General features: G+C 69.9%; 113 protein-coding genes (1 of these 113 cut by a window edge). 48 read left to right on the top strand and 65 right to left on the bottom strand.

Annotated elements, in window-relative coordinates; all coding sequences use genetic code 11:
* Positions 1 to 480: the 5' portion of a Fur family transcriptional regulator gene (locus ASF49_RS00530; RefSeq protein WP_056467844.1), read on the bottom strand. Its footprint begins 9 nt before the window's first position; 480 of the gene's 489 nt are visible here — the first part of the coding sequence; it begins with the start codon at positions 478 to 480; the stop codon falls past the left edge of the window.
* A 133-nt stretch (positions 481 to 613) separates the two neighbouring features.
* On the opposite strand from ASF49_RS00530, the gene ASF49_RS24685 reads away from it, so the two are divergent.
* Genes ASF49_RS24685 through ASF49_RS00520 form a run of 3 tightly spaced genes read left to right on the top strand, consistent with a single transcriptional unit; the run spans position 614 to position 2,501 of the window.
* On the top strand, positions 614 to 745 hold the full coding sequence (locus tag ASF49_RS24685; protein ID WP_272481483.1) for a hypothetical protein: 132 nt from the start codon (positions 614 to 616) through the stop codon (positions 743 to 745).
* Entirely contained in the window at positions 742 to 1,638 is an 897-nt protein-coding gene (locus ASF49_RS00525; protein ID WP_056466102.1) for a metal ABC transporter ATP-binding protein, read from the top strand. The genes ASF49_RS24685 and ASF49_RS00525 overlap by 4 nt, the downstream gene beginning before the upstream one ends.
* 38 nt (positions 1,639 to 1,676) lie before the next feature.
* Positions 1,677 to 2,501 carry a metal ABC transporter permease gene (locus tag ASF49_RS00520; protein ID WP_156652810.1) on the top strand — a complete coding sequence of 275 codons (825 nt, stop codon included), beginning with the start codon at positions 1,677 to 1,679 and terminating at the stop codon, positions 2,499 to 2,501.
* A 25-nt stretch (positions 2,502 to 2,526) separates the two neighbouring features.
* On the opposite strand, the gene ASF49_RS00515 is transcribed toward ASF49_RS00520, so the two are convergent.
* A complete protein-coding gene (locus ASF49_RS00515; RefSeq protein WP_272481482.1) occupies positions 2,527 to 3,129 on the bottom strand; it encodes an exopolysaccharide biosynthesis protein in 603 nt (200 codons plus the stop codon).
* Positions 3,130 to 3,526: 397 nt separating this feature from the next.
* On the opposite strand from ASF49_RS00515, the gene bcsS reads away from it, so the two are divergent.
* Positions 3,527 to 4,201, top strand: coding sequence for a cellulose biosynthesis protein BcsS (gene bcsS / locus ASF49_RS00510; protein WP_056466094.1), 675 nt, complete (start codon positions 3,527 to 3,529; stop codon positions 4,199 to 4,201).
* Positions 4,202 to 4,219: 18 nt separating this feature from the next.
* On the opposite strand, the gene ASF49_RS00505 is transcribed toward bcsS, so the two are convergent.
* Positions 4,220 to 5,848 (bottom strand): cryptochrome/photolyase family protein, encoded by a 1,629-nt coding sequence (locus ASF49_RS00505; RefSeq protein ID WP_082510798.1) that lies wholly within the window; start codon positions 5,846 to 5,848, stop codon positions 4,220 to 4,222.
* 216 nt (positions 5,849 to 6,064) lie between these two features.
* Here ASF49_RS00505 and ASF49_RS00500 point away from each other — a divergent pair, with 216 nt between their 5' ends.
* Together ASF49_RS00500 and ASF49_RS22840 are read left to right on the top strand one after the other, a co-directional pair.
* Positions 6,065 to 6,931: a formyltransferase family protein gene (locus ASF49_RS00500; RefSeq protein WP_056466087.1), complete on the top strand. Its 867-nt coding sequence runs from the start codon at positions 6,065 to 6,067 to the stop codon at positions 6,929 to 6,931.
* 50 nt (positions 6,932 to 6,981) lie between these two features.
* Positions 6,982 to 7,155, top strand: coding sequence for a DUF2256 domain-containing protein (locus ASF49_RS22840; protein WP_200929992.1), 174 nt, complete (start codon positions 6,982 to 6,984; stop codon positions 7,153 to 7,155).
* Positions 7,156 to 7,161: 6 nt separating this feature from the next.
* Here the strand turns inward: ASF49_RS22840 and ASF49_RS00495 are convergent, their stop codons facing one another.
* From ASF49_RS00495 to ASF49_RS00480, 4 genes are read right to left on the bottom strand one after another with little or no spacing between them, the layout of a single operon-like run.
* Complete coding sequence (locus ASF49_RS00495; protein ID WP_056466084.1) at positions 7,162 to 7,749, bottom strand: nucleotidyltransferase family protein; 588 nt, start codon at positions 7,747 to 7,749, stop codon at positions 7,162 to 7,164.
* A gap of 5 nt (positions 7,750 to 7,754) precedes the next feature.
* The gene (locus ASF49_RS00490; protein WP_056466080.1) at positions 7,755 to 8,780 is read right to left on the bottom strand and encodes a molybdopterin-binding protein; all 1,026 of its coding nucleotides are present in this window, start codon (positions 8,778 to 8,780) and stop codon (positions 7,755 to 7,757) included.
* Positions 8,777 to 9,478 (bottom strand): XdhC family protein, encoded by a 702-nt coding sequence (locus tag ASF49_RS00485; protein ID WP_056466077.1) that lies wholly within the window; start codon positions 9,476 to 9,478, stop codon positions 8,777 to 8,779. Before ASF49_RS00485 ends, ASF49_RS00490 begins: the two co-directional genes overlap by 4 nt.
* Before the next feature lie 9 nt (positions 9,479 to 9,487).
* Entirely contained in the window at positions 9,488 to 9,811 is a 324-nt protein-coding gene (locus ASF49_RS00480) for an XdhC family protein (protein ID WP_056466075.1), read from the bottom strand.
* 213 nt (positions 9,812 to 10,024) lie between these two features.
* Here ASF49_RS00480 and ASF49_RS00475 point away from each other — a divergent pair, with 213 nt between their 5' ends.
* The 4 genes from ASF49_RS00475 to ASF49_RS00460 all read left to right on the top strand — a co-directional run bounded on the left by ASF49_RS00475 (position 10,025) and on the right by ASF49_RS00460 (position 12,639).
* Positions 10,025 to 11,197: a branched-chain amino acid ABC transporter substrate-binding protein gene (locus ASF49_RS00475; protein WP_056466073.1), complete on the top strand. Its 1,173-nt coding sequence runs from the start codon at positions 10,025 to 10,027 to the stop codon at positions 11,195 to 11,197.
* A gap of 326 nt (positions 11,198 to 11,523) precedes the next feature.
* Positions 11,524 to 11,796 (top strand): translation initiation factor IF-1, encoded by a 273-nt coding sequence (infA, locus tag ASF49_RS00470; RefSeq protein WP_055947419.1) that lies wholly within the window; start codon positions 11,524 to 11,526, stop codon positions 11,794 to 11,796.
* A 331-nt stretch (positions 11,797 to 12,127) separates the two neighbouring features.
* Complete coding sequence (locus ASF49_RS24680) at positions 12,128 to 12,328, top strand: type II toxin-antitoxin system RelE/ParE family toxin (protein ID WP_272481481.1); 201 nt, start codon at positions 12,128 to 12,130, stop codon at positions 12,326 to 12,328.
* Between the two features lie 11 nt (positions 12,329 to 12,339).
* Entirely contained in the window at positions 12,340 to 12,639 is a 300-nt protein-coding gene (locus ASF49_RS00460) for a helix-turn-helix domain-containing protein (RefSeq protein ID WP_056466071.1), read from the top strand.
* A gap of 35 nt (positions 12,640 to 12,674) precedes the next feature.
* Here the strand turns inward: ASF49_RS00460 and parC are convergent, their stop codons facing one another.
* The gene (gene parC, locus ASF49_RS00455) at positions 12,675 to 14,924 is read right to left on the bottom strand and encodes a DNA topoisomerase IV subunit A (RefSeq protein WP_056466067.1); all 2,250 of its coding nucleotides are present in this window, start codon (positions 14,922 to 14,924) and stop codon (positions 12,675 to 12,677) included.
* A 53-nt stretch (positions 14,925 to 14,977) separates the two neighbouring features.
* Positions 14,978 to 15,718 (bottom strand): DNA repair protein RecO, encoded by a 741-nt coding sequence (gene recO / locus ASF49_RS00450; RefSeq protein WP_056466065.1) that lies wholly within the window; start codon positions 15,716 to 15,718, stop codon positions 14,978 to 14,980.
* A gap of 130 nt (positions 15,719 to 15,848) precedes the next feature.
* On the opposite strand from recO, the gene ASF49_RS00445 reads away from it, so the two are divergent.
* The 3 genes from ASF49_RS00445 to ASF49_RS00435 all read left to right on the top strand — a co-directional run bounded on the left by ASF49_RS00445 (position 15,849) and on the right by ASF49_RS00435 (position 19,365).
* Positions 15,849 to 16,271 carry a hypothetical protein gene (locus ASF49_RS00445; RefSeq protein WP_056466064.1) on the top strand — a complete coding sequence of 141 codons (423 nt, stop codon included), beginning with the start codon at positions 15,849 to 15,851 and terminating at the stop codon, positions 16,269 to 16,271.
* A 120-nt stretch (positions 16,272 to 16,391) separates the two neighbouring features.
* Positions 16,392 to 17,114, top strand: a complete 723-nt coding sequence (locus tag ASF49_RS00440) for a gamma-glutamylcyclotransferase (RefSeq protein ID WP_056466062.1) — start codon at positions 16,392 to 16,394, stop codon at positions 17,112 to 17,114.
* A 253-nt stretch (positions 17,115 to 17,367) separates the two neighbouring features.
* On the top strand, positions 17,368 to 19,365 hold the full coding sequence (locus ASF49_RS00435; protein ID WP_056466057.1) for a methyl-accepting chemotaxis protein: 1,998 nt from the start codon (positions 17,368 to 17,370) through the stop codon (positions 19,363 to 19,365).
* 78 nt (positions 19,366 to 19,443) lie between these two features.
* On the opposite strand, the gene dnaE is transcribed toward ASF49_RS00435, so the two are convergent.
* From dnaE to ASF49_RS00315, 24 genes are all read right to left on the bottom strand, one after another.
* Positions 19,444 to 22,953 carry a DNA polymerase III subunit alpha gene (gene dnaE / locus ASF49_RS00430; RefSeq protein ID WP_056466054.1) on the bottom strand — a complete coding sequence of 1,170 codons (3,510 nt, stop codon included), beginning with the start codon at positions 22,951 to 22,953 and terminating at the stop codon, positions 19,444 to 19,446.
* A gap of 326 nt (positions 22,954 to 23,279) precedes the next feature.
* Positions 23,280 to 23,552, bottom strand: a complete 273-nt coding sequence (locus ASF49_RS00425; protein WP_056466050.1) for a Txe/YoeB family addiction module toxin — start codon at positions 23,550 to 23,552, stop codon at positions 23,280 to 23,282.
* Positions 23,549 to 23,803, bottom strand: a complete 255-nt coding sequence (locus tag ASF49_RS00420) for a type II toxin-antitoxin system Phd/YefM family antitoxin (RefSeq protein WP_056466044.1) — start codon at positions 23,801 to 23,803, stop codon at positions 23,549 to 23,551. The genes ASF49_RS00425 and ASF49_RS00420 overlap by 4 nt, the downstream gene beginning before the upstream one ends.
* Before the next feature lie 80 nt (positions 23,804 to 23,883).
* On the bottom strand, positions 23,884 to 24,609 hold the full coding sequence (locus ASF49_RS00415) for an ABC transporter ATP-binding protein (RefSeq protein WP_056466042.1): 726 nt from the start codon (positions 24,607 to 24,609) through the stop codon (positions 23,884 to 23,886).
* Between the two features lie 13 nt (positions 24,610 to 24,622).
* A complete protein-coding gene (locus ASF49_RS00410; protein ID WP_056466039.1) occupies positions 24,623 to 25,927 on the bottom strand; it encodes a lipoprotein-releasing ABC transporter permease subunit in 1,305 nt (434 codons plus the stop codon).
* 9 nt (positions 25,928 to 25,936) lie between these two features.
* Positions 25,937 to 27,262, bottom strand: coding sequence for a proline--tRNA ligase (proS, locus tag ASF49_RS00405; protein WP_056466038.1), 1,326 nt, complete (start codon positions 27,260 to 27,262; stop codon positions 25,937 to 25,939).
* Positions 27,263 to 27,926: 664 nt separating this feature from the next.
* Positions 27,927 to 28,262, bottom strand: coding sequence for a DUF1467 family protein (locus tag ASF49_RS00400; protein ID WP_200929991.1), 336 nt, complete (start codon positions 28,260 to 28,262; stop codon positions 27,927 to 27,929).
* A gap of 5 nt (positions 28,263 to 28,267) precedes the next feature.
* Complete coding sequence (gene mce, locus ASF49_RS00395) at positions 28,268 to 28,672, bottom strand: methylmalonyl-CoA epimerase (RefSeq protein ID WP_056466035.1); 405 nt, start codon at positions 28,670 to 28,672, stop codon at positions 28,268 to 28,270.
* Between the two features lie 297 nt (positions 28,673 to 28,969).
* Positions 28,970 to 30,643, bottom strand: a complete 1,674-nt coding sequence (locus ASF49_RS00390; RefSeq protein WP_056466032.1) for a ribonuclease J — start codon at positions 30,641 to 30,643, stop codon at positions 28,970 to 28,972.
* Between the two features lie 14 nt (positions 30,644 to 30,657).
* A complete protein-coding gene (locus ASF49_RS00385; protein ID WP_056466030.1) occupies positions 30,658 to 31,437 on the bottom strand; it encodes a biotin--[acetyl-CoA-carboxylase] ligase in 780 nt (259 codons plus the stop codon).
* Positions 31,438 to 31,441: 4 nt separating this feature from the next.
* On the bottom strand, positions 31,442 to 32,884 hold the full coding sequence (gene nuoN, locus ASF49_RS00380; RefSeq protein ID WP_056466028.1) for an NADH-quinone oxidoreductase subunit NuoN: 1,443 nt from the start codon (positions 32,882 to 32,884) through the stop codon (positions 31,442 to 31,444).
* Between the two features lie 12 nt (positions 32,885 to 32,896).
* Positions 32,897 to 34,420, bottom strand: a complete 1,524-nt coding sequence (locus ASF49_RS00375; protein WP_056466025.1) for an NADH-quinone oxidoreductase subunit M — start codon at positions 34,418 to 34,420, stop codon at positions 32,897 to 32,899.
* A gap of 31 nt (positions 34,421 to 34,451) precedes the next feature.
* Positions 34,452 to 36,551: an NADH-quinone oxidoreductase subunit L gene (gene nuoL, locus ASF49_RS00370; protein WP_056466023.1), complete on the bottom strand. Its 2,100-nt coding sequence runs from the start codon at positions 36,549 to 36,551 to the stop codon at positions 34,452 to 34,454.
* 149 nt (positions 36,552 to 36,700) lie between these two features.
* On the bottom strand, positions 36,701 to 37,006 hold the full coding sequence (gene nuoK, locus ASF49_RS00365; protein WP_056089088.1) for an NADH-quinone oxidoreductase subunit NuoK: 306 nt from the start codon (positions 37,004 to 37,006) through the stop codon (positions 36,701 to 36,703).
* A gap of 43 nt (positions 37,007 to 37,049) precedes the next feature.
* The gene (locus ASF49_RS00360; protein ID WP_056466021.1) at positions 37,050 to 37,670 is read right to left on the bottom strand and encodes an NADH-quinone oxidoreductase subunit J; all 621 of its coding nucleotides are present in this window, start codon (positions 37,668 to 37,670) and stop codon (positions 37,050 to 37,052) included.
* 182 nt (positions 37,671 to 37,852) lie between these two features.
* Positions 37,853 to 38,341 carry an NADH-quinone oxidoreductase subunit NuoI gene (nuoI, locus tag ASF49_RS00355; RefSeq protein ID WP_055947361.1) on the bottom strand — a complete coding sequence of 163 codons (489 nt, stop codon included), beginning with the start codon at positions 38,339 to 38,341 and terminating at the stop codon, positions 37,853 to 37,855.
* Positions 38,342 to 38,365: 24 nt separating this feature from the next.
* A complete protein-coding gene (gene nuoH, locus ASF49_RS00350) occupies positions 38,366 to 39,388 on the bottom strand; it encodes an NADH-quinone oxidoreductase subunit NuoH (protein WP_056466019.1) in 1,023 nt (340 codons plus the stop codon).
* 12 nt (positions 39,389 to 39,400) lie between these two features.
* Positions 39,401 to 41,482: an NADH-quinone oxidoreductase subunit NuoG gene (nuoG, locus tag ASF49_RS00345; RefSeq protein WP_056466009.1), complete on the bottom strand. Its 2,082-nt coding sequence runs from the start codon at positions 41,480 to 41,482 to the stop codon at positions 39,401 to 39,403.
* Between the two features lie 45 nt (positions 41,483 to 41,527).
* Positions 41,528 to 42,829 carry an NADH-quinone oxidoreductase subunit NuoF gene (nuoF, locus tag ASF49_RS00340; protein WP_056466006.1) on the bottom strand — a complete coding sequence of 434 codons (1,302 nt, stop codon included), beginning with the start codon at positions 42,827 to 42,829 and terminating at the stop codon, positions 41,528 to 41,530.
* 1 nt (position 42,830) lies between these two features.
* Positions 42,831 to 43,931: an NADH-quinone oxidoreductase subunit NuoE gene (nuoE, locus tag ASF49_RS00335; protein ID WP_056466003.1), complete on the bottom strand. Its 1,101-nt coding sequence runs from the start codon at positions 43,929 to 43,931 to the stop codon at positions 42,831 to 42,833.
* A 19-nt stretch (positions 43,932 to 43,950) separates the two neighbouring features.
* Positions 43,951 to 45,141 (bottom strand): NADH-quinone oxidoreductase subunit D, encoded by a 1,191-nt coding sequence (locus ASF49_RS00330; RefSeq protein ID WP_056465998.1) that lies wholly within the window; start codon positions 45,139 to 45,141, stop codon positions 43,951 to 43,953.
* A 16-nt stretch (positions 45,142 to 45,157) separates the two neighbouring features.
* The gene (locus ASF49_RS00325) at positions 45,158 to 45,805 is read right to left on the bottom strand and encodes an NADH-quinone oxidoreductase subunit C (RefSeq protein ID WP_056465996.1); all 648 of its coding nucleotides are present in this window, start codon (positions 45,803 to 45,805) and stop codon (positions 45,158 to 45,160) included.
* Between the two features lie 15 nt (positions 45,806 to 45,820).
* The gene (locus ASF49_RS00320) at positions 45,821 to 46,408 is read right to left on the bottom strand and encodes a NuoB/complex I 20 kDa subunit family protein (protein ID WP_056465993.1); all 588 of its coding nucleotides are present in this window, start codon (positions 46,406 to 46,408) and stop codon (positions 45,821 to 45,823) included.
* A 59-nt stretch (positions 46,409 to 46,467) separates the two neighbouring features.
* The gene (locus tag ASF49_RS00315; RefSeq protein WP_056465990.1) at positions 46,468 to 46,833 is read right to left on the bottom strand and encodes an NADH-quinone oxidoreductase subunit A; all 366 of its coding nucleotides are present in this window, start codon (positions 46,831 to 46,833) and stop codon (positions 46,468 to 46,470) included.
* A 425-nt stretch (positions 46,834 to 47,258) separates the two neighbouring features.
* On the opposite strand from ASF49_RS00315, the gene ASF49_RS00310 reads away from it, so the two are divergent.
* Both ASF49_RS00310 and ASF49_RS00305 read left to right on the top strand, forming a co-directional pair.
* Positions 47,259 to 48,392 (top strand): glycosyltransferase family 4 protein, encoded by a 1,134-nt coding sequence (locus ASF49_RS00310; RefSeq protein ID WP_056465987.1) that lies wholly within the window; start codon positions 47,259 to 47,261, stop codon positions 48,390 to 48,392.
* A gap of 162 nt (positions 48,393 to 48,554) precedes the next feature.
* Positions 48,555 to 50,900 (top strand): amylo-alpha-1,6-glucosidase, encoded by a 2,346-nt coding sequence (locus ASF49_RS00305; protein WP_056465983.1) that lies wholly within the window; start codon positions 48,555 to 48,557, stop codon positions 50,898 to 50,900.
* A gap of 146 nt (positions 50,901 to 51,046) precedes the next feature.
* On the opposite strand, the gene infC is transcribed toward ASF49_RS00305, so the two are convergent.
* Together infC and ASF49_RS00295 are read right to left on the bottom strand one after the other, a co-directional pair.
* Positions 51,047 to 51,568 carry a translation initiation factor IF-3 gene (gene infC / locus ASF49_RS00300; protein ID WP_238280755.1) on the bottom strand — a complete coding sequence of 174 codons (522 nt, stop codon included), beginning with the start codon at positions 51,566 to 51,568 and terminating at the stop codon, positions 51,047 to 51,049.
* 186 nt (positions 51,569 to 51,754) lie between these two features.
* Positions 51,755 to 52,987: a glycosyltransferase family 4 protein gene (locus ASF49_RS00295; RefSeq protein ID WP_056467841.1), complete on the bottom strand. Its 1,233-nt coding sequence runs from the start codon at positions 52,985 to 52,987 to the stop codon at positions 51,755 to 51,757.
* A 183-nt stretch (positions 52,988 to 53,170) separates the two neighbouring features.
* Between ASF49_RS00295 and ASF49_RS00290 the strand changes: the two genes are divergently transcribed.
* Positions 53,171 to 53,962, top strand: a complete 792-nt coding sequence (locus tag ASF49_RS00290) for an alpha/beta hydrolase (protein ID WP_056465980.1) — start codon at positions 53,171 to 53,173, stop codon at positions 53,960 to 53,962.
* Here ASF49_RS00290 and ASF49_RS00285 read toward each other — a convergent pair.
* Together ASF49_RS00285 and ASF49_RS00280 are read right to left on the bottom strand one after the other, a co-directional pair.
* Positions 53,949 to 54,233, bottom strand: a complete 285-nt coding sequence (locus ASF49_RS00285) for a DUF1150 family protein (RefSeq protein WP_056465977.1) — start codon at positions 54,231 to 54,233, stop codon at positions 53,949 to 53,951. The two genes, ASF49_RS00290 and ASF49_RS00285, sit on opposite strands and share 14 nt — an antisense overlap.
* Before the next feature lie 75 nt (positions 54,234 to 54,308).
* Positions 54,309 to 54,746, bottom strand: a complete 438-nt coding sequence (locus tag ASF49_RS00280) for an Hsp20 family protein (RefSeq protein ID WP_056214570.1) — start codon at positions 54,744 to 54,746, stop codon at positions 54,309 to 54,311.
* Between the two features lie 569 nt (positions 54,747 to 55,315).
* Here ASF49_RS00280 and ASF49_RS00275 point away from each other — a divergent pair.
* The 7 genes from ASF49_RS00275 to ASF49_RS24140 all read left to right on the top strand — a co-directional run bounded on the left by ASF49_RS00275 (position 55,316) and on the right by ASF49_RS24140 (position 59,449).
* A complete protein-coding gene (locus ASF49_RS00275) occupies positions 55,316 to 55,717 on the top strand; it encodes a Tat pathway signal protein (RefSeq protein ID WP_243214385.1) in 402 nt (133 codons plus the stop codon).
* A 67-nt stretch (positions 55,718 to 55,784) separates the two neighbouring features.
* The gene (locus ASF49_RS00270) at positions 55,785 to 56,477 is read left to right on the top strand and encodes a MotA/TolQ/ExbB proton channel family protein (protein WP_056465971.1); all 693 of its coding nucleotides are present in this window, start codon (positions 55,785 to 55,787) and stop codon (positions 56,475 to 56,477) included.
* Between the two features lie 118 nt (positions 56,478 to 56,595).
* Positions 56,596 to 57,090: a protein TolR gene (tolR, locus tag ASF49_RS00265; RefSeq protein WP_056465968.1), complete on the top strand. Its 495-nt coding sequence runs from the start codon at positions 56,596 to 56,598 to the stop codon at positions 57,088 to 57,090.
* Positions 57,091 to 57,093: 3 nt separating this feature from the next.
* Positions 57,094 to 58,194 carry a TonB family protein gene (locus ASF49_RS00260; RefSeq protein WP_056465965.1) on the top strand — a complete coding sequence of 367 codons (1,101 nt, stop codon included), beginning with the start codon at positions 57,094 to 57,096 and terminating at the stop codon, positions 58,192 to 58,194.
* A gap of 22 nt (positions 58,195 to 58,216) precedes the next feature.
* Positions 58,217 to 58,747, top strand: a complete 531-nt coding sequence (locus ASF49_RS00255) for a metallophosphoesterase family protein (protein ID WP_056465962.1) — start codon at positions 58,217 to 58,219, stop codon at positions 58,745 to 58,747.
* Positions 58,748 to 58,904: 157 nt separating this feature from the next.
* Complete coding sequence (locus tag ASF49_RS00250) at positions 58,905 to 59,216, top strand: hypothetical protein (RefSeq protein ID WP_056465959.1); 312 nt, start codon at positions 58,905 to 58,907, stop codon at positions 59,214 to 59,216.
* Positions 59,217 to 59,308: 92 nt separating this feature from the next.
* Positions 59,309 to 59,449 (top strand): hypothetical protein, encoded by a 141-nt coding sequence (locus ASF49_RS24140; protein ID WP_200929990.1) that lies wholly within the window; start codon positions 59,309 to 59,311, stop codon positions 59,447 to 59,449.
* 19 nt (positions 59,450 to 59,468) lie between these two features.
* On the opposite strand, the gene ASF49_RS00245 is transcribed toward ASF49_RS24140, so the two are convergent.
* Positions 59,469 to 59,714 (bottom strand): hypothetical protein, encoded by a 246-nt coding sequence (locus ASF49_RS00245; RefSeq protein WP_056465956.1) that lies wholly within the window; start codon positions 59,712 to 59,714, stop codon positions 59,469 to 59,471.
* Between the two features lie 171 nt (positions 59,715 to 59,885).
* On the opposite strand from ASF49_RS00245, the gene flaF reads away from it, so the two are divergent.
* Entirely contained in the window at positions 59,886 to 60,245 is a 360-nt protein-coding gene (gene flaF, locus ASF49_RS00240) for a flagellar biosynthesis regulator FlaF (RefSeq protein WP_055947312.1), read from the top strand.
* A gap of 95 nt (positions 60,246 to 60,340) precedes the next feature.
* Here the strand turns inward: flaF and ASF49_RS00235 are convergent, their stop codons facing one another.
* Positions 60,341 to 60,748: a flagellar biosynthesis repressor FlbT gene (locus ASF49_RS00235; protein ID WP_056465953.1), complete on the bottom strand. Its 408-nt coding sequence runs from the start codon at positions 60,746 to 60,748 to the stop codon at positions 60,341 to 60,343.
* 244 nt (positions 60,749 to 60,992) lie between these two features.
* On the opposite strand from ASF49_RS00235, the gene ASF49_RS00230 reads away from it, so the two are divergent.
* Complete coding sequence (locus ASF49_RS00230; RefSeq protein WP_056465950.1) at positions 60,993 to 63,149, top strand: flagellin N-terminal helical domain-containing protein; 2,157 nt, start codon at positions 60,993 to 60,995, stop codon at positions 63,147 to 63,149.
* Positions 63,150 to 63,263: 114 nt separating this feature from the next.
* Here the strand turns inward: ASF49_RS00230 and ASF49_RS00225 are convergent, their stop codons facing one another.
* The 5 genes from ASF49_RS00225 to ASF49_RS00205 form a co-directional block, all read right to left on the bottom strand.
* Positions 63,264 to 63,659 (bottom strand): hypothetical protein, encoded by a 396-nt coding sequence (locus tag ASF49_RS00225; protein ID WP_056465947.1) that lies wholly within the window; start codon positions 63,657 to 63,659, stop codon positions 63,264 to 63,266.
* Positions 63,660 to 63,807: 148 nt separating this feature from the next.
* Positions 63,808 to 64,917 (bottom strand): molybdenum ABC transporter ATP-binding protein, encoded by a 1,110-nt coding sequence (modC, locus tag ASF49_RS00220; protein ID WP_056465944.1) that lies wholly within the window; start codon positions 64,915 to 64,917, stop codon positions 63,808 to 63,810.
* Positions 64,918 to 64,921: 4 nt separating this feature from the next.
* Positions 64,922 to 65,635: a molybdate ABC transporter permease subunit gene (gene modB / locus ASF49_RS00215; protein WP_279292465.1), complete on the bottom strand. Its 714-nt coding sequence runs from the start codon at positions 65,633 to 65,635 to the stop codon at positions 64,922 to 64,924.
* A gap of 10 nt (positions 65,636 to 65,645) precedes the next feature.
* Positions 65,646 to 66,449 (bottom strand): molybdate ABC transporter substrate-binding protein, encoded by an 804-nt coding sequence (modA, locus tag ASF49_RS00210; protein WP_056465941.1) that lies wholly within the window; start codon positions 66,447 to 66,449, stop codon positions 65,646 to 65,648.
* Positions 66,450 to 66,510: 61 nt separating this feature from the next.
* Positions 66,511 to 66,714, bottom strand: a complete 204-nt coding sequence (locus ASF49_RS00205; RefSeq protein ID WP_056465938.1) for a hypothetical protein — start codon at positions 66,712 to 66,714, stop codon at positions 66,511 to 66,513.
* A gap of 158 nt (positions 66,715 to 66,872) precedes the next feature.
* Here ASF49_RS00205 and ASF49_RS00200 point away from each other — a divergent pair, with 158 nt between their 5' ends.
* From ASF49_RS00200 to ASF49_RS00175, 6 genes are all read left to right on the top strand, one after another.
* Positions 66,873 to 67,811 (top strand): 50S ribosomal protein L11 methyltransferase, encoded by a 939-nt coding sequence (locus ASF49_RS00200; protein ID WP_056465934.1) that lies wholly within the window; start codon positions 66,873 to 66,875, stop codon positions 67,809 to 67,811.
* Between the two features lie 22 nt (positions 67,812 to 67,833).
* Complete coding sequence (locus ASF49_RS00195) at positions 67,834 to 69,660, top strand: aminopeptidase P family protein (RefSeq protein WP_056465931.1); 1,827 nt, start codon at positions 67,834 to 67,836, stop codon at positions 69,658 to 69,660.
* Positions 69,661 to 69,813: 153 nt separating this feature from the next.
* Positions 69,814 to 71,982, top strand: a complete 2,169-nt coding sequence (locus ASF49_RS00190; RefSeq protein WP_056465928.1) for a protein-disulfide reductase DsbD family protein — start codon at positions 69,814 to 69,816, stop codon at positions 71,980 to 71,982.
* Between the two features lie 3 nt (positions 71,983 to 71,985).
* The gene (locus tag ASF49_RS00185) at positions 71,986 to 72,612 is read left to right on the top strand and encodes a redoxin domain-containing protein (protein WP_056465925.1); all 627 of its coding nucleotides are present in this window, start codon (positions 71,986 to 71,988) and stop codon (positions 72,610 to 72,612) included.
* Between the two features lie 44 nt (positions 72,613 to 72,656).
* Positions 72,657 to 73,889, top strand: coding sequence for an MFS transporter (locus ASF49_RS00180; protein ID WP_056465922.1), 1,233 nt, complete (start codon positions 72,657 to 72,659; stop codon positions 73,887 to 73,889).
* A gap of 178 nt (positions 73,890 to 74,067) precedes the next feature.
* Positions 74,068 to 74,646 carry a hypothetical protein gene (locus tag ASF49_RS00175; protein ID WP_056465919.1) on the top strand — a complete coding sequence of 193 codons (579 nt, stop codon included), beginning with the start codon at positions 74,068 to 74,070 and terminating at the stop codon, positions 74,644 to 74,646.
* Positions 74,647 to 74,671: 25 nt separating this feature from the next.
* On the opposite strand, the gene tolB is transcribed toward ASF49_RS00175, so the two are convergent.
* The 4 genes from tolB to tolQ form a co-directional block, all read right to left on the bottom strand.
* Positions 74,672 to 76,006 carry a Tol-Pal system beta propeller repeat protein TolB gene (tolB, locus tag ASF49_RS00170; RefSeq protein WP_056465916.1) on the bottom strand — a complete coding sequence of 445 codons (1,335 nt, stop codon included), beginning with the start codon at positions 76,004 to 76,006 and terminating at the stop codon, positions 74,672 to 74,674.
* A gap of 149 nt (positions 76,007 to 76,155) precedes the next feature.
* Entirely contained in the window at positions 76,156 to 77,502 is a 1,347-nt protein-coding gene (gene tolA / locus ASF49_RS00165; RefSeq protein WP_056465913.1) for a cell envelope integrity protein TolA, read from the bottom strand.
* 12 nt (positions 77,503 to 77,514) lie between these two features.
* Positions 77,515 to 77,961 (bottom strand): ExbD/TolR family protein, encoded by a 447-nt coding sequence (locus tag ASF49_RS00160; protein WP_056465909.1) that lies wholly within the window; start codon positions 77,959 to 77,961, stop codon positions 77,515 to 77,517.
* 27 nt (positions 77,962 to 77,988) lie between these two features.
* Entirely contained in the window at positions 77,989 to 78,705 is a 717-nt protein-coding gene (gene tolQ / locus ASF49_RS00155) for a protein TolQ (RefSeq protein WP_056465906.1), read from the bottom strand.
* Positions 78,706 to 79,190: 485 nt separating this feature from the next.
* Between tolQ and ASF49_RS00150 the strand changes: the two genes are divergently transcribed.
* The gene (locus tag ASF49_RS00150; RefSeq protein WP_243214355.1) at positions 79,191 to 80,354 is read left to right on the top strand and encodes a methyl-accepting chemotaxis protein; all 1,164 of its coding nucleotides are present in this window, start codon (positions 79,191 to 79,193) and stop codon (positions 80,352 to 80,354) included.
* A gap of 73 nt (positions 80,355 to 80,427) precedes the next feature.
* Here ASF49_RS00150 and ybgC read toward each other — a convergent pair whose 3' ends face one another.
* Together ybgC and ruvB are read right to left on the bottom strand one after the other, a co-directional pair.
* Positions 80,428 to 80,874, bottom strand: coding sequence for a tol-pal system-associated acyl-CoA thioesterase (gene ybgC / locus ASF49_RS00145; protein ID WP_056465900.1), 447 nt, complete (start codon positions 80,872 to 80,874; stop codon positions 80,428 to 80,430).
* 358 nt (positions 80,875 to 81,232) lie between these two features.
* Positions 81,233 to 82,237, bottom strand: coding sequence for a Holliday junction branch migration DNA helicase RuvB (ruvB, locus tag ASF49_RS00140; protein ID WP_162240956.1), 1,005 nt, complete (start codon positions 82,235 to 82,237; stop codon positions 81,233 to 81,235).
* 279 nt (positions 82,238 to 82,516) lie between these two features.
* On the opposite strand from ruvB, the gene ASF49_RS00135 reads away from it, so the two are divergent.
* Positions 82,517 to 83,071: a Uma2 family endonuclease gene (locus tag ASF49_RS00135; RefSeq protein WP_056465894.1), complete on the top strand. Its 555-nt coding sequence runs from the start codon at positions 82,517 to 82,519 to the stop codon at positions 83,069 to 83,071.
* Positions 83,072 to 83,121: 50 nt separating this feature from the next.
* On the opposite strand, the gene bfr is transcribed toward ASF49_RS00135, so the two are convergent.
* The 3 genes from bfr to ruvA form a co-directional block, all read right to left on the bottom strand.
* Complete coding sequence (bfr, locus tag ASF49_RS00130) at positions 83,122 to 83,619, bottom strand: bacterioferritin (protein WP_056214475.1); 498 nt, start codon at positions 83,617 to 83,619, stop codon at positions 83,122 to 83,124.
* 62 nt (positions 83,620 to 83,681) lie between these two features.
* Entirely contained in the window at positions 83,682 to 83,939 is a 258-nt protein-coding gene (locus ASF49_RS22835) for a (2Fe-2S)-binding protein (RefSeq protein ID WP_082510703.1), read from the bottom strand.
* Between the two features lie 257 nt (positions 83,940 to 84,196).
* Complete coding sequence (gene ruvA / locus ASF49_RS00125) at positions 84,197 to 84,814, bottom strand: Holliday junction branch migration protein RuvA (RefSeq protein ID WP_056352855.1); 618 nt, start codon at positions 84,812 to 84,814, stop codon at positions 84,197 to 84,199.
* 159 nt (positions 84,815 to 84,973) lie between these two features.
* Here ruvA and ASF49_RS00120 point away from each other — a divergent pair, with 159 nt between their 5' ends.
* Positions 84,974 to 85,627, top strand: a complete 654-nt coding sequence (locus ASF49_RS00120) for a YceI family protein (protein ID WP_431739879.1) — start codon at positions 84,974 to 84,976, stop codon at positions 85,625 to 85,627.
* Here ASF49_RS00120 and ASF49_RS00115 read toward each other — a convergent pair.
* Both ASF49_RS00115 and ruvC read right to left on the bottom strand, forming a co-directional pair.
* Entirely contained in the window at positions 85,611 to 86,381 is a 771-nt protein-coding gene (locus ASF49_RS00115; RefSeq protein WP_056465891.1) for a hypothetical protein, read from the bottom strand. The genes ASF49_RS00120 and ASF49_RS00115 overlap by 17 nt on opposite strands.
* 85 nt (positions 86,382 to 86,466) lie before the next feature.
* On the bottom strand, positions 86,467 to 87,033 hold the full coding sequence (ruvC, locus tag ASF49_RS00110) for a crossover junction endodeoxyribonuclease RuvC (protein ID WP_056465888.1): 567 nt from the start codon (positions 87,031 to 87,033) through the stop codon (positions 86,467 to 86,469).
* A 366-nt stretch (positions 87,034 to 87,399) separates the two neighbouring features.
* Between ruvC and ASF49_RS00105 the strand changes: the two genes are divergently transcribed.
* Positions 87,400 to 87,717, top strand: coding sequence for a hypothetical protein (locus tag ASF49_RS00105; RefSeq protein ID WP_056465886.1), 318 nt, complete (start codon positions 87,400 to 87,402; stop codon positions 87,715 to 87,717).
* A gap of 39 nt (positions 87,718 to 87,756) precedes the next feature.
* Positions 87,757 to 89,223, top strand: a complete 1,467-nt coding sequence (locus tag ASF49_RS00100; protein WP_056465883.1) for a methyl-accepting chemotaxis protein — start codon at positions 87,757 to 87,759, stop codon at positions 89,221 to 89,223.
* A gap of 17 nt (positions 89,224 to 89,240) precedes the next feature.
* Here the strand turns inward: ASF49_RS00100 and ASF49_RS00095 are convergent, their stop codons facing one another.
* On the bottom strand, positions 89,241 to 89,987 hold the full coding sequence (locus ASF49_RS00095) for a YebC/PmpR family DNA-binding transcriptional regulator (protein ID WP_056465880.1): 747 nt from the start codon (positions 89,985 to 89,987) through the stop codon (positions 89,241 to 89,243).
* Between the two features lie 226 nt (positions 89,988 to 90,213).
* Between ASF49_RS00095 and ASF49_RS23420 the strand changes: the two genes are divergently transcribed.
* Complete coding sequence (locus tag ASF49_RS23420; protein WP_156652737.1) at positions 90,214 to 90,423, top strand: hypothetical protein; 210 nt, start codon at positions 90,214 to 90,216, stop codon at positions 90,421 to 90,423.
* An 8-nt stretch (positions 90,424 to 90,431) separates the two neighbouring features.
* Here ASF49_RS23420 and ASF49_RS00090 read toward each other — a convergent pair whose 3' ends face one another.
* From ASF49_RS00090 to ASF49_RS00075, 4 genes are read right to left on the bottom strand one after another with little or no spacing between them, the layout of a single operon-like run.
* Positions 90,432 to 91,184 (bottom strand): HAD-IA family hydrolase, encoded by a 753-nt coding sequence (locus ASF49_RS00090; protein ID WP_056465877.1) that lies wholly within the window; start codon positions 91,182 to 91,184, stop codon positions 90,432 to 90,434.
* The gene (rpe, locus tag ASF49_RS00085; RefSeq protein ID WP_056465874.1) at positions 91,178 to 91,864 is read right to left on the bottom strand and encodes a ribulose-phosphate 3-epimerase; all 687 of its coding nucleotides are present in this window, start codon (positions 91,862 to 91,864) and stop codon (positions 91,178 to 91,180) included. Before rpe ends, ASF49_RS00090 begins: the two co-directional genes overlap by 7 nt.
* 31 nt (positions 91,865 to 91,895) lie before the next feature.
* Positions 91,896 to 92,756, bottom strand: a complete 861-nt coding sequence (locus ASF49_RS00080) for a phosphoribulokinase (protein WP_056465871.1) — start codon at positions 92,754 to 92,756, stop codon at positions 91,896 to 91,898.
* A gap of 29 nt (positions 92,757 to 92,785) precedes the next feature.
* A complete protein-coding gene (locus ASF49_RS00075) occupies positions 92,786 to 93,847 on the bottom strand; it encodes a class 1 fructose-bisphosphatase (protein ID WP_200929988.1) in 1,062 nt (353 codons plus the stop codon).
* Between the two features lie 226 nt (positions 93,848 to 94,073).
* Here ASF49_RS00075 and ASF49_RS00070 point away from each other — a divergent pair, with 226 nt between their 5' ends.
* Together ASF49_RS00070 and ASF49_RS00065 are read left to right on the top strand one after the other, a co-directional pair.
* Entirely contained in the window at positions 94,074 to 95,030 is a 957-nt protein-coding gene (locus ASF49_RS00070; RefSeq protein WP_056465869.1) for a LysR family transcriptional regulator, read from the top strand.
* Positions 95,027 to 96,250, top strand: coding sequence for an NAD(P)/FAD-dependent oxidoreductase (locus ASF49_RS00065; protein ID WP_056465865.1), 1,224 nt, complete (start codon positions 95,027 to 95,029; stop codon positions 96,248 to 96,250). The genes ASF49_RS00070 and ASF49_RS00065 overlap by 4 nt, the downstream gene beginning before the upstream one ends.
* Positions 96,251 to 96,277: 27 nt before the next feature.
* Here the strand turns inward: ASF49_RS00065 and ASF49_RS00060 are convergent, their stop codons facing one another.
* Positions 96,278 to 96,616, bottom strand: coding sequence for a helix-turn-helix domain-containing protein (locus ASF49_RS00060; protein WP_056465863.1), 339 nt, complete (start codon positions 96,614 to 96,616; stop codon positions 96,278 to 96,280).
* 311 nt (positions 96,617 to 96,927) lie between these two features.
* On the opposite strand from ASF49_RS00060, the gene ASF49_RS00055 reads away from it, so the two are divergent.
* From ASF49_RS00055 to ASF49_RS00030, 8 genes are all read left to right on the top strand, one after another.
* The gene (locus ASF49_RS00055) at positions 96,928 to 97,437 is read left to right on the top strand and encodes an META domain-containing protein (RefSeq protein ID WP_056465860.1); all 510 of its coding nucleotides are present in this window, start codon (positions 96,928 to 96,930) and stop codon (positions 97,435 to 97,437) included.
* A 142-nt stretch (positions 97,438 to 97,579) separates the two neighbouring features.
* Complete coding sequence (locus tag ASF49_RS23415) at positions 97,580 to 97,753, top strand: hypothetical protein (protein ID WP_156652736.1); 174 nt, start codon at positions 97,580 to 97,582, stop codon at positions 97,751 to 97,753.
* Positions 97,754 to 98,011: 258 nt separating this feature from the next.
* Positions 98,012 to 98,989: a cysteine synthase A gene (gene cysK / locus ASF49_RS00050; RefSeq protein ID WP_056465857.1), complete on the top strand. Its 978-nt coding sequence runs from the start codon at positions 98,012 to 98,014 to the stop codon at positions 98,987 to 98,989.
* Positions 98,990 to 99,083: 94 nt separating this feature from the next.
* On the top strand, positions 99,084 to 100,352 hold the full coding sequence (locus tag ASF49_RS00045; protein ID WP_056465854.1) for a DUF2254 domain-containing protein: 1,269 nt from the start codon (positions 99,084 to 99,086) through the stop codon (positions 100,350 to 100,352).
* 23 nt (positions 100,353 to 100,375) lie between these two features.
* A complete protein-coding gene (locus tag ASF49_RS00040) occupies positions 100,376 to 100,627 on the top strand; it encodes a hypothetical protein (RefSeq protein ID WP_056465850.1) in 252 nt (83 codons plus the stop codon).
* Positions 100,628 to 100,629: 2 nt separating this feature from the next.
* Complete coding sequence (locus tag ASF49_RS00035) at positions 100,630 to 100,908, top strand: hypothetical protein (protein WP_056465847.1); 279 nt, start codon at positions 100,630 to 100,632, stop codon at positions 100,906 to 100,908.
* A 4-nt stretch (positions 100,909 to 100,912) separates the two neighbouring features.
* The gene (locus ASF49_RS24135) at positions 100,913 to 101,071 is read left to right on the top strand and encodes a hypothetical protein (RefSeq protein ID WP_200929986.1); all 159 of its coding nucleotides are present in this window, start codon (positions 100,913 to 100,915) and stop codon (positions 101,069 to 101,071) included.
* A gap of 390 nt (positions 101,072 to 101,461) precedes the next feature.
* Positions 101,462 to 102,595: an acyltransferase family protein gene (locus tag ASF49_RS00030; RefSeq protein ID WP_082510702.1), complete on the top strand. Its 1,134-nt coding sequence runs from the start codon at positions 101,462 to 101,464 to the stop codon at positions 102,593 to 102,595.
* 86 nt (positions 102,596 to 102,681) lie between these two features.
* On the opposite strand, the gene ASF49_RS00025 is transcribed toward ASF49_RS00030, so the two are convergent.
* Complete coding sequence (locus ASF49_RS00025) at positions 102,682 to 103,929, bottom strand: glycoside hydrolase family 5 protein (protein WP_056465842.1); 1,248 nt, start codon at positions 103,927 to 103,929, stop codon at positions 102,682 to 102,684.
* Between the two features lie 86 nt (positions 103,930 to 104,015).
* The gene (locus tag ASF49_RS00020; RefSeq protein WP_056465839.1) at positions 104,016 to 105,293 is read right to left on the bottom strand and encodes an O-antigen ligase family protein; all 1,278 of its coding nucleotides are present in this window, start codon (positions 105,291 to 105,293) and stop codon (positions 104,016 to 104,018) included.
* A 708-nt stretch (positions 105,294 to 106,001) separates the two neighbouring features.
* Here ASF49_RS00020 and ASF49_RS00015 point away from each other — a divergent pair.
* Entirely contained in the window at positions 106,002 to 107,114 is a 1,113-nt protein-coding gene (locus ASF49_RS00015) for a glycosyltransferase family 4 protein (protein ID WP_156652735.1), read from the top strand.
* Positions 107,115 to 107,285: 171 nt separating this feature from the next.
* Here the strand turns inward: ASF49_RS00015 and ASF49_RS24130 are convergent, their stop codons facing one another.
* Positions 107,286 to 109,040 (bottom strand): hypothetical protein, encoded by a 1,755-nt coding sequence (locus ASF49_RS24130; protein WP_056465833.1) that lies wholly within the window; start codon positions 109,038 to 109,040, stop codon positions 107,286 to 107,288.
* Positions 109,040 to 109,714: right-handed parallel beta-helix repeat-containing protein (locus ASF49_RS23410; RefSeq protein ID WP_200929984.1), on the bottom strand; the 675-nt coding region annotated here is incomplete at its 5' end. The genes ASF49_RS24130 and ASF49_RS23410, both read right to left, overlap by 1 nt.

Here is a 109,714-nt window from a genome sequence, read left to right as displayed (position 1 = left end):
GGCGGACCGGCCGAGACAGGCACCGCACTCGCCCTCGACCTCGAGGATCCGGCTCGTCGGCCGGAACCCGGCCTTGGCCAGGGTGCGGCCGAGCTGATCCTCCACTTCCGGCGAGGTGGTCTCGTCGATGGTGCCGCAGTTCCGGCAGATGAGGAAGACGAGGCCGGCACCGTCCGTGTGGGAATGGCCGCAGGACACGAAGGCGTTGCGGCTGGCGATGCGGTGCACGAGCCCGTGCTCGGTGAGAAAGTCGAGGGCCCGGTAGACCGAGACCGCCGCGACCCGCCGTCCCGGCTCGCTCAGGGCCTCGGCGATGTCGTAGGCGCCCATCGGCCGCGTCTGTCCCGCCACGGCCGCCAGCACGTCGCGGCGCAGCCGGGTGAATTGCAGGTCGCGTTCGCGGCACAGGCGCTCCGCCCGAGCGATCGCCTCCGGCGCCCCGCCGCAACCGTGGTCATGCGTCGCCGCATGGTCGTGCATGGTCTGCCCCATGAACCCGGGCTGCTGGAAGGACCCGGCCTGTCGGATGAACCCGGCCCGTTGAACTGCCCGAGTGTTACAGTGTATCACCCCAACATAAGCCGGCGCTCCCGTTCGGGCAAATGATCCATCCGTGACCCGACACCCGCGTCCTCCCGTTTCCCCCCGCCCCTCCCTGTTCCAGGCCGGCGCGTCCCTGCGCTTCGCGGTGGCCGCGGTGCTGGCCCTGCTCCTCTGGGGCGCGGTCCTCTGGGCCTCTCGATGAGCGCCGACCTGCCCGGCGCCATCGCGCTCCACGGCCTGACCCTCGGCTACGATCGCCATCCGGCGGTCCATCACCTCGACGGGATCATCCCCCCCGGCGCGCTCCTCGCCCTGGTCGGGCCCAACGGGGCCGGAAAGTCGACGCTCCTGAAGGGCATCGTCGGCGAGATTCCTTGCCTGGAGGGCCGGATCGCGCGACCGGGCCTCGACGACGCCATCGCCTACCTGCCCCAGGCGGCGGAGATCGACCGCAGCTTCCCCCTTAGCGTCCTCGACCTCGTGGCCATGGGCCTGTGGCGCCGCCTCGGTCCCTGGCGGAGCACGCGGCGCCACCGGGCGACGCTCCTGGAGGCCTTGGCCGCCGTCGGCCTCGCCGGGTTCGAGAAGCGCCTGATCGGCACCCTGTCGGGCGGCCAGTTCCAGCGCGCCCTGTTCGCCCGCCTGATCGTGCAGGAGGCCCGCGTGCTCCTCCTCGACGAGCCGTTCACCGGCGTCGACGGACGCACCACCGCCGACCTCCTGGCCCTGGTGCGGACCTGGCACGGGCAGGGACGCACCATCGTGGCCGCCCTGCACGATCTCGGGCAGGTTCGGAGCCACTTCCCGCAGACCCTGCTCCTCGCCCGGGAGGCGGTGGCCTGGGGGCCGACCGATCGGGTGCTCACGGCCCCGAATCTCGCCCGCGCCCAGAGCCTGTCGGAGGCCTGGGACGAGGATGCGGCGGTCTGCGGCCGCCACGAGGAGGCCGGCCCGGCTCACGGCCATGCGCACGCGCATGACGCCGCCCATCCGCACAGCCACGATCACGGGGCTGCGCACGACCGGGACCCCGTGCACGGCCAGAAACCCGCGCCCGGCCCAAAATCCGCGCACGACCATGGGCACGCCGCGTGATCGATCTCCTGTTCGGACCCTTCGTCGAATTCGGCTTTATGCGCCGGGCGCTGGTCGGCTGCCTCGCTCTGTCGCTCTCGGCCCCGCCCGTCGGCGTGTTCCTGATGCTGCGGCGCATGAGCCTGATGAGCGACGCCATGAGCCACGCGATCCTGCCCGGGGCGGCGGTGGGCTTCCTGGTGGCGGGGCTGTCCCTGCCGGCCATGACCCTGGGGGGGCTCGCCGCCGGCCTCGCGGTGGCGCTGATGGCGGGGCTCGTCACCCGCTCCACCGTGATCAAGGAGGATGCGAGCCTGGCGGCCTTCTACCTGATCTCGCTGGCCGGCGGCGTCCTGCTGGTCTCCCTGCGCGGATCGCAGATCGACCTGCTGCACATCCTGTTCGGCACCGTGCTCGCCCTCGACGATCCGGCTCTCTGGCTGCTCGGGGGCATCGCCACCGTGACCCTGTTCGGCCTGGCGGCGATCTACCGGCCCCTGGTGATGGAATGCGTCGATCCGCTGTTCCTGCGCACGGTCAGTCGCGCCGGCGCCCCGGTCCACTACGCCTTCCTCGGGCTCGTGGTGATGAACCTCGTGGGCGGGTTCCAGGCCCTGGGGACCCTGCTGGCGGTGGGGCTGATGCTGCTGCCCGCCATCGCGGCGCGGTTCTGGGCGGCGGACCTGTCGGGCATGATCCCGGTCTCGGTGCTGATCGCGATGCTGTCGAGCGTGATCGGTCTCAGCGTGTCCTATCAGGCCGATGTCCCGACCGGCCCGGCGATCGTGCTGGCGGCCGGCGGCCTCTATCTCGTCTCGATGATGGTCGGACGCCGGGGCGGGCTCGTCTACCGGCTCGTCCGCGCCCGCCACCTGGAGGCCTGACGGGCCGGGGCCTCAGGACGAAACCCTAGAGGTTGAAGAGGCTCATCAGGCCGGAGATGATGGCGTAGACGAAGCCGGCATTGAGAAGGACGCCCACCGCCCCGATGGCGAGGCCGCCCAGCACCACGACGCCGTCGCGCTCGACGAGTCCGAGGCCGACGAGGCAGATGGCGAGACCGAGGGGAATCTGCCCGACGATCGGCGCGGCGACGATCAGGGCCAGCGACAGCGTGAGCAGGATGAGGCCGATGCCGCGCATGCCGAGGGCCGTCTCGAACAGGCTCATGCGCGGGCGCGACCAGTGCTCGAGGCGGCGCAGCAGCGGCACGGCCCGGTTGGCTGCCCGCTCGACGTCGCTGCGGGCGACGGACCGGCGCAGCAGCGCCCGCGGCAGCCAGGGCGAGGCCATGCCGGCCGTGATCTGGATCGCCACCAGGAGCAGCAGGAGCCCGCAGACCAGCGGGATCGGCGGCGGCATCGGCAGGCAGTTGGGCAATCCGAGGATCACGATGAGGAGCGCGAAGGCGCGATCCTTCAGGACGGCGACGATGTCACCGACTGTCAGCCGTTCCCCTTCCTGCTCGGCGAGCACGGTGAGAACCTCGGAAGTTCTGGCAGCAGGTGACAAGAAAGCTCGGCCATTGGCGACTGTCCTGAGCCGGGCTGTAGCCGAGATGGACGCGCAGGCCAAGCGGCGCATCCGCACGCCGGGACGGCCGCGATTCGCGGCGGCCGGGACGGCGGTGGCCGAACGCGACGGGTGCCTCGGGCACGCGCCGTCAATTTAGAGTTGCCACATCGACGATTCGTTTCCGTAAGGTGATCAGCACGCGGGAACAGCAATCTATCGGCCGCGCCGGATGCAACCAATCTTGGATTATACCCGTCCTTTACGGACCGGAGATTGCATTTCGGGTCTGGCTTCGGAAGATTGAAGCCTTCTTCGAGGTCGAGGCAGGCCGCCCGTGGGACCGACGGCAGGAGATGTTCCGAAACCGGGGCGCGGCCCGGCGATCCTGGCCGGCATGGCCGCCTGGTCCGCCTCCGTCCTCGCTGGGCCGGCCCTGGCCTCCTCGCCCGCCTCGGTCCTCCTGTTCGGGAGCCTGGAGGCAAGTCCTTCCGTCTTCGTCACCACGGGCGCGAAGGTGGCGCTGGATCGGCTCGATCGGGAGGGCTTCGTGGCCCTGGGCAGCCTCGGGGGCCAGCGGCGCCGGGAGGGGGCCGTCACCCGCGACACCGCGATCGGTGCGGTCGTGCTCGGCTACCAATGGTTTCGGGACTGGGGCGTCGTTGCCGCCTATGCGGGCCCCGAAGGAACGATGGAGGTGGTGTCGGGCTGCGGCTGCGTCCATGCCCTGGCGCCCCGCTTCGGCCTGCGCCTGCACGGCGAGGTCTGGGCCCGCCCCACCGACGCGACCCTGCTCACCGCCACGCTGATCGCCGGCACCACCCGCATGAGCGCCTGGGGCCGCCTGTCCTGGGGGACGCGGGGCTGGGGCACGGGGGGCTGGGACGCCTATCTCGGACCCGAAATCTCCCTCTACGGGGACGAGACCGGCTACCGGAAATGGAATGTCGGGCTGCACGCCACGGATTTCGCCCTCGGCCGCTTCAGCCTGCGCCTCTCGGCCGGGCTGCAACTCGCCAGCGATCAGGACCCCGGCCCCTATCTCGGCCTCAGCGTCTGGACTCCTTGGTAGCCCTACGTCCTGGCGGGCTTAACCCCTTGATGGAGTCTTGCCCCCGGCGGGACGGCGGCCCGCGCCGGAGCGGGGCGGCGCCAGGTCCAGGTGTCCCTGCTCGACCCTGGGAGCGGAGGGCGCGGCGTCGAGCCCATCGAGGAAGCGGGCCGCATCCTCGACGATGGCGGCTCGCTTGGCGGGGTCCATGCGCGCCAGGGTGCGGTAGGGCATGGCGAGGCGGGGATTGTCCGCGAGGCGCTCGGCGTGCCGGATCAGAAAGTCCCAGTAGAGGTAGTTGAACGGGCAGGCCGTGGCGCCGGTCTTCTGCGCCACGTCGTAGGCGCAGCCCAGGCAGTAATCGGACATGCGGTTGATGTAGGCGCCCGAGGCCGCGTAGGGCTTCGAGCCCATCACGCCGCCATCGGCCCAGAGCACCATGCCGTGGACGTTGGGCAGTTCGACCCACTCGTAGGCATCGGCGTAGACGACGAGGTACCATTCCTCGACCTGCGCCGGCGCGATCCCGGCGAGGAGCGCGAAGTTTCCCGTCACCATCAGGCGCTGGATGTGGTGGGCATAGGCGTGGGTGCGGGTGGCGCCGATGCACTCCCGCAGACAGTTCATCCCGGTCTCGCCGGACCAGTAGAACCACGGCAGGTCGCGGGTGGCCTCGAGGGCGTTCGAGCCCGCGTAGTCCGGCATCCGCGCCCAGTACAGGCCGCGCACGTATTCCCGCCAGCCGAGGATCTGGCGGATGAAGCCCTCGACGCAGTGGAGCGGGGCCTCGCCCGCGCGGTAGGCGCGCTCCGCCGCCCGGCAGACCTCCTCCGGCGTCAGGAGCCCGGCATTCAGCGCCGGCCCGATCAGCGCGTGGTACAGGAACGGCGCGCCGGCGCGCATCGCGTCCTGGTAGTCGCCGAAGGCGGGAAGGCCCACGGCGAGGAAGTGTTTGAAGGCCGCGACGGCCTCGGTCCGGGTCACCGGCCAGGCGAAGGCGTCGGTCTCGCCGAAGTGATCGGCGAACTCCGCTTCGACGAGGGCGATGACCTCCCGGGTCACGGCATCCGGCGGAAAGGCGATGCGCTCGGGCAGGACGTGCCCCTTCGGCAGGCCCTTGCGATTCTCGGGGTCGAAGTTCCAGCGGCCGCCGACGGGCTCGGCGCCCTCCATCAGCAGGCCGGTCCGCCGGCGCATGCCGCGGTAGAACGTCTCCATGCGCAGGCTCCGGCGATCGCCGGCCCAGTCGGCGAAGGCCGCGCGCGGACAGAGGAAGCGGTTGTCGTCGCGGATCTCCACCGGCGGCCCGAGATCGGCGCGCCAGCCCTCCATCATCTCCCAGACCCGCCACTCGCCGGGCTCGGTCACGACGACCCGGTCGACCGCGTGGCGCGCGACCGCCCGCGCCAGTTCGCCGGTGAAGCTGCCGGTGTTGTCCGGAGCATTGAGGCGGACGTAGTCGACGGTGATGCCCTCCGCCTCCAGCTCGGCCGCGAAGTGGCGCATCGCCGAGAACAGGAACGCGATCTTCTGCTTGTGGTGGCGGACATAGGTCGCCTCCGCCCGGACCTCGACCATCAGCACGACGTCGTGCTCCGGATCGAGATCGGTCAGGGTGGCGATGCGCCGGGTGAGCTGGTCGCCGAGGAGGAAGCGGAGGGTGCGGATGGCCGTCAGGCCCCCCCGTGTCGGCGCAGGCGCGCGCGGGCCGGATTCCGGACCCGGCCGGCGCTTCCGCGCCCCGGTCCCTCGGCGACGATGTCCCGCCTCATGCCCGCTCCCAATTCGCTCCCGATCGGGTAGGTATGGCGGAAGCCGGGGACGGGGAGCCGTCGCCGCGCGGGATCGACCGATCCGTGACGTCGCAGGACCGTCGGGAGCCTCATGAAGTTCGCCTTTGCCGGCATCGATTTCCTCGGCGGCGTGTTCGAGGCCCTGACCGGGGCGGGCTGGACGCCGATCAAGCTGTTCACCCGGCCCTGCGACGGGATCTACGATCACAACGAGGCGGTGGTGGCCCAGGCCCGCCGCTACCGCGTGCCGATGCAGATCTCGCGGATGCGGCCCGAGGACCTTTCCGGGCTCGCGGAGGCGCATGGCCGGGACTGGGCCCTGGTGGTGGCCGGCTATCCCTGGCTGATCCGGGGCTGGCGCGGCCAGGCGGCCTACGGGCTGAATTTCCACCCCTCCCCGCTTCCCCTGGGCCGCGGGCCCTACCCGCTCTTCAAGGCGATCAGCGACGGGCAGCCGGAATGGGGCGTCACCGCCCACGTCCTGGCCGAGGACGGCTTCGACACCGGCGACATCCTGGCCCAGGAGCGCTTCCCGCTCGCCCCCCTGGAATCGCACGAGACCCTGCTCGCCAAGTGCCAGATGGCGGCGCGGCGCATCGCGGCCGGCCCCGTCGCCCGGGACCTTCCCGCCCTCTGGAGAACGCCGGCCCCCCAGGGTACCGGTTCTTACTGGCCGCGGGTCACGGACGCCGACCGGACCCTGGATTTCCGGTCCGAGGTCGAAGCGATCCTGCGCCGCGTCCGCGCCTTCGGCACGATCGAGACGATCGCTCGGGTCGGCGAGTCGCGGGTCTACGTGGCGGCCGCCGAGGGCTGGCGGGAGGCCCATCGCCATTCGCCCGGGACGGTGGTGCAGCGCTACCGCCGCCACGTCGTCGTCGCGGCCCGCGACGGCTACATCCAGCTCAATCGCTGGAGCCCCGTCCCGGTCAGCGAGGCCGGGCAGCTCGGGCGGTAGGCTGCCCTATATGGACGCGACGTCTCCCCAGAAGCGACCGAGCAGATCCGATGGCGCGGATGCGCAAGAAGGCCGATCTCCCCACCAAGGTCTGCGTCCAGTGCGGCAAGCCGTTCGCGTGGCGCAAGAAGTGGGAGCAGGTCTGGGACGAGGTCCGCTACTGCTCGGACCGGTGCCGGGCCGAGGCCAAGCGCGCCCCGGCGCGGGCCGCGGCGCAGGACTGACCGGCCTCAGCCGAGGGCGGCGAGGCCATCCGGCGTGTCGACGTCCTGGATGACGCCCGCATCCATCGCGCATGCGAGCACGTCGTCGCGTCCGGCGAGCAGGCGCCCCGCCCCCTGGTCGCCGGAGAGGGCGGCGAGGGCCGGCGCCAGGAGCCCCAGGTTCAGGAGGACCGGGTTGCCGCGCCGGCCGGCATGGATCGGCACCACGGCCGAAGGGGCCGGGTCCGCCCGGCGGAAGGCCTCGGCGAGGTCCGTGAGGTGGCGGGCGGTCACGCGCGGCATGTCGCCGAGGAGCACGATCGCGCCCGCCACCTCCGCCGGCAGGGCCGCCAGACCGGCCTGGAGCGAGGTGGCGAGGCCGCCGGCATAGGCCGGGTTCACGATTCGGACGAGATCGAGCCCGTCGAGGGCGGCGCCGACCCGGTCGGCATGGGCGCCGAGCACCGCCACCACCGGGCCGAGCCCGGAGCCGATGGCGGCCTCGGCCGCGTGGCGCACCAACGGCCGCCCGGCCAAGGGCTGCAGCAGCTTCGGCGCCGCGCCGAAGCGGGTCCCCCGCCCGGCCGCGAGGAGGATGAGGCCGAGTTCAGGCATCGGCCTCAGGCATCCTCGTCGGCCGGGTCGCCGCCGGAGCGGGGCTGGGGCCGCGACACGATCTCCATCAGGAGCCCGCCGACGCCCAGGGCGACGATGTCGGACCGGGTCACGGCCAGCCCGGCGAGCAGCCGGTGCAGCACCCAGTCGAAGCCGTTCTCCTTGGGCGAGCGCGCGCAGCCCGGCGCGCCGATGACCGGAACCGCGCCGACCCGGCCGACCAGGAGGAGATTGCCCGGGTCCACCGGCATGCCGAGGTGGTCGACATGCCCGTCCGCCGCCTCGATCGCGGCGGGAATCACGTCGCGCCGGTCGGCGATGGCCGAGGCGCCGAACACCACCACCAGCTCGGCCCGATCCTCCGCGACCGCCGCCCGGATCGCGTCGGCCACGGCCTCCCGGCGATGGGGCACCCGGGCCTCGGCGACGAGCTCCGCCCCCGTGGGGGCGAGGCGGTGGCGCAGGTTGGCCAGCGTCTTGTCGATGGTCGCGGGCTTGAGGCCGGGCAGCAGGGTCGAGACCACGGCGACCCGGGTCAAGCAGTAGGGCGCGACGGCGAGGGCGCCCGCGGGCGCGGCGCGGCAGGCCCGCTCGAGGGCCGCGCCCGAGACCGCGTAGGGGATGATCTTGACCGTGGCGACCATCTCGCCGGCCACCACCGGCTTGTAGGGCGCGAGCGTCGCCACCGTGATCGCCTCGTCGGTGCCGTTGACGGCGTCGATGGCGGACCGGTCGATCTGCAGGAGCCCGGCGGTGGCCGCGTGCAGGTTGCAGCGGCCGGTGAAGGGCGGCTCGCGGTGCAGCTGCGCGCCGGCGAGATGCGCGGCGAGGCGCTCGGCCGCCGCATCCTCGGCGACGTCGCCCGGCTCCAGGGTGACGGCCACGAGTTCGGACAGGCCGGCGGCGGCGAGGCGCGCGGCGTCCTCGGCCGGGATCACCCGGCCCTTGCGCAGGGTCACGTCGTGGGACCGCACCGTATGGGCGGCGATCAGCCCGGCGGCCTCGCCGGTGGGGACGGCGCCGAACTTCACGGGGCGGCTCCGGCAGGGGGCGTCCGCAGCGCGGCGATGATCTGCGCCAGGATCGAGACGGCGATCTCGGCCGGGCTGACGGCCTGGATGGGCAGGCCGATCGGCGCCGCGATCCGCCCGATCTCGGCTTCCGAGAATCCGGCCTGGGTGAGACGGGCGACGCGGGCCGCGTGGGTTTTGCGCGAGCCGAGGGCGCCGACGTAGAAGCAGCCGGCCCGGAGCGCCGCCGCCAGGGCGGGGTCGTCGATCTTCGGATCGTGGGTCAGGGCCGTCACCGCGCAGTAGCGATCGAGGGGCGGGACCGGCCCCGCCAGGGCGTCGTCCGGCCATTCGGCGACGAGATCGATGCCGGGGAAGCGCTCCGGCGTCGCGAAGGCGGTGCGCGGATCGATGACGGTGACGGCGAGGTCGAGGGCGCGCGCCATCGGGCACAGGGCCTGGCTGATATGCACGGCGCCGATCACCACCAAGCGTACCGGGGGCGCCTGCACGGTGAGGAAGACGGAGCGCCCGCCCGCCTCGGCGAGGCCGCTCTTGCCGGAGGCGAGATGGCGGGCGAGGAGGTCGGCCAGGGGGTCGCCGGCGATCTCGGTCTCGCGCACCACGCGCTGCATCCCGCCGTCGAGCTCCGTCACCAGGATGGCGGCCCGGCGCGCGGCGCGCTCGGCATTGAGGATCGCGAGGGTTTCGAGCTGCATGGCGCCGCCTCAGGCCACCGGCTCGACGAAGACGCGGATGCGGCCGCCGCAGGACAGGCCGACCCGCCAGGCGGTCTCGTCGGCCACGCCGAATTCGATCACCCGCGCCTGACCGTCGGCGATCGCCTCCAGGCCTTCGGTGATCACCGCGCCCTCGACGCAGCCGCCGGAGACCGAACCGAGGAAATTGCCCTCGCCGTCGACCACGAGATGGCTGCCCACCGGCCGCGGCGCCGAGCCCCAAGTCTCGATGACGGTGGCGAGCGCCACCGCGCGACCCTCGCGCCGCCAGGCTTCGGCCGCGCCGAGGATGTCGTTGTCGGTGGAAAGCATGGCCCTGACGAACTCCGGCGCGGGCTCGGACCCGCTGCGTGGAACATGGATGGAAACCCGGGAGAAGGAGGTAAGGTCCCGCGCAGCCGCGGCAATGCGATCCTCATGGGGCCGACATCCGGGGCGTGACTTCCCGCACCGACCGGGCACCCCTATCGTGGGGCCACGTCACCTGCCTCGATGGACCCCTGCCTCGATGGACCCCGCGCCCCGATGCCCAGCCTCCGTGTCACCGCCTGCGCCCTCGCTCTCGCCGGCCTGCTGATGGGTTCGACGGCCGGCTCCGTGGAGGCTCAGGTCCGGATCGGGCTGTCGGCCCCGCTGACCGGCCCGGATGCCGCCTTCGGAGAGGGGCTGCGGCTCGGGGCCGAGCGGGCGGTGGCCGATCTCAACCGGGCCGGCGGCGTCAACGGGCAGCGCCTCGTCCTCGTGGTGGCCGACGATGCCGGCGACGGCAAGCAGGGCCTGGCCGTCGCCCGGCGATTCGCCGCCGAGCGGGTCGGTCTCGTCGTCGGCCCCTTCGGTGCGGGCGTCGCGGCCCTGGCCGTGCCGGTCTACGAGGAGGCCGGCATCGTCGCCGTGACGCCAGGCACCGGCTATCCTGGGCTGACGGCCAAGGGCCTGTGGAACGTGTTCCGCACCGTGCCGAACGAGGCCGAGCAGGGGCGGCTCGCCGGCGCCTACCTCCTCGGCCGTCATGGCGGCCAGCGCATCGGCCTCGTGCACGACAAGAGCCCGTTCGGGCGCGGCCTCGCGGAGGGCGTGAGCCGCGCCCTGAAGGCCGCCGGCCAGCCGGAGGCCGCCTTCGAGACCCTGACCCGCGGCGAGCGGGACGCCTCCGGGCTGGCCGCGCGCCTGAAGCGGGCGCGGGTCGAGGTCGTGTATTTCGGGGGGCTCGCGCCGGATGCCGCCATGCTCCTGCGCGGCCTGCGCGACGCCGGCGTGACCGCGCCGCTGGTGGGCAGCGACGGCCTCCTCGACCCGGCCTTCCCACAGGCGGCCGGCCCTGCGGCCGAGGGCACGGTGATGACCCTGACGCCCGAGCCGCCCAGGCTCTCCGAGTCGAAGCTGCCCGAGCCCAGGCTGCCCGACGGGAAGGCCGCCAAGGTGCCGCGCACCCCGGAGGCGAACGCCGTGGCCGCCCAGGCCTACGCGGCCGTCGAGATCCTGCGCCAGGGCATCCTCGGTGCCGGATCGGGGGACGGCCGGGCGGTGGCCGCCTACCTGCACCAGGGCCGTTCCCTGCGGACGATCCTCGGCGACCTCGCCTACGATGCCAGGGGCGACCTCAAGCCCGATCCCCGCCGCCCGGCCACCATTCTGCAGGCCTGGAAGCGGACCCCGGACGGGCGGATCGACTACGTCGGCAACGACGTCACGCCCTGACGGGGCGCCGCGGCCGTCGGCGGCACGGCCGCAGGCGGACCGCAGCGATCTCGCGGGTCGCGATGTGCGAAAGCGCGCGCCGAATCCTGGTCTTTCCGAAACCTTGTCGAATCCTCGCCGAATCCTCACGCGGATTGTGCCGGCTTGATCACCGGTCTGAATCGGGAAAAGCTTGCTTCCGGCCGGCCCGGACATTATGTCGGGGCAACGCTCGCCGGTGTTGCGCATCCGATGGGATCGGACCCGCCGCCCGCCGCGTTTTGCCGAACGGCTTCGTTTTGTGTCCCGGGTCGCCCCTTTTCAGGCCGTCCGGCTGGAGAGTGTGGATGGCGAAAGAAGAGTTGATGCAGTTCGACGGTCTCGTGATCGAGATCCTGCCGGACGCGCGCTACCGCGTGCAGCTCGATCAGGGCCACGAGATCGTGGCCTACACGGCCGGCAAGATGAAGAAGAACCGCATCAAGACTCTGGCCGGCGACCGTGTCACCGTCGAGATGTCTCCCTACGACCTGGAGAAGGGCCGCCTCGTGTTCCGGCACAAGGACGAGCGCTCCGCCGGTCCGCGTCCGCCGATGCGCGGCCAGTTCCGCCGCCGCTGACCCGAGCGGCGCGACCGGACTTCCCAAGTCGCAACGATCCAGGCGCGGCAAGGCTTTCTACGCGGCAAGACTCGGTTCCCCGGGCCTTGCCGTCGGTGTTTGGCGCGGACGGCGACGGGCCTGCAGTCGCATGGCGGACGTTCACCGGAGCCCGCGGCCGGTGCCCTGCCGTTGACCCGCGTGCGCCAACGGCGCAGTCTGAGGTATGGCGGGCGCCCTTCATACGGTCATCGAGACCAAGATCTACCTGCGCTCTGCCGAACGCGTGATGACCGAGGCCGAGCGCAGCGCGGTCGTGAATTTCTTCGCGGCGCATCCATAGGCGGGTGATGTGATCCCGGGGACTGGCGGCCTTCGGAAGGTTCGTGTTCCCTTGGCAGGACGTGGCAAGCGCGGAGGCGCCCGCGTGATCTCGTACTTCGTCGGCCCCAAGGGCGTGTACCTGCTCCTGGCCTACGCGAAGAATGACCAGGGCAACCTGACACCCGATCAGGCCCGCACCCTTGCCCGTCTCGTCGAGACCTTGTTCTAAGGAGTAAAGCGATGGACGAAGCGATGTTCGCCGAGTTGACGCTGAGCCTGACCCAGGCGGCCGCCCATGCGCGCGGGGATATCGCAGCCGGGTGCGCCATCCACGTTCCGCAGGAGATCGACGTCGCCGCGATCCGAAAGGCGACCGATCTCTCGCAGGACGCCTTCGCCCGTCGGATCGGTGTCGCCGTCGGCACCCTGAGAAACTGGGAACAGCGCCGGCGCCAGCCCGAAGGACCGGCCCGCGTGCTGCTGGCGCTCCTTCAGCGCAACCCTCGCCTCGTCGAGGAAACCCTCGGCCAGGCGACCTGAGATCCACGTCCCAGGCGCCTGGGGCGTCCGCTCACCTACTTCCCGAACCGCTCGAATTTCGGGAAGCTCCGGGTCATCAGCGTGCCGGCCTCGGCCCGGTGGCCGATCCACTTCTCCAGGATGCCCGCATTGGCGAGCCGCGCCTCGCCGCCCGCCTCGCGCCAGGGCAGGCCCTCGGCCAGGGTGAAGACGTGGGCGTCGGTGAGCGTGGTCTGGCGGCAGCGCTGCAGGCGGACGCCCTTGCCCCGCACCATCTCGGGCAATTCGCTCAACGGGAAGACCAGCATCAGCCGGTCGGCGCTGCACACCGCCACGTGGTCGCCCGCCGCCGGCACCAGCACGGCCGCGGTGGCCGGTGCGTCGAGGCCCATGATGCCCTTGCCCTTGCGGGTATTGGCGACCAGCGCGTCGGCCGGCGCCAGGAAGCCGCGCCCGTCCGTGGCCGCCAGGAGGACCTTCGCCCCGGGCTGGTAGGGCATGGCAGCCACGATCTCGGTGCCGTCGTCGAAATCCACCATCAGGCGGATCGGGTCGCCGAAGCCGCGCCCGCCCGGCAGCTTGGCGGCCTCCAGGGTGAACACCTTGCCGTTCGAGGCTAGCACCAGGATCTTGGCCGTGGTCTCGCTCGGAAAGGCGAGCTTGAGGCCGTCATCGCCCTTGAAGGCGACGCCGGACAGGTCGGCGACATGGCCCTTGAGGGCCCGGATCCAGCCCTTGTTGGAGACGATCACGGTGATCGGCTCGCGCTCCACCATGGCGGCGGTGAAGTCGATGCCGGCGGTGTCGGGCGGGTTCTCCAGGGTGGTGCGCCGGGCGCCGATCTTGGTCTCGGGGCCGAAGGTCTTCTTCACCGCGCGGATCTGCTTGGTGATGTCGGCCCATTGCAGCTTGTCGGAGCCGAGCAGGCCCTCGATCCCCTCCTTCTCCAGGGTCAGCGCGTCGAGCTCGCGCTTCATCTCCATCTCCTCGAGCTTGCGCAAGGAGCGCAGGCGCGTGTCGAGGATGGCGTTGGCCTGGATCTCGGTCAGCTCGAAGCGCTTCATCAGGGCGGGCTTCGGCTCGTCCTCCTCGCGGATGATGCGGATCACTTCGTCGAGGTCGAGATAGACGATGAGCAGGCCGCCGAGGATCTCCAGGCGGCGGTCGATCTGGCCGAGGCGGTGGCGCGAGCGGCGCTGGAGCACGACGCGGCGGTGGTCGAGCCACTCGCGCAGGGCCTCGGCGAGGCCGATGACCCGGGGCACGAGCCCGCCCACCAGCACGTTCATGTTGAGTGAGATGCGCGATTCGAGCTCGGTGAGCCGGAACAGCGATTCCATCAGGATGACGGGGTCGACGTTGCGGGCGCGCGGCTCCAGCACGATGCGCACGTCCTCGGCCGATTCGTCGCGCACGTCGGCCAGCAGCGGCAGCTTGCGCTCCTGCAGCAGCTCCGCGAGCTTCTCGATCAGGCGCGCCTTCTGCACGCCGTAGGGGATCTCCGTGACCACGATGGTCCAGGTCCCGCGCCCGAGATCCTCCTTGGCCCAGCGCGCCCGCACGCGAAAGCCGCCGCGCCCGGTGCGGTAGGCCTCGGTGATCGATTCGGCACTGTCGATCAGGATGCCGCCGGTGGGGAAGTCCGGCCCCTTCACGAAGGTCAGGAGTTGGGCGGAGGTCGCCTCCGGATGGGTGATGAGGTAGAGCGCCGCGTCGCAGAGTTCGGCCGCGTTGTGGGGCGGGATCGAGGTCGCCATGCCCACCGCGATGCCCTGGCTGCCGTTGGCGAGCAGGTTCGGGAAGGCGGCGGGGAGCACCACCGGCTCCTCCTCCTGCCCGTCGTAGTTCGGGCGGAAATCCACCGAATCGTCGTCGAGGCCTTCGAGGAGGAGGCGCGCCACCTCCGTCATCCGGGCCTCGGTGTAGCGTTGCGCCGCGGCGTTGTCGCCGTCGATGTTGCCGAAATTGCCCTGGCCGTCGACGAGCGGGTAGCGCTGCGCGAAGTCCTGCGCCATGCGCACCAGGGCGTCGTAGGCCGCCGTGTCGCCGTGCGGGTGATACTTGCCGATGACGTCACCGACGATGCGGGCGCATTTCTTGAAGGCCGAGCTGGGGTCGAGCTTCAGGAGCCGCATGGCGAACAGGATGCGGCGATGGACCGGCTTCAGCCCGTCGCGGGCATCGGGCAGCGCCCGGTGCATGATCGTCGAGAGCGCGTAGGCGAGGTAGCGATCCTCCAGCGCGGTCTTCAGCTCGACGCTCTCGATGCCATCGGGATCCGATGGCGGCTCGAAGGGCTGGCCCATCACGAACTCCCGGGCCGCAACCGACCCAAATCAGAACAAAGCACGAACGGAATTTAGGCGTTCCCCGTGCCCAATGCAACGAAGCGCGCGCGTTCCTCGGGCACGGGGATCGCGCGCGGTCCCCAGATGTGCTGATCGAGGAAATACCCCGTCAAGGTAAACCCCTCGGTAACGTCCCGGGCGTCCGGAGTCATCGGCAGCCCCGCGCCGGGCGGGCGCGCGCGCAGGAAGTCCGGCAGCGCCAGCAGCCTGTCGCGATAGGGCTCGCCGGCCGAGGCGCTCACCGCCCGCCCGCTCCGGGGCGAGACGTAGATCAGGGCGTCGTTGCCCCCCGTGGCGGCGCAGGCCGCGAGGTCGAGCCCGAAGCCGAGTTCGGCCAGGATGGCGAGCTCGAAGCGCACCATCAGCGGCGGGGCGATGTCGGGGTCGTGCAGGTGCGCGACGAGGAGGCCGGCGGCCTCGAACAGCTCGGGATGGGGCTCGCGCTCGGGCAGCAGGCGGAGCAGGCCGGCGAGGTGGCTCATGCCGTAGAGGGCGAGCCCGGAGCCCATCAGCCGGGCGGCGACGGATTCCACGGGCTCGACCGCGAAGGCGCCCAGGCTCTCGTCGAGGCGCGCCCGCCAGGTGGCCTGCACCCGGTTGCCGGCCTGGAGCACCGGCTGCATCCGGCGCGAGCGGCCGCCATGCACGAGCCCGAGATGGCGGCCGTGCTCCCGGGTCATGAGTTCGAGGATGACGCTGGTCTCGCCCTGGCGGCGCAGGCCGAGAACCAGGGCCTCGTCGGTCCATTGCATGGCCGTGTCTTACGGCGCCCGCCGGGCGATGCAAACGCGACGCGATGGCCGCGGTTGCATGTGAAGCACCGTTCCCGCTGTGCGAGAATCCGGCTAGGCTCGATGCGACGCCGAATCGAGGTCGCCCGCTATGTCCTTTCCCGTGCCCGCATGCCGCGGCACCCGCGCTCGGGCCCTCGCCGCCCTGGTGCCCCTCGTCCTCGCCGGCTGCGGCCCCCGTGCGCCGGTCCCGACGCCCGCCGCGACCGCCCCGATCCGGGAGCGCCTCGCCGCCCTCGCGCTGAGCCGGACCGAGTTCGGTTCGGTTTCGCTGATCCCGGTCCGCTTCGTGCAGAGTCGGGTCTCCGGGCCCTTCCTCGACGAGGGGCGCACCCTCTACTGCGTGTCGAGCCGGATGCGGGGCCGCACCTTCGGCAAGGCGGAGCGGGTCAAGATCGTCATCCAGGAGAAGGCCGGAACCCTGACCGTCATCGACGAGGACAAGGAAGCCTGCGACCACCACCGCACCGAGCCGCTGCCCGAACTCGAGGCGATGGCCGCCGCCAAGACCTGAAAGCCAAGACCCGAAAGCCGGCGCGGGAGACCGCCGCCACGGCCTGTCGGATCTCGCGAGGGGCCACGTCTTGAGGGGCCACGTCTTGCGCCCCGGGCCGCCCGGTGGTTCGCTGCGACCATGCCGGACCAGCGCCTCGACCTGACCCTCGACCTGATCGCCCGCGCCCATCCCACGCCGGTGGCGGACGACGCCACCGCCCTGGCCCTGATGAGCGATGCAGAGCTGGCGCCGGGTCTCGCGGCCGCCTTCGCCGCCCGGCCGCTGCCGGCGGAGGGGCTCTGGGTGTTCGGCTACGGCTCGCTGATCTGGCGGCCGGAATTCACCTATTCGGAGCGCCGGGTCGGCACCGTCCACGGCTACCACCGGCGCTTCTGCCTCCTGCAGCGGCGCTTCCGCGGCAGCGTCGACAATCCCGGCCTGGTCCTGGCCCTCGACGCGGGCGGGTCCTGCGACGGGGTCGCCTTCCGGCTCACCGGCGACGAGGCCGCCGAGACCCTGCTGCCGGTCTGGCGCCGCGAGATGCGGGGCAACGGATACATCGGCCGCTGGGTGACGGTGGAGACGGCCGCGGGCCAGATCCAGGCGCTCACCTTCGTGGTGAACCCGGACAGCGACCGCTATACCGGCCCGATCTCGGACGCCGCGATCGCCGACCGGATCGCCTCCGGGGCCGGCCATCTCGGTCCCAGCGCCGAGTACCTGTTCCGCACGGTCTCCGCCTGCCTCGCGGAAGGGATCCGCTGCCCGCACCTGCTGACCCTGCAGGGGATGGTGGCCGAGCGGCTCCGAGCGCGGCTCCCGAGGTCCGGGAATCCGGACCGGCCCGGCAATTCCGGATAGGGCCACGCGAAACCGGCGTGAACGCCGGATTCCGGCGGGTCGCGGAGCCGGTCACGCGCGACGCCGCAGGCCGCGACCTCGGATCGCCCCGAGGCGACGCTTCGCGAGACTATAGAGGTCTCCACCGGATATTGAATGAACCAAATTAGCTCAGAACACCTGCAGAGAGAGGTTCGTCCCTGATTTCATACTTATTTATCCGTTCGTGCATACAGATGAGAGGGCAAATTATTCCCCCGATCGGACTACGTCGATGAAACTCGGTATCCGCGCTCGTCTCTATGCAGGTTTCGGCAGTCTGATCGTCATCGCCGGCGGGATCGGCCTCACCTCTCAATATCAGCTCGGCTCCGTCACGGAGGATTATGCGCGGCTCACCCGCCTCGAGGAGGGGGCACGCAACGTCTTCTCGGCGAACGGCCTCGGAGAACGCCTCTCCGTCCAGGCCCTGGAGTTCCAGGCGAACCAGAAGCCCGATCAGGTCGGTCAGATGGAGCAGACGCGCCAAGCCATCGCCACCCTCCTCCAGCGTCAGGTCGACATCGCCGTCTCCGAGGAGCGGCGCGCGATCTATGCGGGCATGCGCGACGAGTCCGCCGTTCTGAAGGACGATATCCAGCGCCTCGGCCAGGCCGGCCAGGCCCTGGCCGAGAGCAAGGCCAAGCTGTTCAAGACCGGTGACGAGATGACCCGCGCGACCGGCCAGCTGATGGCCGCCATCCGGCAGGGCGGATCGGCGGCGCTGGTCACCCAGGCGGCGAACGTCGACAGCGCGGTGCTGCTGATGCGGGTCGCGAACTGGCGTTTCCTGGCCACCCGCGACCCGCAGGGTCCGGCGACCTTCGCGGCGAACAGCCTCAAGGCCGACGCCGCCCTCAAGGCCCTGCGGGATCTCGACACCGGCGGCGAGTTCGCGCGGCCGATCCGCCAGCTTCAGGACACGGTCGGCGCCTATATCGGCGCCTTCAACGCCGCCGCCGCCGCGCTGGAGTCGATGCGGACCGCCTACGACGACAACCTCAAGCCGCATGCGACGACCCTGATGCAGGCCGGGCTGGGCGTCCGGGCCAAGATCGAGGTGGCGGTCGCCGAGATCACCGCCGCCACGCAGGCGAGCGTCGACCGCGCCCGCACCCTGCAGATGGGCCTCGTCGCCCTGGCGCTGGCGCTCGGCGGCGCCCTCGCCTTCCTGATCGCGCGCAGCATCATCGGCCCGATCTCCGGCATGACGGAAGCGATGAGCCGGCTCGCCGCCGGCGAGACGGCGGTCACCGTGCCCTCGCAGGACGCGGTGGACGAGATGGGCCAGATGGCCAAGGTCGTCGACGTGTTCCGCCAGAACGCCATCGCGCGCATCGACCTGGAGGCGCAGCAGGTCACGGCGCAATCCGCGCGCCAGCGCCGGGCCGACCGGGTCGACGGGCTCGTCCGGAGCTTCGAGCACACCATCTCGGGTGCGATCGGCATCGTCACCTCCGCGGCGACCGAACTCGACGCGACGGCGCGCTCGATGACCGAGGTGGCGGCGAGCACCAACGGCCAGGCCGTCGCCTCCAGCGCCGCCGCCGAGGAGACCTCGGCGAACGTGCAGACCGTGGCGGCGGCCGCCGAGGAGATGGTCGCCTCCCTGCAGGAGATCGAGCGCCAGGTTCAGCAATCCAATGCGGCCGCCGGGGCCGCCGCCCGCGAGGCGGAGGCGACGGACGTCGCCATGGGCAGCCTGATGCAGGCCGCCGACCGCATCGGCGAGGCCGTGACGATGATCTCCAGCATCGCCGGGCAGACGAACCTGCTGGCGCTGAACGCCACCATCGAGGCCGCCCGGGCCGGCGAGGCGGGCCGCGGCTTCGCAGTGGTCGCGGCGGAGGTCAAGGAACTCGCCGGCCAGACCGCGCGGGCCACCGACCAGATCGGCGGCCAGATCACGGCGATCCAGCAGGCCACGGCCCAGGCCGTCTCGGCGATCCGCCAGATCGGCCAGACCATCGTCTCCGTGAACGCGATCACCGAGAGCATCGCCGCGACGGTGGTGGAGCAGACCGCGGCCACCGGCGAGATCTCCCGCAACGCGGCCGAGGCGGCGCGCGGGACCCAGGACGTCTCGATGAACGTGGCCCGGGTCCTGGCCTCCTCCGGCGAGACCGGTTCGGCGGCCCAGCAGGTGCTGATGGCGGCGGGCGAACTCTCGGTCCAGTCGGTGAACGTGCGCCAGGAGGTCGAAGGGTTCCTCGCGGCCATCCGCGCCGCCTGAGGCGCCGCGTCGGTCGGGTTCTGTCCCTAGCCGACGCGCCCGTCCGAAAAGTCCGGGCGCCCGCCTCGGGACGGCGCCTCAGTTCACCTCGACCTGCACCACCCCCGGCACGGCCCGGAGCGCCCCGGCGATCTGGGGCGTGGCCTGGTAGCGGCCCGGCAGCTTGACTTCGACCTCGCGGGCACCGTCGAGGAGCAGGATGAGGGAGACCTCGCCCTCGCCGCGCACCTGAAGGCGCTGCTGCACGCTGGGGATCGGGCGCTCGTCGCGCAGGTAGACGCGCATGCCCTTCTGGTGGCGGGCCACCGCCACGTCGAGGGGCTCGGCCGTCATGATGCGGGCGCGCACGTCCTCGCCCTCCAGGTTGGCCTGGAGCTGGAGCACCAGGGGACGGCCCGGCTCCAGGATCTCGCGGTACTGGCCGAGGCCTTCGGAGAAGATGATCGCCTCGAAATGCCCGGTCTGGTCCGAGAGGATGACGATGCCGAGCTTGTTGCCGGTCTTGGTCCGGCGCTCCGAGCGGTCGAGGACCGAGGCCGCGACGCGGCCCACGCTGGTGGTGCCGGCCCGCACCGCCCGGCAGAACTCGGCCCAGGTCTGGACCCGCAGCTTGCCGAGGAGGTCGCCGTACTCGTCCAGCGGATGGCCCGAGAGGAAGAATCCGATCGCGTCGTATTCCTTCTTGAGCTTGTCGGCCATCGGCCAGGGATCATAGGGCGGCACCCGCAGGGTGACGTCCGCGGCGGTGATCCCGCCGAACATGTCGTCGATGCCGGTGCTGGCCGCCTCCGCGGCCCCCTGGGCGAGCTTCATCATCGGCTCGATGGCGGCGCAGGCCCGGGCGCGATCCGGCTCGATGGTGTCCATCGCCCCGGCCGCCACTAGGTTCTCCAGGGTGCGCTTGTTGAGCATGCGCGGGTTGAGGCGGCGCGCGAGGCAGGCGAGATCCTTGAAGGGCCTGTCGCCCCGGGCCTCGATCAGGGCCTCGACCGCGCCCCGGCCCACGCCCTTGATCGCCGCCAGCGCGTAGTGGATGCGGCCCTCGCGCACCTCGAAGCCGACGCCCGAGGTGTTGATCGAGGGCGGCTCCACCGTGATCTTCAGCCGCTGGGCGTCCTGGCGGAATTCGGCGAGCTTGTCGGTGACGTCGATGTCGAGCTGCATCGCGGCGGCCAGGAACTCCACCGGATGGTTCGCCTTCAGGTAGGCGGTCTGGTAGGTCAGCAGGGCGTAGGCGGCGGCGTGTGACTTGTTGAAGCCGTAATCGGCGAACTTGGCGAGCAGGTCGAAGATCTCGTTGGCCTTGGCCTTGGTGAGGTCGCGCTCGACGCAGCCCTTCACGAAGCGGTCGCGCTGGGCGTCCATCTCGGCCTTGATCTTCTTGCCCATGGCGCGGCGGAGCATGTCGGCCTCGCCGAGCGAGTAGCCGGCGAGCACCTTGGCCACCTCCATCACCTGTTCCTGGTAGACGATGATGCCGAAGGTCTCCTTGAGGATCGGCTCCAGCTTCTCGTGCGGGTACCAGCTCGCCTCGTTGCCGGCATCGCGCCCGAGCTTGCGCTCGCAATAGACCGGGATGTTGGCCATCGGGCCCGGGCGGTAGAGCGCCACCAGGGCGATGATGTCCTCGAAGCGGTCGGCCTGCATCTCGACCAGCGCCTTGCGCATGCCGGCCGATTCCACCTGGAACACGCCCACCGTCTCGCCGCGCTTCATCGGCGCGTAGGTCTTGGGATCGTCGAGGGGCAGCGAGGCGAGGTCGACGATGATGCCGCGCTTGGCCAGGAAGTCGGTGCAGCAGCGCAGCAGGGTCAGGGTCTTCAGGCCGAGGAAGTCGAACTTGACGAGGCCCGCGGCCTCGACCCACTTCATGTTGAACTGGGTCACCCGCATGCCGGTCTTCGGATCGCGGTAGAGCGGCACGAGCTGCTCCAGCGGACGGTCGCCGATGACGACGCCGGCGGCGTGGGTCGAGGCGTGCCGGTGCAGGCCCTCGAGCTTCTTCGAGATCTCCATGAGGCGGGCGACGATCGGCTCCTCCTCGATCGCCTGCTGGAGCTTCGGCTCGCCCTCGATGGCCTGGACCAGGGTGACGGGGTTGGCCGGGTTCTGCGGCACGAGCTTGGTCAGCTTGTCGACCTGCCCGTAGGGCATCTCCAGGACGCGGCCGACGTCGCGCAGCACGCCACGGGCCAGCAGGGTGCCGAAGGTGATGATCTGCGCCACCTGCCGCTCGCCGTAGCGCTGCTGCACGTACTGGATCACGCGCTCGCGACCCTCGACGCAGAAGTCGATGTCGAAATCCGGCATCGAGACGCGCTCGGGGTTGAGGAAGCGCTCGAAGAGCAGGCCGAAGCGGAGCGGGTCGAGATCGGTGATGAGCAGCGACCAGGCCACCAGGGAGCCGGCGCCGGAGCCGCGGCCCGGACCCACCGGGATGTCGTGGTCCTTGGCCCACTTGATGAAGTCCGACACGATCAGGAAGTAGCCGGGAAACTTCATGCCCACGATGACGTCGAGCTCGAAGGCGAGACGGTCGCGGTAGACCTGCTCGGTCATGCCGGGCGCGGTGCCGTGCTGGGCGAGGCGCAGTTCGAGGCCGGCCTCGGCCTGCCGGCGCAGCTCCGCCGGCTCGTCGAGGGGCGGCGCCGCCGCGACGGCGGGAACGGCCTCGGGCGCGGCGGCGTCGAGGGCGGCGACGACGCCGAAATTCGGCAGGATCGGCTTGCGGGTGCGCACGCGGTAGGCGCAGCGCATGGCGATCTCGACGGTGGCGTTCAGGGCGTCCGGCAGGTCGGCGAAGAGCGCGGCCATCTCGGCCCGGGTCTTGAAGCCGTGGCGCGGGGTCAGCCTGCGGCGGCGGTCGTCCGAGACGAGGCGGCCATCCGCGATGGCCAGCAGCGCATCGTGGGCGTCGTAATCGCCCTCGCGGGCGAAGAACGGCTCGTTGGCCGCCACCACCGAGAGGCCGTGGCCGTCGGCGAGCCGCAGCAATTCCCGCTCGACCCCGCGCTCGTCGGCGAGGCCGTGGCGCAGGATCTCCACGTAGAGGCTGTCCTCCCCGAAGGCCGCGCGCAGCTGCGCCAGGCGGCCGGCGGCGAGCTCGGCCCGGCCCATCCTGAGGGCGCTGTCGAGGGGTCCCGTGGAGCCGCCGGTCAGGGCGATCAGGCCGGCGCTCGACTCGGCGAGCGCCGCGACGGTGACCCGGGGCGCGTCGCCCAGAGCGACGTCGAAATAGGCCCGGCTCGCCAGCCGCAGCAGGTTGCCGTAGCCGGTCTCGTCCTGTGCCAGCAGCACGACGTTGGCGCAGGACGCCTGTGCCTGCCCGACGCGCGCCATCGGGTCGGGCGCTTCGAAGGCCACGGTGAGCTGGAGGCCGGGGATCGGCTGGATGCCGGCGCCGGCGGCCTTCTCGGAGAATTCCAGCGCGCCGAACAGGTTGTTGGTGTCGGTGAGCGCCAGCGCCGGCTGCCGGTCGGCCAGGGCGGCCTTCACGATGTCGCCGACCTTCAGGGCCCCTTCGAGCAGGGAGAACGACGAATGGACGTGGAGGTGGACGTAAGCCGGGTCTTTGAGGATGCGCGCCATCCCTGCACCAGAGCGCCTCGCCGTGAAGGAATCCATGCCGGACCGCCGGCCACCCGCGGTTTGGCTGTGGAGAGTTCCGGTCTGTGCCCGGGCCGCAACGCTATCGCAAGGGCGCCAATGCGACAGCCCAGGCGGCGATGGACACCGCCAGGAGCCCGAAGGCCATGAACTCGACCGCACCCGTCAGGATCATCCGCTTGAACATGGGCATCGCCTTTCGTTGACGTCCCGAGTTTTGTTCTTGTTTTGTTCTATGTAAAGGCCGGATCGGATCCGGTGCGGAACAGGGTAAACGGTTCGTGAAGCTGCACAGGGCCGGACGATGACTAGCCGTCGTAGTGCCAGCGGCATTGGAGGATCTCGAGGGCCTGCGCCGCCCCCTGGCCGGCGACCCGGTAGACCAGGCGATGCTCGGCGGTGATCCGGCGCGACCACCAGCCCTTGAGATTGCCTTTCAGGGGCTCGGGCTTGCCGATCCCCTGGAACGGATGGCGCTGCGCCTCCGCGATCAGCGCGTTGACGCGCTGGAGAATCGTGCGGTCGGTCGCCTGCCAGTGGAGGTAATCGTCCCAGGCATGGTCCGACCAGACCAGCTTCACGGCTGGATCAGGTCCCGCTCCGTCCCGGCGCCCGCGTCGAGCTGCGCCATGGCGTCCGTCAGACGGCGGGCATTCGCGGGCGTCCCGAGGAGGTGAAGGGTCTCCCGCAGGCTCTCGAACTCGGCCAGCGGCAGGATCACGAGATCCTCGTGGTTCTGCCGCGTCACCACCAATTCCGTCCGGTCGGTCTCGACGCGGTCGAAATGGGTCGCGAGGTTCTTGCGCAACTCGCTGAAGCCGACATGGGTCATGGAGGGCGCCCTCGTATGTACGCGTTCCTGTACGTAGTCGCGCGGGTGCCGCGGAGCAAGGATTCGCCCGTCCCGTCCCGTCAGGGCAGCTGCTCGATCAGCCCGTCCCGGATCGTCACCCGCCGGTCCATGCGGGCGGCCAGATCCATGTTGTGGGTGGCCACGAGGGCGGCGAGGCCGGAGGCGCGCACCAGCGAGACCAGGATGCCGAAGACGTGGGCGGCGGTGTGCGGGTCGAGATTGCCGGTGGGCTCGTCGGCGAGCAGCAGGCGGGGCCCGTTGGCCACCGCGCGGGCGATGGCGACGCGCTGCTGCTCGCCGCCCGAGAGCTCGGCCGGCCGGTGCAGGAGACGCTCCTTCAGGCCGAGGAAGCTCAGGAGCTCGCTCGCCCGCGCCCGCGCCTCGCGCTGCGAGAGCCCGCGGATGAGCTGCGGCATGACCACGTTCTCCAGGGCCGAGAACTCGGGCAGGAGGTGGTGGAACTGGTAGACGAAGCCCATCTCCTCGCGGCGCAGGCGGGTGCGCTCGGCATCCACCATCGCGGCGGTCGGGCTGCCGCCCACGTAGATCTCGCCGCCATCCGGCCGCTCCAGCAGGCCGGCGAGGTGCAGGAGCGTGCTCTTGCCGGCGCCCGAGGGCGCCACCAGGGCGACGAGCTCGCCCGGCCAGATCGCGAAATCCGCCCGACGCAGGATCTCGAGGGCGCCGGCCCCTTCGCCGGCCCCTTGCGCGTAGCGCCGCTCCACCTTGGCGAAGAACAGGGCCGGGACCGGCTGCGCGCCGGGCGCCTCGGCTTTCGTGGTCATGGATGTTCGGGCCTCAGCCGTAGCGCAGGGCCTGCACCGGATCGAGCCGGGCGGCGCGCCACGAGGGATACAGCGTCGCGATCAGCGACAGGGCGATGGAGGTGACCACCACCACGGTGATCTCGTTGGCGTTCATCTCGGCCGGGATCTCGGCGAGGAAACGCACGGTGGGGTCCCAGGCGGAGGGGAACAGCACCCGCTGGATGCCCTTGATGTTCATCGTGATCAGGATGCCGAGCGCCAGGCCGCTCAGAGTGCCGACCACGCCGATCAGCGCGCCGTTGATCAGGAACACCCGCATGATGGTGCCGGGCGTCGCCCCCATGGTGCGCAGGATGGCGATGTCGCTCGACTTGTCGCGCACCAGCAGGATCAGCCCCGAGATGATGTTCAGGGTCGCCACCACGACGATCAGGCTGAGGATCAGGAACATCACGTTCCGCTCCACCTCCAGGGCGCCGAAGAAGGTCCGGTTGCGCTGGCGCCAGTCGGTGAGGAGCACCGGGCGCTCGGCCGCCATCTCGAGGTCGGCCCGCATCGCGCCCACCGCCTCGGCATTGTCGAGATAGATCTCGATCAGGCTGACATCGGCGTCGCGGTTGAAGAAGGCCTGGGACTCGGTGAGCGGCATGAACACGAAGGTCGAGTCGAACTCGGTCATGCCGATCTCGAAGATCGCCTTGATGGTGTAGCCCTTGGTGCGCGGCGCCGTGCCGAAGGGGGTCGAGGCGCCCTTCGGCGTCAGCAGGTTGATCTGGTCGCCGGCCTGGACGCCGAGGGATTCGGCCAGGCGCCGGCCGATGGCGACGCCCGAGCCGTCGTCGAAGCCCTCGAGGCTACCGCCCTTGATGTTGCTCGCGATGGCGCCGATCTTGTCGAGGTCCTCGCCCCGGATGCCGCGGACCAGCACGCCGCTGCCGGCGCCGCCATAGGGCGACGAGGCGAAGGCCTGTCCTTCCACCAGGGGGATCGCGGCCCGGACCCCGGCGACCTTCGACAGGCGCTCGGAGAGGTCGGAATAATCGGTGAAGAGCTTGTCGATCGGGGCGACGAAGACGTGGCCGTTGATGCCGATGATCTTCGACAGGAGCTCCGTGCGGAAGCCGTTCATCACCGAGAGCACGATGATCAGCGTGGCGACGCCGAGGGCGATGCCGAGGAGCGAGAAGAACGCCACCACGGAGACGCCGCCGCCCCGGCGCCGGGCCCGCAGGTAGCGCCCGGCGATGATCCACTCGAACCCGGCGAAGGGTGGCGTGCTTCCGCGCCGGAAGCGGGCGCGAAGGCCCGCGAGCCTGTCCGTCAGGGTCGCCACCATTGGGGGGCCTCAGAGCCGCTTCAGGCGGGCGAGAAGGTCGATCGGGGCGACGCTCTCCCGCTCGCCGCCGGCCCGGCGCTTCAGCTCGACCTTGCCCTCCGCGAGGCCGCGCGGTCCGACGATGACCTGCCAGGGCAGGCCGATGAGGTCGGCCGTGGCGAACTTGGCGCCCGGCCGCTCGTCGCGGTCGTCGTAGAGCACGCTGAGGCCGGCCGCCTCCAGGGTGGCCTGGATCTCGCCGCAGGCGGCGTCGGTGGCGGCGTCGCCGGTCTTGAGGTTGATCAGGGCCACGTCGAAGGGCGCCACCGCGTCGGGCCAGACGATGCCGGCCTCGTCGTGGCTCGCCTCGATGATCGCCGCTACGAGGCGGCTCGGGCCGATCCCGTAGGAGCCCATGTGGACCGGGCGCTCGACGCCGTCGGGACCGGTGACCTTGGCGCCCATGGGCTCGGAATACTTGGTGCCGAAGTAGAAGATGTGCCCGACCTCGATGCCGCGCGCGGCCATCTGCTTGTCGCCCTGCACCTCGGCGAAGGCCGCCGGCTCGTGCATCTCGGAGGTGGCGGCGTAGAGCGAGGTCCAGCGGTCGACGGTGCCCTGGAGGGCGGCGACGTCCTCGAAATCGGTGGTGATCGGGGGGATCTCGAAGTCGAGATACTGGCTGTCGCAGTAGACCTCGCTCTCGCCGGTCTGGGCCAGGATGATGAATTCATGGCTGAGGTCGCCGCCGATCGGACCCGTGTCGGCCCGCATCGGGATCGCCTTCAGGCCGAGGCCCGCGAAGGTGCGCAGGTAGGCCACGAACATCCGGTTGTAGGCGTGGCGGGCGGCGGCCTGGTCGATGTCGAAGGAATAGGCGTCCTTCATCAGGAACTCGCGCGAGCGCATGGTGCCGAAGCGTGGCCGGACCTCGTCGCGGAACTTCCAGGAGATCTGGTAGAGGTTCTTGGGCAGGTCCTTGTAGGAGCGCACGCTGCCGCGGAAGATCTCGGTGACGACCTCCTCGGCGGTCGGCCCGAACAGCATCTCGCGGTCGTGGCGGTCGGCGATGCGGAGCATCTCCTTGCCGTAGGCCTCGTAGCGGCCGGATTCCCGCCAGAGCTCGGCCGACTGGATCGCCGGCATCAGGATCTCGATGGCGCCCGCCCGGTCCTGCTCCTCGCGGATGACCGCGCAGACCTTGTTCAGGACGCGCAGGCCGAGCGGCAGCCACGCATAGATGCCGGCCGCCTCCTGGCGCACGAGCCCGGCGCGCAGCATGAGGCGGTGGGAGACGATCTCGGCTTCCTTGGGCGTCTCGCGCAAGGTCGGCAGGAAGTAGCGGGAGAGACGCATGGAAGGCCCTGGAAACAGCGCGCCAGCGGGTCGGCGGCGCGCCCCGGCACACAACACATTGCATCGGGAAAACACAAGCGCGGAGGGGTGACATGGATCCGCAGCGTGGCGTTTCGTCTCCGAGGTCGCGGCTCCGTCGCGCGAAAGCTTGCCCGCCATTCCGGTAGAAAAGCGCAGGAATGTCTCACGAGGCAGGTGACAATGAGAATTGTTGTTCCTATAAGCGCGTCCGTGATGATTGCGCCGCCAAGCAGTGGCGCCACACGGTCCGAGTCTCGGGAGGAATTTCAGCCGCCACGCCGTCAGCAATGCGTGAGACAATCGAGGCTGAGCGAACGACCATCTTCATAAAAGCAAGGCTTAGGCCTTGCTTTTTTTATGCCTGAACGCTTGCGCGGGGCTGGCGCCGCCTCGCGCCGCCTGAGGCGCGTCGGTGTCCTCGGCCAAGGGCGGCGCGATCGCGGATCCCGTCCCCGGTGTCATTCCGGGGCGCCGCAGGCGCGTCCGGACCCGCAGGGGGCGCCAGCGGCGTGCGATCCCGAGCCGCCGACGGCCTAAGGTCCTGCACCACCTGCGTTTCCGGATCCCGGACGCCGCTGCGCGGCCCCGGGATGACGCGGTGCTGCACCGGCGGCGCCTGCGTGAACCCGGTCGCGCCGTCGCCTCAGAGGCCGGCGAGCTCGAAGACCTGGACCGCCACCAGGAAGACGACGCTCGCGAGAACGGAGGTGAGGATCGCCTTCTCGCGCAGGCGGGGGGCGGCGGGCGCCCCCGGATCCTGGCCGGGCACGATCCGCTCCGGGTCGGTCTCCACCTGGTTGCGCAGGGGCAGGATGACGAAGAGCAGGGTCCACCAGACCACGAAGTAGAGGGCGAGCGCGCCGAACACGGTGAGCTTGAACAGGCCCACCGCGAGCACGACCACCGCTGCGAGCACCACCACCATCACCGCCAGGGTGCGCAGGGTGGAGGCCGCCAGGGTCTGGAGGATGGCGCTCATCCGGGTCAGACCTGCTCCAGCTCGACCAGCGTGCCGAGGAAGTCCTTCGGATGCAGGAACAGCACGGGCTTGCCGTGGGCGCCGATCTTCGGCTCACCGCTGCCGAGGACGCGGGCGCCCTGGGCCTTCAGCTGGTCGCGGGCCGCGATGATGTCGTCGACCTCGTAGCAGACGTGGTGGACGCCGCCATTGGGATTGCGCTCGACGAAGCTCTCGATGGGCGAGCCCTCGCCCAGCGGCGACATCAGCTCGACCTTGCTGTTGGGCAGGTTGACGAACACCACGGTCACGCCGTGCTCGGGCTGCGGCAGCGGCTCGGTCACGGTGGCGCCGAGGGTGTCCCGGTAGATGGCGCAGGCGGCGTCGAGATCGCGGACCGCGATGGCGACATGGTTCAGGCGTCCGATCATGGTTTGCTCCCTTTCCTTCCGAAACCGTACCGCCACCCTTCCCCCGTCGAACCGGGCGATGTTCGACGGCATCGCGGTGTCCTTCCGGGGCGCCGCAGGCGAGCCTGGACCCGCAGGGGCGCGCCGGCGGCGTGCGATCCAGAACCGCCGACGGTGGAACGTCCTGCGGCACCGGCATGTCTGGATCCCGGGCTCCGCCGCGCGGCCCCGGGATGGCGGCGTGCCGCGCGAGGGCGTCTCACGCAACACGCCGTATCGAGCGCCGTCTCTGCCCCGCGGAGGGGGAGGGTTCGGTCTCTAGACCTCGACCACCTGCACGTGGCAGGCGGGCTTCTTGCCCCAGACTTCGTTGACCGCCGAGCGGATCGCGCGGTCGACGGCCTTCTCGACGCCCTCGGCGTCCTTGCGCTTCGGCTTCGACAGGCCCGAGAGCGTGCGCGACACGCACTCCACGACGACGTCGAGCATCGCCTGGCCGTTGCGGCCGCGATTGGGCAGGCCGATGATGTCGATCGCGGGCTCGCCCAGGATCTCGCCCTGGACGTCGATGGCGATGGCCACCGAGACCAGGCCGGCCTGAGAGAGCTTGCGGCGCTCGGGAATGGCTCGGTCCTTGGCGTCGATCAGGACGTTGCCGTCCTTGAACAGGCGCCCGGCCTTGACGTGGTCGACGATCTCCGGCGTGCCGGGCGCGAGGCGCACGACGCTGCCGTTGCGGGCCTTGACGATGTTGGGCACACCCTGGGCCCGGGCGAAGCGCGCGTGCTCGTCGAGGTGCAGGGCCTCGCCGTGGACGGGGATCGCCGTCTGCGGACGGGTCCAGGCATACATCTCCGCCATCTCGTCGCGCCGGGGATGGCCCGAGACGTGGACGAGCTTCGTGCGGTCGGTGACCACCTCGATGCCGGCATTGATGAGGTCGTTGATGATCGCCCCGACCGCCCGCTCGTTGCCGGGGATCGCCCGCGACGAGAAGATGACGCGGTCGCCCGCCGCCAGGGTGATGTCGGGATGGTCGTCGCGCGAGACCCGGGCGAGCGCGGCGCGCTCCTCGCCCTGGGAGCCCGTGAGCAGGGCCACGACCTTGTCGCGCGGCAGGTAGCCGTAGCTGTCCGACGAGCGGAACTCCGGCAGGCCGTCGAGGAATCCGCATTCGCGGGCGACCGCGATGACGCGGTCCATGGCGCGGCCGACGGCGATCACCTCGCGTCCGCAGGCCTGGGCGGCCTCCGCCACCGCGCGCATGCGGGCGACGTTGGAGGCGAAGGTCGTCACCGCGACCCGGTGGGGCGCGTCGGCGATGAGCTCGCGCAGGGTGGCGGCGACCTCGGCCTCGCTCGGGGAGCGCCCCTCGCGCACGACGTTGGTCGAATCGCTGATCATCGCCAGGATGCCCTCGTCGCCGAGCGCCCGGAAGGCGCTCTCCGAGGTCACGTCGCCGAGGATCGGGGTCGGGTCGAGCTTCCAGTCGCCGGTATGCAGCAGGAGGCCGTGCGGCGTGCGGATGGCGACCGCGTTCGACTCGGGGATCGAGTGCGAGACGGGGACGTACTCGATCTCGAACGGGCCGATCTGGACCCGGCGGCCGGCCTGGATCTCCTTCAGGATGACCTTGGGCGCGCCCGGCTCGCTGAGGCGGCGGGCCTCCAGCAGGTTCTTGGCGAAGCGCGTCGCGTAGACGGGCGCCTTCAGCTTGGGCCACAGCTCGCCGATCGCGCCGATATGGTCCTCGTGCGCGTGGGTGATGAAGATGGCCAGGAGGTCGTCCTTGCGCTCCTCGATGAAGCTCAGATCCGGGAACATCAGGTCGATGCCGGGGAATCCCTCCTCGCCGGCGAAGCCCATGCCGCAATCGACCATGATCCACTTGCGCCGCTTCGGGGGGCCGAAGCCGTAGAGCGCCGCGTTCATGCCGATCTCGCCCACGCCGCCGAGCGGCACGAAGACGAGTTCGTCTTGCCCTGTCGTCATTGTCCGTCCAAACCTCAAGCCGCCGTCGCGGCCGTTCCCAGATGCACCTCGCCCGCCGTCACGGTCCGTCGCGTCCCATCCTCCGATCGGACCACGAGCCGCCCCGCCTCGTCGATCGTCTCGAAAATTCCGTGTACGAGGGTATCGCCTGTCCGCACCGAAACCGACGCGCCGATCCCGGCCGCGTCAGCGATCCAGCGCTCGCGGATCCTCGAGAATCCGCGGCCACACTCCCAGAGTCGCGCAGCGTCGACGATGCCGTCCGTCAGGGAGACGAACAGATCCTCGGCGCGCGTGTCGTACTGCATCTGCCTGAGGCACGTGGCGCGATAAGGCAAGCCCTGTGGCGCCGCCGCGACATTGACACCGAAGCCCATCACCACCGCGCGGCGCCCGCCGGGGCGATTCTCGGCCTCCAGCAGGAGCCCCGCCAGCTTGGCGCCCGAGGCCAGCACGTCGTTCGGCCATTTGAGCCGGCACCCGGCGACGCCGCAGGCCGCGAGGGCCGAGGCCAGGGCGATCCCGGCGACGAAGCCGAGGGTCGGCACCAGGCCGGGCTCGACGTCCTCCACGGGCCAGAGCAGGCTGGCCGTCAGGTTTCCGGGCTCGGAGACCCAGGCGTTGCCCCGCCGGCCCCGGCCGGCCTCCTGCCGGTGCGCCACCACCCAGAGCGGCCCGGCCTCGCCGGCGCGAAAGCGCTCCAGCGCCTCGGTGTTGGTGGAGCCGAGGCGGTCGTGGACGTGGAGGCGGTGTCCCTCCCCCCGCGCCAGGGTGCCGAGCGCGTAGCCGCCCAAGGACCTAGAACAGCGACTTGGCGGCGGCGCCCGCGGCCCCGACGAGGGGACCCGGGACGATCCCGAGCAGCACGACGACCAGGCTCGCCAGGGCGAGGACGATGCGGGGCCCCGGGGCCATCGGCTCGTAGGCCGCCACCGGTTCGTCGAAATACATCACCTTGACGACGCGCAGGTAGTAGAACGCGCCCACGACGCTGGTGACGACGCCGATGACCGCCAGGGTCACGAGGCCGGATTGGATGGCGGCGAGGAAGACGTAGTATTTGGCGAAGAACCCGGCCAGCGGCGGGATGCCGGCCAGCGAGAACATCATCGCGGCGAGGCAGAAGGCCATCACCGGATGGGTGCGCGACAGGCCGGCGAGGTCGTCGACGGTCTCGAACATCTGGCCGCCGCGGCGGAGCGACAGCAGCACCGCGAAGGCCCCCAGCGTCATCGCCAGGTAGATGATCATGTAGACCACCACGCCGCTGACGCCCGCCTGCGACCCGGCCGCGAGTCCGACCAGGGCGTAGCCGACATTGCCGATCGAGGAATAGGCCATCAGGCGCTTGAGCGAGCGCTGGCCGATGGCGGCGAAGGAGCCGAGCGCCATGGAGGCGATCGCCACGAAGACGATGATCTGCTGCCAGACCGCGGTCACGTCCGGGAAGGCGCCGATGAAGATCCGCACCGTCATCGCCATGGCGGCCATCTTGGGCGCGGAGGCGAAGAAGGCGGTCACGGGCGTCGGCGAGCCCTCGTAGACGTCGGGCGTCCACATGTGGAACGGCACGGCGGCGAGCTTGAAGGCGACGCCGGCCGCCACGAAGACGATGCCGAGCACGATGCCGAAGCCCGCCGTGCCGTCGAGGGCCGCGACGATGCCGGGGAACGAGACCGTGCCGGTGAAGCCGTAGACCAGGGAGGCGCCGTACAGGAGCATGCCCGAGGAGAGCGCCCCGAGGACGAAGTACTTCAGCCCGGCTTCCGTGGATTTCAGGTTGTCCCGGTGGAAGGCCGCGATGACGTAGGCGGCCAGGGATTGCAGCTCCAGGCCGAGATAGAGCGCGATCAGGTCGTTGGCCGAGGCCATGACCATCATGCCGATGGTGCAGAGGAGCAGCAGGATCGGGAACTCGAACCGGTCGATGCGCTCGCGCTGGAAGTAGTCGCGCGCGAGCAGGATCGAGGCCGCCGAGCCCAGCAGGATCAGCGCCTTCATCACCTTCGAGAAGTTGTCGACGATGAAGGAGCCGTTCAGGGTGGTGACCTTGGCCCCCGACTGGGACATGACCGCGAACAGCGCGACGACCAGCAGGATCAGCGCGCCGACATTGACGCCCTCGGCGGAGCGCTCGCCCCGGAACGCTCCGTAGAGGATCAGCACCAGCACGCCGATGCTGAGGATCAGCTCCGGCAGGGCGGGCCCGAGCGCGGGCATGACGATCTGAGCGGCGTTCATCGGGTCAAGCCTTCAGCGCGACGCGGGCGGCAGGGTGGCCGCGGCGGTCTGCGTGTTCGAGAGCGCGGTCCGCATGCTCTGCATCAACGCTTCCGTCGAGGGCGCGAAGGTGTCGAGCACGGGGGCCGGGTGGACGCCGTAGTAGATCGTCAGCGCGACGAGCGGCGCGATGATGATCTTTTCGCGAAGGTCGAGATCCAGGATGCCCTGGAGGTTGGGCTTCTCGAGCTTGCCGTAGATCACCCGCGCGTAGAGCCAGAGCGCGTAGCCGGCCGACAGGATGATGCCGAATACCGAGAAGAACGCCACGGTCGGGTTGGCCCGGAAGGCGCCCATCATGGCGAGGAACTCGCCGACGAAGCCGGAGGTGCCGGGCAGGGCGACATTGGCCATCGTGAAGACCATCATGGCCGCCGCGTAGAGCGGCATCCGCTTCACGAGGCCGCCATAGGCCGCGATCTCGCGGGTGTGCATCCGGTCGTAGACCACGCCGACGCAGACGAAGAGTGCGCCGGAGACGATGCCGTGCGAGATCATCAGGAACAGCGCGCCCTGGATGCCCTGCTCGTTCATGGTGAACAGGCCGAGCGTCACGAAGCCCATATGCGCCACCGAGGAATAGGCGATGAGCTTCTTGATGTCGGTCTGCATCAGGGCGATCAGCGAGGTGAAGATGATCGCGATCACCGAGAGGGCGAACACCATCGGAGCGAAGGCGTGGGAGGCGTCCGGGAACATCGGGAGCGAGATCCGGATGAAGCCGTAGCCGCCCATCTTCAGAAGGATGCCCGCCAGGATCACCGAGCCGGCCGTGGGCGCCTCCACGTGCGCGTCGGGCAGCCAGGTATGGACCGGCCACATCGGCATCTTCACCGCGAAGGAGGCGAAGAAGGCCAGCCAGAGCCAGGTCTGCATCCCCGTGGGGAAGCGGGTGTGCAGCAGGGTCGGGATGTCGGTGGTGCCGGCGTGCCAGTACATCGCCATGATGGCGAGCAGCATCAGCACCGAGCCGAGCAGGGTGTAGAGGAAGAACTTGAAGCTGGCGTAGATGCGCCGCTTGCCGCCCCAGATGCCGATGATGAGGAACATCGGGATCAGACCGGCCTCGAAGAACAGGTAGAACAGCACCAGGTCGAGGGCGCAGAACACGCCGATCATCGTCGTCTCGAGGACGAGGAAGGCGACGAAGTACTCCTTCACCCGGGTGTTCACCGAGAGCCACGAGGCGCCGATGCAGAACGGCATCAGGAAGGTGGTCAGCAGGATCAGCGGCATCGAGAAGCCGTCGACGCCGAGCTTGAACCGGGTGGCCTCGCTCAGCCAGGCATGGGTCTCGACGAGCTGGAAGCTCGCGGTGGTCGCGTCGTAGCGGCCCCAGGCCACCAGCGAGAGCAGGAAGGTGGCGAGCGTGGTGATGAGCGCGGCCCAGCGGGCGTTGCGCTTCGAGGCCTCCGTCTCCTCGCCCAGGGTGAGGATGAAGGCCGCGCCGCAGAGCGGCACGATCAGGAGGCCGGAGAGGATGCCGAGGCCGAACATTAGCGGGCGCTCCGATACGTGACAGCGGCCATCAATGGGCGACCTTGGGCAAGCCGGTCAGCATGTACCAGCTGATGAGGGCGGCGACGCCGACGAGCATGACGAAGGCGTAGTGGTAGACGTAGCCGGTCTGGAAGCGGACCACGCCGCGGGTCACGTCGAGGACGCGGGTGGCGATGCCGTCCGGTCCCATGCCGTCGATGACGCGGCCATCGGCCTCCTTCCAGAGGAATTTGCCGAAATCCTTGGCCGGACGGACGAAGATCCGGTCGTAGAGCTCGTCGAAGTACCACTTGTTGAGCAGGAACCGGTACAGGCTCGGCTGCTGCGCGGCGAGCTGGCCCGGCAGTTCGGGCCGGCGGATATACATCCAGTAGGCCAGCACGAAGCCGATCAGCATCATGATGAAGGGCGAATAGGCCACCAGCGCCGGCACCGAATGGATGTCGTGCATGATGTGGTTGTCGGGGCCGTGTCCCAGGGCGTGGCCCCAGAACGATTCCATGCCCTCGCCGATGAAGCGGTTCTTGAAGATCAGGCCGGCGAAGAGGGCGCCGAAGGCCAGGATGCCGAGCGGGATCGTCATCACCAGCGGGCTCTCGTGCGGCGTGTGCGTATGGTCGTGGTGCTCGATGGCGCTGTGCGAGGCCGGCTCGACGTCGTGGCCCTTGTCGTCGTGGGCGACGCCCTCGTGGTGGCCGGGGACGCCGTCGGCCTGCGCCGAGGCATGCGCCACGGGGTGGGCGGCGTGATGGTCGTCGTGGTGAGCCGCCCCGTGGCCCGCCCAGCGGGCCGGTCCCTCGAAGGTCATGAAGAACAGGCGCCAGGAATAGAACGAGGTCATCAGCGCGGCGACGACGGTGCACAGGAAGGCCAGCGTGTGGCCGGGCCGGGTCGAGGCGTAGGCCGCCTCGATGATCGCGTCCTTGGAATAGTAGCCGGCGGTGAAGGGGAAGCCGATCAGCGCCAGGGTGCCGATGGTCATCATCGCCGAGGTGAAGGGGATGTAGCGGCGCAGATTCCCCATGTTCCGCATGTCCTGCTCGTGGTGCATCGCGTGGATGACCGAGCCGGCCCCGAGGAACAGCAGCGCCTTGAAGAAGGCGTGGGTGAAGAGGTGGAACACGGCCGCCGAGTAGGCGCCGACGCCGAGCGCCACGAACATGTAGCCGAGCTGCGAGCAGGTCGAGTAGGCGATGACGCGCTTGATGTCGTTCTGCACGAGGCCGATCGTGGCCGCGAAGAACGCCGTGATGCCGCCGATGACCGTGACCACGACGAGGGCGTTGGGCGCGAGCTCGAACAGTGGCGACAGGCGCGCCACCATGAACACGCCGGCCGTCACCATGGTGGCGGCGTGGATCAGCGCCGAGACCGGGGTCGGGCCTTCCATCGCGTCGGGCAGCCAGGTGTGCAGCAGGAACTGGGCCGACTTGCCCATGGCGCCCATGAACAGCAGCAGGCAGGCGAGCGTCAGCGCGCTCCAGTCGTAGCCGAGGAAGTGGAAGGTCGCGTCCTTGATCTCGGGCGCCCGGGCGAAGATGCCGTCGAAGGCGATGGAGCCCGTGAGCACGAAGACGAGGAAGATGCCCAGCGAGAAGCCGAAATCGCCGACGCGGTTGACGATGAAGGCCTTCATGGCGGCGGCGTTGGCCGAGGGCTTCTCGTACCAGAACCCGATCAGCAGGTAGGAGGCGAGGCCGACGCCCTCCCAGCCGAAGAACATCTGCACGAGGTTGTCGGCCGTCACCAGCATCAGCATGGCGAAGGTGAAGAGCGACAGGTAGGCGAAGAAGCGCGGCCGGTGCGGGTCCTCCGCCATGTAGCCGATCGAGTAGAGGTGCACGAGGGTCGAGACCGAGGTCACGACCACCAGCATGATCACCGTCAGGGTGTCGACGCGGAAGGCCCAGTCGACCACGAGGTCGCCGGCGGTGAACCAGGTCGCGACCTGCACGCGGGTGGCGTGCTCGGTGCCGGGCACCTCGAGGAAGGCGCCCCAGGACAAGAGCGCCGAGAAGGCGAGGAGGCCGGTGGTGATGCCCTCGCTGAGCTTCGGGCCGAGCTGGCGGCCGAACAGGCCGGCGAGCAGCGCACCGACGAGCGGGAGGAAGACGATCGCGTGATACATCGCTGGCTTGTCCGGCCTCCTGGGGTGCGCCCGGACCCCGCGCGACGCGCAGGGGAGCCGGGGCGGCGCCCTGTGGGGTTCGTGTCACCGCCCTGGCGGCGCGAGGACCGCGCCGCCGGGCGTCGAAGGGTGTTCGCCTCGGGTCCCGATCAGCCCTTCATCATGTTGACGTCCTCGACCGCGATCGAACCGCGGTTTCGGAAGAACACGACGAGGATGGCGAGGCCGATGGCCGCTTCCGCCGCCGCCACGGTCAGCACGAACAGGGCGAAGACCTGTCCGGTGATGTCGTTGAGGTGGGTGGAGAAGGCGACGAGGTTGATGTTCACCGCGAGCAGGATGAGCTCGACGGACATCAGGATGACGATGACGTTCTTGCGGTTGATGAAGATGCCGAGCACGCCGAGCGTGAACAGGATCGCGGCGACCGTCAGATAGTGGCTCAGGCCGATCATCGGATAAGGCTCCCGCTCTCTGCCGTTCGAGGTCCGCCGGCCATCAGACTTCTACGCCCTGGCGGGAGGGCACCTTGCGGGTCTCCACCGCCATGCCCTGGGTCCGCGCGTTCTGGACGTTGATGTTCTGGCGCTTGACGCCGGGGCGGTCGCGCAGGGTCAGCACGATGGCGCCGATCATCGCGACCAGCAGGATCAGGCCGGCGAGCTGGAAGAAGAAGACGTAGTCCGTGTAGAGCACCCGGCCGAGCGCCTGGGTGTTCGTCACCGCCTCGGCGCTGGCGACCGGGCCGAGGGGGGCCTGCACGAGGCCCGGATCGATGGTCCAGGAGCCGACCACGAGCAGCAGCTCGATCAGGAACACCGCGCCGATCAGCGCGCCGATGGGCAGGTATTGCTGGAAGCCCTGGCGCAGCTGCGCGAAATCCACGTCGAGCATCATCACGACGAACAGGAACAGAACCGCGACCGCGCCCACGTAGACGACCACGAGGATCATCGCCAGGAACTCGGCGCCCATCATCACGAACAGTCCTGCGGCGTTCACGAAGGCCAGGATGAGGAAGAGCACGGAGGCCACGGGATTGCGCGAGGCGATCACCATGAAGCCCGAGGCGATGGTCACACCTGCGAACAGGTAGAAGAAGGCAGCGGCTGCGCTCATGCGATTCTAGAGATCAGCCGTCCCGAGGACGGCCCCTTCTGCCGAAATTGTGCCACGGCCCACCGGCCGCCCGTCTATAGAACCCACCCCTGCGGTGCACAACCGCCTCGGCGGTGTCCGGCCGGCTCCGTGGGCACGGAATCGGCCGGCTGTCTCATCCGCACCCGGCGAACGCCGTCCGCTCAGCGGTAGGGCGCGTCCACCGCGAGGTTGCGCGCGATCTCGCGCTCCCAGCGGTCGCCGTTCAGGAGGAGCTTCTCCTTGTCGTAGAGCAGCTCCTCGCGGGTCTCGACCGAGAACTCGAAGTTCGGCCCCTCCACGATCGCGTCTACCGGGCAGGCCTCCTGGCACATGCCGCAATAGATGCACTTGACCATGTCGAGGTCGTAGCGGGTCGTGCGCCGGGTGCCGTCGTTGCGGCGCGGGCCGGCCTCGATGGTGATGGCCTGCGCGGGGCAGATCGCCTCGCAGAGCTTGCACGCGATGCAGCGCTCCTCGCCGTTGGGATAGCGGCGCAGGGCGTGCTCCCCCCGGAAGCGCGGGCCGCGATGGCCCATCTCGAAGGGGTAGTTGATCGTGGCCTTCGGCTTGAAGAAGTACTTCATCGCCAGGACGAACCCGGACGCGAACTCCTTGAGCAGCAGACCCTTAGCGACCTGATCGAGCTTCATGGCTCGGATCTCCGTGAGGTGTTGTCAGGCGCCCGGCGCGAGGCCGGTGAGCTTGAGGACAAAGGCGACGACGATGACCGAGACGAGCGAGAGCGGCAGGAACACCTTCCAGCCGAGGCGCATGAGCTGGTCGTAGCGGTAGCGCGGCACCATGGCCTTCACCATGGCGATCATGAAGAACAGGAAGCTGGCCTTGAGGGCGAACCAGATCAGGCCCGGCACCCAGGTGAAGGGCGCGAACGGGATCGGCGAGAGCCAGCCGCCCAGGAACAGCACCGTGCCGAGGGCGCACATGGTCATGATGGCCACGTACTCGCCGAGCATGAAGAGCAGGTACGGCGTCGAGGAATACTCGACCATGTAGCCGGCCACGAGCTCCGATTCGGCCTCCGGCAGGTCGAAGGGCGGGCGGTTCGTCTCGGCCAGCGCCGAGACGAAGAACACCACGAACATCGGGAACAGCCAGAGCCAGTACCAGCCCAGGATGCCCAGGGATGTGTCCTGCGCCATGACGATGCGCGAGAGGTTCAGGGAGCCGGCGCAGAGCAGGACGCAGATGATGACGAAGCCGAGGGAGACTTCGTAGGAGATCATCTGCGCGGCCGAGCGCAGGGCGCCCAGGAAGGCGTATTTCGAGTTCGAGGCCCAGCCGCCCATGAGGACGCCGTACACGCCGAGCGACGAGATCGCGAAGATGTAGGTGATGCCGACGTTGAGATCGGCGATGGCCCAGCCCTCGGCCAGGGGAATCACCGCCCAGGCGGCCAGCGCCAGGGTGGCGAAGACCAGGGGGGCCAGCAGGAACAGCGTCTTGTTGGCGCCGGCCGGGATGACCGGCTCCTTCAGGACGAACTTCAGGAGATCGGCGAAGGACTGGAACAGGCCCCAGGGTCCGACCACGTTCGGGCCGCGCCGGAGCTGCACCGCCGCCCAGATCTTGCGGTCGGCGAGCAGGGCGTAGGCGATGAAGACCAGCAGCAGCGCCAGGAGCACGAAGCTCTTGAGCGCCAGCAGCAGGACGGTGCCGAGGATTTCCCAGAAGGTCATCGCAGGAGATCCTTATTCGGCCGCTTCGAGGCCGCGCACCCGCGCGAGGCTCGAACATTCGGCGAGCACGCGCGAGGCGCGGGCGATCGCGTTGCTGAGGTAGAAGTCCGGCACTGCCGCCGCGAAGGCGGTCCGCGTCGGTTCGCCGCTCAAGGCCGACAGCCGCTCCACCGTGGCCACCGCGTCGCTCGGCGCGATGGCGTCGAGGGCGGCCAAGTGCGGATGCTCGGCATAGAGCGCCCGGCGCAGGGCGCCCAGCGAATCGAACGGCAGGCGCTTGCCCAGCACGTCGGACAGGGCGCGCAGGATCGCCCAGTCCTCGCGGGCATCGCCCGGCGGGAAGCCGGCGCGGTTGGTGGTCTGCACCCGGCCCTCAAGGTTGACGTAGGTCGCGCTCTTCTCGGTATAGGCGGCCCCCGGCAGCACGACGTCGGCGCGCGTGGCGCCCTGGTCGCCGTGGGTGCCCTGGTAGATCACGAAGGCGCCCGGTCCCACCGCGACCTCGTCGGCACCCAGGTTGTATACCACGTCGAGGGAGCCCCCCTGCGCGATCCCCGCGAAGTCGAGACCGCCCTCCCCCGGCACGAAGCCGAGGTCGAGGGCGCCGACCCGGGCGGCCGCGGTCTGGAGCACGCCGAAGCCGTTCCATTCCGGCGTGACCGCGCCGATGTCCCGGGCGAGCCTCGCCACCGCGGCGAGGATCGCGGCGCCGTCGGGCCGGGCGAGCGCACCGGTGCCGACGATGATCAGCGGCCGGCTCGCGGCCTTCAGCGCCTCGACGAAGCTGTGCTGACCGGAGGCCAGGTCGGCCAGGGTCTCCGGTCCGGCACCCAGATAGGTGTGCGGATAGGTGAGGTCGACGGGCTCGCCGATCAGGCCGACCGCCAGCGGACCCATCCGCCAGCGCTTGCGGATGCGCACGTTGAGGAGCGAGGCCTCCAGGCGCGGGTTGGTGCCCACGAGCAGGATGGCGTCCGCCTCCTCGATCCCGGCAATTCCGGTGCCGAGGGTGTAGGCGGCCCGGCCCCATACCGGGTCGATCGCCTCGCCGGCCTGACGGCAATCGAGGTTCGTCACCCCGAGGGCGGTCGTCAGCGTCTTGAGGGCGTAGATCTCCTCCACGCCCGCGAGGTCGCCCACCACCGCGCCGATCCGCTTCGGGTCTGTGCCCTTCACCCGGGCGGCGATGGCGGCGAACGCCTCTCCCCAGGAGGCCGGGCGCAGGCGGCCGTTCTCGCGCAGGTAGGGCCGGTCGAGGCGCTGGGTGCGCAGGCCGTCCACGGCGTGGCGGGTCTTGTCGGAGATCCACTCCTCGTTGATCCCCTCGTGCACGCGCGGCTCGATCTGCATGACCTCGCGGCCGCGGGCATCGACCCGGATGGCACAGCCGACCGCATCCATCACATCGACGGATTCGGTCTTCGACAGCTCCCAGGGCCGGACCTCGTAGCTCTGCGGCTTGTGGACGAGGGCGCCCACGGGGCAGAGATCGGCGACGTTGCCCTGAAGCTCGGACCCCATGGCGGATTCGAGGTAGCTCGTGATCTCCATGTCCTCGCCGCGCCCGATGGCGCCGAGGTCCGGCACGCCGGCCACCTCCGCCAGGAAGCGGACGCAGCGGGTGCAGTGGATGCAGCGGTTCATGGCGGTCCGCACCAGCGGGCCGATATACTTCTCCTCGACGGCGCGCTTGTTCTCGCCGTAGCGGGTCGAGTCGACGCCGTAGGCCATCGCCTGATCCTGCAGGTCGCAATGGCCGCCCTGGTCGCAGATCGGGCAGTCGAGCGGGTGGTTGATGAGGAGGAACTCCATCACCCCCTCGCGCGCCTTCTTGGTCTGGCCCGAGCGCGTCAGCACCTCCGGCGGCTCGCCGTTGGGGCCAGGCCGGCAATCCTTCACCGCATAGGCGCAGGAGGCGACCGGCTTCGGCGCGCCCTTGAGCTCCACGAGACACATCCGGCAATTGCCCGCGATGGACAGCCGCTCGTGGAAGCAGAAGCGCGGGATTTCCGCGCCTGCGGCCTCGCAGGCCTGGAGCAGCGTGTACTCCGCCGGAACATCGACCTCGGTGCCGTCGACGACGATCTTGGTCATGCGTGGGTCTCGGTCTCGAAACTTAAGGACGGGGCGAGGGGCGGATCACTCCGCCGCCATCGGCACCGGATCGGAATGCGGGTTGGCGCTGTAGCGGTCGATGCGCTTCTCGATCTCGGGGCGGAAGTGCCGGATCAGGCCCTGGATCGGCCAGGCCGCCGCGTCGCCGAGCGCGCAGATGGTGTGGCCCTCGATCTGCTTCGTAACGTCGAGGAGCATGTCGATCTCGCGGCGCTGCGCCCGGCCCTCCGCCATGCGCAGCATCACGCGCCACATCCAGCCCGTGCCCTCGCGGCACGGCGTGCACTGGCCGCAGGACTCGTGCTTGTAGAAGTAGGCGATGCGCGCGATCGCCGAGACGATGTCGGTGGACCGATCGAGGACGATCACCGCCGCCGTGCCGAGGCCGGAGCCGAGGTTCTTCAGGGTGTCGAAATCCATCTTGGCGTCGATGATCTGCTCGGCCGGGACCAGGGGCACCGAGGAGCCGCCGGGAATGGAGCAGAGGAGGTTGTCCCAGCCGCCGCGCATGCCGCCGCAATGCTTGTCGACGAGCTCCCGGAAGGTGATCCCGAGCTCCTCCTCGACGTTGCAGGGCTTGTTGACGTGACCCGAGACGCAGAACAGCTTGGTGCCGGTGTTGTTCTTGCCGCCAAGGCCCGCGAACCAGGCGCCGCCCCGGCGCAGGATCGTGCCCGCGACCGCGATCGATTCGACGTTGTTGACCGTCGTGGGGCAGCCGTAGAGGCCCATATTGGCCGGGAACGGCGGCTTCAGGCGCGGCATGCCCTTCTTGCCCTCGAGGCTCTCCAGCAGGGCCGTCTCCTCGCCGCAGATGTAAGCGCCGGCGCCGTGGTGCACGTAGATGTCGAAGGGATAGCCGTGGACGTTGTCCTTGCCGACGAGGCGGGCTTCGTAGGCCTCGTCCACCGCGCGCTGGAGCGCGTGCTTCTCGGCGACGTACTCGCCGCGGATGTAGATGTAACAGGCATGCGCGGCCATCGCGAAGGAGGCCAGCATGCAGCCCTCGATCAGGAGGTGCGGATCGTGCCGCATGATCTCCCGGTCTTTGCAGGTGCCCGGCTCGGATTCATCGGCATTGACGACGAGGTAGTGCGGGCGCCCGTCCGACTTCCTGGGCATGAACGACCACTTGAGCCCGGTGGGGAACCCGGCGCCGCCGCGGCCGCGCAGGCCCGACTGCTTCATCTCGTCGATGATCCAGTCGCGGCCCATTTCGAGAAGGAACTTGGTCCCGTCCCATGCCCCCCGCTGCTTGGCGGCGTCCAGCCCCGGGGAGTGCAGGCCGTAGAGGTTCGTGAAGATGCGATCCTGATCGGCGAGCATGTCAGTTCCCCTTCTTTGGGGCGGAAGACCGGGGTGTCGCAGCCTTCGTCGCCGACGCCTTGGCCGGCGCCTTCGGACCCGCAGGCTTCGTGACGGCGGCATCCGGGCTAGCGCCCGAAGCGGCCGGCTGCGGCGGCGGCTCGTTGCGCGGCAGGTCGGACTGGGTGCCCGCTTCCGCGCCGGCGGCTTCCGCCTTCGCGATCGTCTCCGGCGCGGGCGCCGTCGGCGCCGCCGGCTGCGCGGTCGAACCCGTGCCGTCCGCGGCATTCGCCTTGTCGTCCGGTTTCACCGGGGTCTCGCCGGCCGCGGCCCGCTGGGCGGGCGCATCGGTCGCCGGCGTCTCGACCGCCCGACCGGCATCGGGACGAGCCGGCTTCGGCTCGGCCGCGGCGCGCCGCTCGGACGACGCCGCCTCGGCCTTGCCCTGCTCGCTGCCCTCCTCGGCCTCCTTCTCCTCGAAGCGCTTGCGCCAGGCCCCGACCCGCGAACCGTCGAACAGGGTGGCGTCGGTGAGGGTGTCGGCGCCGCCCAGCGGCTCGGACGAGGTCCGCCCGACCTGCGATCCGACCTTGACGGGCCGGCCTGCGGCGAGGTCGTCCATCAGCTTCCCGAGAAGATCGGGGGTCAGGTCCTCGTAGTAATCCTGGTTGATCTGCGCCATCGGCGCATTGCAGCAGGCGCCCAGGCACTCGACCTCGAGCCAGGAGAAGTTGCCGTCGGCACTGACATGGCCCGGCGCGCCGAGGCGGTGGTGCAGGTAGTCCTTCAGCTCGCGCGCGCCGCAGGAATCGCACGGCACGGTCCCGCAGAGCTGGATCCAGAACTTGCCCACCGGCTCCAGGGCGAACATCGTGTAGAAGGTCGCCACTTCGAGCACGCGGATATGCGGCATGCCGAGTTCGTCGGCGACGGCCTCGATGGCCTTCTGCGGCAGCCAGCCGCCGTTCTGCTCCTGCGCCTTCCAGAGCAGCGGGATCACCGCCGAGGCCTGGCGGCCCTCGGGGTACTTCTCGATCTGACCCTTCGCCCATTCGGCGTTCTCGGAGGAGAACGCGAAGGCGGCGGGCTGCTCGGCGGCGGGGGCGAGTCTGCGGTTGGCCATCAGTTTCGAACCTTGATCCTCACCGGTCCACTTCGCCGAACACGATGTCCAGCGTGCCCAGCACGCAGGACACGTCGGCCAGCATGTGGCCGCGGCACATCCAATCCATCGCCTGCAGGTGGGCGAAGCCCGGCGCGCGGATCTTGCAGCGGTAGGGTTTGTTGGTGCCGTCGGCGACGAGATAGACGCCGAACTCCCCCTTGGGCGCCTCGACCGCGGCGTAGACTTCGCCGACCGGCACGTGGAAGCCCTCGGTGTAGAGCTTGAAGTGATGGATCAGCGCTTCCATCGAGCGCTTCATCTCGCGGCGCGGCGGCGGTGCGATCTTGCCGTCCGTGGCCGCGATCGGGCCCTGGCCGCCCGGCTCGCGCAGCTTGACGCAGCACTGCTTCATGATCTTGGCCGATTCGCGCATCTCTTCCATGCGGATGACCTGGCGATCGTAGGTGTCGCCGTTCTTCCCCACGGGAATGTCGAACTCCATCTCCTCGTAGGCCTCGTAGGGCTGCGACTTGCGCAGGTCCCACGGGATGCCCGAGCCGCGCACCATCACGCCGGAGAAGCCCCAGGCCATCGCCTCGTCCACGGTGACGATGCCGATGTCGACGTTGCGCTGCTTGAAGATGCGGTTGCCCATGACGAGGTTGTCGAGGTCGTCGACCACCTGCAGGAACGGGTCGATGAAGGCCTCGATGTCGTCGATCAGTGCGGGCGGCAGGTCCTGGTGGACGCCACCGGGCCGGAAGTAATTGGCGTGGAGGCGAGCGCCGGACGCGCGCTCGTAGAAGATCATCAGCTTCTCGCGCTCCTCGAAGCCCCAGAGCGGCGGCGTCAGGGCGCCGACATCCATGGCCTGCGTGGTGACGTTGAGAAGGTGGGAGAGGATGCGGCCGATCTCGCAGAACAGCGTGCGGATGAGCTGCGCCCGCCGCGGCACTTCGAGCCCGAGCAGCTTCTCGATGCCGAGGCAGAAGGCGTGCTCCTGGTTCATCGGCGAGACGTAGTCGAGGCGGTCGAAGTAGGGCGTCGCCTGGAGGTAGGTCTTGTGCTCGATCAGCTTCTCGGTGCCGCGATGCAGGAGGCCGATATGCGGATCGACGCGCTCGACGATCTCGCCGTCGAGTTCCAGCACGAGGCGCAGCACGCCGTGCGCGGCCGGGTGCTGGGGTCCGAAGTTGATCGCGAAGTTGCGGATGTTGTGCTCGGTCATGGCCTCGCTCCGCCGCTCAGGCCGACGTCTTCTCGTCGCCCGGGAGCACGTATTCGGTGCCCTCCCACGGCGAGAGGAAGTCGAAGTTTCGGAATTCCTGGGTGAGCTTCACCGGCTCGTAGACCACGCGGGCCTCGTCCTGGTCGTAGCGGACCTCGACGAACCCCGTGAGCGGAAAATCCTTGCGCAGGGGATGTCCCTCGAAGCCGTAATCGGTGAGCAGCCGGCGCAGGTCCGGATGCCCCGAGAACAGGATGCCGTAGAGATCGTAGGTTTCGCGCTCGAACCAATTCGCCGCCGGGAAGACCTCGATCACGGAGGGCACCGGCGTCTGGTCGTCGGTCTGGACCTTCACGCGGATGCGGGCGTTATGGCGCAGCGAGAGCAGGTGATAGACCACATCGAAGCGCTTCTCGCGGGCCGGGTAGTCGGCCCCGCAGATGTCGATGAAGCAGCGGAAGGCACAGGCTGGGTCGTCGCGCAGGTAGGTCAGGGCGTAGATGATGTCGCTGGCCTGAACCACGAGGGTGAGTTCGCCGAACGCGATGGTGCGCGAGACGATCGCGGGACCGAGCGCTCCGGCGACATGGTCGCCGATCCGCTCGAGGGCACCGATGCCGGAATCCGGTGCGGTGTGGGCGAGGATGCTGATGCCGTTGGTCATGCCGGGCGTCCTTCCTCAGCGCTCGATCGTGCCGGTGCGGCGGATCTTCTTCTGAAGCAGGAGCACGCCGTAGAGCAGCGCCTCGGCGGTGGGCGGACAGCCCGGAACGTAGATGTCCACCGGCACCACCCGGTCGCAGCCGCGGACCACCGAGTAGGAGTAGTGATAGTACCCGCCGCCGTTGGCGCAGGACCCCATGGAGATGACGTAGCGCGGCTCCGGCATCTGGTCATAGACCTTGCGCAGGGCGGGGGCCATCTTGTTGGTGAGCGTGCCGGCGACGATCATCACGTCGGACTGGCGTGGGCTCCCACGCGGCGCGAAGCCGAAGCGCTCGCAATCGTAGCGCGGCATCGACATCTGCATCATCTCGACGGCGCAGCAGGCGAGGCCGAAGGTCATCCACATCAGCGAGCCGGTGCGGGCCCAGTTGATGAGATCGTCCGTCGAAGTGACGAGGAAGCCGCGGTCGGCAAGTTCGTTGTTGATCGACAGGAAGGTCGGATCGTCGGCGCCGATCGGCAGCCCCGTGTTAGGATCGATGATCCCCTTGGGGGCCGGCGCGATCGCCGGGGCGCGGGAGAGGTCGGGGCTGAAGGCCATCGGTTTCTCGGGATCAGGCTTCGGACAGACAGGCTTCGTCGGCAGCGCGATCGGCGGCGCTAATCCCATTCGAGGGCACCCTTGCGCCACTCGTAGACGAACCCGACGGTCAGAACGCCGAGGAAGGCCATCATCGACCACATGCCGAACCAACCGAGCTCCCCGAAGGTGATCGCCCACGGAAACAGGAATGCGACTTCGAGATCGAAGATGATGAACAGGATCGCGACGAGGTAGAAGCGCACATCGAACTTCATGCGCGCGTCGTCGAAGGCGTTGAAGCCGCACTCGTAAGCCGACAGCTTCTCGGGATCGGGGCTGTTGTAGGCGACCAGGAAGGGCGCGACCAGCAGAGCCGCGGCAATGAACACCGAGACGCCGATAAAGACGATGAGGGGCAGATAGTCTGCCATCAGGCCGGACATGCGGGACCTCTCGTGTTCGCGGACGATTGCGACGCCTTCGGCGCCGACGGCCACGTGGAATTGCTCCAATGCCAGACTGCGCAGGCGCGAGGCTTAGACGACCCCCTGGAGTGAAACAAGGGCATCGTGCGTCGCACAAAATCGGCCATGCGCCTCAGGTAGTTCTTCCCTCGTTCCGCACAACACGACGGATGCGCGCAGGGAGCATCGCGGCCGGGTTCTTGCAAGCCCTGCCATAGGCTTGTCTGGCATGCCAGGCAGCACGGATCACGGGGATATCGGGGACATCCCGGACCATCTGTCAGAGGGCCCTGGCGATCGCGGGGAAGCGGGAACCATAACCTTGGCCGTCTGTTTCGTTCATGTCCCACTCAGGCCGGATCGCGTTAGGTCGGCGCAACATTCGACCTCATAGGAGACGCTTCGTGCGCATTGCCCAGATTGCTCCGCTCTCGGAGGCCGTACCCCCGAAGTTCTATGGCGGGACCGAGCGCGTGGTGTCGTGGATCACCGAGGAACTGGTCCGCCAGGGCCACGACGTCACCCTGTTCGCCAGCGGCGATTCGGAGACCTCCGCCAAGCTGGCGGCCTGCACGCCGGAGGGCCTGCGGCTCCTCGGCTACCGGGATCACACCGCGAGCCACCTCGCGATGCTCCACCACGTGCACAAGCGGGCGCACGAGTTCGACATCCTGCACTTCCACATCGATCTGCTGCAATACCCGATGTTCGAGGACCTGAACCACAAGTGCCTCACGACGATGCACGGACGCCTCGACGTGCCGGACTTCATGCCCGTCTACCGCACCTTCACCGGCATGCCCCTGGTGTCGATCTCGGACAATCAGCGCGATCCGATGCCCGAGAACGTCAACTGGCTCTCGACCATCCACCACGGCCTTCCGGCCCAGAATTGTCCCTTCTACCCGGAATCGAAGGGCGGTTATCTGGCCTTCCTCGGCCGCATCTCGCCGGAGAAGCGCCCGGACCGGGCCATCGAGATGGCGATCCGCTCCGGCGTTCCGCTGAAGATCGCCGCGAAGGTCGACAAGGCCGACCAGGATTACTGGGACGAGGTCATCGAGCCGATGATCCACCATCCCCTCGTCGAGTTCATCGGCGAGATCAACGAGGAGCAGAAGAAGGACTTCCTCGGCAACGCCCTCGCCCTCGCCTTCCCGATCGACTGGCCGGAGCCCTTCGGCCTCGTGATGATCGAGGCGATGTCGGCCGGCACGCCGGTGATCGCCTTCCGCAACGGCTCCGTGCCGGAAGTCATCGCCGACGGCGTCTCGGGCGTCCTGTGCGACTCGATGGACGACGCGGTGGCCGCGGTTCACACGGTCAAGGCGATGAGCCGCGCCGGCGTGCGCAGGCACTTCGAGGGCAACTTCACCGCCGAGTGCATGGTGCGCAAGTACGTGGCCGCCTACGAGCAGCTGCTCGCCGGCGCGAACTCGGTGATCAAGCTGCCGCATGCCGGCGCGTTCGCCTCGCATTACGGCGAGATGAACGGGTCCGCCCTGCCCCAGATCTCCGTCGCCGCCATGCCGGCCTGATCAGGGCCGAGCCGGGCTCCGCCCGGCATCGGTTTTGCTCGCCGCCGGACTGGCTTGGCGCCGCAAGATTGCCGCACTACCTCTGCCACTGAGGGCCGCCGCGCCGCATCATGCGACCGGCGGCCCTTTTGATTCGACCCCCCATTTCGGAGACGCTCAGGCATGGCAGCGGATACACTGAAGGCGACCTCCGAAACCGCGGCCGGGACGGCCGCGACCGAGACGCGGATCCCCCGCGGTTTCCAGGATGCCGACGAAGTCCTGCCGCAGTACCACATCGAGGCGCAGACCTCCCTGGTCGAGCGTCCGCTGCGCTCGCTGAAGTACGGCGAGGCCTTCGCGGTGCTCGACAGCTACGGCGATATCGGCGTGCTCCCCGGTCCCGAGGGCCTCTACTTCCAGGACACCCGTTACCTCTCGCGCCTGCACGTCACCATCGAGGATCAGCGCCCGCTGCTGTTGTCTTCCGTGATGCAGGACGACAACGGCGCGCTCAGCGTCGACATGACGACGCCCGACATCCGCATCGACGCCCATGACGAGACCACGATTCCCCGCGAGCTGATCGCGATCGAGCGCACCAAGTTCCTGTTCAAGGGCGCCTGCTACGACCGGATCGGCCTGCGCAACTACGATTCCCGGCACTGGCACCTCAAAGTCGCGGTCACCTTCGATGCGGATTTCCGCGATCTCTTCGAAGTGCGCGGCATGGATCGCCCGGTGCGCGGCAAGCGCAGCGTTCAGGTGGCGAGCGAGTCCGAGGTCCAGTTCCGCTATGCCGGCCTCGACGAGGTCGTGCGCACGACGAGCCTGCATTTCGGGCCGAAGCCGAAGCACATCGAGCCGGGCCGGGCCGAGTTCGTCGTCTCCCTGCCGCCGGGAGGCCGCGCCTCGCTGTTCCTCCGGGCGGTCTTCGAATCCCACCGCGCCTTCACGAGCGCCCCGGCCGCCGAGCGGGTCGGCGAGGATGCGGCCGCCGGCCTGTCGCGCGCCGCCGGCAGCTCCGCCGCCCCGCGCCATCCCAAGGGCCTGGCCGAGGGCGTCATCTTCGCCCGGGCCTACCGCGATTCGCGCCGCGACCTGCGGCAGCTCACCGCCGGCATCACCACGATCATCTCGTCGAACGACCAGTTCAACGAGGCGGCCTGCCGCGCCACGGCCGACCTCTATATGCTCGCGAGCCGCACCCCCGAGGGGATCTACCCCTTCGCCGGCATTCCCTGGTACTCCACGGTGTTCGGGCGCGACGGGATCATCACCGCCATGATGGCGCTCTGGATCGATCCGAATTTCGGCAAGGGCGTCCTGCGCTACCTCGCCTCGACCCAGGCCAAGGCCGTCGACCCGGCCGCCGACGCGCAGCCCGGCAAGGTGCTGCACGAGACGCGGCGTGGCGAGATGGCGATGCTCGGCGAAGTGCCGTTCCGGCATTACTACGGCACCATCGACGGGACGCCGCTCTTCGTGATGCTGGCTTGGGAATACTACGCCGTCACCGGCGACCTCGAGACCATCTCGGCGATCTGGCCGGCCCTGGAACTCGCCTTGACCTGGATGGACAAGTACGGCGACCGGGACGGCGACGGCTTCGTCGAGTATGCCCGCGACACCGACAAGGGCCTCGAGAACCAGGGCTGGAAGGACAGCCACGACTCGATCTTCCACACCGACGGCAACCTCGCCAAGGGGCCGATCGCACTCTGTGAGGTTCAGGGCTACGTCTATGCCGCCAAGAACGGGGCGGCCAAGCTCGCCTCGCTCCTGGGTCACGACGATCTCGCGCAACGTCTCGGCAACGAGGCGAAGGTCCTGCGCGAGAACTTCGACAAGGCGTTCTGGTGCGAGGCGATCGGCACCTACGCCCTGGCCCTCGACGGCGAGAAGCGGCAATGCGCCGTGCGCTCGTCCAACGCGGGCCACGCGCTCTTCACCGGCATCGCCCTGCCGGAGCGGGCGGCGAGCGTCGCCGCCAACCTCCTGTCGAAGGACGGCTTCAACGGCTGGGGCGTGCGCACGATCGCCCGCGGCGAGGCGCGCTACAATCCGATGTCATACCACAACGGCTCGATCTGGCCGCACGACAACGCGCTCATCGCCCTCGGATTGGCGCGCTACGACCTGAAGCCGGAAGCCTCGCGCATCTTCGAGGGGATGTTCGACACGGCCCTCTATCAGGACCAGAAGCGCCTGCCGGAGCTGTTCTGCGGCTTCATGCGGCGCCACCAGCGCGGTCCCGTCTCCTACCCGGTGGCCTGCTCGCCACAGGCCTGGGCAGCGGCCGCGCCCTTCGCCTTCCTGGCGGCCTGCCTCGGTCTGGAGATCGACCACGACCGCAACCGGGTGCGCTTCCGCAATCCGACCCTGCCGCCCTTCCTCGACGGCGTCTCGATCTTCAACCTGAAGATCGGCACCTCGCGGGTGGACCTGCGCCTGCAGCGCTACGGAGAGGACGTGACGGTCAACGTGCTGCGGCGGACGGGGGACGCGCAGATCTCGCTGCTGAAGTAGACCCTCGCGGAGCGGGCAGCGCCTCGTCGCGGGCGCTGCCCCTGGAAGACCGGCGCCGACCCGGCCATCGGTCGTCGCAAACGAAAAACACCGCCTTCCTGGGAGGAAGACGGTGCGTTCGCCGCATCAGACCGTCAGCGCGCGCCTCAGCGCGGCGCCAGAATCATGATCATCTGCCGGCCCTCGAGCATGGGCTCGCTCTCGACCTTGGCGATCTCCTGGGTTTCGTTCTTCACCCGTTCGAGCAGGCGCAGGCCGATATCCTGGTGCGCCATCTCGCGACCCCGGAAGCGCAGGGTCACCTTGACCTTGTCGCCCTCCTCGAAGAACCGGATCACGGCCTTCATCTTGGTGTCGTAGTCGTGCTTGTCGATGCCGGGGCGGAGCTTGATCTCCTTGACCTCGACCGTCTTCTGCTTCTTGCGCGCTTCGTTCTGCTTCTTCTGTTCGTTGAAGCGGAAGCGGCCGTAATCGAGAAGCTTACAGACGGGAGGGACGGAGTTCGGTGCGATCTCGACGAGGTCGAGGCCCGCTTCCTCGGCCATGGCGATGGCGTCGAAGAAGGCGACGACGCCACGGTTCTGTCCGGTGTCGTCGATGAGCTGCACTTCGCGAACGCCGCGGATGTCCCGGTTGGCGCGCGGCCCGTCCTTCTGCGGGGCCGGCATAGCTCTCATTGGTCTACGAATGGCTTTGATCTCCTAGTGAAACGACGAAACGGCAGCCTGCGAACCCAAACCCCGTTTGGGGTCGATCCTGGCCACCCATCGCTCGCGAAATTCGGTGCGACACCTTGGCTGAACTCTCGTGCAAGTCAACACGGTCGTCGCGGTTTGGTTCATTGGACGCAGCGATCAACCCCGCGGAACCACCGTCCGGCCGGCGATGAGGTCGGCGTAGACGGCGAGCGTGTCGCCGACCATGCCCTCCAGGGAGAAGTGCGCCTCGACATGCGCCCGGCCGCGCCGGGTCATGGCATCGCGCGCGCTGGCTCCGAGGGACAAGGCCTCCGTCAGCGCGTCGGCCAGGGCGCGGGCATCGCCGGGCGGCACCCGCCACCCCGTGCGCTGGGCCGGCGGAACCTCCGGGGGCGCCAGCACCGTCTCCGGCACGGCACCGAGATCCGAGACCACCACCGGCGTGCCCAGGGCCTGCGCCTCGACCGCAGAGCGTCCGAAGGCTTCGGGCTCCACGGACGGGACCGCGACGACGGAGGCCGCCCGGAAGGCGGCCGGCATGTCGGTGCAGTGCCCGACCCGGTGCACGATGGCCTGAAGGCTGCGCGCCGCGATCAACGCGTCGAGCTCGCGCTCGTAGCCGATGCGTCCCTGCGGATCGCCGGCGAGCACGATGGCGACGTCGGTGACGCCGCGGTCGCGCATCAAAGCCGCCGCCTCGATCAGGACGCGCTGGCCCTTCCAGCCCGTGAGGCGCGCGGCGAGCAGCACCACCCGCTCGTGCGGGGCGACGCCCCAGGCGCGGCGCAGGGCCTCCACGCGGGACGGGAGAACCGCCGCGGGCGTGAACTGGGCGAGATCGGTGCCGCGATGGATCACCCGCACCCGGTCGCCCGCCTGTTCCGGGTGCAGGGCACGGATCAGGTCGGCCGTGTAATGCGAATTGGCGATGACCACGTCGCCGCGCGCCATCACGGAGTTGTAGAGGACCTTCACGCCCGTCCGGCCGGAATAGCTTCCGTGATAGGTGGTGACGAAGGGCAGCTTCAGCCGCCGCGCCGCACCGAGGGCAACCCAGGCCGGGGCTCGCGAGCGCGCATGGACGATCTGCACGCCCTCGCGTCGGCACAGGCGCGCGAGGCGCCCCACGTTCAGGGCCATCCTGAGGGGGTTCTTCGAGGCCGCGGGAAACGGCAGCCAGATCCCGCCCTTGGCCTGCAGTTCGCCGATCAGGCGGCCGCCCTCCGTGGCGACAAGCGCCCGGGCGCCGGCCGCGGCCAGGGCGGCGGCGACGTCGACGGTGGTGCGCTCGGCGCCGCCGGCATCGAGTTCCGGGACGATCTGCAGGATGGTCGCCCCGGCGAGGGGCGCCCGCTCACTCGGGAAACTGCCGCGTCCGTCGCCGTTCATGACGCGCAAGCCGGAATGGCCCAGGGCCGGGGGAAGAGGCTCGAGCTGCTTACCCGAGGCGAACGGAGTCCGTCTTGCGTTTCGGTCATGGCCGTGAGCTTGAACGCCGCGCTTTACGGCCCGGTAAACGAAATGCGAAGGCGATGCATTCAGTTCGATGCATCCCAGGGCGAGGGTTAACGAATGACGTCTGCGCAGGGCGAGGCTCCGGACTTCATTGAGGTCGGCACGGGAACCGCGGCACGCCGAATCGCGGTGCGGCGGAGGATGGGAGACGGTCCGCCCCTGGTCTGGCTCGGGGGTTTCCGCTCCGACATGGGCGCCACGAAGGCGATGGCCCTCGATGCCTGGGCCGCGCGCGAGGGCCGCGCCCTGGTGCGCTTCGACTATTCGGGGCACGGCGAGTCGGGAGGCGTGTTCGCCGAGGCCACGATCTCGACCTGGCTCGCCGATGCGCAGGCGGTGATCGCCGCGTATGCGCCGGAACGCCCGATCCTGGTGGGATCGTCGATGGGCGGCTGGATCGCCTGCCTCGCGGCGCGCGCTCTCGCGCGACAGGGTCGACCGTCCCCCTCGGGCCTCCTCCTCATCGCACCGGCCCTGGATTTCACCCAGAGCCTCCTGTGGGATCGGTTCCCGCCGGAGATCCGGGCGCAGATCGAGCGGGACGGCGCTTGGTTCCGTCCGAGCGCCTACGATCCGAGTCCGGTGCCGATCACGCACGCCCTGATCGAGGACGGGCGAAGCCACTGCCTCCTGGGAGGCGCCTTCGATCCCGGCTGCTCCGTCCACATCCTGCAGGGCATGGACGACCCGGACGTGCCCTACACCCACGCGCTCCGGGTGGTGGAGAGCCTGCCGAAGGCCGGCACAATCCTCACCCTCATCGCCGATGGCGACCACCGCCTGTCGCGACCGCAGGATCTCGCGCGGCTGCTGGCGGCGGTGGCCGATCTTCCGCCTAGTGCAGGCTGACCGTGTAGAGATCGTTGGCGGCCGCGTTGGCCACCACGGCATCCCGCGAATCGGCGAGCAGGATCGGGGCCCCGCTGGCGGAGAGGAGCGCGAACAGGTCGAGCCCGGGGCTCAGGTCGGGCGCCTGCGGGAAGATGCGCTTCACCTCGTCCGAGCGGATGGCGCGCACGTAGGCGATGTGGCCCTCGCCGAGGGCCGCGAGATCGGCCACGTTGAACTCCGCCGGGTCGAGATCGGCCTGGGTGAGCGGATTGGTGTTGAACTCGGTCATGGACTGCCCTCCTTCTTGGCAGAGCGGTACACCGGGACCCTGCCCGGCGGTCGATGTGGCGTCGAAGCCCCGATGTCAGGCCTCGTCGCGGGACGCGATGGCGATCTTGCGCACGATCCGGTCCGGCTCGGGCCGGGTCAGGTCGATGGACAGCAGGCCGTTCGACAGGTCGGCACCCATCACCTCCATGCCGTCCGCGAGCAGGAAGGCGCGCTGAAACTGACGCGCCGCGATGCCGCGGTGCAGGAACTGCCGGGTCTTGTCATCGACCTGCCGGCCCCGCACGACGAGCTGGCTCTCCTCCAGCATCACGTCGAGCTGGTCGCGGGTGAAGCCTGCCACCGCCAGCGTGATGCGAAGGCGCTCCGGCTGGTGCTCGGTGCGCGCCAGACGCTCGATGTTGTAGGGCGGATACCCGTCGTTGGCGGCCTTCGACACCCGGTCGAGGGCCTGTTCGATCTCATCGAACCCGAGGAGAAAGGGATGTCCGAACGGTGAGGGCCGAGTCGTCACGAACGCTTGTCCTTCCAGCGAAGCCCGAAACAGAGTTTCATGAGGCACTTCGGTGATCGGGGCCCACCTGGGCAGCACCCCTCCCGGCGATGCCTCGCCGGTCCTCGCGATATGGAGACCGCTCCCGGGCGCATCAAGGGTCGGGCCTCCCGGGCGCATGGCCCCGTTAGCCCCTGAGACCTCAGGTGTTTTCGGCAATCCGGCCCGGGACCGTTCGGCAGAGGACGAGCTTAGCCGCGCCCAGGCCCCGAGTAACAGTTTGGAATTCCTCTGATATTCGGCCCTGCGCTTGATCTGCGGCCGGGTCCTCGGATATGCCCACCCCGCATCAGTCAGCGCCCGGATCGCGGTTCTCGGACCGCGCCCCTCGGCATTGGCGACCCCGAATCGGGGCTGGGCGGACTGTCGCGACATCGCGTCGGAACAGGCCTCGTCCCGGAACTGGAAGAGCGTCGCGGCTGGCGGCGAAGACCATTGGCGGAGTGCGCGGCGTGATCGGAGAACGGCCCTTGCGGAGGAATCGGTTCATCGTGGCGCGGCCCGGCGCCTCCGTCCTCGCCGCCCTGACGATGCTCGCGGGCCTGACCGCGACGGTCGGCGCGCAGGACGGCAAGGCCGCGGCCCCGCCCCTGAAGCTCGAACTGAACCGCCTGGAGCCCGCCGGCGACGCCTGCCGGACCTACCTCGTCGTGGACAACAGCCGCGGTCCGGCCCTGAAGTCGCTGAAGGTCGATCTCTTCGCGTTCGACCCCGAGGGCATCGCCCAGAAGCGCCTCTCCGTGGAACTCGGACCGGTGCAGGACCGCAAGACCATGGTCCGCCTCTTCGACTTCCCCGGCATCGCCTGCCCGAAGATCAGCCGCCTGCTCCTCAACGACGTCCTCGCCTGCGAGGGCGGCGAGGCCAGCCGCGAGACCTGCCTCGATCGCATCGAGACCGAGAGCAAGACGTCCGCCACCTTCGTGCGCTGATCGGCGCACCCGAAACCCGACGACGCCGTCCGCACGCCGAACACCGCCCCCATCGAGAGAGACCGCCATGGATCCGACCGCCGCACCGGCCGAAGTCGCTCACGACTTTTCCTTCATCGGACTGTTCCTGCAGGCCGATCCGATCGTGAAGGGCGTGATGATCCTGCTCGTGGTCGCCTCGATCGCGTGCTGGACCGTGGTGTTCGAGAAGATCGTGCGGATCGCCGCCGCCAAGCGTCAGGCCAAGGCCTTCGACGTGCTGGTCCGCTCGGGCGGGGCGCTCGAATCCTCGGGCGGCGGCATCGACGCACAGATCACGGGAGCGGCCGTCGAGGCCTGGCGCGACCAGGATGCCAGCGAGACCCGGGCCGAGCGTCGCGACCGCATCGAGCGCGCCATGCGCGCGACACTCACCAGCCGGATCAAGCGCCTCCAGACCGGCCTGCCGCTCCTGGCCACCGCCGGCTCGACCGCGCCGTTCATCGGCCTGTTCGGCACGGTCTGGGGTATCATGAACTCCTTCTCGTCGATCGCGAAGAGCCAGGACACCTCGCTGGCCGTGGTGGCGCCGGGCATCGCCGAGGCGCTGTTCGCCACCGCCATCGGCCTCATCGTCGCGATCCCGGCGGTGATGGCCTACAACAAGCTCATCAACGATGTCGGCCGGGTCCAGTCGAGCTTCGTCTCCACCATCGGCATCCTCGGCAACCGCCTCGCCCGCGACCGCACCGTGCATGGGCGCGCCGCCGCCGCCGAGTGACCGTTCCGTCCTGACCGAGACCCGATTCGGCGCCGCGCGAGCGCCGATTCCCGACAGCAACCTGTGCGGCGGACCGGCCTGATCGTCGTCCGCCCTGGCCCCGGAGGGCCGCTCCACGATGGCAATGGGTTCGATCCGCGCCGGCGGCGGCGACGACGAGGATGGCCTCGACGCGGCACCGATGTCCGAGATCAACGTCACCCCGATGGTCGACGTGATGCTCGTGCTGCTGATCATCTTCATGGTGGCCGCCCCCCTGATGACCACGGGCGTGCCGGTGCAGCTGCCCAAGACCACCGCCCAGAAGGTCGCCCAGGCCAAGAAGCCGCTGGAGATCTCCATCGACAAGGACGGCAAGCCCTACCTCGCCAAGGAGGAGCTGACCCCGGACGCGATCATGCCCCGCCTGCGTGCCCTGGCGGCCCAGGATCCCTCCCAGGTGATGCTGGTGCGCGGCGACCGCGACGTGCCCTACGGCAAGATCATGGAGGTGATGGGCCTCGTCGGTCAGGCCGGCTTCACCAAGGTCTCGCTGATCGCCCAGTCGCCCGGCGGGGCGCTGCCCTCGGCGCCGGCCGCCGCTCCGGCCCCCGCCAGCGGAACGCCGCAGTAATCCATGAACGCCCTGAATCCCAACAGCGCCTTCGTGACGACCGCCGAGCCGGAGCAGCGCGGCCCGTCCGGCCTCACCGCCGCCTTCCTCGCCGCCCTCGCCCTGCACGTCGCGGCGCTCGTCGGCATGGCGCTGTTCGGCACGGCGCCGACCGCCCCCCCGGGCGAGAACATCGTCACGATCGATCTCGCGCCGCAGATGACGGAGGCGAACACCCAGGCGCCGGCCGAACAGGCGGCGCAGGCGCCGGCCCCGCCCGAGGCGAACCCGGTGGAGACGCCGGAGGCCGTTCCGGTGACGAAGCCCCTGGAGACCACCGAGGTGGCGCCCCCCGAGGCGACCGTCCCGCCGCCGCCGGACGCGACGCCGGTCGCGCCCGAGGCCACCACCATGGCCGAGCCGCCGGAGGTGCCGGTCACGCCACCCGTGGAAGCGGTGGCCGAGCCGCCGCCCGAGGACCAGGTAATCACCTCGACCGCGCCGGAGGCCCCGGCCCTCGCGCCGCCCCCGCCGACGGTCGCCGAGGCGCCGAAGCCCGTGGAGGTGGAGAAGCCGAAGCCCGACATGGCCAAGATTCTCGAGGCCAAGCGCGAGGCCAAGCGGAAGGCCGACCGCGAGGCGCGCCTGAAGGCCGAGCAGGAAGAGCGCCGCGAGGCGATCGCCGAGGCCCGGCGCGAGGCCGCCAAGGAGGCCAAGGCGAAGGCCGCCAAGGACGCCGCCCGCCGGGCATCGGCCGCAGCGAGCGAGGGCCGCGCCCAGCAGAACTCGGCCTCCGCCTCGCGCCAGAGCAGCGCCGGCGCCGCCGCCGGAGGGAACGACCCGAACGCCCTTCGGGCCTGGCAGGGCATGCTGAGTTCGGCGATCCGGGGCCGGATGAACGCGAACGCGGCGGCCGGAACCAGCGGCGGTGTCGCCGTCGTCCGGTTCACCGTGTCCCGCTCCGGCCAGGTCCTGAGTTCGGGCCTGGCCAGCAGCAGCGGCGTCGGCGCCATCGACAGCGCTGCCCTGGCGACGGTGCGCGGCTCCCTGCCGCCTGCCCCGGCCGGCATCTCGCTGAGCAGCCTCGCCGTCACCGTGCCCCTGCGCTTCAGCCCCGGCCGCTGATCGCGGCCGACGGGAGGCGGCCATGGCCGTGTGGTTCACCAGCGACACGCATTTCGGCGATCCGCGCATCCTGCGGATCGACAAGCGGCCCTATCCGGATCTCGCGGCCCACGATGCCGCGCTGATCGCCGCCTGGAACGCCGTGGTGGCACCCGGGGACGAGGTCTGGCATCTGGGCGACTTCGCCCTCGGCCCCTCCGAGGCCCGCCTCTCCGAGATCCTGGCGGCCCTGCCGGGCGTCAAGCACCTCGTCGTCGGCAACAATGACGGGCCCGGGACGCTGCGGGCTCCCGGCTGGGCCTCGGTCTCGCACTATGCCGAGGTCACCGTGGAGGCACGCCGCCTCGTGCTCTGCCACTACGCCTTCCGGACCTGGAACGGGATCGGGCGCGGCGCCCTCAACCTGCATGGCCATTCGCACAACAAGCTGAAGCCGATCCCCCGGCAATACGACGTCGGCGTCGACGCACAGGGAGCGGCCCCCGTCTCCCTCGCGGCGATCTTGGTGTCGCGCCGGCGACGAACGGCACCGCACAAAACCGTGGAACCTTAGCGGCGGGTTTGCCGTTTCCGGAGCCTGAACGCGAGATGAGCGCCATCGTCCAACACAATATTGGAGATGTCGGTCGTGATCTTGCGGACACTTTCGAACGCTCGATGAATTCTGTTCACCGGCCGCACGCCCAGTGTCCCCATCTTCAGGTGTCCCCATGCGTCAATCGCTTCGACTTCCCCTCGCCGCAGCACTGCTTGTAAGCCTCGCGGCCCCTGCCCTCGCGGCACCGGCCTGCCTCGATGCCCAGCGCAAGGTCGATGAGGCCAACGCCCTGCGCTACCAGTTCCGCCAGGAGGCCCGGCTCGGCAATCACGACCGCGTCTGCGACACCCTCGACGAGATCGGCGACCGCTACGCCGATGCGCGTGACGCGTTCGAGGATTGCGGCGCAGGCGTCATCGCCATCGACCTGCGCAGCGAGTCGCGAGCCCTGCGCGTCGCCAAGCGCGTCCATCGCTGCGACTGATCGCGTGCGAGCCCGCACGCCCACCCGCCACGCTTCGTCTCACTGTGAACTCACACGCGGCCGATGATTCGCCGCCGCCAAGGTCAGCCATCATGAACACCATCGCCGCCCTCGACCTGAAGAGCACGGATCGCAGCCTGTCCACCGGCCCGTCCTTCGCCGCCGCCCTCTGCGGTTTCGTCAGCACCACCGTGGCGACCACGATGGTGATGTTCCTGATCAGCAGCATCTGAGACGCGGGCGCGCGCCGTCTCAGGGGGCGACGAACCAGAACCGGCGCTTCGAGAACAGCATGTCTGGCTGGCCGACCGCCGTGCCCGGCCGGCAGCCCGGATCGGGGCGGGGTGCCTCCGGCGACTTCGCCGCCGGCATCATCAGGGCGCTGGAGACGGGAAACAGGCCGAGCTTGGCCTGAACGGCCGGCTGGCGGACGGCGGAGATCGTGACGAGTCCGACCAGCAACCCGCCCGCGACCGTACCGAGAACGAAATTCATCATGTGGTGGAATCCGGCATCCCGCGCGTGATCCGCGCGGACGCCCGCTCTCCCTCGTCGCATATCCCGGCATGATTACGGCACGGGCCGATCTTACGATCCCTTAACAATCGAAGGCCTAAGGTCTCCTCCGCGCCCCGAATCGGGTCTGCGCCGTTGAAGGAGAATCCAGCGATGTCGTACGGCGCCAGCGCCTATGCCCGGGTTGCACAGACCGCGTTGTCGCCGCGCGAGGCGGAAGCCGCCGTGCTGATCAAGGCCGCGACCCGCCTCCAGGCGATCCAGACCGACTGGACCAATCAGGCGCCCGCGCTGAACGAGGCCCTGAACTTCAACCAGAAGGTCTGGACCATCATCGCCGGGGCCGCCACCGCGCCCGAGAGCCCGCTGCCGATCGAGATCAAGAACAACATCGCCGAGCTCTCGACCTTCGTCTTCAAGCGGATGATCGACACGCTGATCGAGCCGAGCGCCGAGAAGCTCTCCGCCCTCATCAGCATCAACCAGAACATCGCCGCCGGCCTGCGCATGTGAGGCGCGCGCAACGCGCGCGACGACAGGGCCGAAATCGAGAGAGCCCGCCGCTTCCCAGCGGCGGGCTCTCTCGATTCATCGAACCTCTCCGCGCCTCACCCCTCGGACGCAGCGGGGGGCGCCAGCCGCTCGGCCAGCGACTGCTCGTACTGGATCAGCTCCTTGCAGCGCTTCAGCGCGCGGTAGAGGTCGCGTTCGGCGATGAAGTCGTGGATGTCGCGCAGGTAGGGTGCCATGCTGGGCGCCGCCGCGATGAGCGCATTGGCCTGGGTGATGAACAGGTCCTCCGCCTCCGGCGTGACCTCGGCGAGGTACATCACCGTCAGGGTCACGTAGAGGCGCTTGCAGGCGGTATCGGCCTCGCTCTCCAGGATGATGTCGCTCTCCCGCAGGAACTTCGTCACGGTCTCGATGACGAAGCTGGAGCGGCGGGACCCGTTGCGGATCGCCGTGCCCCCGATCAGCAGACGCTCGAACGGCTTGAGCTCGATCTTCAGGGGCATGGCGACACTCGTTCCGGACCTCATCGGCACATTCACCGATCTTGGTTAACAAGACCTCAACGGCACGTTCGGCTCGGACCACCAACGCTCTGAAGAAAAAGGGACTTTTTGCAAATCGACGACAATCGACCGATCCTCGTAAGCTTTCGTTCGGCGCGCCTATTAAGTCGATCGCAAGGGATGGGTGGTCATGTGCACGGGCCTCCAAAAACGGAGGCGCACCGATCAGAATGGATCGAACACCATGTCCTCAGGCATCACCCTTACCGCCGCGACCCGCCAGAACCTGCTCTCGCTGCAGGGCACGGCCGACCTCCTCACCCAGACCCAGAACCGCCTCTCCACCGGCAAGAAGGTCAACTCGGCCCTCGACGACCCGACGAGCTTCTTCACCTCGCAGTCGCTGACCGGCCGCTCCGGCGATCTCGGTTCGCTCCTGAACGGCATCTCGAACGGCGTCCAGACCATCCAGGCCGCCAACCAGGGCATCACCTCGATCCAGAAGCTGGTCGACTCGGCCAAGTCCACCGCCAACCAGGCGCTGGCCGACAAGAGCGCCGTCACCAGCGGTCTGGCCGCCACCGCCGCCACCGTGAGCGGCAGCAAGAGCTTCCAGGGTCTGGCCGGCACCGCCGACGGCACCCAGGATTTCTCGAGCGTCGCCAAGGACGGCTCGCTGGACATCTCGCTCGATGGTGGCAAGACCAAGACCACGATCCGCCTCGACTCTTCGACCCTCGCCAACAACAGCTCGGACCTGACCAAAGTCTCGGCTAGCCAGCTGGTGACGGCGATCAACAGTCAGATCTCCAACAGCTCTGCATTGAAGGGCAAGGTCTCTGCTTCGGTCGGCGGCGACGGTCGTATTAATTTTGCCACGACCAGTTCCGGCGCGACCCAGCAGCTTTCCGTGAGCGGTGCGACGAGCTCCACCCTCGACATCGGCTTCGGAAAGGCGAGCTCCACGACAAACGCGAAAGTTGCGGCCGGCGCGGCCTTCGGCACGCCGACTTTCAGTGCAACTGCGGGTTCGTTCCTCAGTGTCGGTGATGGCAACGTCACGACTTCGCTCGCAGTCAATTCGACCACTCTCAAGTCGGACGGCACTGCTGTCGGTGTCGGCCCGAGCGCGGATGACGTCGTCGACGCCTACAATGTGCAGCTCAAGGCCGCTGGTTCGACGGTTTCGGCCTTCAACAACGCCGGCACCATCGAGTTCCGCGCTCAGGACGTAGGTCCGACCGGTGTCGTGACCGTAAGCGTCGCCGCTCCGCCTTCGGGTAGCACCCAAGTTACGGCTGGTTTCGGCACGACAACGGGTGCGAGCTCCGGCACCTTCACGGCTGGTACCGGCACGGCCGCCACCGGCCTGTCTTCCACGGGCTCCGATGCCACGGATGGTTCGGCCAAGGCGACCATCAACGGCTCGGTTGCAATTGCTGACGCGACGGGCGGCCCACCTGCGACCGCCGGTGGTATTGATCTGTCGGGTACCAAGAATGGATCGTTCACGATCCAGCTCGGTTCCGGCCAGGCGAAGACGATCACGGTCGATGCGGCCAAGATCGTGGCGGCTGGCGGTACGGCTGCTTTCGCTAGCAGAGACAGCATCGCTGCCGCGATCAACACGCAGATCGCTGCTGATACCGGCTTGGCTGGAAACGTCTCCGCGAGCTTCGATGCCAACAACAAGCTGGTTCTGAGCTCTACCAAAGCCGACTCGACACAGAAGATCACCGTGACGGCCGCTCAGGGCACCACGGTCGCCAACAACATCAATATCGGCCTCGGAACTCAGACCTCCACTGTGAACGGCACGGCGACCAACACGGCGACGCCGCTCACCTCGACCGGCAAGGACAGCTCCGGTTCGACCAACTCGACCCGCACGACGTTGTCCAAGCAGTTCAACGAAATCCTGAACCAGATCACCCAGCAGGCCAAGGACTCGAGCTACAACGGCATCAACCTGCTTTATCGGAGCGGCGATGACCCGAGCGAGAACTCCCTGAAGGTGACCTTCAACGAGACGGGCACCTCCAGCCTGAGCATCTCGGGTGCCAAGCTCGACTCCGACGGTCTCGGCCTCACGGCTGTCACCGGCGGCTTCCAGACCGATGACGAAATCAACAAGACGCTGACGGCGATCACGACCGCCACCAGCCAGCTTCGCGCCCAGTCCTCGACCTTCGGCTCGAACCTGTCGATCGTGCAGAATCGTCAGGACTTCTCGAAGAACCTGATCAACATCCTCGACACCGGTGCGGCCAACCTGACGAACGCGGACCTCAACGAGGAAGCCGCCAACTCGCAGGCCCTGTCGACCCGCCAGTCGATCGGCATCTCGGCCCTCTCGCTCGCCAACACGGCGCAGCAGGGCATCCTGCAGCTCCTCCGCTAAGGACGAGCCCACCGCCGGCCCTCGGGCCGGCGGTTCTCCTGTTTCCACCGACGGCAAAAGAGAAGGCCGGGGCTCAGCGCCCCGGCCTTCTTCGTTTTCAATCGGCCCTGCGGCTCAGGCGGTGCGGTCGAGGGGGCGGGTGGCGGGCTTGGCGCGGGCCTCGGCGGCTTCCGCATAGGCCCGGGCCTTGAGCACCACCGGGTCGGGCAGCTGGACGACGACGTCTCCCGAATTCGGGTCGACCTCCTGGTAGACCACCGCCTTGGTGTCCTGGTCGATCCGGATGCGGGGCTCCATCGTGGCCTGCGCCGCCTTGGCGTTCTCCTCCGGGGCCGGCGCACGCGCGATCCCGGACCGGGGATCGGAGCCCTGGTCGCGACCACGGATATCGACCCGCACCGCGGGCGCGAGGGGTGCCGGGGCCTGGACCGGCTGGACGGGCGGAATTGGCGCCGGCGTCGCGCCGGTGACGCGGGTCGGCGGCGTGACGCCTAAGCTGGTGATGGACATGGCACGCTCCTGATCGCGGCTCTTGCATTCCGCCACCAGACAAGACGCGCGGCGTGAATGCGATCTTAAGGAATCGGTCCGGCCAGGCCCTTCTTGGCGGGCATGCTCAAGCCGATGCCAAGGCGATGCATCGAATTTTAACGACCCCTCAGATCTCGACCGCAGCCGCGCGCCCCATGCCATGGGGATCGAAGGCGACGCTCTTGACGATGGCGAAAACCGGCCGGCCGGGCACGAGGCCGAGCTCGTGGACGGAGGCGCGCGTCAGGCGCGCGGAGAGAACGGCGCCGCCGCAATCCACCTCCACCAGCACCGTGCCCTCCGCCTGAACGTGCAGGGCGAGCACCTGGCCGCTCAGGCGGTTGCGGGCACTCAGGCCGGCCGGTTCGTCGAGGGAGATCAGGACGTCGCGCGCGGGGATGTGGACGCGCAGACCGGTTCCCACCGCCTGGGCGAGGCGCGGCACCAGGAGCCGCCCGGCTCGTCCCGACAGAAGCGTCAACCCCGCATTCGGCGCATCGGCCTCCACCACCATGTCGAGGAGCGCGCCGGCCTCGGCCGCGTGGAAGGCACCGAGATCGCCCCGGCGCAGGATGCCCTCGGCGGGTCCGGCCGCGGCGACGCGCCCCGCCTCCAGCACCACGATGGTATCGGCGAGGCGCGCCACCTCCGGCACGGCATGGCTGACATAGACGATGGGGATGCCGGCCCCGTCGCGCAGGCGCTCGATCAACGGCAGGATCTCGGCCTTGCGCTCGGCATCGAGGGCGGCGAGCGGCTCGTCCATCAGAAGCAGGCGGGGCCGGGACAGCAGCGCCCGGCCGATCGCCACCCGCTGGCCCTCGCCGCCCGAGAGCCCGGCCGGCTGCCGGTCGAGGAGGTGGCCGATCCCCAGGAGCGCGACCACCGCCTCCGGCTCCAGGCCCGCGGCATCCCGGCGCCCGCGCGCGAACCAGCGTCCGTAGGCGAGGTTCTGCCGGACCGAGAGGTGGGGCATCAGCCGCGCCTCCTGGAACACGGTGCCGATGCGGCGGCGATGGGCGGGCACCGCGTGGCCGCGGTCGGTGTCGAGCAGGGTCTCGCCGTCGAGGGTGATCCGGCCCCGGTCGGGCCGGGCCAGCCCGGCGAGGCAGGCGATCACCGTGCTCTTGCCCGAACCGGAGCGGCCGAACAGGACGGTGAGCCCGGCGGGCGCGGCGAAGGCCACGTCGAGGCGGAAGGCGCCGCGCGCCAGGGCGAGATCGACCGTGAGCGTCATCGCTTCAGGCCGCCCCGATCCGCCGCCCGACCCGGCGGGCCAGGAATTCGGAGACCAGCAGGGCCGCCATCGAGATCGCCACCGAGACCAGGGTGAGGCGCAGGGCGCCCGCCTCGCCGCCCGGCACCTGGGTCAGGGTGTAGATCGCCGAGGGCAGGGTCTGGGTCTCGCCGGGGATGTTCGACACGAAGGTGATGGTGGCGCCGAATTCGCCCATCGCCTTGGCGAAGGCCAGCACCGCGCCGGCGAGGACGCCGGGCAGGGCGAGGGGCAGCGTCACGGTGAGGAAGACCGCGAGGGGTCCGGCGCCGAGGGTAGCGGCGGCCTGCTCGACCCGGGCATCGACGGCCTCCAGGGAGAGGCGCATCGCCCGCACCATCAGGGGAAACCCCATCACCGCGCAGGCGAGGGCCGCGCCGGTCCAGCGGAACGAGAGCACGATGCCGAGATCGGCCAGCAAGGCCCCGAAGGTGCCGCGCCGGCCGAAGGCGAGGAGCAGGAGGTAGCCGGTCACCACCGGCGGCAGGATGAGCGGAAGATGCACCAGCCCGTCGAGGAGCGCCCGCCCGGGGAAGCGCCGGCGCGCCAGGACCCAGGCGACGGCCAGGCCCGGGACGAGGCTCGCCAGGGTGGCGACCCCGGCCACGCGCAGGCTGAGGGCGATGGCGGACCATTCCTCCGGCGTCAGGCCGAGCCGGTCCGGGATCGTGTGGAGCAAGACCGGGCGATCAGGTCCGGTTCTCGGCGCCGATCACCGAGAAGCCCTGACGCTCGAAGAAACTGCGCGCGGCCGGGCTGCGCAGGTAGGCGAGGAGCGCCGCCGCATCCGGGTTGGTCGAATCCTTCGTCAGCGCCACGGGATAGATCACGGGCGGGTGGCTCGCGGCCGGAAAGGTGGCGACCACCTTCACGCTCGGGTCCGAGACCGCATCGGTGGCGTAGACGATGCCCAGCGGCGCCTCGCCGCGGGCCACGAGGAGGAGCGCTGCCCGCACGTTCTCGGCCTGGGCGACCCGGCCCTTCACGCCCTCCCAGGCGCCGAGATTCTCGAGCGCCGCCTTGCCGTACTTGCCGGCCGGCACCGCCTCGACGTTGCCCATGGCGATGCGTCCGTCGCCGAGGACCTTGGCGAGGTCGAGACCGGGCTTGAGGTCCACGGCCACGGGCGCGTCCTTCGGGGCGATCAGCACGAGGGCATTGCGCAGGAGGTTGGCGCGCGTGCCCGGCTTGAGGCCGTCCTTGCCCGCCACGTAGTCCATCCAGGCGAGATCGGCGGAGACGAACAGGTCGGCCGGCGCGCCGGCCTCGATCTGCTTGGCCAGCGCGCTGGAGGCCGCGTAGGAGATCTTGGCGGTCTTGCCCGTCTCCTTGGTCCAGGCGGCGGCGGCCTCGTCGAGGGCGTTCTTGAGGCTGGCGGCGGCGAACACCACCACGGGTGTCTCGGCCCGCGCCGGGGCGACGCCTCGGGCGAGCCCGAGGCTGCCCATCGCGCCCAGGACCACGCCGAGCAACATCCGTTTCGTCTGTTTCATCGCCCTGCTCTTACATTTTTCGCCGGAGCGCCCGCCATAGCATGGATCGGCGCCGACGCGATCAGGCGCCGTGCTCGTCCTCGTCGCGGAGCGGACGCTCGGAGCGGTGCAGGCGGCTGAGCAGGACGAGCATCGACCCGGGCATCGGTCCCGTCAGGGTCTCGGCGTCGGAAAAGACCCCGCGCTCGCGCACGAGGCGCCGGCGGGCCTTGGACTTTTCGGCGAGGACGACCGGCGTTCGACCGCCGGTTCTTCTGATTTTCATACGCACAACGCACGCTCCGACATCGAGATGAAGCTGGAGAAGCGAGAGCAAACGCGAATGCCGGATTTCGGTTCCGGGCAAGCTTGAGCGGGTCGTGGCGGCGGGACGTCGCAGATGCGTGGTGGCGGCGGAACCGCGTGGGTGGTAGAGCCCCGGCCATGCTCGAAGGCCTGCCTCCCCACCGCCCGACCCACGTCCTGCGCCTCCTCACCGACGAGGGTTCGGCCCGCGCGATGACCGACCTCCTCGGCGAGATGTTCGATCCGACGCAGACGGCGGTGGCCGCCTTCGAGGCCGAGGACGGCCGGACCTGGCGCCTGGAAGCCTACTTCGCCGACGCGCCCGACGAGGCCTTGATCCGCGACCTGATCCGCCCCGTGGTCGGCGCGCAGGCGGACGTCGCCACCTTCGAGACCATCGACCAGCAGGATTGGGTGCGCGCCTCCCTGGAGGGTCTGAAGCCGGTGCGGGCCGGCCGCTTCCTCGTCCATGGCAGCCACGACCGCGACACGGTCCGCGCCAACGACCTCGCCATCGAGATCGAGGCGGCGCTCGCCTTCGGCACCGGCCATCACGGCACCACCCTGGGCTGCCTCCGGGCCTTCGCCGGGATCCTCAGGCGCGGGCGCCCGGCCCACGTGCTCGACGTCGGCACCGGCACCGGCATCCTCGCCTTCGCGGCGGCCAAGGCCCTGCACAGGCCGGTCATCGCCGGCGACCTCGACTCGGAGGCGGTGACCACCGCCATCGGCAATGCCCGCCTGAACGGCCTCGGGCCCGTGCTCAGGCTCTACCAGGGGCCGGGCGTGCGCCATCCGCTGGCCGATCGTCCGCGCCGCTTCGACGTGGTCTTCGCCAACATCCTGGCGCGGCCGCTCAAGGGGCTGGCGCCCTCGCTGACGGCGGTGGTCGCCGACCACGGCGTGCTGATCCTGTCCGGCCTCATCGAGCGCGACGTGCCCGGCGTGCTCTCCACCTACCGGCACCGCGGCTTCCATCTCGCCCGGCACGGGCTGATCGAGGGCTGGGCGACGCTCGTGCTGAAGCGCGGCGGCGCGGCACCGCGCCCGCGTCGGCCGTGGTTGCGGCCCCTCTGAGCCCGGCGTAACCCTGGGCGCCATGACGCGCCTCCGCTTCCAGACCTTCGACGATCCGAGCCACCGTCAGGGCGCGGCCCGCATCCGCGCCCTGCGCGAAACGCTGCGAACCGCCGGGCTCGACGGCTTCGTGGTGCCCCGCGCCGACGAGCACCAGTCCGAATACGTGCCGCCCCAGGCCGAGCGCCTCGCCTGGCTCACCGGCTTCACCGGTTCGGCCGGCACCGCCGTGATCCTGGCCGAGGCGGCGGCCCTCGTCGTCGACGGGCGCTACACGCTCCAGGCCCCCGCCCAGGTCGACACCGCGATCATCACCCCGGTGCCCCTGGCCGAGACCAGCGTGGCGGCCTGGATCGGCGCCCATATCAAGCCCGGCCAGGTGCTCGCCTACGATCCCTGGCTGCACACACCCGACAGCGTCGCGCGCCTGGAACGCGCGGTGACCAGGGCTGGCGCGCGCCTGCAGGCGGTGGCGGCGAACCCCGTCGACGCGGTCTGGACCGACCGGCCGCAGGCCCCGGCCGGCCCGGTGGTCGCGCATCCTCCGGCCCTAGCCGGCGAGTCCGCCGAGGACAAGCTCGCCCGCATCAGGGCGGTCCTCGCCGAGGCGGACGATGCCGCCCTGGTGATCTCGGATCCGCACAACCTCGCCTGGGCCTTCAACCTGCGCGGCGGCGACGTGGCCCACACGCCCCTGGCGCTGGGCTACGCGCTGGTGCCGCGCACCGGCCGGGCCGCCCTCTACCTGACCTCGCCGAACCCGAGCCCGGAGCTGCGCGCCGCCCTGGCGCCCCTGGCCGACCTGCATCCGCACGCCGCCTTCGAGGAGGGCCTCGCGGCCCAGGCGGCGAACGCCGCGCGCCTGCGCCTCGACGCCGCCACGGCCGCCTTCGCCCTCAAGCAGCGCGTCGAGGCGGCCGGCGGCGTCGCGGATCTGGGGCCCGATCCCATCACCGCCATGAAGGCGGTGAAGAACGCGGCCGAGATCGCCGGCACCCGCGCCGCCCACTTTCGCGATGGCATCGCCGTGACCCGCTTCCTCGCCTGGCTCGATGCCCAGGGCGAGACGCTGACCGAGATCGCCGCGGTGGAGGCCCTGGAGGATTTCCGCGCCGCGGGCGGCCTGCTGCGGGACGTCTCGTTCCCGACGATCTCGGGCAGCGGCGCCAACGGCGCCATCGTCCACTACCGGGTGAGCCGGGAGACCGACCGGTGCGTCCTCCCCGGCGAGCTGTTCCTCGTGGATTCCGGGGCGCAATACGCCGACGGCACCACCGACATCACCCGCACGGTGGCGGTCGGCGACCCCTCGGAGGCGATGCGCGAGCACTTCACCCGCGTGCTCCGGGGCCATATCGGCATCGCCCGGGCGGTGTTCCCGAAGGGGACCACGGGGGCGCAGATCGACGCCTTCGCCCGCCTGCCGCTCTGGGAGGCCGGCCTCGACTTCGACCACGGCACCGGCCACGGCGTCGGGGCCTTCCTGTCGGTGCACGAGGGGCCGCAGCGGATCGCCAAGACCGGGACGGTCGCCCTGGAGCCCGGCATGATCCTCTCGAACGAACCGGGCTACTACAAGCCCGGCGCCTACGGCATCCGCCTGGAGAACCTCGTGCTCGTCGAGGCCCGCGCGGTGCCCGGCGGCGAACGCCCGATGCTCGGGTTCGAGACGCTCACGCTGGCCCCTTTCGACCGCCGCCTGATCCGCCCCGATCTCCTGGCCCCCGAGGAGATGGCCTGGATCGACGCCTACCATGCCCGCGTGCGGGAGGCCCTGGGGCCGGACCTCGACGCGGCGACGCGGACCTGGCTCGAGGAGGCGACCCGGCCGATGGTCGTGGCGGTCTGATCCGGCGCGCGCGGAGCGCCGGGCGGCCCTTGCGACCATCCCGCCTCTTTCGGACGACCGGAAAGCTGGGGACAAGGGACCTCGCGGCCTCGGGATTTCACCCCTGCACCGAACGGACGTAATCTCGACGCTTCCATCGCCGAACAGGACCCGATGATCCAGCTTCTCGCCCTGGCGCTCGCGCTGTTCGGCCTCGCTCCGACCCTCGCTTGCGCGCAGGGCTTCAAGGTGCCGGCCGACCTCGTGAAGGCGAGCCTCGTCGGGGAGCCCGCCGCGATCCGGCCCGGCGAACCCTTCACGGTCGCCATCCGCATGGTGATGCGGCCGCACTGGCACGTCTACTGGCGCAATCCCGGCGATTCCGGCCTGGCCCCGGAGGTCGCCTGGACGCTGCCGGCCGGGTTCTCGGCGGGAGCGATCCAGTGGCCGAGCCCGAGCCGCATTCCCGTCTCCCACCTGATGAATTTCGGCTACGAGGGCGAGGCCGTCCTCCTCGCGCAGGTGACCCCGCCGGTCACCCTGGCGCCGGCCAGGCCGGTGACGCTCCAGGCCAAGCTGAGCTACCTCGTCTGCGAGCGCGAATGCGTGCCGGGCTCGGCCGAGCTGCGCCTGACCCTGCCGGTGGCGCAGGGCGGCACCAGCACGGGGGCCGCGCCGGGATCGATGCGGCTGTTCGAGGCCGCCCGCGCGGCCCTGCCGGTGCCCGCGCCCTGGCCGGTGCGCTACGGCGCCGAGAACGGGCGCCTGCAGGTCCACCTCGCCACCCCGCCGGGATTGGCGGCGGAGTCCCTCGCCTACTTCCCCTATGCCGAGACCGCCATCGAGAACGCGGCGCCCCAGGAGGCGCGCAGCGATGCGGACGGCCTGCACATCGATCTCGCCCGCGGCGACACCACCGAGGCGGCTCCCGCCTCCCTGCCGGGCGTGCTGACCTTCGACGAGGCGACGCCGGACGGCCCCGTGCGCCGCGCCTACGCCATCGGCGAGGCCCCGAGCCCGGCCGCCGCGGCGACGGCCTCGGCCGCAGCCGCGCCGGCCGCTCCGGCGCCGGTGCAGGCCCCTGAGGAGAGCCTGACGCTCTGGAGCGCGGCCGGCCTCGCCTTCCTGGGCGGCCTCCTCCTCAACCTGATGCCCTGCGTCTTCCCCGTCCTGTCGATCAAGGTGCTCGGCCTCGTGACGCATTCGGGCGAGCCGGCGGGCCGGGTCCGGCTGCACGGCCTCGCCTACACGGCCGGCGTGCTGGCCTCCTTCCTGGCCCTCGCCGGCCTGCTCATCGCCCTGAAGGGGGCGGGCGCCGGCATCGGCTGGGGCTTCCAGCTGCAATCGCCCCTGGTGGTGGCGGGCCTCGCCTATCTGCTGCTCGCCATGGGGCTCAGCCTGTCGGGCGTCGTGCATCTCGGCGCCGGCATCGCGGGCCTCGGCGCCGGGCTGACCCGGCGGGCGGGTCTCGAGGGCTCGTTCTTCACCGGCGTGCTCGCCACGGTGGTGGCCACCCCCTGCACCGCCCCCTTCATGGGTTCGGCGGTGGGCTTCGCCCTGACGCAGGAGGCCGGCGTGAGCCTCGCCGTCTTCGCGAGCCTCGGCCTCGGCCTCGCCCTGCCCTTCCTCGTGCTGACGATCTGGCCGGCGGCCCTACGGCGCCTGCCCCGTCCCGGCGCCTGGATGGACACCCTGAAGGGAGCGCTGGCCTTCCCGATCTACGCCACCGTCGCCTGGCTGGTCTGGGTCCTGTCGCAGCAGGTCGGCTCGGCCGGGCTGCTCGGCGCCCTGGTCGGCCTCGTGCTGGTCGGCCTCGCCGCCTGGGCCTGGGAGCGCGGGCACGGGGCCGGCCCGGCCGGCACCTGGATCGCGCGCGGCACCGCCGTGGCGGCCCTCGGCGCGCTCGCCGTCCTCACCCTCGGGCTCGACCGGGACCGGGCCGGAGCCGACACCGCCCGGGCCGATGCGGGCGCCTTCACCCAGGCGCGCCTCGACGGGCTCCTGGCGCAGGGCAAGCCGGTCTTCGTGAACATGACGGCGGCCTGGTGCATCACCTGCCAGGTCAACGAGCGCGCGGCCCTGCGTTCCGAGACCGTCCAGGCCGGCCTGAAGGCCCGCGGCATCACCTATCTCAAGGGCGACTGGACCAACCAGAATCCCGAGATCACCCGTCTGCTGGAGCGCCATGGCCGCAGCGGCGTGCCGCTCTACCTGCTCTATGCCGGCTCCGGCGAGCCCGCGATCCTGCCCCAGATCCTCACCCCGGGCCTCGTGCTGGAGGCCCTGCAGGCGATTCCCCTCGCGGCCACGGACCGCAGCGCCGCCCTGACCACGGAGCCCTAGCCGATGCCCCGGACCCGTCGCCATCTCCTCGCCGCGGGTCTCGCGGCGCTCCTCGCCGCCCCCAACGCCCCTGCCTTGGCCGCCGGCCCGCAGGTGGGCAAGCCCGCGCCCGCCTTCAGCGCCCAGGATTCCGACGGCCGCACCGTCCGGCTCTCGGACTATGCCGGCAAGACGGTCGTCCTCGAATGGACCAACCACGACTGCCCCTTCGTGATGAAGCACTACGGCGCCCACGCCATGCAGGCGCTCCAGAAGACATGGACCGGCCGGGGCGTGGTCTGGCTCAGCGTCATCTCCTCGGCGCCGGGCGAGCAGGGCGCCGTCGACGGGGCGGAGGCCAACCGGCTGACGAAGACCCGGGACGCCGCGCCCACCGCCGTGCTCCTCGACCCTGCGGGCAGCGTCGGCCGGGCCTACGACGCCAGGACCACGCCGCACATGTTCGTCATCGCCCCGGACGGGACCCTCGCCTACCAGGGCGGCATCGACGACAAGCCCTCGGCCGATCCCGCCGACCTCAAGACGGCCCGGAACCTCGTCGACGCGGCCCTGACCGAACTCGCCGCCGGCCGGCCGGTCTCGGTGCGCTCGGCCAAGCCCTATGGCTGCACGGTCAAGTACGCCTCGTAATCCTGGCGCTTGACGGGAAAACATCCCTGCCCCAGCACGGCGCGATGAGCACCGATGCCGCGCCGCGCTGGACCGTCTTCCGCAACGGCGATTTCCGCCTCTTCGGATCCGCCCGCTTCCTGACCGGCCTCGCCTTCCAGATGCAGGCGGTGGCGGTGGGGTGGTTCGTCTACGACATCACCCGCTCGGCCCTGGCCCTCGGCCTCGTGGGCCTGGCGAGCTTTCTCCCGGCCATGCTCTCGGCCCTGGTCACGGGCCACGTCGCCGACACCTACGACCGGCGCCTCGTGGCGGCCCTGGCCTACGCGACGCTGGCGCTGGCGGATCTCGGCCTGCTCCTCGCCGCCTATTCCGGCGCCACGACCCTGTGGCCGATCTACGGGCTCGTCGTCGTCATCGGCACCGGCCGCGCCTTCGCCAATCCGGCCCTCCAGGCGTTGCTGCCGACCCTGGTGCCCCGCCCGCTGTTCGGCTCGGCCATCGCCTGGAACGCCTCGCTCTGGCAGAGCGCCTCGATCCTCGGCCCGGCCACCGGCGGCTTCCTCTACGCCCTCGGACCGGCGGTGGTCTTCGGCGCGGCCGCGGCGAGCTTCGCCCTGGCCAGCGCGCTCATCCTGGCGATCCGGTTCCGGCCCGCCCCCGTCACGGAGCGGCCGCCCGTGACCTGGGAAACCCTCTCGGCCGGCCTGACCTACATCCGCACGCATCCGGTGGTGCTCGGGGCCATCAGCCTCGACCTCGTGGCGGTGCTCCTGGGCGGTGCCACCGCCCTCCTGCCGATCTTCGCGGCCGAGGTGCTGCATGTCGGCCCTCTCGGCCTCGGCGTGCTGCGCAGCATGCCGGCGGCCGGGGCGGTGCTCACCGCGATCGCCCTCGCCTACTGGCCGCTGCAGCGCCAGGCCGGGCTGCGCATGCTCCAGGCGGTGGGCCTCTTCGGTCTCGCCACGGTGGGCTTCGGCCTCTCGACCTCGCTGCCCCTCTCCATGGCCTGCCTGTTCGTCACGGGGGCGGCCGACATGATCAGCGTCTTCGTGCGCCAGACCTTCGTCCAGGGCGAGACGCCCGATGCCATGCGCGGACGGGTCTCGGCGGTGAACTCGGTCTTCATCGGCGCCTCGAACGAACTCGGGGAGTTCGAATCCGGCACCCTGGCCGCCCTGATCGGCGCCGTTCCCGCGGTGGTGGCGGGCGGCCTCGCCACGCTCCTCGTCGCCGCCCTGTGGGGACGGGTGTTCCCGGCGCTGCGGGCGCGGGACCGGCTCGTGCCCGCGGAGTGAGGGACGGGATTATCCCTTTTCCGAGACCCTCGCGATGTCTGAGGGATAATGCGTTCGGGACCAACCACTTAGCCTGGGTCTTAGCGCTCCGGGCCATGCTCTTCGTGGCGGTAAGGCCAAGCTTTTGTACATGACAGCTGCCTGCACGCGGGGGTAGAAAAACCTGCGGGAGGGCGCGATGGCTGACATCAAGGTGGTTGCTGGAAATTGCGGCAAGGGCAAAGGCACGTATCAGGCAGGTGTTCTGACCAGCCCGGACGGCGTCGAGCGCTCGGTCGAGGGCATCCTGACCGTCGAGGCCCATGGGGACGTCGCGGGCGCTCGGAACTGGGGCGGGCAGGTGCTCGAAGGGCTGAAGGGAAGCCTTGCCCTGGCATCGAACATCGATCTGAGCGGAACCGCGCTTCTCGCTGCGACCGCCCTGACGTCGGTCTCCGCCGAAGAGTCGCAACCTCAGACGCTGCTGGAAATCACGTTCCAGGACGGGGGCCTGCTGATCGCCCTGGCGGACCCACGGCTTCCGGCGCTGATCAGCAACGATCGCGAGGTCCTGCAGCGGGGCTTCGCCCGGGCGGCCCAGCGCGTGACCCAGCCCGTCGCCGGACCGACGATCGCGGAATCGTCCTTGGTCTCCACGGCGAGTGAAGCCGCTCAAGCAGCGGTCGGCGCGGTCCAGGCCGTGACAGGCGCCGCCGGCGCGTCGCTGAGCTCGGCCTTCGGCTTCATGCGCCGAACCGCAGGCTCCGAACGCGGCTGACGCGACAGCCGCGCCCGATGCGCCGTCATTTTCCCGACAGCAGCGGCGACCAGGTCGGGTCCGAGGCGTAGGACGGGGTCGGCACCGGCTGCTCCACCTTGCCGGTGATGTCGACCATGTAGAGCTTGCCGCCGCCTTGGCCGCCCGGATCGCGGAAGAACAGCACGTACTGGCCGTTCGGCGCGAAGGTCGGGCCTTCGTTGTGGAAGCCTTCCGTGAGCACGCGCTCGCCCGAGCCGTCCGGCTTCATCACGCAGATGGCGAAGCCGCCCTTGCGCTGGCGGGTGAAGGCGATGAGGTCGCCGCGCGGCGACCAGGCCGGCTGCGAGGCCGAGCCCTCGCCGAAGGAGAGGCGGGTGGGCGTGCCCCCCGAGGCGCTCATGACGTAGATCTGCTGCGAGCCGCCGCGATCGGATTCGAACACGATCTGGCTGCCGTCCGGCGAGTAGGTCGGCGAGGTGTCGATGGCGTTGCCGTTGGTGATCGGCGTCTGGGCCTTCGAGGCCAGATCCATGACCACGATGTCGGCGTTGCCGCCCTGCTGCACGCTCATGACGAGGCGTCGGCCGTCCGGCGAGAAGCGCGGGCTGGTGCTCATCGAATCGGCCTTGCCGAGCGCCTGGCGGCTGCCGGTCTCTAGGTTGATGACCTGGATGCGCGGCTGCTGGCCCGTGGTCTGGGTCATGAAGGCGATGTCCTGGGTCGCCGGGGAGTAGCGCGGCGCCACCACGGCGTTCTCGCCGTTCGTCAGCGCCCGCACGTTGGCGCCGTCCTGGTCCATCACCATCAGGCGCTTGCGCCGGTTCTCCTTGGAGCCGGACTCGTCCACGAAGGCGATGCGGCTGTCGAACCAGGGCCCGAGGCCGGTGATCTTGGTGTAGACCGCGTCCGAGATGAGGTGGCCGGTGCGGCGCGCATTGGCCGGATCGGTGCCGTATTGCTGGCCCGTCATCTGCTGGCCCGAGGTCACGTCCCAGAGGCGGAACTCGACCTTGAGCTTGCCGGAGCCGTCGCGGGCGACGCGGCCCGTGATCAGGGCCTGGACTCCGGCCGCCCGCCATTTCTCGAAGCCCGGCACGGCGTCGAAGCCCGGCGCCTCGGGGAACTTCGCCTTCTCCACGGGGGTGAAGTAGCCCGAGCGGCGCAGGTTGTTCGTCACCACGCTGGAGACGAGGAGCCCCAGGCTCGGATCCCCGGAGAAATCCGTGACCGCGATCGGCATCGGCTGGAACGACCCGCCGCCGATGCGCAGGTTGAGCTGCGCCGCAGCCGGGGTCAGGCCGAACAGAACGAGCGCCAGGAGCGCGAGGAGCGACGTCAGGCCCCTGGAAACCGGGCTCTTGAGTAGACTGCGATGCATGATCGATTCCGTGGTCGTGGGAATGCGAGGATCGTGGGTGGGTCCGGAGAATGCGCGCGGATGGGACGGCCCCGCCTCGGGCGGAGGAAGCCTCGGACCGTCTCGGACCACGCGGCGCGCGCGTGCGCGGCCCGGAGGGGGCCGCCGCATCACGCCCGCGAGAACTCGAACTCCGCGTTGATGGCTTTCCAGTCGTTGTAGTACGGCGCGTACTGGGCCGGGATCTTGTAGGGCGCGCAGCGACGCACCGCGCGCTGGGCCGCCTCGGCGATCGAGCGGTCCACCGCGTTCGCGCCGCCGCGCATGATGCGGGGCTCGGAGGTGAGCGTGCCGTCCGGGTTGAGCCGGATGTCGAGCATCGGCAGGACGACGCCCTGGGTCGCCCCCGGGGGCGCCACGTAGCAGCGCTCGATCTGCTGCTGAAGCATCCCCACCAGGGCGTCCCTGAGGGACGGCGACAGGCGCTGCGCGGTGCCGGTGGCCGCCCCCAGGGAGGCGGTGCGCTGCACCTCGCGCCCCGTGGCACCGGTGGATTGCGACGGCGCCTTCGAGGCCAGCAGGGAGCGGATGTCGCCCGCGCTGAACTTGTCGGCGAGTTCGGCCTGCTTCTTGGCCTTGGCCTCCCCGTCGGCCTTCGCCTTGGCATCCGCCATCGCCTTGGCCTTCGCCTTGGCGGCGGCATCCGCCTTGGCCTTGGCGGCGGCCTCCGCCTTCGCTTCGGCCTCTGCCTCGGCGAGTTCCTTCTGGCGCTCCGCCTCCGCCTTGGCCTTCGCCTCCGCGACGGCCTTGGCCTTGGCTTCCGCCTCCTTCTCGGCCTTGGCCTCCGCGTCGGCCCTGGCCTTGGCCTCGGCCTTCGCCTTGGCGGCGGCAGCGGCCTTCGCGGCCTCCGCCTTCGCGGCAGCCTCGGCCTTGGCCTCCGCCTCGGCTTCCTGCTTCTCGATCAACTCGGCGAGCTGCTCGCGCTTGACCGCCTCGGCCTTCGCCTTGGCGGCGGCCGCGGCCTTGGCTTCCGCGGCGGCCTTCGCCTCGGCGGCGGCAGCGGCCTTGGCAGCCTCGGCCTTGGCCGCCTTGGCCGCTTCAGCCTTGGCCGCTTCCGCCTTCGCGGCTTCCGCCTTGGCGGCCTCGGCCTTGGCTTCCTGCGGGTCGGGCTCGCTGGAGCGCAGCGGCATCTCCTCGGCGCTCGCCACCTTCATGTCGGCCGGGCGCTTCGGGGGGGCCGGGGCATCCACCTTGGCGTTCTCGGGCTCGCGCTCCTCGAACTTCTCGGCGACCCGGTCGGCGCGCGGCTTGGCGTTGGGCTGCGGCGCATCGGCGTTGCGCTCGCCCTTCGTCAGCTCCGAATATTGCTGCTCGGTCATCACCTCGACGGGCACGCCCTCCTGCGCATCCGGCAGGGCGGGGGCCGCCACCGACAACAGGGCGACCGTCAGCAGGCCGACATGCGTCGCCGCCGAGACCCAGACGCCCGGTTCACTGCGCTTGAAGGGAATCCGCACCGCCGGCGCCCGCTACTTCTGATCCGGCTCGGTGACCAGGGCGACCTTCTTGAAGCCGCCGCCGGTCACGATCGCCATCACCTGGGCGACGCGGCCGTAATCGACCCGCTTGTCGCCGCGCACGAAGACGCGCTCCTCGAACCCGGCCTTCGAACTCTCGGTGAGCTTCGGGACGATGGTGTCGTCGGAGAGTTCGGCCTCGCCGAGGAAGACCTGGCCCGACTGGCGGATCGAGAGCGTCACCGGCTTGGTGTCGGAGTTCAGCGAGCTCGCCTTCGATTGCGGCAGGTCGAGGGGCACGCCCACCGTCATCATCGGCGCCGCGACCATGAAGACGATCAGGAGCACGAGCACGACGTCGATGAACGGCGTCATGTTGATCTCGTTGATGGCCGCGTGCCGGCGTCCCCGCCGACGCCGTCCGCCTCCACCCTGCGCTGCTCCGTGGGCCATGCCCATGATCGTTCCTCGGGTGTGGGGGTGGGATCAGGCGACGAGCGAGAGGCGCTCGTCGATCTGCCGGGAGAGGATGGCGGAGAACTCGTCGGCGAAGCCCTCGAGGCGCGACTGGTTCTTGGCCACCGTCGATTGCAGCTTGTTGTAGGCGAGCACGGCCGGGATCGCGGCGAAGAGGCCGATGGCCGTGGCGAACAGCGCCTCGGCGATGCCCGGCGCCACCACGGCCAGCGAGGTGTTCTTGGAGGCCGCGATCGAGGTGAAGGCGGTCATGATGCCCCAGACCGTGCCGAACAGGCCGATATAGGGGCCGGCCGAGCCGATGGAGGCGAGGAAGAGCAGGCGGGACTCGAGGCGCTCGACCTCGCGCTGGATCGTCACGTCCAGAACCTTGTCGATGCGTTGGGACAGGCTCTGGATCTGGCGGCCGGAGCCTTCGAAGGAGCGCTTCCACTCCCGCATGGCGGCCACGAACAGGGCGCCCTGCCCCACCGGCTGGCGGTCGTTGAACGAGCGGTAGAGCTCCTCCAGGGAGCGGCCGGACCAGAACGCCTCCTCGAAGGCGTCCATCTCGGCCTTGGTGCGGCGGAACAGCAGGGTCTTGTCGACGATGATCGACCAGCACCAGATCGAGGCGCCGATCAGCCCGAGCATCACGACCTTCACGACGAAGTGCGCCTGCAGGAACAGGCCGAGCAGCGTCATGTCGGGGGCCGGCATCGCCTGCATGGCATCGGCTGGGTTCATGACATGATCCTCGAAAAACCCCGCGCGGAACCGTCACGGAACCGGTGGTCCGTCCTGCGCGCTTCAACCGGAACCTTGAGCGATTTCAAGGCTCAATGGTCCGCGAATCTGTCGAAAGTATGGGCCGGCCTTGTGCATCGCACGCGTCCGCTCCGGCCGTAGTTAAGCACCCGGCAGGGTTAACATTCCCTTGCCGGGGCCGGACCGGACACGCGGACCGCGATCCGGGGCGCCCCGCTTCCACGCGCACGGGGTTGATCCAGCGGATTGCCAGCGATACTGGCCACGCGGCTGAACCGAAACGTCTCATCTTCGGTTTAACGACTTTTTAACCAATATATGTCATGTTTTCCGAGCAGGGGAAATACTCAGCACTACACAGAAAGCCTAGCTCTATGAATAGTCAGAGGAAGATCTTTGGCGCCATGCGCCGGTCCCAATCCGCTGCCCAAGCCGAAACCACGCTGCAAATCGATCCGGAAGCCGTGCTGAATGCGCTTCCGGTCAACGTTCTGGTGCTCGATCCCGTCACGGCGAACATCACCTATGCCAATCGGCGCAGCGTCGAGACCATGCATGCGCTGAGGCAATACTTGCCGCGGGAAGTGAACCCCGACCGGATGGTCGGCACGTCGATGGACGTGTTCCACAAGAATCCCCACCACCAGCGCAGCATCGTCGCCGATCCGTCGCGCCTGCCCTGGCGAACCAAGATCCGGCTCGGCCCCAAGACCCTCGACCTGCACGTCTCCGCGGTGATGTCGCAGGGCACCTACATCGCGGCGGTGCTGTCCTGGGCCGACGTGACCCCCTTCACCGATGCGATCTCGGCCTTCGACACCGCGATCCAGACCGCCCTCGATGCCGCCGGCGGCGCGACGGACACCATGCGCGACTCCGCCAACCAGGTCCTTCAGAAGACCGGCGAGACCTCCGACGCCGCCGCCACGGCGTCGTCGGGCGCCATCGGGACCTCGGCCAACGTCCGGACCGTGGCCAGGGCCGTGGAGGAACTGAACACCGTGAACGCCGAGATCACGCATCAGATGAACCGCTCCCGCTCGGTGACCGGCGAGGCGGTGGAGGAAGCGCGCCAGGCGGTGGCGAGCGTGCGCGCGCTCAGCGAGAACTCGAATCACATCGGCCAGGTCGTCGGGATGATCGGCCAGATCGCCAGCCAGACCAACCTGCTCGCCCTCAACGCGACCATCGAGGCGGCGCGCGCCGGACCGGCCGGGCGGGGCTTCGCCGTCGTCGCCAGCGAGGTCAAGGAACTCGCGGCCCAGACCGCCCGGGCGACGGACGACGTCTCGCGCCAGGTCGCGATGATCCAGACCGCGACGACGTCCACGGCCTCGACCATCGAGCGGATCGCCGGCATCATCGCCCGCATCGACGAGAGCGCGATCTCCGTCGGCTCCGCCGTCGAGGAGCAGTCGGCCACCTCCACCGAGATCCGCCGCAGCGTCGAGGAGGCCTCCGGCCGGACCGAGACGGTGAGCTCCAGCGTGGCGGCGGTCGCCATGAGCGCGACGGATTCGGCCAGTTCGGCCGAGCGGATGCTGCGCGCGACGGCGGATCTCAATCGCGAGATCGAGACCGTGGCGGCCGCGGTGAAGCTCTTCCTCGGGGAGGTCCGCAAGATCTGACGATCGAACCGAGATCCGACGCGCAAGGCGAAGCGTCGCCCACGCGATGCTCCCGTCGGCATCGCGCGGGGCGTCAGGTGCCCGGGTCGGACGCGCCCTCGCGCCGGTCCGGCGAGAGGGCCGCCCGCAGACTGTCGGGCAGACGGATCGCGCGGCCGTCGCGCACGCAGGCCACCACGACCTCGGCGCGCACCAGCACGGTCTCGCCGCACCGGACCTCCTGGGCGAGGTGCATGGAGGCCCCCTTCATCGCGGCGGTCCAGGTGCGAACGGCGAGCAGGTCGTCCATCCGGGCCGGCTTGAGGTAGTCGATCACCATCCGGCGCACGACGAAGTGCAGCCCGGCCGCGTCGCGATGCAGGTCCGACTGGTCGCCGGCGAGCCCGCGCAGCAATTCGGTGCGCCCCCGCTCCATGAAGCGCAGGTAGCTGGCGTGGTAGACGAAGCCGGAGAAATCCGTGTCCTCGTAATAGACGCGGACCGGCAGGGTGTGGATGCCGGCGGATTCGGTTTCGCTCAACGGTCGGGCTCCCGGTCGACGAGAATGAGGGGCGGCGCTCGAGCGACAACGCGGCTCAGGCCGGGCCGGGCCGGCGCCCGGGACCTCGACCAGCACGATCGCGGGGGTGACGCCGAGGCGGACCGGGGCGCTCCAGAGCCGCGCCCGCGCTGGTGGGGCCGCCGCCGCGCTTCCTGCGCGCTCCGGTCCTCCCACCGATCGTGATGGCCGAGGATGGCGTGCACGCCGAGCGGCGCCCGCAGGCCGCCGAAGACGGAGGCCCCCGTGGCGGTGCCGAGCAGCGCGGAGGCGCCGAGGCCCTGGACCACGCGCCGACGCGTGATCCAGCCGCGACGCGGCCCCGGTTCGAAGGCCACGCTCACGCCTCCGGCTCGTCGCGACCGCCGAACAGGCCGAACTGCCCCGCCGGTTCGCGCCTCGGCTCGGGAAAGCCCATGTGGCGGAAGGCGTGGGGGGTGAGCATGCGCCCGCGCGGGGTGCGCTGGACGAAGCCCTTCTGGATCAGGAACGGCTCGATGATGTCCTCGATCGCATCGCGCGGCTCCGACAGGGCGGCGGCGATGGTCTCGATCCCGACCGGCCCGCCGTTGAAGGACGTCGCGATCATCGTCAGGTACTTGCGATCCATCACGTCGAGGCCGGCCGGATCGACGTCGAGGAGTTGCAGCGCCCGGTCGGCGATGGCCCGGGTCACGGTCGGCGCATCGGCCACGATGGCGAAGTCGCGCACCCGGCGCAGCAGGCGCCCGGCGATGCGGGGCGTGCCCCGGGCGCGCTTGGCGATCTCGTTGGCGCCCTCCGGCGACATGCCGAGGCCGAGCACGCGGGCGCCGCGGCTGACGATGAGCTCGAGCTCGTCGACGTCGTAGAATTCCAGCCGGATCGGGATGCCGAAGCGATCGCGCAGCGGCGTGGTCAGCAGGCCCGCACGGGTGGTGGCCCCGACCAGGGTGAATTTCGGCAGCTCGATCTTCACCGAGCGGGCGGCCGGCCCCTCGCCGATGATGAGGTCGAGCTGGTAATCCTCCATGGCCGGATAGAGGATCTCCTCCACCGCCGGATTCAGCCGGTGGATCTCGTCGATGAAGAGCACGTCGCGCTCTTCCAGGTTCGTCAGCTGCGCGGCGAGGTCCCCCGCCTTGGCGATGACCGGGCCGGAGGTGGAGCGGAAGTTCACGCCGAGTTCGCGGGCGACGATCTGGGCCAGCGTCGTCTTGCCGAGGCCGGGCGGCCCGACGAACAGCACGTGGTCGAGGGCCGAGCCGGTCTTCCTGGCCGACTCGATGAAGATGCTCATGTTGGCGCGCGCCGCCCGCTGCCCGATGAACTCGGACAGGCTCAAGGGTCGGATCGACTGTTCCAGGTCGTCCTCGCGCCGCTCGGGCGTGAGGAGGGACTCGGGAAGGGGCTGGAGGGTCGGCGATTTGGGCGCCGACGCCTTCGAGGCGGGTCTCGGAGGTTTGCTCACGCGGACTCTCGGTGGCGGGCGGCGGCGCCCGCGTCCATCATCTGTTCTCCTGGCCGATGTCGCACAAAGGCGCCGTTCGCGCTACATTCCCATCGCGGCGCGGAGCGTGTGGGGCGCCGGTTCGTCGCAGCGGAAGAGCGTGCCGTGGCCGGTGCATCGCACGAGTTCGAAGGGATGGCCCTCGACGATGTCGAGGAATCGCTGGCCGACAAGCCCCGCAACGGGCGCTGGGAGCTGATCGGCGGGCGCGTGGTCTGGATGATGGTCGGTGCGCGCTGGGAGCATGCGCGCATCGTTCAGAACATCGCCCTGGGCCTGGAAGTTGGTTTCCGTGCCGGGGGATCGTCCTACCAGACCTTCACCGAGACATTCTGCATGAAGAGCAAATCCCTGGAGGCCGCGAGGCTTCCGGACGTGCTCGTCGTCTGCGGCGACATCGAACCGGGCGCGACCTCGGTCGAGAATCCCACGGTTCTGGTCGAGGTGCTCGCACCCGGGACCGAGGCGCGGGATCGCTTCGAGAAGCGGGCGGTCTATCAGCAACTCGCCTCGCTTCAGCATTACGGGCTCGTGGCACGGGACCGACCGCATCTCGAAGTGTTCGACCGCGTCGAAGGGCGGTGGGGCGGCTTCCGGGTCATCGACGGCCCTGACGAAGTCCTCGAACTCTCGACGATCCAATCCGCGCTGCCCCTGCGCGATATCTATTGTCGCGTCCTGGCCGAGTGAGCCGGCCGAGCAAGCGCCGGGCACGCGCCCGGCGCCCCATCACGTCGACCTTACTCGGCTTCCGGAGCGATCGGCTCCAGGCCGCCGATATGCTTCTGGGCGTAGAGCGGCAGGCCGATCTGGCCGATCAGCTCGAGCTGCGTCTCGAGGAAGTCGATATGGCCCTCCTCGTCCTCGGCCAGATCCTCGAACAGGCGCTTCGACACGCGGTCGTTGATCGAGTCGCAGTACTTGGCCGCTTCGAGGTAGAGCGCGCGCGCCTCGTTCTCGGCGGCGAGATCGCACTCGATGATCTCCTGCACGTTCTGGCCGATCCGCAGCGGGTCGAGTTCCTGCAGGTTCGGGAAGCCGTCGAGGAACAGGATCCGGTCGACGAACCGGTCCGCGTGGTTCATCTCCTCGATGGATTCCTTGCGCCAGAACTTGGCGAGCTCGATGTAACCCCAGTCGTTGAGCATACGGAAATGGAGCCAGTACTGGCTGACCGCCGTGAGCTCGCTGCGCAGTCCCCGATTGAGGTACTCGACGACCTTCGCATCACCCTTCATCCGCCCAATCTCCCTTGAGGCACGTTAAGCCGGAGGGGAGCTTCAGCACCCGGTATGGGCGCTCAGGCGGCGATCCCCTCCTCCGCAGTCTGGACCTTGACCAAACTACAGGTGCTCGCGCAAGTCGCAGTACACGCATGCGCGGCCTCGTCGAGGGCATTTTGCAGGATGCCGCGGATGGTCCGGGCGCAGCGGCCGCATTTCGGGCTGCAGCCGAGGCAGGCCTGGACCTGAGCCGGCGTGCGCGGACAATCCGGGCCGCGATGCAGGCAGGCGCGCACCGCGCGATCGGACAGGACGTTGCAGGAACAGACGATCATGCGGGACCGTGACTCGCGCGTGGCTCGTGCCGTGGGGTGAGGCCGCCGGATGGGTTTCCACCCGGCCACTTCGTCGAAACTGAGGCGGTGCTGACGCCCGAGCGCAAAAGCTGAGCCCGTGCATCGGATTGGCGGGTAGATTAGAATAGTTGAAAACTGCTTTACTTTCAGCAGGTTAGCTGTCTTCCCTCCAACTGGCAACGGGGACCGGAAGCGTCAAGGGCACAATTGCGTCGTGCACCAGGGATGGCGCGTGCTCACCGGGCGAGTTCGCGCAGTCCCAGCCGGATCAGGGTCTTGGCCTCGGCGCCCTCGCCCGCGTTCTTGAGGGCCTCGGCGATGGCGGCCGAGGCCTGGACGGGGGCATAGCCGAGGTTGACCAGGGCGGAGATCGCGTCGGCGACGGGCTGCGGCGCGGTGCGGGCCTCGACCGCGCCCGACAGCGCGATCACCGCGGGATCGATGGGCGCGAAGGCTGGAGCCTTGTCCTTCAGTTCCGCCACGAGGCGCGCCGCCAGACGCGGGCCGACGCCGGGGGCCCGGGCCACCGCGCCCTTGTCGCCCATGGCGATGGCCGAGGCGAGGGCCGCGGGTTCGAGCACCGAGAGCAGTCCGAGGGCGACCTTGCTGCCCACGCCCTGCACGGTCTGGAGCAGGCGGAACCACTCGCGCTCGGCATCCGAGCGGAAGCCGTAGAGCCGGATCATGTCCTCCCGGACATGGGTCTCGATCGCGAGGTCCGCCGCCTCGCCGATGCCGGGCAGGCGCTGGAGGGTCCGGGCGGAGCAGTGGACCACGTAGCCGACGCCCTGCACGTCGAGGATCACGAAATCCTCGCCATAGGAATCCACCACGCCCTTCAGCTTGCCGATCATCGCCCCGCCCATCCCTCGCGCCGCCGGATGCCCAGCCGTCGGCGGATGCCTACAGGGCGGCGCGCGCGAGCGCCATGCGCCCCGTCGCGACGGCGCCGGCCCCGCCTTGAGGCCGCGCGGCGTTCGTGAAATCAAAGGCGCCCCGCCCGACACAGATGGATGACCGCCCCGATGCCGATGCGCCAGACCGCGCTGCTCCTCGCCTCCGGGCTCCTGTTCGCCGCCGGCCCGCGCGCGGCGGCGGAAACCCCGGCCGCGGCACCGCCCGCCTCGCCCTCCAGCGATCCGACGCAGGTGCGTCCGGGGGCCTACGTCCTCGATCCGGCCCACGGCAAGATCACCTGGTCCGTGAGCCATCTCGGCTTCTCGACCTATTACGGGCAGATCACCGACGTGTCCGCCCAGGCGGTGCTCGACCCGAAGGAGCCGGCGAAATCCACCCTCACGGTCACGATCGGCACCGACAGCGTCAACGGCCTGAACGAGCAGCTCAACCGGCACCTCAAGGCGCCGGACTTCTTCGACACCGCCAGGTTCCCCAAGGCCACCTTCACCGCGACCAGCGTCGAGCCGACGAGCCCGACCACCGCGCGGGTCAACGGCGACCTCACCCTCAAGGGCGTAACGAAGCCGGTCGCCTTCGACGCCACCTTCAACCAGGCCGGGATCAACCCGGTCAGCAAGGCCTACACGGTCGGCTTCGACGGACGCGCGGTGATCCGGCGCTCGGATTTCGGCATCAGCGCCTTCCTGCCGCTCCTGGGCGACGACGTGTCCCTGCGCATCGAGGGCGAGTTCAAGGCCGCGGAGTGAGGGCGCCCGCCCCCGTCCGCAGCCGCCGGTAGATCTCGGCGAGCAGGGCGGTCACCAGGACGAGCAGGGCCATGTCGATGAGGCCGGAGGCGAGGATCCGGACCGCCAGCACGAACGCGGGCAGGTCGGCGCCGGTCCGCTCGGGCGCGTGCAGCATGCGGTCGACGAGGCCGAGGGGCAGGATCGTCGCGATCAGGATCAGGCCGATGCGCGCGGCCGCTCCGCGCGTCATCGCGAACACCGCGCGCAGGGTCGCGTCGGGGGCGCCCAGCGCCAGGGCGGGCGCCAGCATGCTGGTCCGGATCTGCAGGAGCAGCAGGGCGATCCAGGCCGAGAAGCCGACGATCAGCCGGCCCGGCCCGAGCATGTCCGACGAGAGCGCGCGGTCGAGCAGCCCGCTGACCAGGAGCCAGAACAATTCGAGGGCGAGGAAGTCCCGGAACGGCCCGGCCCGGCCCTCGGCGACCGCGCGCACGGAGCCGCCCGCATCGAGGATGAGCCGGAACATCGCCATCCAGTAGGGCGCGAGCAGGATCGTGCAGGCGCAATCGACGAGGAAGACGTCGTCCTGGAAGCGGGCCGGGGCCGTCGGATCGCCCATCAGCGTATGGGCCGCTTCCTTGGCCAGGACGACGACGAAGGCCACGGTCGTGGCCGAGCCGAGGGCGCGGACGGACCGGAGCCCGGAGGCCCCGCCATCGCGCAGCGTTTCGCCGATCGGCAGAGTCGGGCGCATCGCCCCTTGGTCGGCCATTCCCCTCGCTCTCCGCCCGGTTCGCCCGCGTGGTCCGCCGGGAGGCACTGCACGGGCGGGCCGGGAGAGTCCAGGCCCGGCCCGGTCAGCCCCGGGCCAGGGCCGCCGCGATGCGGGCCGCCGCCAGGCTGCTCGTCCCGGGCACGGGGACGTGCTCGCGCCTCAGGGCATGGGCGCCGCGATGGCTGTTGTGGGTGATGGCGATGGCCAGCGCATCCGCGGCGTCGGCGACCTTGAACTCGGCCTTGGGCAGCAGGAACTTCACCATGGCCTGGATCTGGACCTTCTCGGCGTGTCCCGACCCCGCGACCGTCTTCTTGATCAGGTTGGCCGAGTACTCGAACACCGGCATGCCGGCGAGCGCCGGGACCAGCAGCGCCACCGCGCGGGCATGGCCGAGCTTCAGCGTGGCCTGCGCGTCCTTGTTGACGAAGGTCTCCTCGACCGAGACCTCGTCCGGACGGAACGCCTCGACGATGCGGGTGATGCCCTCGTAGAGCTCGCGCAGGCGCAGGGCGAGCGGCAGGTCCCCGTCCGAGGTGACGACGCCGCAATCGACGTAGGCGAGCTTGGTGCCCGTGGCCGTGACGACGCCCCAGCCGGTGCGCCGCAGGCCCGGATCGATGCCGAGGATGCGGACGGGAACGCTCATGCGGACACGATCATGGATGGCGCGGCTCCGGGCGCGAACATCGCGCCGTTCCGAGCGTTAGGGACATACCGTGAACGGAGCGTTATGCCAATCCGCGCTGCCGCGGCGGGTCCGGCAGGCCCGCCCGTCGCGCCGCGATCCCCTTCCGATCAGCAGCCGAAGCTGACGATCGCAGGATGAGCCGAGCCTGACCCGGCGGATCTCGACCGATGGATCGAGCCGTGTCGGAACCGGGTGAAGCGGTGTTCGCGGAACGTGAGGCCCGCACGGGGGCCGGTGCGTCGCCGACGAAGACGGCCCGTAACCGCTTCTTAGAAGATCGCATCGTATTAACACAGGACAGATTCCCGGCGGATTGCTGTCCTCGTGTCCGACCTCGCGCCCTCCCCTCGCCTGAACCGGCTCCTCGGTGGTTTCGCGGTGATCGCGACCCTGGTGCTGCCGGTCGGCGTGATGGCGGTCCCGATGTCGGAGACCGTGGCGGTGATCGCCCCTCCCGGCCGGGACGCCGCCGCCATCGTGGCGCGGGCGGGCGGCACCATCCTGCGCCTCGGCGGCTGGAGCAACGTCCTCGTGGTCCGGGCCGGATCGTCCGATCTGGTCGCCCGGCTCTACGCCTCCGGGGCCTGGCTCGTCGTCGACGCCCGGTTCGCGACGGCCTGCACGCCCGCTTCCCGGACCTGACCCCCCCAACCAGATTTCCGCAACGGACACGGCCCGGCGATGACGAACCTCGACACCCTTCGGCAGACCTTCGGCCAATTCCTCATCGCCTTCCTCTGGCTGCACCTGCCGATCATCGGGCTCGGCGCCTGGCTCGTCGGCAATGGGCTGACGGTGCCCCTGGTGATCGCAGGCCTGCTGGCAGGGTTCAGCACCCTGGCCTGGCGGCGCGCGCCGACCGGCCTGACGACGCGGCTGGTCAGCAGCCTGTCGCTCATCGGCATGGCGGCGATCCTGCTCTCCGCGCTGGCGGGGCATCCGTGGCAGATCGACCTGCACATGTACTTCTTCGCCTGCATGGCGGTGGTCGTCGCGTGGTGCGACTGGACCATCCTGGTGGCCTGCGCCGCGGCCGTCGCCGGCCACCATCTCGCCCTCAACGTCGCGATGCCGGCGCTGATCTTCCCCGGCGGGCCCCGAAGCGCGGATCTCGCGCGCGTGGTGCTTCATGCCGTCATCCTGGTCCTCGAGACGGGCGTGCTGGCCTGGGTCGCCCGCACCATCACGACCGCCTTCGCGGCGCAGGTCGCGTCCGAGGGCGCCATCCGGGTGCAGGTGGAGCGGATGCAGGCCCTGGAATCGGAGACCGCCCTGGCACGGGCGGGGGCCGATGCGCAGCGGCGGGCGGCGATGCAGCAGACCGCCCAGTACTTCGAATCGGCCGTGGGCGGCATCCTCGGCCGGGTCACGCAGGCGGCGGCGGCGATGCAGGGGACCGCACGGACCATGACGGGGACGGCGGAGGGCACGGCGGGCCGGGCCGGATCCGTGGCCGGCGCCGCCGAGATGGCCGCGCGGAACGTGGACCGGGTGGCCGGTGCCGCCGAGGAGCTCGGCGCCTCGGTCCAGGAGATCGGCCGCCAGGTCGCGGAATCCGCGCGGATGGCGCAGGGCGCGGTGGGCCAGGCGGACGCCACCGGCCAGCTGGTTCACGCCCTGAGCACGGGTGCGGCCCGGATCGGCGACGTCGTCGGGATGATCTCCGGCATCGCCGGCCAGACCAACCTCCTGGCGCTGAACGCCACCATCGAGGCCGCGCGGGCCGGCGAGGCGGGCCGCGGCTTCGCCGTGGTCGCGGCGGAGGTGAAGGAACTCGCCAACCAGACCGCCCGGGCCACCGAGGAGATCACGGGGCAGATCAACGCGATCCAGGGCACGACCCGCGAGGCGGTCACCGCCATCGAGGCGATCGCCGCGCAGATCCGCACCATGAGCCTGACCGCGGACGCCATCGCGGCGGCGGTGGACCAGCAGGGATCGGCGACCCGGGAGATCATCCGCAACGTGGCCGAGGCCGCGACCGGTACGGGAGCGATCACGGCCACCATCGGCGGCGTCGCGCAATCGGCCGGGGAGACGGGCGAGGCGGCCGCCCGGGTCCTCGCCTCCGCGTCCGAGCTCGCGCAGGAGGCCGACCACCTCGGCACCGAGGTGAACCGGTTCCTCGAGACCGTGAAGGCCGCCTGAGGGCGGGCTTCGATCGATCAGCCCTGGAGCTTCTCCATCAGGGCGTCCGACAGGGTGAAATTGACGAAGACGTTCTGGACGTCGTCCTGGTCCTCGATCACCTCGACGAGGCGGATCAGCTTCTCGCCGGTCTCGTCGTCGACCTCGATGGTGTTCTGCGCCTTCCAGACCAGGGCCGTGCGGCGCGGCTCGCCGAAGCGGGCTTCCAGGGCCTTCGAGACCTCGCCATAGGCCTCCTGGGCGCAGGTGACCTCATGGCCGGACTCGTCCGAGCGCACGTCGTCGGCGCCGGCCTCGATGGCGGCCTCCAGCATGGTGTCGGCATCCGCCACCTTGGCGTCGAACTCGACCACGCCGACATGGTCGAACATGAAGGAGACGGCGCCGGTCTCCGCGAGGCTGCCGCCGGACTTGGTGAAGGCCGAGCGCACGTCGCTGGCCGTCCGGTTGCGGTTGTCGGTCTGGGCCTCGACGATCAGCGCGGCGCCGCCGGGGCCGTAGCCCTCGTAGCGGATCTCGTCGTAGCTCTCGGCGTCGGCCCCCGAGGCCTTCTTGATCGCACGCTCGATGTTGTCCTTGGGCACGTTCTCGGCCCGGGCCGCGATGATGGCGGCGCGCAGGCGGGCATTCATCGCCGGGTCGGGCAGGCCGAGCTTGGCCGCGACCGTGATCTCGCGGGCGAGCTTGCCGAACAGCTTCGAGCGGACCGCGTCGACGCGGCCCTTGCGGTGCATGATGTTCTTGAACTGGGAATGGCCGGCCATGACGTGACCCTAGACTGGTAGGAACGAAGCCGGATCGCGAGGGCCGGTTGCCGGGGCGGCGGGTCCGCGATGCCGGACGGAAAGGGGTTGGCCGGCTTATAGGCCGCCGCCCACGCCGATGACAACGCTGCGCCGCAGCGTGGACGGCCTTGTCCGAGCCTCATCCGAGACGGGTGTCGCGGCCCGTCCCGGTGGCTATCCGGCGCGCGCGCGCTATCGTAGGGCGATGACCGATCAAGCCATCGACCGGGGCGGCCCCGGGACCCGTCTCGCGGATGCCCGCCCCCGGCAGCGACGGGACGCGGCGCCCGCCCCGCGCTGGCTCAGGCTCGGGATCGCGGGCCTGCTCGGGGCGGTCGCCGGCGCGGTGCTGTTTCCGACCCGCGCCGAGGGCGAGCCGCCGGCACGGGACGGGAGGCGTCCCCCGCGGCGCTGAGCCCGGCCTCAGGCGGTGACCCGCGCGTGCCAGTCGCGCAGGGCGTCCAGGGTCACGATCCCGTCCGGCCAGACATGCCCGGAGAGGTGCCGGTGCGGCGCGCCGGGCTCGCCGAGATCGGAGACGGCCGAGAACGCCCCGTCGAGGCGATGGCTCTCGGTGTAGCGGCTGCGGGTGGCGATGACCGGCAGGCCCGCATCGAGGGCCGAACGGATGCCGGCGGCGGAATCCTCGAAGGCCACCGCTTCGGAGGGCGCGACGGCGAGGCGTCGCAAGGCGAGGTCGAAGACGTCGGGGGCGGGCTTCTTGCGCGCGGCCTCGTCGCCGCAGGCGATGACGTCGAAGGGGACGTCGCCGGCCGGAAAGTTGATGCGCAGCAGGGTGTCGACGTTGGGTCGGCTCGTGGTGCTGGCGACCGCGAGCTTGATGCCGGCCGCCCGGGCCTCCGCGATCAGGCGCCCCACCCCGGGGCGCAGGGCGAGGCTTCCGCCCTCCACGAGGTCGCCGTAGCGGCGGGTCTTGCGGTCGTGGATCTCGCCCATGCGCGGGCGCAGGGCCTCGACCTCGTCGGCATGCTCGGTCTCGACGTAGTGGCGCAGCCGCTCCTTGCCGCCCATCACGGTGAGGAGGTCGGCGTAGCGGGCGGGCGACCACGACCAGGGCAGGCCGAGATCCGCGAAGGCGCCGTTGAAGGCCTGCCGGTGGAGGTCCTCGGTCTCGGCGAGCGTCCCGTCGACGTCGAAGATCAGCGCCCTCAGCATGAGAGGGGGCCGCCTCCGGCCGCCTCCGCCCCCGCCCGGATCGCCGCGATCCGGTCCGCGTAGCCGGCCGGCCCGCCCTTGAACACCGCGTTGCCGGCCACGAAGGCGTTGGCGCCGGCGCGGGCGGCCTCCACCACGGTCTCGGGTCCGATGCCGCCATCGACCTCGATGTCGATCGCCCGGCCGGCGGCCATCGCCCGGATGCGCCGGATGGTCTCCAGGGTCGAGGGAATGAAGCTCTGGCCGCCGAAGCCCGGATTGACCGTCATCACCAGGACGAGGTCGACGAGGTCGAGGAGCGGCTCGATCGCCGAGGCCGGCGTGCCCGGGTTGAGGGCGATGCCGGCGCGCTTGCCCAGATCGCGGATCGCCTGGAGGGAGCGGTGGATGTGCGGACCCGCCTCGACATGGACCGAGATCGCGTCGGCGCCGGCCTCCGCGAAGGCCGCGAGGTAGGGGTCCGCCGGGGCGATCATCAAGTGCACGTCGAAGGGCTTGGCCGAGTGCGGCCGCAGGGCCTTGATCACCGCCGGGCCGAAGGTGAGGTTGGGCACGAAGTGCCCGTCCATCACGTCGAGGTGAATCCAGTCGGCCCCGGCCTCCGACACCGCGCGCACCTCCTCGCCGAGCTTGGCGAAATCCGCCGAGAGGATCGAGGGCGAGATGATCGGGCCGTGCATGATGGAATTCTCCGGAGCCTCGGGGCCGCGCTCAGGCCATGCGGCGCTTGCGCTCGACGAGCTGCATGATGATCGGGGTCAGGATGAGCTGCATGGCAAGGTCGAGCTTGCCGCCCGGGATGACGATGGAATTGGCGCGGCTCATGAACGAGCCCTGGATCATCGAGATCAGGTAGGAGAAGTCGATGCCCTTCGGGTCCTTGAAGCGGATCACGACCATCGATTCGTCCGCCGTCGGAATCCAGCGGGCGATGAAGGGGTTCGAGGTGTCGACCGTCGGCACCCGCTGGAAGTTGATGTCGGTCCAGGTGAATTGCGGGCAGATGGTCTGCACGTAGTCGGGCATCCGCCGCAGGATCACGTCGGTGACGGCCTCGGTGGAGTAGCCCCGGAACGAGCGGTCCCGGTGCAGCTTCTGGATCCATTCGAGGTTGATCACCGGCACCACGCCGATCTTGAGGTCGGCGTAGCGGGCCATGTCGACGTTGTCGTCGACGACGCAGCCGTGCAGGCCCTCGTAGAACAGCAGGTCGGAGCCCGGCGGGAACGCCTCCCAGGGCGTGAAGGTGCCGGGCTCGGTGCCGTAGAGGGCCGCGTCCGCCGCGTCGTGGGCGTAGTGGCGGGTGCGCCCGCCCCCGGACTCGCCGTAGGTGCGGAACACCTCCTCCAGCTCCGGCAGCAGGTTGGCGCGCGGGGCGAAGTGGCTGAGGTTCGGCTCCTCCACCATCTTCCGCCGCATGGTGTCGCGGTCGTAGGCGTGGAACGCATCCCCCTCGATGTAGACCGCGCTCACGTCCTCGCGGCGGAAGATCTGCTCGAAGGTGTTGCGGACCGAGGTGGTCCCCGCCCCCGAGGAGCCGGTGACCGAGATGATGGGGTGACGCGCCGACATCTTTGTGCGTGCTGTCCCGCGCGGGCGCGCTAGCTGCGCATCAGGCCGCGCTGCCCGAACAGGGGCGAGCGACCGGCGGCGGCGTTGCGGCCGTCGTAGTACTTGGCCACGCAGGCGACCTCGTCGAGGGAGCCGAAGATCAGCGGCACGCGCTCGTGGATGCCGGTGGCGCTGATATCGAGGATGCGGCGCTCGCCGTCGATGGCGCCGGCCCCGGCCTGCTCCATCAGCATGGCGATGGGCGCGGCCTCGTAGAGGAGGCGCAGGCGCCCCTGGGCGTAGCCCTTCCGGTTGTCGCCGGGATAGAGGAACACGCCGCCGCGCAGGAGCACCCGCTGGGCATCCGCCACCAGCGAGCCGAGCCAGCGCATGTTGAAGTCCTTGTCGAGCGGGCCCTCCGAGCCGCGCAGGCAATCCTCGATATAGGCCTTCACGGGGGCGCCCCAGTTCCGGGCATTCGAGGCGTTGATCGCGTATTCCTTGGCCGAGGCCACCACCTCCAGGCGCGGGTGGGTGAGGCGGAAGGTCCGCTCCGCCCGGTCCAGGGTGTAGATCTGCGTGCCGTGGCCGAGGGTGACGACGAGAGAGGTCGCCGGGCCGTAGGTGACGAAGCCGGCGGCGATCTGCTCGGTCCCCGGGGTGGTGAAGGAGGCGATCGAATCCGCGGCGCCGGCCACCACGGGGCGGATGCCGAAGATCGAGCCGACCGCCATGTTGACGCCGATGTTGGACGAGCCGTCCAGCGGGTCGATCGCGACGGCCAGCGGCGCGCCGGGGTTGATCTGCATCATGCCCTCGGCCTCCTCGGAGGCGACGACCGCCACGGGCGTCCCGCGCAGGGCCTCGGTGAAGCGCTCGTGGGCCAGCACGTCGAGGGCCTTCTGGACGTCGCCGTCGCTGTTGTTCCCGCCGGTGGCGGCGAGGTCGGCGCCGCCGAGCATGCCCCGGCCGATCACCTCGCTGACGTCGACGGCCGCCTCGGCGCAGGCCGCGATCACGGCCGCCGCGTCGGCGAGCCGCCCATCGGCCGCCACGGTCTTCGCGAGGCCGTCCGCGAGGGTGGACCCGAATTCCAGAGACACCGTCGACATGAATGTCCGCCCTTCCTGCATTCCCGGCCGCGTGGCCCGACCGACCCGCCGTCCCGGGTCAGACCGCCGCCCCGGATCGGATCGTCATCGCACTCTGCCCCTTGGCACGAGTGCCCCCGGGGACACCAGTGCCCGCGGCGCATCGGAGCCGCGCAGGCCCCCATGGTATCACCGAAAGAATTCTGAAAAAACTTGCGGGCGATTCCAAAAAAACTAAAAAAGCCTGATGCGCAATCTCTCTCTCAAACAGCTCCAGGCCGTCGCCGCCGTCGCCCGTCTCGGCACCATGACGCGCGCCGCGCAGGAGCTCAACGTGACCTCGGCCGCGCTCTACGCCCGCATCCGCCAGCTGGAGGAGGAGGCGGGCCTGATGCTGTTCGACCGGACGCCCACCGGCCTGAAACCCACGGATGCGGGCCGCGAAATGCTCTGGGCGATCAACAGCATCAACACGGTGCTGGAAACCTGCGCCGACCGGCTCGAGACCCTGAAGGGCGGCAGCAGCGGGCGCGTGGCGATGGGCGTGGTCTCGACGGCCAAGTACTTCGCCCCGGGGGTGATCGCGGGCTTCGTCGGGCTGCACCCGGCGGTGGAGATCAACCTCACGGTGGGGAATCGCGGCAACATGGTCGAGGCGCTCCGCAACTACGAGATCGACTTCGCCATCATGGGCCGTCCGCCCCGCGACTTCGCCATCGAGGCCGAGATCTTCGGCCCGCACCCGATCGTCATCATCGCCGGCCCCCACCACCCCTTCGTGGGCCGCACCGGGCTGACCCGGGCCGACCTCGCCCAGGAATCCTTCCTGGTGCGCGAGGAGGGGTCGGGCACGCGCACGGTGTTCGAGGAGTTCATGGCCGGGGTCATGATCAAGCGCGCGCGGCTCGGGATCGATTCCGGCTCGAACGAGACCATCAAGCAGGCGGTGATGGCGGGGCTCGGCATCGCCCTCATCTCGGCCCACACGGTGGCGGCCGAGCTCGAGAGCGGGCGCCTCGCGGTGCTCGATGTCCAGGGCCTGCCGATCCGGCGCGACTGGTACGCGGTGCGCCGGGCCGACAAGGTGCTCGGTCCCGCCGCGGCGGCCTTCTGGGACTACATCGCCAAGGACGGCGGACGCTGGCTGCCCCAGCTCCGGCTGTCGCCGAACCCTTCCCCCGTCACCGCGGAGTTCGAGGCATGAGCGCGGCCGGTGTCGTCATCGTCGGCGCCGGCCAGGCCGGCTTCCAGGTCGCGGCCTCCCTGCGCGAGGCGGGCTTTGCCGATCCCATCACGCTGCTGGGCGACGAGGGCCTGCCCTATCAGCGCCCGCCCCTGTCGAAGGCCTACCTGGCCGGCAAGACCGATGCGGCCGGCCTGTGCCTGCGGCCGGCCTCCTACTTCGCGGAGCACCGCATCGCGCAGCGGTCCGGTCTGACCGTGACCGCGATCGACCGGGCGGCGCGGCAGGTGCGGCTCGGCGACGGCGGCGCCCTGCCCTACGATCACCTCGTCCTGGCGACCGGCGCGCGCAACCGGGCCCTGCCGGTGCCCGGCACCACCCTGCTGGGGGTGCACCAGCTGCGCTCGCTCGCCGACGCCGATGCGCTGAAAGCCGCCCGCGCGGCGGCCCGCGCCATCGCCATCGTCGGCGCCGGCTTCATCGGCCTGGAATTCGCCGGGATCTGCGCCGGGTCCGGCATCCCCGTGACGGTGATCGAGGCCGCGGACCGTCCCATGGCGCGGGCGGTCTCGGCCGAGACCGCCGGGTTCTTCACGCAGGCGCACAGAAGAGCCGGCGTCAGCTTCGCGTTCGGGGCCGGGGTGCAGGCGCTGGAGGGCGAGGCCGGCCGCGTGGCGCGGGTCCGGCTCGCCGACGGATCGGCCATCGAGGCCGACCTCGTCCTCGTCGGCATCGGCGTCGTGCCGAACCAGGACCTCGCCGAGGCCGCCGGCCTCGCCGTCGGCGACGGCATCCACGCCGACGTCTTCCTGGCGACCTCCGATCCCGCCATCTCGGCGCTCGGCGACTGCGCCCGGGTGCCGAGCCGCTTCGCGGATGGGCAGGCCGTGCGCATCGAATCGGTGCAGAACGCCGTGGACCAGGGCCGCTGCCTCGCCGCCCGCCTCACCGGGCGCCCGGCCGCCTACGCGGCGGTGCCGTGGTTCTGGAGCGATCAGGGACCGCACAAGCTTCAGATCGCCGGCCTGACGCGGCCCGACGATTCCAGCGTCGTGCGCCCGTCCGAGACCGGCCTATCCGTCTTCCGTTTCCGCCAGGGGCGCCTCAGCGGCGTCGAGACGGTGGACCGGCCCGCCGACCACATGGCGGCCCGGCGCATCCTCGGCCTCGGCCTGCCGCTCACGCCGGAGGAGGCGGCCGATCCGGCCCGCGACCTGAAGGCCCTCGCGAAGGGCGCCTGAGCCCCCGCGGGCTCGGCGGCCGCCGCCCTAGCGGTCGTTCTCGGTGTTGAGGGCGTCCACCCGGGTGCCCTCGCCGCGTCCCTGTCCGCTCAGGCGGACCCCGGCCGAGCCGCCCTCCTGGCTGAACACCACGCCATGGGCCATGAAGGTGCTGCGCAGGGCCTCGATCTGGCCCGAGGGCTGCTCCCGTCCGCCCGATTCGAAGGCGCGGACGAAATCCGCGCCGAGCCCGAGCTTGCCGGCGAGATCGGCCTCCGACCAGTCGAGGAGGGCCCGGGCGGCCCGCGACTGCGCCGGGCTGATGATGTTCGGACCCGCCGCCTCAGGCTGCAGGCCGCTCGGGGTTCCTTCGTCCGATCCCGTCACCCTGACAACTCCCTGATCGCCGTTCTCCGCCGGACAACGGCAGCGTCGCGGGATCGTTCAATACAAAACGCTCGACAAAACGCTCGACGATCGGTGCGGCCCGACCCGGTTAGCGGGGGATCACGCGGGCGTCCCGCCGATTCCCGGCTCACGCGGCCTTGACCATATTTGTGCTGGAATCTTATCCGATTGGCCGCAGGGTCCGTCCCATCGTCGGCGGCTCCGCGCACGACCCGCGCCGAGCCCCGAGGGGACCGGCACGGTTGCAACGTTCGACGCGACGCGAAGCGCGCTTGAAAGGGGGCCAGACGATGAGAGCGATCCAAATCGCCATGGTAGCCGGCGCGATCGCGGCCGGCGCCATGACGGCAGCCATGACCACGACGGCGACCGCGCAGATGGGCAACAACGTCACCGGCTTCGGCCGGGACGCCCGCGAGAAGCCCGAGAAGAAGCAGTACGTCCCGGCGGCCAAGCCCCAGGAAAAGATCTTCCCCCTCGATGCCACCTGGACGGCGGTGAGCCTGAACGGCAAGCCCTTCGGCGGCAACGACCGCCCGAGCTTCATGATCGACAAGCAGTACCGCGCCCGCGGCTACGGCGGCTGCAACACCTTCGCGGCCACCGCCTTCCCGCTCAAGGAGCAGCACCTCGCGGTCGGCCCGCTCGCCCTGACCAAGAAGCCCTGCGACAAGGGCCTCGGCGCCAGCGAGCAGGACTTCTTCATCGCCCTGCGCACGGCCGGCCAGTGGGATCTCGTCGGGTCTCAGCTGGTGATCAAGAGCCAGAAGGGCGAGCTGCGGTTCGACCGCGCCCTCTGAGCCGGGATCGTTCCGGACGCCCGCCGCCTTAAGCTTCCATTGACGACGATCCGCGGTCACGGCCGCGGATTTACCAGCCCTTCAAGCCGCCCCGTGCCTCCTGTCCCCGCCGCCGAACGTCTCGGCGGATGGGGAGTACGCGATGGGCACGAGGGTGGAATGGACCACCGGCAGCAACGGCCTCCGGCCCGGACTGCGCGAGGAGACCCGCTATCGCTGGCCCCAGGGAGTCCATGCGGGCGCCGCGATGATCGTCACCGCCAGCCCGGTCGTCGCCACCATGGTGATGCTCTGCGCCGCCCTGCTGACGCACTGATCCCGGCGGCGAGGCCGGGCCGAGATCGGCACGCCGAGAAAGATATTCTCTGTTTTTCGGCCTTCACAGTAGAAGACTACTCCAAGTCTGCAGCCCGGTTGTCGGCAGAGAAGGATTGTCTTTGATCCCGGATCTTTGTCGATTGCCTCGACAGAAACGACACGATATCTCCCGGCCCTGAGTTCGGTCCAGGCGAGATCCGGCGCATCCGCGCGCCGGCCGCCGGGACGCAATCCTCACGCTGTTCAGGAGAGATCTATGGCCGAGTCCCAGAGCCCCGCTTCGACCCGCACGCCGGGCCACGGCCACATCTTCGGCTCGATCACCGAGACCATCGGCAACACCCCGCTGGTGCGCCTCAACCGCATCACCAAGGAGCACGGGATCGACGCCGAGATCCTGCTCAAGCTCGAGTTCTTCAACCCGATCGCGAGCGTGAAGGACCGCATCGGCGTCAACATGATCGACGCCCTCGAGGCCTCCGGCAAGCTGAAGCCCGGCGGCACGCTCGTGGAGCCGACCTCCGGCAACACCGGCATCGCCCTGGCCTTCGTGGCCGCCGCGCGCGGCTACCGCCTGATCCTGGTGATGCCCGAGACGATGTCCCTGGAGCGCCGCAAGATGCTGGCCTTCCTCGGCGCCGAACTCGCGCTGACTCCCGGCCCGCAGGGCATGAAGGGCGCCATCGCCAAGGCCGAGGAACTCCTCAACGAGATCCCGGGCGCGATCATGCCCCAGCAGTTCTCGAACCCCGCCAATCCCGAGATCCACCGCAAGACGACGGCCGAGGAGATCTGGAACGACACCCAGGGCCACCTCGACGCCTTCGTGGCCGGCGTCGGCACGGGCGGCACCATCACGGGCGTCGGCTCGGTGCTGAAGCCGCGCCTGCCGGGCCTGCGCATCGTCGCCGTCGAGCCCACCGATTCGCCGGTCATCTCCGGCGGCCAGCCCGGTCCGCACAAGATCCAGGGCATCGGCGCCGGGTTCATCCCGGACAACCTCGACAAGGCGATCATCGACGAGGTCATCACGGTCTCGAACCAGGAGGCCTTCGACACCTCCCGCCAGCTCTCGCGCCTCGAGGGCATTCCCGGCGGCATCTCCACGGGCGGCAACGTGGCCGCGGCCCTGAAGCTCGCCGCGCGCCCCGACTTCCGCGGCAAGCGCATCGTCACCGTCGCCTGCTCGTTCGCCGAGCGCTACATCTCCTCGGCGCTGTTCGACGGCCTCTGAGGCCCGGCGGCCGTCGGGACCACGCGTCCCGACGGCCAGGAGCACGAACGGCTTTCGAGCCTCGACCCGCGAGTCTCGACCGGAAGCCGCTGGCATGTCCACCGCCCTCTACGCCCTCCGACGCTGGGGGCGGCGCCCCCTCATCCGCGTCGCCGCCTTCAGCCTCGGCGGGGTCGCGGCCGCCCTGGCCTCGGCCGCCCTCGCACCGATGGTGCCGGCCGATCTCGGCGCGTCGGTCGGCGCCGACGCGGTCGACCAGATCCTCTCCGTCCTGGCCACCAGCATGCTGCCGGTGGCGACCTTCTCGCTCTCCACCATCGTCCAGGCCTATGGCGGCGCCACCAGCACGGTGACGCCCCGCGCCGTGACCCTGCTGATGCGCGACACCCGGGCGCAGACGGCGGTGGCGAGCTTCATCGGCGCCTTCGTCTACAGCGTCGTCGGCCTGATCGCCCTCAAGACCCATTTCTACGGCAGCCAGGGCCGGGTGATCCTGTTCGGCCTGACCCTGCTGGTCCTCGCCAGCGTGGTGGCGACGCTGGTCCGCTGGATCGACACGCTGTCGCATCTCGGCCGGGTCGGCGAGACCATCGACGCCATCGAGGCGGCGGCCGGCGATGCCCTGCGGCGACGGGCCGAGGCGCCCTGTCTCGGCGGCCTGCCCTGGCGCCCGGCGCCCCCCGGTGCGGAGCGGATCGTCGCCGCGGCTACCGGCTACATCCAGCATGTCGACGCCGCGCGCCTCGAGGCGCTCGCCGGGCCGCGCGGCCTCACCCTCCACCTCTCGGTCCTGCCGGGCGCCTTCGTCCATCCGGGACGACTCCTGGTCGAGGTCGGCGGCGCCGTCGACTCCGACCTGCAGGCGCGGATCGCGGCGGCCTTCGTCGTCGGGGACCGGCGCAGCTTCGACGACGATCCGCGCTTCGGGATCATCGTCCTCGCGGAGGTGGCCCAGCGCGCCCTGTCTCCGGCGGTGAACGATCCCGGCACCGCCGTCGACGTCATCGGTACCCTGGTCCGGGTGCTCGCCGCCTGGGACGCGCGGCGGACCGCGGCTCCGGAAGCGCCCGCCTATCCGCACCTGCATGTGCCCGGCCTCAGCGCGGACGACCTGTTCGCGGACGCCTTCGAGCCCATCGCCCGCGCCGGCGCCGCGGACCCGACGATCGGCCTGCGGGTGCAGAAGGCGCTCGCCGCCCTCGCCGATCTCGGGGGACCGGACGTCCGGGCCGCCGCCCGCGGGCAGGCCGACCTCGCCCTCCTCCGCGCCGAGGCGGCGCTGTCCCACGAAGCCGATCGCCTGCGCCTGCGCGCGGCCCATGCCGGCCGCGATGAAGCAACCTCGGGCCCTGCGCCGGGTTGAGCCTCCGACATCAGGAGGATTCCATGACCGACGAGCCGCGCGCGCGCAGCGCGCCGAAGGGCCTCGGCGCCGACCGCGACGCCCAGACCCTCACGCAGGACAACGCCCCCCAGACCGGCCTGCCGGCGCAGGGCGGGGCGATGCCAGGGGGCGGGACGCCGTCCGCGACCCTGGGAGAGATCGGCGCGGCCGCCCGAAAGGCCGAGACCTCCGGCGCCGCCCGCGAGGCCATCGACCGCGCGACCGCGCCCAACGGCACGGATGCGGGAGAGTAACCATGCCCAACGCGCACATCCCCATCGTCGGCACGCGCAAACCCGATTCCGACGTCGGCACGCCGGGCGATCCGGCGGTCGCCGGCGGAGGGCAGTCGCCCGACCAGGCCGCGATCACCCGCCAGGGTCCGGGGGGCCGGACCGACGCCGGTCGCAACGCCGGATGGGACGGGGCCGAATCGGACGGGGCAGCGAAGGGGCGCAACCCCGCGCCGGCCGGCGGCTCGTCCGACGGCCAGTCCGACCGGCCCCGCTCCCCCACCGCCGGCTCCGAGGAGTGACACGATGACAGGCCCCGACGACAAGGATCCGCCGAAGGACAAGCCGGCCAACACCGCGCCGGATGCGGTGATGGACCCCAACGAGAAGACCGAGGGCAAGCCCGGCCAGGGCCCGAAAGGCGGGGGCCAGCCGGATGGGGAGACCGACCCCGGGGGCGGCTGACCGCCGCCTCGCCGCCGCCGGCCGTCGGAGGCGCGGGAAATCCGGCTCCCGGGGCCGGCGGATTCGCGGGGCCATCCCGAATGGCCAGGGCCCCGCCGCCCCCGCATGCCGCTGGCACGCGGCGTGCAGGTCCGAACGCGCGCAGCCCACGAAGCGGGCTCGGTCGGGACAGGCGTCCGGCGCGCGCAGCCGGCCGGGCCGGTCCCGCGCTCCGGGAACGATGACGCGACGGTCGGTGCGCACGACGGGGCCGTGTCCGCAATCCTGCAGCCTGTACAGAGACCAGTGCTTCTCGCCAATTCTGTAGACGCGTCGTCGGACTTTACCGGATGACGGGGTTCCCGAAGTCTGACATAGAGGCTCGACAGCTAAGCTGAGCGGCACAATTCAATGATGCATCATAGTTCGACATTTCGGAAGGGCGATCCTGGCCGCTATACTGTTCCCATGGCGGCAGAGGGCGGCTTCATACCGAGCCTCAACGGCATGCGCGCCCTCAGCATCCTGCTCGTCTTCCTGTCGCATACGGTCAGCAACAAGATCTTCCCCGGCGGCTTCGGCGTCCGAATCTTCTTCGTGATCAGCGGCTTCCTCATCACGCGCCTGCTGTTCGTCGAGCTGAAGGCCTACGGAAAGATCGATCTGGCGCAGTTCTACATCCGCCGCCTGCTGAGGCTCTATCCCGTCATCGTCTGCTTCACGGTCGTCGTGGTGGCGGCGAGCGCGATCTGGTGGCCGTCGCGCCTCCATCTCATCGAGATCCTGTCCGGGCTGTTCTATTTCGCGAACTATTACTATTCCCGCCTGTCCGAAACCGGGCAGACCGGCGAGATCATGCCGTTCATCATCTTCTGGTCTCTCTCGGTCGAAGAGCATTTCTACATCTTCTTCCCGCTGATTTTCGCTCTGTTCCGGAAGAGCCTGTCGAACCTGATCGGCTTCTGCCTCTTCCTGTGCGGCCTGTGCCTCAGCCTGCGCATCTTCGGCGCCCTGTCCCGGCCGGAGCTGCTGCACACGAAGGTCTTCTATTTCGAGACGCAGTATCAGATCGACGCCATCGTCTACGGCGTCCTCGTCGCCGTCCTCTGCGAGCTCGCCCGCGGGCGCGCGCTCCTTCGGACCCTGTGCCACCCGGCCATTCCCTTGGCCGCCCTCGCGCTGATCGGTCTGTGCTTTGCCTACCGGGATCTGTTCTTCCGGGAAACGGTTCGATACTCCTTCCTGAGCCTGTCGATCGCCGTCCTGATGACGAACGTCCTCTTCTCGCCCGGCCTAGACTTGGCAAAGCGAGTTTTGAATCTTCCGATCCTGGAATATGTGGGCCGGCTGAGCTATTCGATCTACCTCTGGCACTATGCCATCGTCAGCCTCATCGGGCTCCCGATGCTGAGCAAATGGGTCGGCGTCCCGTTGATCGCGCTGATGACCGCGCTCGTCTCGATGGCCTCGTACCACCTGATCGAGCAACCCGTGGCCGCCCTGAGACATCGCCACAAGTCGGTCGCGCCGCGCGAAGCGATCTGAGCACGCGGAAACCGGCGCGCGACCGTCGTCGTCACGGCCGGGGATCGCGCGCTATCGTGCAGAATCGGCCGGCCACCGGCCTCCGGTCACGATTTCGGCAATCCGAGGCCCGACAGGACGTCCCGTTCCAGGGGGAGCTCGTAGGCCCAGTAGGCCCACGCGAATCCCCGCGCCTCGGCCGCCGAACGGACGGCCGCCAGCCAGGCGACCCGGTCCTGCGCGATGCCGTCGCTGCCCGAGACGCGCCAGACGCCACCGAACTCGCCCAAGAGCACGCGCCCGTTCGGGATGCCGTTGCGCTGGGCCCAGGCCGCCACGGCATCGAACCGGCGATCGATGACCTCCCGCCCGGTCGGCGTCCCGAAATAGTCGCGGATCAGCTTCCGGCTCCGGGCGATCACCGCGTCCTTGTCCGCGGCCGCCACCTTCGGATCGGCGTTGATGCGGGCCGTCGCGCCTTCGAGCAGCGCCTCCGCCTGAGCGGGTTGCGGCGGCCAGTTCATGTTCCTGAGATACTGCGCCCCCTCCCCGGGCACGCCCTGGTGCGTGAAGGTGTGCGGGTCGTAGAAGTGAAACGTGTAGAGGACGTTGCTGGACTTGAACGGGGCCGGATCGAGGCGCAGCAGCGCATCGATCGAACTCCACTGCGCGCCGGTCAGCACCAGCGGGAGCTGCGGCGCGGCCGTGCGCGCGGCGGCGTGGAGCCGCTCCATCATCGATTGCCAGCGTCCGAGCTCGGCCGCCTTCACGATGCGCGGCTCGTTGATGAGTTCGAAGGCGACCCGATCGGGCGGCAGGCTGGCGAGGCTGGCGGCGACCCGGCCCACCATGTCGACGTAGGTCGTGAACAGGTCCGGGTTCTCGGCCGCGATCAGCCGGTCGGGGGCGTAGGACGGATTGACCGCGACGGGATGCAGGTCGACCACCACCTGGAAGCCGGCGCCCAGGATCTGGCGGATCGTGCGATGGATGATCGCGAGCAGCTCGGGCTGCCGGTCGGCGGCGCTCGCCATCAGGATGCTCGGATCGACCGTGAGCCGGATGAAATCGAACCCCGCGAGGCGGAGCTCGGCGAGGGCGGCGTCGGTGATCTGATAGCGTTGGGCGGTGAAGGGCGGCCACAGGTAGGTGACCTGCCCGCCCTGCCGGTCGGCCTCGGGCCAGTTCAGCAGATTGTGGATGTTCATGCCCCGGCGCAGCGCCGGGGCCTGGTCGAGGGCTGAGGCCCGGCCCGGCGCGAGCGCGGGGAGCCCGAGGAGGAGCGCCGTGAGGGCGCGTCGGTTCAGGCCCGCCCGCTCGGGTTTCAGGGGCGAATCGGTCCGGGGAAGGCGCATGGCGAGGGGTCTCCAATCCAGGGCGGCGGTCTGCGCCCGGCCTCCCGCGCCGGCACCGCAGCCGATCCGTCACGGGCGTCTGCGCGTCAGACCGTCCTCACGTTCAAGGTCGTGGGTGATCGCCGCGCGACCGGCGCGGCGGCCGTGCTCCGCACACGTCCGACGTTGGAACGGGGATCGAATTGCAGGATGACGAACAGGGCGACGAAGCAGACGACGCCATCGAAGCCGGTGCACACGAAGGGCGTCGTCTCCGTGATGCCCATGAAGAGGGCCGACGTGACGATGAGGAACGCCGCTTCGAGGGTGTCGCGCTCTCCGTTCGAGCGGACGGCCCTGAGATTCGCGGCGACGCGGACGAGGGCCATCACGATGGGCAGGAAGAACAGGGTGAATCCCACGATGCCGAGGTCGAGCAGGCTCGCCAGATAGAGGCTCTCGGGACCCTGGATCGCCTGTTGCGCGTAACTCGCGACGAATTCCAGGAAGGTCGGGCCACCGAGGGACTGGTACCCGTGCCCCAGGATCGGCGACAGCTTGATGTACTCGATGGCGATCTCCCAAATCTCCGTCCTGCCCGTGAACGAGGAATCGCGACCGATCAGCCCGAAGAACTGGTCGTAGAAGAGGGTCAGCAGGATGACGCCGGCGAAGAGGCCGCCCACGAACGCCACGAGGGTCACGAGGGGACCGCCCGCGCGATTGATGCGCAGGAGGGCCAGGGCGATCAGCATCGTCACCGCGCCGATCAGGGATGTCGCGGAGCCCGAGAAGATCAGGCACGCGGCCGCGCAGACCAGCGCCACGAAGGTGTAGAGCCGTGGCACCCGCATCATGCCGGGATAGAACAGGAAGATGATGGTTCCGAAGGCGCCCCAGGGTCCGAGGCCGTTCTTGTGACTGAACAGACCTCGCCAGCGGCCACCATGGGAGGCCTGGACCATCTCCTCACCGGTATGCGTCCCGATCGACGGCAGGAACACTGCGAGCAGCGTGCTGAGAATCACGACGACCGCGATGACGTGGACGAGCAGCATCATCGCCTTCTCGCGGCCGAGCCGGAGAATCAGGGGCGACATAGCGAAGTACAACGCCGTGAGGATGATCGCCGCCCTGAGCACGCCCTTCGTGTCGTCGGCCCAGACGAAGGAGACCATGGCCAGGACCAGGTAGGGAAGCAGCGCGAGCGGCAGCGCGTTTCGGATCGCAGCGAGTCCGGTCGTCATGACCACGATCATCACGGTCAGGGCACACAATCCGAACCGGATATAGACGAGAACGGCGCCGATCGGATCGTCGATGTTGGGATCGTTCAGGCGATTGAAGAAGACGTCTCGGCCGATGGATCCGTAAGCGACGACCAATAGAACGAAGAGGACCGAAAGGACGAACTGCTCAATCCCGGACGCCTCTGTCGTGAGATTGCCCGACGATGCAGGCCGCAAAGACGATTTCATGGCGCCCGTCTGTGATCAGCGGTTTCGTATAGGAATTCGGGGCGGACCCGGTCAACCGCGAAGGCCGCGGCCATCCCGGCCACGCCACGTCGGAGGGCACGATGCCGTCCCTGCCCTGCCCGCCGGCCCCCGCTTCCGGCCGACGGTCGTCGATGGCCCGTGCCCATGCGGGAAGCGTATTCCAGTGGCGGTGTGCACTGCAACCGGATAAGGGCCTGTGTCGAAGGAATTCCCCCCCGGCGGGTGGGCGAGAAGGCCAGGATCCGATGACGCGCCATGGACCGTGCCGCGGAGCGGCCCCCTCCGCCCCGCCCTGCCCCGGCCCGCATCCGCGGATGTCGCGCGAAGGCCCATCGGACCGAATCCGGCCTGGGCGTTCCCGCAGGATGGATCGGATGCGCCGGTCTGCCCGCACGCCCGCGGATCGTCCCGGGGCACCGGCCGCCCGCCCTCCGGCGACCGCACTTCGTCCCGGCCGGGCATGGGACATGCGTCGCGCTCGACCCGAGCGGCGGAGGCGTCCTGATCCCGAGCGCCTTCGGCCGGACCCGCGCCGTCTGAGGCCGTCCGGCCTTCCCCTCGATCTTCCTTCGCCAGCGCTGGAGCCGTGACGCCGTGCCCGAACGACAAACCCGACGCCTTCGCGTCGCGATCTTCGCACCCCACTATGCCGAGTATACGGTGCGGTTGGCGACGGCACTCGCGCGGAAGGCCGACGTCCTGCTGGTGGCGGAAACGGCGAATGTCCGGAACGAATGCCGGGACAGCCTGGTCTCGGACGCACGACGGGCGCTGAAGCTGGTCACCTACGATGCACATAGCCGGATCGGGCGCGTCGTCGCGACGGCGCGGGTGCCGGCGGCGATCGCCGCATTCCGCCCGGACGTGCTGCACGTCCAGGAACAGCCGGACAAACTGACCGCCCGGATCGTCGGCCTTCTCCGGTGGCGGTTGCCGATCCTGATGACGGTCCACGATCCCCGACCGCATAGCGGGCGGGACGCCGCCTATGCCAGGCGCCAGGACGTCTTTCGGCAGAGGCTGCGCGCGGCGGCTTCCGCCTTTCACGTCCACGGCGACCATTGCCGCCGGGAGATGATCCATGCGGTCGGGACCGGTCGGGCGATCGTCGACACGCTCCACGGCGTGATCCTGTGTCCCGAGCCGGCGGAGCGCCGTGCGCCGGAGGGCGGGCGGATGCTCTTCTTCGGACGCATGGAGGCCTACAAGGGTCTCGAGACGCTGCTCGACGCGGCGGACATCCTGCAGCGGGACAACGTCGCCTGCCGCATCGTCGTGGCGGGGCGCGGCCCGGAACTCGACCGCCTGCGCCCGCGCCTGCTGCAACAGCCTTGCATCGAGGTCCTGGAAAAGTTCCTGACGCCCGCCGAAGCCACGGAGCAGTTCCAGCGGGCGGAGATCGTGGTGGCGCCCTATCAGGACGCGACCCAGAGCGGCGTCGTCGCGGCGGCCGTCGGCAACGGGCGGGCGATCGTCGCGAGCGCGGTCGGCGGTCTCGTGGACGCCGTATCCGATGGCGTCAGCGGCCTCCTGCTGGAGCCCGGGCGGCCGGATGTCCTGGCCGAGGCGCTGACGGGCCTGATCGACGATCGCGGGCGCCTGCTGCAACTCCTGGCCGGCAGCGAGGCCGAGGCGGCCGGCCGATTCGCCTGGGACAGGATCACCGACGATCTCCTGGCGGCCTATGGCGGCCTGCTGCGCCGCTGACGAGGCGAAGGCCTGGAGGAAGTCAAGGCCTGGAGGAAACGAAGGCCTGGAGGAGGCGACGGCCCGCGTGAAGGCGGGCTGCCCGGCGCGACGTCGGGTTGCCGACGCCGGACCCGGATCCATCGTTCCCGGCGCCGGGCCTGATCGGCCCGGCATCGGGGGCGCAGCCTCCTAGGCGTGCAGGAGGCCGTGGTCCTCGAAGGCGAAGTCGACCTCGGTCAGCGAGGCCGGCAGGATGTTCTTGAGGAGGATCGTGTCCGTCGCGCTCAGGCTGATGAGCGTATCGCTCCCCGAGGCGCTGATATGGCTCTTCAGACTCGCGAAGTCGGCGATCTCGGATTTGTCGAGCCACAGGGTGTCGTGTCCGCGGCCGGAGCCGGCGTGGAACCCCTCGATGACATCCTTCCCGAAGCCGGCGGCGAAGACGAACGTGTTGCTGCCGAAACTCTTGAAGGTGTCGGCCACGTCGGCGGTGGATGTCAGCGTCTGGTTGGCCTGATACGCCGTCTGGGTGTGAGAGCCGTCCAGGTTCGTCCGGTCCACGAACTCGAGCTTTCCGTTCGCGCCGTAGCTGTCATGCTCGGCCGTGTAGGACTTGCCGGAGATGGACGACAGGAACACGTCCTTGCTCTTGTCGGCATGGAGCTGGGTCTCGGAGGTCAGCGCGCCGCCGGCATCGAAGGTCTTCGTATTCGTCTCGAGGCCGATGACCTTCCTCATGATCAGGCTGCCATCGTCTCGGAACTGCTCCTGGAGCACGATCTTCCCCACCTTGTCGTAGCTCGTGGAGGTGGCCGCGTACTCCTTGCCGACGACGCCTCCGACGTAGACCTCGCGGGACTTGTCGGCATGCTGCACCGTCCTGTTGGTCAGCGTGCCGGCCGCGTCGTAGGTCTCGGTGGTGGTGTCGGCCCCGAAGGCCTTCTTCATCACCAGGCTGCCATCGGTCCGGAAGCTCTCCAAAAGGACGGCTTTCCCGGTGCTGTCGTAACTCGTGTAGGACGAGGTGTAGTCCTTCCCGGTGATGGCGCTGGCATAGACGTCGCGGGACTTGTCCGCGTGCAGAACCACCTTGTTGGTGAGCGTCCCGCTCGCGTCGTAGGTGGAGGTGATCCGGTTCCCGTCGACCACCGCGACGTCCGTTCTCGCCAGTTTGACGGGTGCGGGCGCCGGAGCCGGCGCGGGTGCCGGAACGGGGACCGGCGTGGGGACGGCGGGCAGCGACGGGGCCGGGGCGGACACCACGGGGGGCAGCGGAACGGGCGGGAGCGGAACGGACGATGCCGGGGTGAGGCCGACCTGGGTCGCCGCCACGAGCGTCGATCCGGCGCCGCCCGACTGTGCCGCGACGGCCTGAACGATCGATGCGGTGCCGGCGGGCGTGAGCGTGGCGAAGGTCTCGCCGGCATTCAAGGTCATGCCCCAGTCGTTGTAGAGATGCGTCGCGTTCGAGTTCCTGTAGAACACGTTATCGTAGTGATAGTCGCCCGATTGCTTGAAGAACGAGTCGCCGGCATTCAGGTATATCGCGTTGTCATGCACCGATATCTGACCCGCTTGATGAGCCGAGTCCAGGAAGATGCTGGCCATCTGCTTCGCGGCGTTGTTCTGTTCGATGACGGTGTTGTGGCTGACGTCGACATTCTTGAACGTGCTGGCGAAGCTGCCGCCGCCGTTGTGGATGTCCACGAAGCCGTTGTTGTTCAGGCTGACGTTGTTCGTGATGGAGATGTTCGTCAGCGAATTCTTGTAACCGCCGGCCTCGATGAAGCCGACGGTGTTCTCGATCCAGTTGTCGTGGATCTTGATGTTGTCCATCGTGCCGAACAGCTCGATGCCGCCGCCATCRTGGCCGTAGTCGAAGCTCGGCGCCTTGGCGTTGACGATCTTGGTGTACGAGACCTCGTTGTTGCTGTTGCCGATCATCACCCCGACCGCGCCGTAATCGTCGTCTCCGGCTGATCGAACGCCTCCTGCGCCGCCCCGGGCTGTCGGTGTCCCTCGACCTGTCGCCGGGACACCTCTACACTCGCAGTTCCACCAACCTCTACCAAACTCAAGCCGTGGCCGTAGTCGAAGCTCGGCGCCTTGGCGTTGACGATCTTGGTGTACGAGACCTCGTTGTTGCTGTTGCCGATCATCACCCCGACCGCGCCGTAATCGTCGTCGTACACGTTGGCCGTGTTCTTGATCATCTTCAGGTCGTGGAAGTAGCTGCGCGTGACGAGGTTGTCGGTGCCGTTGAGCATCACCCCCTCGCCGACCTGGCTCGCCTCCACGTTCCGGATCGTGATGTGGCTGGCCGACTTGGTGACGTTGACGCCGGCCTGCGCGGCGCCCGTGATSGTCAGCCCRTCGATGACGACGTACTTGGCGTTGGCCACGTTGATGGCGTCCGAGTAGCCCGCCGCGCTGTTGGCGATCGTGGCGGCCGGYCCCGTGCCGTAGGTGGTGAAGGTGATCGGGGCCTTCTCGGTGCCGGAGGCGGTGATGTTCAGGGCGCCCGTGCCGGCCGCCGAGGCGGTGTAGGCGGTGCCGGCCTTGAAGGCGACGGTGTCACCGGCCTGAAGCTTGAGCTTGTTGACCGCCTCCAGGCTGGT

This window comes from Methylobacterium sp. Leaf104, from assembly GCF_001422885.1.
Classification (GTDB): domain Bacteria; phylum Pseudomonadota; class Alphaproteobacteria; order Rhizobiales; family Beijerinckiaceae; genus Methylobacterium.
The sequence above is the reverse complement of the archived record's forward strand: the minus strand, read 5'-3'. Positions and strand labels throughout refer to the sequence as shown.

Excerpts from the sequence above, each read along its gene's own strand:
- ASF49_RS00175 (WP_056465919.1), top strand. The coding sequence starts at position 74,068 with ATGGCTGACATCAAGGTGGTTGCTGGAAATTGCGGCAAGGGCAAAGGC.
- mce (WP_056466035.1), bottom strand. The coding sequence starts at position 28,672 with ATGATCGGACGCCTGAACCATGTCGCCATCGCGGTCCGCGATCTCGAC.
- ASF49_RS00115 (WP_056465891.1), bottom strand. The coding sequence starts at position 86,381 with ATGGCCGACCAAGGGGCGATGCGCCCGACTCTGCCGATCGGCGAAACG.
- nuoE (WP_056466003.1), bottom strand. The coding sequence starts at position 43,931 with ATGGCCAACCGCAGACTCGCCCCCGCCGCCGAGCAGCCCGCCGCCTTC.
- ASF49_RS00320 (WP_056465993.1), bottom strand. The coding sequence starts at position 46,408 with ATGGCCTTCAGCCCCGACCTCTCCCGCGCCCCGGCGATCGCGCCGGCC.
- ASF49_RS00410 (WP_056466039.1), bottom strand. The coding sequence starts at position 25,927 with ATGGTGGCGACCCTGACGGACAGGCTCGCGGGCCTTCGCGCCCGCTTC.
- modA (WP_056465941.1), bottom strand. The coding sequence starts at position 66,449 with ATGAAACAGACGAAACGGATGTTGCTCGGCGTGGTCCTGGGCGCGATG.
- ASF49_RS00330 (WP_056465998.1), bottom strand. The coding sequence starts at position 45,141 with ATGACCGAGCACAACATCCGCAACTTCGCGATCAACTTCGGACCCCAG.
- ASF49_RS00260 (WP_056465965.1), top strand. The coding sequence starts at position 57,094 with ATGAACGCCCTGAATCCCAACAGCGCCTTCGTGACGACCGCCGAGCCG.
- ASF49_RS00295 (WP_056467841.1), bottom strand. The coding sequence starts at position 52,987 with ATGAACGGCGACGGACGCGGCAGTTTCCCGAGTGAGCGGGCGCCCCTC.
- bcsS (WP_056466094.1), top strand. The coding sequence starts at position 3,527 with ATGGCCGCCTGGTCCGCCTCCGTCCTCGCTGGGCCGGCCCTGGCCTCC.
- ASF49_RS00070 (WP_056465869.1), top strand. The coding sequence starts at position 94,074 with ATGCGCAATCTCTCTCTCAAACAGCTCCAGGCCGTCGCCGCCGTCGCC.
- ASF49_RS00475 (WP_056466073.1), top strand. The coding sequence starts at position 10,025 with ATGCCCAGCCTCCGTGTCACCGCCTGCGCCCTCGCTCTCGCCGGCCTG.
- ASF49_RS00190 (WP_056465928.1), top strand. The coding sequence starts at position 69,814 with ATGATCCAGCTTCTCGCCCTGGCGCTCGCGCTGTTCGGCCTCGCTCCG.
- ASF49_RS00135 (WP_056465894.1), top strand. The coding sequence starts at position 82,517 with ATGGCCCTCGACGATGTCGAGGAATCGCTGGCCGACAAGCCCCGCAAC.
- nuoN (WP_056466028.1), bottom strand. The coding sequence starts at position 32,884 with ATGAACGCCGCTCAGATCGTCATGCCCGCGCTCGGGCCCGCCCTGCCG.
- ASF49_RS00325 (WP_056465996.1), bottom strand. The coding sequence starts at position 45,805 with ATGACCAACGGCATCAGCATCCTCGCCCACACCGCACCGGATTCCGGC.
- ASF49_RS00200 (WP_056465934.1), top strand. The coding sequence starts at position 66,873 with ATGCTCGAAGGCCTGCCTCCCCACCGCCCGACCCACGTCCTGCGCCTC.
- ASF49_RS00235 (WP_056465953.1), bottom strand. The coding sequence starts at position 60,748 with ATGCCCCTGAAGATCGAGCTCAAGCCGTTCGAGCGTCTGCTGATCGGG.
- ASF49_RS00360 (WP_056466021.1), bottom strand. The coding sequence starts at position 37,670 with ATGAGCGCAGCCGCTGCCTTCTTCTACCTGTTCGCAGGTGTGACCATC.
- ASF49_RS00445 (WP_056466064.1), top strand. The coding sequence starts at position 15,849 with ATGTCCTTTCCCGTGCCCGCATGCCGCGGCACCCGCGCTCGGGCCCTC.
- recO (WP_056466065.1), bottom strand. The coding sequence starts at position 15,718 with ATGCAATGGACCGACGAGGCCCTGGTTCTCGGCCTGCGCCGCCAGGGC.
- ASF49_RS00440 (WP_056466062.1), top strand. The coding sequence starts at position 16,392 with ATGCCGGACCAGCGCCTCGACCTGACCCTCGACCTGATCGCCCGCGCC.
- ASF49_RS00160 (WP_056465909.1), bottom strand. The coding sequence starts at position 77,961 with ATGGGCATGGCCCACGGAGCAGCGCAGGGTGGAGGCGGACGGCGTCGG.
- ASF49_RS22840 (WP_200929992.1), top strand. The coding sequence starts at position 6,982 with ATGGCGCGGATGCGCAAGAAGGCCGATCTCCCCACCAAGGTCTGCGTC.
- ASF49_RS00090 (WP_056465877.1), bottom strand. The coding sequence starts at position 91,184 with ATGCTGAGGGCGCTGATCTTCGACGTCGACGGGACGCTCGCCGAGACC.
- ruvA (WP_056352855.1), bottom strand. The coding sequence starts at position 84,814 with ATGATCGGCAAGCTGAAGGGCGTGGTGGATTCCTATGGCGAGGATTTC.
- nuoG (WP_056466009.1), bottom strand. The coding sequence starts at position 41,482 with ATGACCAAGATCGTCGTCGACGGCACCGAGGTCGATGTTCCGGCGGAG.
- ASF49_RS00435 (WP_056466057.1), top strand. The coding sequence starts at position 17,368 with ATGAAACTCGGTATCCGCGCTCGTCTCTATGCAGGTTTCGGCAGTCTG.
- ASF49_RS00195 (WP_056465931.1), top strand. The coding sequence starts at position 67,834 with ATGACGCGCCTCCGCTTCCAGACCTTCGACGATCCGAGCCACCGTCAG.
- ASF49_RS00225 (WP_056465947.1), bottom strand. The coding sequence starts at position 63,659 with ATGTCCATCACCAGCTTAGGCGTCACGCCGCCGACCCGCGTCACCGGC.
- ASF49_RS00095 (WP_056465880.1), bottom strand. The coding sequence starts at position 89,987 with ATGGCCGGCCATTCCCAGTTCAAGAACATCATGCACCGCAAGGGCCGC.
- ASF49_RS00075 (WP_200929988.1), bottom strand. The coding sequence starts at position 93,847 with ATGTCGACGGTGTCTCTGGAATTCGGGTCCACCCTCGCGGACGGCCTC.
- cysK (WP_056465857.1), top strand. The coding sequence starts at position 98,012 with ATGGCCGAGTCCCAGAGCCCCGCTTCGACCCGCACGCCGGGCCACGGC.
- ASF49_RS00040 (WP_056465850.1), top strand. The coding sequence starts at position 100,376 with ATGACCGACGAGCCGCGCGCGCGCAGCGCGCCGAAGGGCCTCGGCGCC.
- ASF49_RS00180 (WP_056465922.1), top strand. The coding sequence starts at position 72,657 with ATGAGCACCGATGCCGCGCCGCGCTGGACCGTCTTCCGCAACGGCGAT.
- tolQ (WP_056465906.1), bottom strand. The coding sequence starts at position 78,705 with ATGAACCCAGCCGATGCCATGCAGGCGATGCCGGCCCCCGACATGACG.
- ASF49_RS00460 (WP_056466071.1), top strand. The coding sequence starts at position 12,340 with ATGGACGAAGCGATGTTCGCCGAGTTGACGCTGAGCCTGACCCAGGCG.
- ASF49_RS00030 (WP_082510702.1), top strand. The coding sequence starts at position 101,462 with ATGATGCATCATAGTTCGACATTTCGGAAGGGCGATCCTGGCCGCTAT.
- ASF49_RS00205 (WP_056465938.1), bottom strand. The coding sequence starts at position 66,714 with ATGAAAATCAGAAGAACCGGCGGTCGAACGCCGGTCGTCCTCGCCGAA.
- rpe (WP_056465874.1), bottom strand. The coding sequence starts at position 91,864 with ATGCACGGCCCGATCATCTCGCCCTCGATCCTCTCGGCGGATTTCGCC.
- ASF49_RS00390 (WP_056466032.1), bottom strand. The coding sequence starts at position 30,643 with ATGACGACAGGGCAAGACGAACTCGTCTTCGTGCCGCTCGGCGGCGTG.
- tolR (WP_056465968.1), top strand. The coding sequence starts at position 56,596 with ATGGCAATGGGTTCGATCCGCGCCGGCGGCGGCGACGACGAGGATGGC.
- ASF49_RS00290 (WP_056465980.1), top strand. The coding sequence starts at position 53,171 with ATGACGTCTGCGCAGGGCGAGGCTCCGGACTTCATTGAGGTCGGCACG.
- ASF49_RS00120 (WP_431739879.1), top strand. The coding sequence starts at position 84,974 with ATGACCGCCCCGATGCCGATGCGCCAGACCGCGCTGCTCCTCGCCTCC.
- ASF49_RS00270 (WP_056465971.1), top strand. The coding sequence starts at position 55,785 with ATGGATCCGACCGCCGCACCGGCCGAAGTCGCTCACGACTTTTCCTTC.
- ASF49_RS00315 (WP_056465990.1), bottom strand. The coding sequence starts at position 46,833 with ATGTCCGGCCTGATGGCAGACTATCTGCCCCTCATCGTCTTTATCGGC.
- ASF49_RS22835 (WP_082510703.1), bottom strand. The coding sequence starts at position 83,939 with ATGATCGTCTGTTCCTGCAACGTCCTGTCCGATCGCGCGGTGCGCGCC.
- ASF49_RS00285 (WP_056465977.1), bottom strand. The coding sequence starts at position 54,233 with ATGACCGAGTTCAACACCAATCCGCTCACCCAGGCCGATCTCGACCCG.
- tolB (WP_056465916.1), bottom strand. The coding sequence starts at position 76,006 with ATGCATCGCAGTCTACTCAAGAGCCCGGTTTCCAGGGGCCTGACGTCG.
- ASF49_RS00250 (WP_056465959.1), top strand. The coding sequence starts at position 58,905 with ATGCGTCAATCGCTTCGACTTCCCCTCGCCGCAGCACTGCTTGTAAGC.
- ASF49_RS00055 (WP_056465860.1), top strand. The coding sequence starts at position 96,928 with ATGAGAGCGATCCAAATCGCCATGGTAGCCGGCGCGATCGCGGCCGGC.
- ASF49_RS00230 (WP_056465950.1), top strand. The coding sequence starts at position 60,993 with ATGTCCTCAGGCATCACCCTTACCGCCGCGACCCGCCAGAACCTGCTC.
- ASF49_RS00485 (WP_056466077.1), bottom strand. The coding sequence starts at position 9,478 with ATGCAGCTCGAAACCCTCGCGATCCTCAATGCCGAGCGCGCCGCGCGC.
- ASF49_RS00185 (WP_056465925.1), top strand. The coding sequence starts at position 71,986 with ATGCCCCGGACCCGTCGCCATCTCCTCGCCGCGGGTCTCGCGGCGCTC.
- ASF49_RS00080 (WP_056465871.1), bottom strand. The coding sequence starts at position 92,756 with ATGTCGGCGCGTCACCCCATCATCTCGGTCACCGGCTCCTCGGGGGCG.
- ASF49_RS00420 (WP_056466044.1), bottom strand. The coding sequence starts at position 23,803 with ATGACCCATGTCGGCTTCAGCGAGTTGCGCAAGAACCTCGCGACCCAT.
- nuoL (WP_056466023.1), bottom strand. The coding sequence starts at position 36,551 with ATGTATCACGCGATCGTCTTCCTCCCGCTCGTCGGTGCGCTGCTCGCC.
- modC (WP_056465944.1), bottom strand. The coding sequence starts at position 64,917 with ATGACGCTCACGGTCGATCTCGCCCTGGCGCGCGGCGCCTTCCGCCTC.
- infA (WP_055947419.1), top strand. The coding sequence starts at position 11,524 with ATGGCGAAAGAAGAGTTGATGCAGTTCGACGGTCTCGTGATCGAGATC.
- ASF49_RS00025 (WP_056465842.1), bottom strand. The coding sequence starts at position 103,929 with ATGCGCCTTCCCCGGACCGATTCGCCCCTGAAACCCGAGCGGGCGGGC.
- ASF49_RS00495 (WP_056466084.1), bottom strand. The coding sequence starts at position 7,749 with ATGCCTGAACTCGGCCTCATCCTCCTCGCGGCCGGGCGGGGGACCCGC.
- parC (WP_056466067.1), bottom strand. The coding sequence starts at position 14,924 with ATGGGCCAGCCCTTCGAGCCGCCATCGGATCCCGATGGCATCGAGAGC.
- ASF49_RS24140 (WP_200929990.1), top strand. The coding sequence starts at position 59,309 with ATGAACACCATCGCCGCCCTCGACCTGAAGAGCACGGATCGCAGCCTG.
- ASF49_RS00275 (WP_243214385.1), top strand. The coding sequence starts at position 55,316 with ATGCTCGCGGGCCTGACCGCGACGGTCGGCGCGCAGGACGGCAAGGCC.
- flaF (WP_055947312.1), top strand. The coding sequence starts at position 59,886 with ATGTCGTACGGCGCCAGCGCCTATGCCCGGGTTGCACAGACCGCGTTG.
- ASF49_RS00305 (WP_056465983.1), top strand. The coding sequence starts at position 48,555 with ATGGCAGCGGATACACTGAAGGCGACCTCCGAAACCGCGGCCGGGACG.
- ruvC (WP_056465888.1), bottom strand. The coding sequence starts at position 87,033 with ATGAGCGTTCCCGTCCGCATCCTCGGCATCGATCCGGGCCTGCGGCGC.
- ASF49_RS24135 (WP_200929986.1), top strand. The coding sequence starts at position 100,913 with ATGACAGGCCCCGACGACAAGGATCCGCCGAAGGACAAGCCGGCCAAC.
- ASF49_RS00480 (WP_056466075.1), bottom strand. The coding sequence starts at position 9,811 with ATGCTTTCCACCGACAACGACATCCTCGGCGCGGCCGAAGCCTGGCGG.
- nuoI (WP_055947361.1), bottom strand. The coding sequence starts at position 38,341 with ATGAAGCTCGATCAGGTCGCTAAGGGTCTGCTGCTCAAGGAGTTCGCG.
- infC (WP_238280755.1), bottom strand. The coding sequence starts at position 51,568 with ATGCCGGCCCCGCAGAAGGACGGGCCGCGCGCCAACCGGGACATCCGC.
- dnaE (WP_056466054.1), bottom strand. The coding sequence starts at position 22,953 with ATGGCGCGCATCCTCAAAGACCCGGCTTACGTCCACCTCCACGTCCAT.
- ASF49_RS00525 (WP_056466102.1), top strand. The coding sequence starts at position 742 with ATGAGCGCCGACCTGCCCGGCGCCATCGCGCTCCACGGCCTGACCCTC.
- ASF49_RS00100 (WP_056465883.1), top strand. The coding sequence starts at position 87,757 with ATGACGAACCTCGACACCCTTCGGCAGACCTTCGGCCAATTCCTCATC.
- ASF49_RS00045 (WP_056465854.1), top strand. The coding sequence starts at position 99,084 with ATGTCCACCGCCCTCTACGCCCTCCGACGCTGGGGGCGGCGCCCCCTC.
- ASF49_RS00245 (WP_056465956.1), bottom strand. The coding sequence starts at position 59,714 with ATGATGAATTTCGTTCTCGGTACGGTCGCGGGCGGGTTGCTGGTCGGA.
- ASF49_RS00375 (WP_056466025.1), bottom strand. The coding sequence starts at position 34,420 with ATGTTCGGCCTCGGCATCCTCTCCGGCCTCCTGATCGTGCCGCTCTGC.
- nuoF (WP_056466006.1), bottom strand. The coding sequence starts at position 42,829 with ATGCTCGCCGATCAGGATCGCATCTTCACGAACCTCTACGGCCTGCAC.
- ASF49_RS23420 (WP_156652737.1), top strand. The coding sequence starts at position 90,214 with ATGACCGATCAAGCCATCGACCGGGGCGGCCCCGGGACCCGTCTCGCG.
- ASF49_RS00065 (WP_056465865.1), top strand. The coding sequence starts at position 95,027 with ATGAGCGCGGCCGGTGTCGTCATCGTCGGCGCCGGCCAGGCCGGCTTC.
- nuoK (WP_056089088.1), bottom strand. The coding sequence starts at position 37,006 with ATGATCGGCCTGAGCCACTATCTGACGGTCGCCGCGATCCTGTTCACG.
- proS (WP_056466038.1), bottom strand. The coding sequence starts at position 27,262 with ATGCGTCTCTCCCGCTACTTCCTGCCGACCTTGCGCGAGACGCCCAAG.
- ASF49_RS00255 (WP_056465962.1), top strand. The coding sequence starts at position 58,217 with ATGGCCGTGTGGTTCACCAGCGACACGCATTTCGGCGATCCGCGCATC.
- ASF49_RS00500 (WP_056466087.1), top strand. The coding sequence starts at position 6,065 with ATGAAGTTCGCCTTTGCCGGCATCGATTTCCTCGGCGGCGTGTTCGAG.
- nuoH (WP_056466019.1), bottom strand. The coding sequence starts at position 39,388 with ATGACCTTCTGGGAAATCCTCGGCACCGTCCTGCTGCTGGCGCTCAAG.
- ASF49_RS00400 (WP_200929991.1), bottom strand. The coding sequence starts at position 28,262 with ATGAGCGCCATCCTCCAGACCCTGGCGGCCTCCACCCTGCGCACCCTG.
- ASF49_RS23415 (WP_156652736.1), top strand. The coding sequence starts at position 97,580 with ATGGGCACGAGGGTGGAATGGACCACCGGCAGCAACGGCCTCCGGCCC.
- ASF49_RS00520 (WP_156652810.1), top strand. The coding sequence starts at position 1,677 with ATGCGCCGGGCGCTGGTCGGCTGCCTCGCTCTGTCGCTCTCGGCCCCG.
- ASF49_RS00415 (WP_056466042.1), bottom strand. The coding sequence starts at position 24,609 with ATGACCACGAAAGCCGAGGCGCCCGGCGCGCAGCCGGTCCCGGCCCTG.
- ASF49_RS00035 (WP_056465847.1), top strand. The coding sequence starts at position 100,630 with ATGCCCAACGCGCACATCCCCATCGTCGGCACGCGCAAACCCGATTCC.
- bfr (WP_056214475.1), bottom strand. The coding sequence starts at position 83,619 with ATGAAGGGTGATGCGAAGGTCGTCGAGTACCTCAATCGGGGACTGCGC.